This window comes from Streptomyces sp. NPDC091287 (assembly GCF_044768525.1).
Classification (GTDB): domain Bacteria; phylum Actinomycetota; class Actinomycetes; order Streptomycetales; family Streptomycetaceae; genus Streptomyces.
In genome coordinates this window covers 70,278-185,620 of sequence record NZ_JBIVUV010000018.1, presented here as the reverse complement: position 1 = coordinate 185,620, position 115,343 = coordinate 70,278, and the positions used below count along the sequence as shown (strand labels likewise).

The 115,343-nt window shown below is 71.9% G+C and carries 90 protein-coding genes and 6 pseudogenes (2 of these 96 cut by a window edge); 49 read left to right on the top strand and 47 right to left on the bottom strand.

The features are described 5' to 3' along the window. The 4 genes from ACIQRW_RS28655 to ACIQRW_RS28640 all read right to left on the bottom strand — a co-directional run. Positions 1-989, bottom strand: partial view of a beta-ketoacyl synthase N-terminal-like domain-containing protein gene (locus ACIQRW_RS28655; RefSeq protein WP_403765377.1) — the 5' portion only. Its footprint begins 5,701 nt before the window's first position; 989 of the gene's 6,690 nt are visible here — the first part of the coding sequence; the start codon lies at positions 987-989; the stop codon falls past the left edge of the window. Positions 990-1,110: 121 nt separating this feature from the next. Beyond that, positions 1,111-7,194, bottom strand: a complete 6,084-nt coding sequence (locus tag ACIQRW_RS28650) for an SDR family oxidoreductase (protein WP_403765375.1) — start codon at positions 7,192-7,194, stop codon at positions 1,111-1,113. A gap of 56 nt (positions 7,195-7,250) precedes the next feature. Further along, positions 7,251-8,834 (bottom strand): PfaD family polyunsaturated fatty acid/polyketide biosynthesis protein, encoded by a 1,584-nt coding sequence (locus tag ACIQRW_RS28645; RefSeq protein WP_403765373.1) that lies wholly within the window; start codon positions 8,832-8,834, stop codon positions 7,251-7,253. A gap of 33 nt (positions 8,835-8,867) precedes the next feature. Then, a complete protein-coding gene (locus tag ACIQRW_RS28640) occupies positions 8,868-10,001 on the bottom strand; it encodes an SDR family oxidoreductase (RefSeq protein ID WP_403765371.1) in 1,134 nt (377 codons plus the stop codon). An 856-nt stretch (positions 10,002-10,857) separates the two neighbouring features. Between ACIQRW_RS28640 and ACIQRW_RS28635 the strand changes: the two genes are divergently transcribed. Next, the gene (locus ACIQRW_RS28635) at positions 10,858-12,207 is read left to right on the top strand and encodes a wax ester/triacylglycerol synthase domain-containing protein (protein ID WP_403765369.1); all 1,350 of its coding nucleotides are present in this window, start codon (positions 10,858-10,860) and stop codon (positions 12,205-12,207) included. A gap of 48 nt (positions 12,208-12,255) precedes the next feature. Here the strand turns inward: ACIQRW_RS28635 and ACIQRW_RS28630 are convergent, their stop codons facing one another. Then, complete coding sequence (locus tag ACIQRW_RS28630; RefSeq protein WP_403765367.1) at positions 12,256-13,617, bottom strand: NAD(P)-binding domain-containing protein; 1,362 nt, start codon at positions 13,615-13,617, stop codon at positions 12,256-12,258. Between the two features lie 283 nt (positions 13,618-13,900). On the opposite strand from ACIQRW_RS28630, the gene ACIQRW_RS28625 reads away from it, so the two are divergent. From ACIQRW_RS28625 to ACIQRW_RS28615, 3 genes are all read left to right on the top strand, one after another. Further along, a complete protein-coding gene (locus ACIQRW_RS28625) occupies positions 13,901-14,515 on the top strand; it encodes an ABC transporter ATP-binding protein (protein ID WP_403765365.1) in 615 nt (204 codons plus the stop codon). Then, on the top strand, positions 14,512-15,411 hold the full coding sequence (locus ACIQRW_RS28620; RefSeq protein WP_403765363.1) for an ABC transporter permease: 900 nt from the start codon (positions 14,512-14,514) through the stop codon (positions 15,409-15,411). Before ACIQRW_RS28625 ends, ACIQRW_RS28620 begins: the two co-directional genes overlap by 4 nt. 73 nt (positions 15,412-15,484) lie before the next feature. Then, positions 15,485-16,009, top strand: coding sequence for a hypothetical protein (locus ACIQRW_RS28615; RefSeq protein WP_403765361.1), 525 nt, complete (start codon positions 15,485-15,487; stop codon positions 16,007-16,009). Positions 16,010-16,208: 199 nt separating this feature from the next. Here the strand turns inward: ACIQRW_RS28615 and katG are convergent, their stop codons facing one another. Further along, positions 16,209-18,464 carry a catalase/peroxidase HPI gene (katG, locus tag ACIQRW_RS28610; RefSeq protein WP_403765359.1) on the bottom strand — a complete coding sequence of 752 codons (2,256 nt, stop codon included), beginning with the start codon at positions 18,462-18,464 and terminating at the stop codon, positions 16,209-16,211. A 379-nt stretch (positions 18,465-18,843) separates the two neighbouring features. On the opposite strand from katG, the gene ACIQRW_RS28605 reads away from it, so the two are divergent. Continuing rightward, positions 18,844-19,254, top strand: a complete 411-nt coding sequence (locus ACIQRW_RS28605) for a Fur family transcriptional regulator (RefSeq protein ID WP_403765357.1) — start codon at positions 18,844-18,846, stop codon at positions 19,252-19,254. Between the two features lie 202 nt (positions 19,255-19,456). On the opposite strand, the gene ACIQRW_RS28600 is transcribed toward ACIQRW_RS28605, so the two are convergent. Next, the gene (locus ACIQRW_RS28600) at positions 19,457-20,677 is read right to left on the bottom strand and encodes a metallophosphoesterase (protein ID WP_403765355.1); all 1,221 of its coding nucleotides are present in this window, start codon (positions 20,675-20,677) and stop codon (positions 19,457-19,459) included. 363 nt (positions 20,678-21,040) lie between these two features. Between ACIQRW_RS28600 and ACIQRW_RS28595 the strand changes: the two genes are divergently transcribed. Beyond that, positions 21,041-21,904: a PIG-L family deacetylase gene (locus ACIQRW_RS28595; protein WP_403765353.1), complete on the top strand. Its 864-nt coding sequence runs from the start codon at positions 21,041-21,043 to the stop codon at positions 21,902-21,904. A gap of 12 nt (positions 21,905-21,916) precedes the next feature. Here the strand turns inward: ACIQRW_RS28595 and ACIQRW_RS28590 are convergent, their stop codons facing one another. Both ACIQRW_RS28590 and ACIQRW_RS28585 read right to left on the bottom strand, forming a co-directional pair. Further along, the gene (locus ACIQRW_RS28590; RefSeq protein ID WP_403765351.1) at positions 21,917-22,927 is read right to left on the bottom strand and encodes an MBL fold metallo-hydrolase; all 1,011 of its coding nucleotides are present in this window, start codon (positions 22,925-22,927) and stop codon (positions 21,917-21,919) included. An 83-nt stretch (positions 22,928-23,010) separates the two neighbouring features. Further along, positions 23,011-23,904 (bottom strand): serine hydrolase, encoded by an 894-nt coding sequence (locus ACIQRW_RS28585; protein ID WP_403765349.1) that lies wholly within the window; start codon positions 23,902-23,904, stop codon positions 23,011-23,013. A 39-nt stretch (positions 23,905-23,943) separates the two neighbouring features. Between ACIQRW_RS28585 and ACIQRW_RS28580 the strand changes: the two genes are divergently transcribed. After that, a complete protein-coding gene (locus ACIQRW_RS28580; protein WP_403765421.1) occupies positions 23,944-24,912 on the top strand; it encodes a LysR family transcriptional regulator in 969 nt (322 codons plus the stop codon). A 42-nt stretch (positions 24,913-24,954) separates the two neighbouring features. Here ACIQRW_RS28580 and ACIQRW_RS28575 read toward each other — a convergent pair whose 3' ends face one another. The 6 genes and pseudogenes from ACIQRW_RS28575 to ACIQRW_RS28550 form a co-directional block, all read right to left on the bottom strand. Continuing rightward, complete coding sequence (locus ACIQRW_RS28575) at positions 24,955-26,088, bottom strand: hypothetical protein (RefSeq protein WP_403765347.1); 1,134 nt, start codon at positions 26,086-26,088, stop codon at positions 24,955-24,957. A gap of 94 nt (positions 26,089-26,182) precedes the next feature. Continuing rightward, positions 26,183-27,091: a class I SAM-dependent methyltransferase gene (locus tag ACIQRW_RS28570; protein ID WP_403765345.1), complete on the bottom strand. Its 909-nt coding sequence runs from the start codon at positions 27,089-27,091 to the stop codon at positions 26,183-26,185. Positions 27,092-27,268: 177 nt separating this feature from the next. Then, on the bottom strand, positions 27,269-28,357 hold the full coding sequence (locus ACIQRW_RS28565; RefSeq protein WP_403765343.1) for an NAD(P)-dependent alcohol dehydrogenase: 1,089 nt from the start codon (positions 28,355-28,357) through the stop codon (positions 27,269-27,271). A 2-nt stretch (positions 28,358-28,359) separates the two neighbouring features. Continuing rightward, complete coding sequence (locus ACIQRW_RS28560) at positions 28,360-29,763, bottom strand: aldehyde dehydrogenase family protein (protein ID WP_403765341.1); 1,404 nt, start codon at positions 29,761-29,763, stop codon at positions 28,360-28,362. Between the two features lie 8 nt (positions 29,764-29,771). Further along, entirely contained in the window at positions 29,772-30,524 is a 753-nt protein-coding gene (locus ACIQRW_RS28555) for a (5-formylfuran-3-yl)methyl phosphate synthase (protein ID WP_403765339.1), read from the bottom strand. Between the two features lie 222 nt (positions 30,525-30,746). Further along, positions 30,747-31,022 (bottom strand): annotated as a pseudogene (locus ACIQRW_RS28550) (class II aldolase/adducin family protein); the annotation flags it as partial. Here ACIQRW_RS28550 and ACIQRW_RS28545 point away from each other — a divergent pair. The 3 genes and pseudogenes from ACIQRW_RS28545 to ACIQRW_RS28535 form a co-directional block, all read left to right on the top strand. Next, positions 31,018-31,206 (top strand): annotated as a pseudogene (locus ACIQRW_RS28545) (ABC transporter ATP-binding protein); the annotation flags it as partial. The pseudogenes ACIQRW_RS28550 and ACIQRW_RS28545 overlap by 5 nt on opposite strands. Beyond that, positions 31,196-32,437, top strand: a complete 1,242-nt coding sequence (mmsB, locus tag ACIQRW_RS28540; protein WP_403765338.1) for a multiple monosaccharide ABC transporter permease — start codon at positions 31,196-31,198, stop codon at positions 32,435-32,437. The pseudogene ACIQRW_RS28545 and the gene mmsB, both read left to right, overlap by 11 nt. A gap of 125 nt (positions 32,438-32,562) precedes the next feature. Next, positions 32,563-34,533 (top strand): acyl-CoA dehydrogenase, encoded by a 1,971-nt coding sequence (locus ACIQRW_RS28535; protein ID WP_403765336.1) that lies wholly within the window; start codon positions 32,563-32,565, stop codon positions 34,531-34,533. An 18-nt stretch (positions 34,534-34,551) separates the two neighbouring features. Here the strand turns inward: ACIQRW_RS28535 and ACIQRW_RS28530 are convergent, their stop codons facing one another. The 3 genes from ACIQRW_RS28530 to ACIQRW_RS28520 form a co-directional block, all read right to left on the bottom strand. After that, positions 34,552-34,695, bottom strand: coding sequence for a hypothetical protein (locus ACIQRW_RS28530; protein WP_403765334.1), 144 nt, complete (start codon positions 34,693-34,695; stop codon positions 34,552-34,554). Beyond that, on the bottom strand, positions 34,664-36,019 hold the full coding sequence (locus ACIQRW_RS28525; protein WP_403765332.1) for an OFA family MFS transporter: 1,356 nt from the start codon (positions 36,017-36,019) through the stop codon (positions 34,664-34,666). Before ACIQRW_RS28525 ends, ACIQRW_RS28530 begins: the two co-directional genes overlap by 32 nt. Positions 36,020-36,131: 112 nt before the next feature. After that, positions 36,132-36,731, bottom strand: a complete 600-nt coding sequence (locus ACIQRW_RS28520; RefSeq protein ID WP_403765331.1) for a TetR/AcrR family transcriptional regulator — start codon at positions 36,729-36,731, stop codon at positions 36,132-36,134. Positions 36,732-36,946: 215 nt separating this feature from the next. On the opposite strand from ACIQRW_RS28520, the gene ACIQRW_RS28515 reads away from it, so the two are divergent. Further along, positions 36,947-37,909, top strand: a complete 963-nt coding sequence (locus tag ACIQRW_RS28515; RefSeq protein ID WP_403765329.1) for an oxygenase MpaB family protein — start codon at positions 36,947-36,949, stop codon at positions 37,907-37,909. A 59-nt stretch (positions 37,910-37,968) separates the two neighbouring features. Here the strand turns inward: ACIQRW_RS28515 and ACIQRW_RS28510 are convergent, their stop codons facing one another. Further along, positions 37,969-39,540, bottom strand: coding sequence for an ABC transporter substrate-binding protein (locus tag ACIQRW_RS28510; protein ID WP_403765327.1), 1,572 nt, complete (start codon positions 39,538-39,540; stop codon positions 37,969-37,971). 989 nt (positions 39,541-40,529) lie between these two features. Here ACIQRW_RS28510 and ACIQRW_RS28505 point away from each other — a divergent pair. After that, a complete protein-coding gene (locus tag ACIQRW_RS28505) occupies positions 40,530-41,459 on the top strand; it encodes an adenosine kinase (RefSeq protein WP_403765325.1) in 930 nt (309 codons plus the stop codon). Positions 41,460-41,618: 159 nt separating this feature from the next. Next, the gene (locus ACIQRW_RS28500) at positions 41,619-43,868 is read left to right on the top strand and encodes a PQQ-binding-like beta-propeller repeat protein (RefSeq protein WP_403765323.1); all 2,250 of its coding nucleotides are present in this window, start codon (positions 41,619-41,621) and stop codon (positions 43,866-43,868) included. Positions 43,869-43,912: 44 nt separating this feature from the next. Here ACIQRW_RS28500 and ACIQRW_RS28495 read toward each other — a convergent pair whose 3' ends face one another. Further along, positions 43,913-45,682, bottom strand: a complete 1,770-nt coding sequence (locus ACIQRW_RS28495) for a siderophore-interacting protein (RefSeq protein WP_403765321.1) — start codon at positions 45,680-45,682, stop codon at positions 43,913-43,915. Continuing rightward, positions 45,682-46,668, bottom strand: coding sequence for an ABC transporter substrate-binding protein (locus tag ACIQRW_RS28490; RefSeq protein WP_403765319.1), 987 nt, complete (start codon positions 46,666-46,668; stop codon positions 45,682-45,684). The genes ACIQRW_RS28495 and ACIQRW_RS28490 overlap by 1 nt, the downstream gene beginning before the upstream one ends. A gap of 137 nt (positions 46,669-46,805) precedes the next feature. On the opposite strand from ACIQRW_RS28490, the gene ACIQRW_RS28485 reads away from it, so the two are divergent. From ACIQRW_RS28485 to ACIQRW_RS28475, 3 genes are all read left to right on the top strand, one after another. Beyond that, positions 46,806-47,552, top strand: a complete 747-nt coding sequence (locus ACIQRW_RS28485) for a helix-turn-helix domain-containing protein (RefSeq protein WP_403765317.1) — start codon at positions 46,806-46,808, stop codon at positions 47,550-47,552. Between the two features lie 91 nt (positions 47,553-47,643). Continuing rightward, a complete protein-coding gene (locus tag ACIQRW_RS28480; protein WP_403765316.1) occupies positions 47,644-48,702 on the top strand; it encodes an iron chelate uptake ABC transporter family permease subunit in 1,059 nt (352 codons plus the stop codon). Next, positions 48,699-49,733 (top strand): FecCD family ABC transporter permease, encoded by a 1,035-nt coding sequence (locus ACIQRW_RS28475; protein ID WP_403765314.1) that lies wholly within the window; start codon positions 48,699-48,701, stop codon positions 49,731-49,733. Before ACIQRW_RS28480 ends, ACIQRW_RS28475 begins: the two co-directional genes overlap by 4 nt. Here ACIQRW_RS28475 and ACIQRW_RS28470 read toward each other — a convergent pair. The 6 genes from ACIQRW_RS28470 to ACIQRW_RS28445 form a co-directional block, all read right to left on the bottom strand. Continuing rightward, positions 49,666-50,886, bottom strand: coding sequence for an MFS transporter (locus ACIQRW_RS28470; protein ID WP_403765312.1), 1,221 nt, complete (start codon positions 50,884-50,886; stop codon positions 49,666-49,668). The genes ACIQRW_RS28475 and ACIQRW_RS28470 overlap by 68 nt on opposite strands. 33 nt (positions 50,887-50,919) lie before the next feature. Further along, positions 50,920-52,251: a peptide ligase PGM1-related protein gene (locus tag ACIQRW_RS28465; protein ID WP_403765311.1), complete on the bottom strand. Its 1,332-nt coding sequence runs from the start codon at positions 52,249-52,251 to the stop codon at positions 50,920-50,922. Beyond that, positions 52,251-53,342, bottom strand: coding sequence for a radical SAM protein (locus tag ACIQRW_RS28460; RefSeq protein ID WP_403765309.1), 1,092 nt, complete (start codon positions 53,340-53,342; stop codon positions 52,251-52,253). Before ACIQRW_RS28460 ends, ACIQRW_RS28465 begins: the two co-directional genes overlap by 1 nt. Before the next feature lie 547 nt (positions 53,343-53,889). Further along, positions 53,890-54,417: a GNAT family N-acetyltransferase gene (locus ACIQRW_RS28455; RefSeq protein WP_403765307.1), complete on the bottom strand. Its 528-nt coding sequence runs from the start codon at positions 54,415-54,417 to the stop codon at positions 53,890-53,892. 108 nt (positions 54,418-54,525) lie between these two features. After that, positions 54,526-56,043 carry a glycerol kinase GlpK gene (glpK, locus tag ACIQRW_RS28450; protein ID WP_403765305.1) on the bottom strand — a complete coding sequence of 506 codons (1,518 nt, stop codon included), beginning with the start codon at positions 56,041-56,043 and terminating at the stop codon, positions 54,526-54,528. Between the two features lie 29 nt (positions 56,044-56,072). Further along, positions 56,073-56,921 (bottom strand): MIP/aquaporin family protein, encoded by an 849-nt coding sequence (locus tag ACIQRW_RS28445; RefSeq protein ID WP_403765303.1) that lies wholly within the window; start codon positions 56,919-56,921, stop codon positions 56,073-56,075. A 319-nt stretch (positions 56,922-57,240) separates the two neighbouring features. Here ACIQRW_RS28445 and ACIQRW_RS28440 point away from each other — a divergent pair, with 319 nt between their 5' ends. The 8 genes from ACIQRW_RS28440 to ACIQRW_RS28405 all read left to right on the top strand — a co-directional run bounded on the left by ACIQRW_RS28440 (position 57,241) and on the right by ACIQRW_RS28405 (position 66,473). After that, the gene (locus ACIQRW_RS28440) at positions 57,241-58,083 is read left to right on the top strand and encodes a heparin lyase I family protein (protein ID WP_403765301.1); all 843 of its coding nucleotides are present in this window, start codon (positions 57,241-57,243) and stop codon (positions 58,081-58,083) included. A gap of 111 nt (positions 58,084-58,194) precedes the next feature. Then, positions 58,195-60,216, top strand: a complete 2,022-nt coding sequence (locus ACIQRW_RS28435) for a PQQ-binding-like beta-propeller repeat protein (protein ID WP_403765299.1) — start codon at positions 58,195-58,197, stop codon at positions 60,214-60,216. Positions 60,217-60,329: 113 nt separating this feature from the next. Continuing rightward, on the top strand, positions 60,330-61,415 hold the full coding sequence (locus ACIQRW_RS28430; RefSeq protein WP_403765297.1) for a substrate-binding domain-containing protein: 1,086 nt from the start codon (positions 60,330-60,332) through the stop codon (positions 61,413-61,415). A 113-nt stretch (positions 61,416-61,528) separates the two neighbouring features. Next, entirely contained in the window at positions 61,529-62,833 is a 1,305-nt protein-coding gene (locus ACIQRW_RS28425; RefSeq protein WP_403765296.1) for an ABC transporter substrate-binding protein, read from the top strand. Positions 62,834-62,940: 107 nt separating this feature from the next. Then, a complete protein-coding gene (locus ACIQRW_RS28420) occupies positions 62,941-63,837 on the top strand; it encodes a carbohydrate ABC transporter permease (protein WP_381875702.1) in 897 nt (298 codons plus the stop codon). Further along, entirely contained in the window at positions 63,834-64,733 is a 900-nt protein-coding gene (locus ACIQRW_RS28415) for a carbohydrate ABC transporter permease (protein WP_403765293.1), read from the top strand. The genes ACIQRW_RS28420 and ACIQRW_RS28415 overlap by 4 nt, the downstream gene beginning before the upstream one ends. A 21-nt stretch (positions 64,734-64,754) precedes the next feature. Continuing rightward, on the top strand, positions 64,755-65,765 hold the full coding sequence (locus ACIQRW_RS28410; protein WP_403765290.1) for a hydroxyacid dehydrogenase: 1,011 nt from the start codon (positions 64,755-64,757) through the stop codon (positions 65,763-65,765). Positions 65,766-65,792: 27 nt separating this feature from the next. Further along, complete coding sequence (locus ACIQRW_RS28405; protein WP_403765288.1) at positions 65,793-66,473, top strand: ThuA domain-containing protein; 681 nt, start codon at positions 65,793-65,795, stop codon at positions 66,471-66,473. Between the two features lie 37 nt (positions 66,474-66,510). Here the strand turns inward: ACIQRW_RS28405 and ACIQRW_RS28400 are convergent, their stop codons facing one another. From ACIQRW_RS28400 to ACIQRW_RS28380, 5 genes are all read right to left on the bottom strand, one after another. Continuing rightward, entirely contained in the window at positions 66,511-67,449 is a 939-nt protein-coding gene (locus ACIQRW_RS28400; protein WP_403765287.1) for a dihydrodipicolinate synthase family protein, read from the bottom strand. Next, positions 67,446-68,453, bottom strand: a complete 1,008-nt coding sequence (locus ACIQRW_RS28395) for an oligopeptide/dipeptide ABC transporter ATP-binding protein (protein ID WP_403765285.1) — start codon at positions 68,451-68,453, stop codon at positions 67,446-67,448. Before ACIQRW_RS28395 ends, ACIQRW_RS28400 begins: the two co-directional genes overlap by 4 nt. Beyond that, a complete protein-coding gene (locus tag ACIQRW_RS28390) occupies positions 68,450-70,423 on the bottom strand; it encodes a dipeptide/oligopeptide/nickel ABC transporter permease/ATP-binding protein (protein ID WP_403765283.1) in 1,974 nt (657 codons plus the stop codon). The genes ACIQRW_RS28395 and ACIQRW_RS28390 overlap by 4 nt, the downstream gene beginning before the upstream one ends. A gap of 1 nt (position 70,424) precedes the next feature. After that, positions 70,425-71,375, bottom strand: coding sequence for an ABC transporter permease (locus ACIQRW_RS28385; RefSeq protein ID WP_403765281.1), 951 nt, complete (start codon positions 71,373-71,375; stop codon positions 70,425-70,427). Positions 71,376-71,458: 83 nt separating this feature from the next. Continuing rightward, positions 71,459-73,054 (bottom strand): ABC transporter substrate-binding protein, encoded by a 1,596-nt coding sequence (locus ACIQRW_RS28380; protein ID WP_403765279.1) that lies wholly within the window; start codon positions 73,052-73,054, stop codon positions 71,459-71,461. A 165-nt stretch (positions 73,055-73,219) separates the two neighbouring features. Here ACIQRW_RS28380 and ACIQRW_RS28375 point away from each other — a divergent pair, with 165 nt between their 5' ends. The 3 genes from ACIQRW_RS28375 (at position 73,220) to ACIQRW_RS28365 (ending at position 76,601) form a co-directional block, all read left to right on the top strand. Further along, entirely contained in the window at positions 73,220-73,951 is a 732-nt protein-coding gene (locus ACIQRW_RS28375) for a FadR/GntR family transcriptional regulator (protein ID WP_403765277.1), read from the top strand. 160 nt (positions 73,952-74,111) lie between these two features. Beyond that, on the top strand, positions 74,112-75,110 hold the full coding sequence (locus ACIQRW_RS28370) for an acetylxylan esterase (protein ID WP_403765275.1): 999 nt from the start codon (positions 74,112-74,114) through the stop codon (positions 75,108-75,110). 51 nt (positions 75,111-75,161) lie between these two features. Then, positions 75,162-76,601 (top strand): exo-alpha-sialidase, encoded by a 1,440-nt coding sequence (locus ACIQRW_RS28365; protein WP_403765273.1) that lies wholly within the window; start codon positions 75,162-75,164, stop codon positions 76,599-76,601. Here the strand turns inward: ACIQRW_RS28365 and ACIQRW_RS28360 are convergent. After that, positions 76,544-77,302: a FadR/GntR family transcriptional regulator gene (locus ACIQRW_RS28360; protein ID WP_403765271.1), complete on the bottom strand. Its 759-nt coding sequence runs from the start codon at positions 77,300-77,302 to the stop codon at positions 76,544-76,546. The genes ACIQRW_RS28365 and ACIQRW_RS28360 overlap by 58 nt on opposite strands. 173 nt (positions 77,303-77,475) lie before the next feature. Here ACIQRW_RS28360 and ACIQRW_RS28355 point away from each other — a divergent pair, with 173 nt between their 5' ends. The 4 genes and pseudogenes from ACIQRW_RS28355 to ACIQRW_RS28340 form a co-directional block, all read left to right on the top strand. Then, positions 77,476-78,435 carry a dihydrodipicolinate synthase family protein gene (locus ACIQRW_RS28355; RefSeq protein WP_403765269.1) on the top strand — a complete coding sequence of 320 codons (960 nt, stop codon included), beginning with the start codon at positions 77,476-77,478 and terminating at the stop codon, positions 78,433-78,435. A 17-nt stretch (positions 78,436-78,452) separates the two neighbouring features. Next, a complete protein-coding gene (locus tag ACIQRW_RS28350) occupies positions 78,453-79,397 on the top strand; it encodes an ROK family protein (protein WP_403765267.1) in 945 nt (314 codons plus the stop codon). An 11-nt stretch (positions 79,398-79,408) separates the two neighbouring features. Continuing rightward, positions 79,409-80,122, top strand: coding sequence for an N-acetylmannosamine-6-phosphate 2-epimerase (locus ACIQRW_RS28345; protein ID WP_403765419.1), 714 nt, complete (start codon positions 79,409-79,411; stop codon positions 80,120-80,122). A 140-nt stretch (positions 80,123-80,262) separates the two neighbouring features. Next, positions 80,263-80,667: pseudogene (locus ACIQRW_RS28340) on the top strand (AEC family transporter); the annotation flags it as partial. Between the two features lie 83 nt (positions 80,668-80,750). Here the strand turns inward: ACIQRW_RS28340 and ACIQRW_RS28335 are convergent. The 4 genes from ACIQRW_RS28335 to ACIQRW_RS28320 are packed head-to-tail and all read right to left on the bottom strand — an operon-like array spanning position 80,751 to position 84,064. Then, on the bottom strand, positions 80,751-81,683 hold the full coding sequence (locus ACIQRW_RS28335; protein ID WP_403765265.1) for an ABC transporter substrate-binding protein: 933 nt from the start codon (positions 81,681-81,683) through the stop codon (positions 80,751-80,753). A gap of 8 nt (positions 81,684-81,691) precedes the next feature. Continuing rightward, on the bottom strand, positions 81,692-82,369 hold the full coding sequence (locus tag ACIQRW_RS28330) for an ABC transporter permease (RefSeq protein WP_403765263.1): 678 nt from the start codon (positions 82,367-82,369) through the stop codon (positions 81,692-81,694). 4 nt (positions 82,370-82,373) lie between these two features. After that, entirely contained in the window at positions 82,374-83,024 is a 651-nt protein-coding gene (locus ACIQRW_RS28325; RefSeq protein ID WP_403765261.1) for an ABC transporter permease, read from the bottom strand. Beyond that, positions 83,021-84,064: an ABC transporter ATP-binding protein gene (locus ACIQRW_RS28320; protein WP_403765259.1), complete on the bottom strand. Its 1,044-nt coding sequence runs from the start codon at positions 84,062-84,064 to the stop codon at positions 83,021-83,023. Before ACIQRW_RS28320 ends, ACIQRW_RS28325 begins: the two co-directional genes overlap by 4 nt. Before the next feature lie 151 nt (positions 84,065-84,215). On the opposite strand from ACIQRW_RS28320, the gene ACIQRW_RS28315 reads away from it, so the two are divergent. Beyond that, positions 84,216-85,751, top strand: coding sequence for an aromatic amino acid ammonia-lyase (locus ACIQRW_RS28315; protein WP_403765257.1), 1,536 nt, complete (start codon positions 84,216-84,218; stop codon positions 85,749-85,751). Here the strand turns inward: ACIQRW_RS28315 and ACIQRW_RS28310 are convergent. From ACIQRW_RS28310 to ACIQRW_RS28300, 3 genes are all read right to left on the bottom strand, one after another. Next, positions 85,730-87,538 (bottom strand): cytochrome c biogenesis protein DipZ, encoded by a 1,809-nt coding sequence (locus ACIQRW_RS28310; RefSeq protein WP_403765255.1) that lies wholly within the window; start codon positions 87,536-87,538, stop codon positions 85,730-85,732. The two genes, ACIQRW_RS28315 and ACIQRW_RS28310, sit on opposite strands and share 22 nt — an antisense overlap. Positions 87,539-87,749: 211 nt before the next feature. Beyond that, on the bottom strand, positions 87,750-88,850 hold the full coding sequence (locus ACIQRW_RS28305; RefSeq protein ID WP_403765253.1) for a hypothetical protein: 1,101 nt from the start codon (positions 88,848-88,850) through the stop codon (positions 87,750-87,752). Between the two features lie 105 nt (positions 88,851-88,955). Beyond that, the gene (locus tag ACIQRW_RS28300; protein WP_403765251.1) at positions 88,956-89,537 is read right to left on the bottom strand and encodes a TetR/AcrR family transcriptional regulator; all 582 of its coding nucleotides are present in this window, start codon (positions 89,535-89,537) and stop codon (positions 88,956-88,958) included. 192 nt (positions 89,538-89,729) lie between these two features. Here ACIQRW_RS28300 and ACIQRW_RS28295 point away from each other — a divergent pair, with 192 nt between their 5' ends. The 4 genes from ACIQRW_RS28295 to ACIQRW_RS28280 are packed head-to-tail and all read left to right on the top strand — an operon-like array spanning position 89,730 to position 94,597. Next, positions 89,730-90,308, top strand: a complete 579-nt coding sequence (locus ACIQRW_RS28295) for a (2Fe-2S)-binding protein (protein ID WP_403765249.1) — start codon at positions 89,730-89,732, stop codon at positions 90,306-90,308. Next, complete coding sequence (locus ACIQRW_RS28290) at positions 90,305-91,297, top strand: FAD binding domain-containing protein (RefSeq protein WP_403765247.1); 993 nt, start codon at positions 90,305-90,307, stop codon at positions 91,295-91,297. The genes ACIQRW_RS28295 and ACIQRW_RS28290 overlap by 4 nt, the downstream gene beginning before the upstream one ends. Then, complete coding sequence (locus ACIQRW_RS28285; RefSeq protein ID WP_403765245.1) at positions 91,294-93,447, top strand: xanthine dehydrogenase family protein molybdopterin-binding subunit; 2,154 nt, start codon at positions 91,294-91,296, stop codon at positions 93,445-93,447. Before ACIQRW_RS28290 ends, ACIQRW_RS28285 begins: the two co-directional genes overlap by 4 nt. Then, the gene (locus ACIQRW_RS28280) at positions 93,440-94,597 is read left to right on the top strand and encodes an XdhC family protein (protein ID WP_403765243.1); all 1,158 of its coding nucleotides are present in this window, start codon (positions 93,440-93,442) and stop codon (positions 94,595-94,597) included. The genes ACIQRW_RS28285 and ACIQRW_RS28280 overlap by 8 nt, the downstream gene beginning before the upstream one ends. Here the strand turns inward: ACIQRW_RS28280 and ACIQRW_RS28275 are convergent. Beyond that, positions 94,584-95,273, bottom strand: coding sequence for a TetR/AcrR family transcriptional regulator (locus tag ACIQRW_RS28275; RefSeq protein WP_403765241.1), 690 nt, complete (start codon positions 95,271-95,273; stop codon positions 94,584-94,586). The two genes, ACIQRW_RS28280 and ACIQRW_RS28275, sit on opposite strands and share 14 nt — an antisense overlap. Positions 95,274-95,425: 152 nt before the next feature. Here ACIQRW_RS28275 and ACIQRW_RS28270 point away from each other — a divergent pair, with 152 nt between their 5' ends. Then, entirely contained in the window at positions 95,426-96,883 is a 1,458-nt protein-coding gene (locus tag ACIQRW_RS28270; protein ID WP_403765239.1) for an MFS transporter, read from the top strand. 20 nt (positions 96,884-96,903) lie between these two features. Here ACIQRW_RS28270 and ACIQRW_RS28265 read toward each other — a convergent pair whose 3' ends face one another. After that, positions 96,904-97,590, bottom strand: a complete 687-nt coding sequence (locus ACIQRW_RS28265; protein ID WP_403765237.1) for a DNA alkylation repair protein — start codon at positions 97,588-97,590, stop codon at positions 96,904-96,906. A gap of 234 nt (positions 97,591-97,824) precedes the next feature. On the opposite strand from ACIQRW_RS28265, the gene ACIQRW_RS28260 reads away from it, so the two are divergent. From ACIQRW_RS28260 to ACIQRW_RS28245, 4 genes are read left to right on the top strand one after another with little or no spacing between them, the layout of a single operon-like run. Continuing rightward, a complete protein-coding gene (locus ACIQRW_RS28260) occupies positions 97,825-98,034 on the top strand; it encodes a hypothetical protein (RefSeq protein WP_403765235.1) in 210 nt (69 codons plus the stop codon). 41 nt (positions 98,035-98,075) lie between these two features. Continuing rightward, positions 98,076-98,795: a class I SAM-dependent methyltransferase gene (locus tag ACIQRW_RS28255; RefSeq protein WP_403765234.1), complete on the top strand. Its 720-nt coding sequence runs from the start codon at positions 98,076-98,078 to the stop codon at positions 98,793-98,795. A gap of 13 nt (positions 98,796-98,808) precedes the next feature. Further along, positions 98,809-99,042: a CDGSH iron-sulfur domain-containing protein gene (locus tag ACIQRW_RS28250; RefSeq protein WP_403765232.1), complete on the top strand. Its 234-nt coding sequence runs from the start codon at positions 98,809-98,811 to the stop codon at positions 99,040-99,042. After that, a complete protein-coding gene (locus ACIQRW_RS28245) occupies positions 99,039-100,064 on the top strand; it encodes an iron-containing redox enzyme family protein (RefSeq protein WP_403765230.1) in 1,026 nt (341 codons plus the stop codon). The genes ACIQRW_RS28250 and ACIQRW_RS28245 overlap by 4 nt, the downstream gene beginning before the upstream one ends. Positions 100,065-100,203: 139 nt before the next feature. On the opposite strand, the gene ACIQRW_RS28240 is transcribed toward ACIQRW_RS28245, so the two are convergent. Then, positions 100,204-100,998: a SigB/SigF/SigG family RNA polymerase sigma factor gene (locus ACIQRW_RS28240; RefSeq protein ID WP_403765228.1), complete on the bottom strand. Its 795-nt coding sequence runs from the start codon at positions 100,996-100,998 to the stop codon at positions 100,204-100,206. A 168-nt stretch (positions 100,999-101,166) separates the two neighbouring features. Continuing rightward, positions 101,167-101,349 (bottom strand): annotated as a pseudogene (locus tag ACIQRW_RS28235) (HAD family hydrolase); the annotation flags it as partial. Between the two features lie 191 nt (positions 101,350-101,540). Here ACIQRW_RS28235 and ACIQRW_RS28230 point away from each other — a divergent pair. The 6 genes and pseudogenes from ACIQRW_RS28230 to ACIQRW_RS28205 form a co-directional block, all read left to right on the top strand. Beyond that, positions 101,541-102,857, top strand: a complete 1,317-nt coding sequence (locus ACIQRW_RS28230; RefSeq protein ID WP_403765226.1) for an acetyl-CoA carboxylase biotin carboxylase subunit family protein — start codon at positions 101,541-101,543, stop codon at positions 102,855-102,857. A gap of 56 nt (positions 102,858-102,913) precedes the next feature. Beyond that, on the top strand, positions 102,914-104,947 hold the full coding sequence (locus ACIQRW_RS28225) for a CocE/NonD family hydrolase (RefSeq protein ID WP_403765224.1): 2,034 nt from the start codon (positions 102,914-102,916) through the stop codon (positions 104,945-104,947). Positions 104,948-104,975: 28 nt separating this feature from the next. Continuing rightward, positions 104,976-106,271 carry a cation:proton antiporter gene (locus ACIQRW_RS28220; RefSeq protein WP_403765222.1) on the top strand — a complete coding sequence of 432 codons (1,296 nt, stop codon included), beginning with the start codon at positions 104,976-104,978 and terminating at the stop codon, positions 106,269-106,271. A gap of 62 nt (positions 106,272-106,333) precedes the next feature. Beyond that, the gene (locus ACIQRW_RS28215; protein WP_403765220.1) at positions 106,334-106,900 is read left to right on the top strand and encodes a PadR family transcriptional regulator; all 567 of its coding nucleotides are present in this window, start codon (positions 106,334-106,336) and stop codon (positions 106,898-106,900) included. Between the two features lie 63 nt (positions 106,901-106,963). Next, positions 106,964-108,706, top strand: coding sequence for an acyl-CoA dehydrogenase family protein (locus ACIQRW_RS28210; RefSeq protein ID WP_403765218.1), 1,743 nt, complete (start codon positions 106,964-106,966; stop codon positions 108,704-108,706). Between the two features lie 114 nt (positions 108,707-108,820). Beyond that, a pseudogene (locus ACIQRW_RS28205) lies at positions 108,821-109,124 on the top strand (Clp protease N-terminal domain-containing protein); the annotation flags it as partial. A 126-nt stretch (positions 109,125-109,250) separates the two neighbouring features. On the opposite strand, the gene ACIQRW_RS28200 reads toward ACIQRW_RS28205, so the two are convergent. Further along, complete coding sequence (locus ACIQRW_RS28200; RefSeq protein ID WP_403765216.1) at positions 109,251-111,566, bottom strand: FdhF/YdeP family oxidoreductase; 2,316 nt, start codon at positions 111,564-111,566, stop codon at positions 109,251-109,253. Positions 111,567-111,877: 311 nt separating this feature from the next. Between ACIQRW_RS28200 and ACIQRW_RS28195 the strand changes: the two are divergent. Next, a pseudogene (locus ACIQRW_RS28195) lies at positions 111,878-112,027 on the top strand (DUF1345 domain-containing protein); the annotation flags it as partial. An 18-nt stretch (positions 112,028-112,045) separates the two neighbouring features. Here the strand turns inward: ACIQRW_RS28195 and ACIQRW_RS28190 are convergent. Continuing rightward, a complete protein-coding gene (locus ACIQRW_RS28190) occupies positions 112,046-112,807 on the bottom strand; it encodes an IclR family transcriptional regulator (RefSeq protein WP_403765214.1) in 762 nt (253 codons plus the stop codon). Between the two features lie 213 nt (positions 112,808-113,020). Here ACIQRW_RS28190 and ACIQRW_RS28185 point away from each other — a divergent pair, with 213 nt between their 5' ends. Further along, positions 113,021-114,898, top strand: a complete 1,878-nt coding sequence (locus ACIQRW_RS28185) for a serine/threonine-protein kinase (RefSeq protein WP_403765212.1) — start codon at positions 113,021-113,023, stop codon at positions 114,896-114,898. 38 nt (positions 114,899-114,936) lie between these two features. On the opposite strand, the gene ACIQRW_RS28180 is transcribed toward ACIQRW_RS28185, so the two are convergent. Continuing rightward, positions 114,937-115,343, bottom strand: the 3' portion of a protein-coding gene (locus ACIQRW_RS28180) for an amidohydrolase family protein (protein ID WP_403765210.1). 976 nt of this gene lie beyond the right edge of the window; only the last 407 of its 1,383 coding nucleotides appear in the window; the start codon falls outside the window, past its right edge; its stop codon occupies positions 114,937-114,939.

The window sequence follows — 115,343 nt, the reverse complement described above, 5'->3', positions numbered from 1 at the left end:
GTGGCGTGGCACTCGACGAGCGACACCGACTCGGGAGCGACGCCCGCCATCTCGTACGCCAGGCGCACGGCCCGTACCTGACCCTCCTCCGACGGGCTGATCAACCCGGAGCCACGCCCGTCGTTGGACAGCCCCACACCGCGGATCACACCGAGCACGGGCAGGCCGGCGGCGCGGGCGTCGGACAGCCGTGTCAGGGCCACGAACCCGGCGCCCTCGCCGTGCACCAGCCCGTCCGCGTCCCGGTGGAAGGGCCGACTGCGCCCCGTGCGGCTGGTCGCGGACAGCGCGCAGAACCCCACGTGCAGGTAGAGGGGATCAGGGCGGCTGACCGCGCCGGCCACCATCAGATCCGCCGTGCCGTCGTGCAGCCGGTCGCACGCCAGCTTGATCGCGTACAGCGAGGACGCACAGGCGGCGTCGAGGGACCACGCCCCCGCCCCGAGCCCGAGCGCGCGGGCCGCGAGCCGGGCGGGCAGCCCGGAGGAGAAGCGGTTGCGGGCATCGGGCCGGGTCCGCCGCTCACCCGCCAGCAGGGCGTCGCGGAGCGGGGGGCGTTGCGCGGACAGCCATACGTGTTCGGCGAAGGCCGCCCCGGCTGGCGTGGGGTACGACAGGTTGCCCAGCACCAGGCCTCCGCGCGGCAGCGGGCCCGCGTGCCCCGACTCGGCGAGCGCCTGCCGGACTCCGTACAGGACCCAGTGGAAGAGCGGGTCCAGCGACGCGATCCGCTCCGGGGCGAGGGGGAAGTCGGCCGGGTCGAAGACGGTCTCGAACCCCTGGACGTAACCGCCGACGTCCGTCCAGGCGCGGTCGAGGTGATCCTCCACCGAACCCATGGCCCACCGGCGCGGCAGCCGCCACCGGCCCTCCGGGGCGGCCGACAGGCTCGTGCGGCCGGCGGCGATGTTCTCCCAGAACGTGTCCGGGTCCAGCGCACCGGGCAGCACACAGCCCCGGCCGACGACGGCGATCGGTTCGAAACGCATACGGGTCTCACTTCACGGCGGGGAGCGGCGGGCCGGGACCAGGAGGGGCGGGGTCGGGCGAGGCGAGGTGCGGAGGGGGTGGAGGGGTGAGGAGAGGGTGGAGGGGTGCGGAGGGACGGGGTCAGGAGGGGCGGAGGACGAGCTCGACACCGATCAGCTCCACCAGGACGGACCCGCCGGCGTCGATCAGTGCCGCGTCGCAGCGCGCCCCGGTGTCGTGCGCCTTCCCTCCCCGCACCACACAGCGCACGGCGCCGTCCACCGGGCCGCGCCGGTGCACCCTGCACTCGGCGACGGCCATCGGCAACGTCGCCGCCCCGAGTACCTTCTCGCCCCAGAGCACGGCGAGTTGGAGCGCACCGTCCACGGCCGCCGGATCGAGCGGCCCGTGCTTGTCCGCCCAGCCCAGGGCCCGCAGGCCCGCGACGGCCGCCTCCGCCCCGTGCTCCGACAGGCCGCGCACCATGCGCAGGGCGTGGAACCGGGGGCCGTGGAAGAGGGCCTCCCCGTCGTAGGGCGTGGCCCGGTCGAGAGGCTTCAGGCCGTCCGGGGTGTCCCACGCGGTCGCGTCGGGCTCCCCGGCCCCGGTGTCCAGCACGGCCCGGAAGTGCGCCAGGCCGTCCTCGCCCCGGAGCTCCGCGTCCAGACCCGACGGTGAACCTGGCGCGCCGCGGCTGCCGAGCACGGTGAGCCGGTGGCCCGGGCCGGACAGCTCCGGCAGGGCGTACTTCTTGTACACCCGCAGATCACGCAGGACGAGCCGCCCGGCAGCCGGCAGCCAGGCCGTGGCCGCGCCCGCGAACCAGTTCAGTACCAGGGCCACGGGCAGCACCGGAACACCGGCGGGCGCGTGGTCGGCCAGCTGCGGCAGGGTGTCCGAGCGGACCAGCACCTGTGCGCGCCGCAGCCCGCCCGCCGGGGCCAGGGCGGCCGGATCGTCTCCCGCCGCCAGGACCACGCGGGCCTCACCGGCGACACCGTCCACCTCGGCCGTGAAGGCCGCGGCCCCCTGGGCCAGGGGGATGAGCGGAACCCCGGACCTGCCGAAGTGCGCGGCCAGCGCCGGGGTGACCATGCCGCCCTGCCAGGGCCCCCAGGCCACACACCGCACCAGGCAGCCGGGCCGACGGGCCTGCTCGGCCGACGCGACCTGGTGGAGGACCTCATTGGCCATCGCGTAGTCGCTCTGCCCCGCATTGCCGAACACCGCGGCCACCGACGAGAACAGGAGCATCGTGTCCAGCGGATCGTCCGCGGTCGCCGCCAGCAGCGCCCGCAGACCGTCCACCTTCGTGGCCATGACCAACTCGGCCTGCTCGTCGGTCTTGTCGACGATCCGCTTGTCGGCCAGCACCCCCGCACCGTGGACGATGCCGGTGACCGGCCCCCACGTCTCGCGCACGGTGCGCAGAGCGGCCGCGAGCGCGTCACCGTCGCGGACGTCCACCCGGACGTACCGGGCGGGTGATCCGGTGGCCTCCAACTCCGCCAGTGTCGCCCGCACTTCGCGCGCGGCGAGAATCTCCCGGGCCCGCTCCGCGAGCCGGGCGGGCGAGGAGTCCGCCGCGTCCGGGGCACGCTCCGCGAGCAGCCGCGTGAGCGCCGGTCCGTCGGTGGCCGACACCAGCCCGGCCGGCTCGGCGGCGAGCTCCGTCCTCCCGAGCAGCACGATCCGCGGACGGTGGGTCCTGGCCAGGTCGAGCAGGGCCGCCGCGGTCACCCCGCGGGCCCCTCCGGTGGCCACGATCACGGAAGCGCCGGAGATCCGCCGGGTGCCGGCGGGCGTGACCGGCTCGGGCGCCATCCGCAGGAGGGCGCGTGTGCCGTCCGCGCGGAGACCCACCTCCAGGTCGGCCCCGCCTTCGAGCAGCTCCCCGACGATCGCTTCGGCGACCTCCTCGTCGTCCCGGCCGCCCCGCTCGCAGTCGACGACCTTGACCGAGGAGTCCGGCCACTCCTTCGCCGCGGTCCTGGCCAGACCGGCGACCCCGCCCAGCCAGGCCCGGCCGGGCGCTCGACCTCCGAGCCCGAAGTCGCCCCCGGTGTCCTGGACGGTCACGAACAGCCCGCCGCCCCCGGCCGCCCGTGGCGACACCGAGCGTGCCGCGCGGAGCGCCGACCGGTGGACCTCCCGCGCCTCTTCGGGCGTACCGCCCGCGGTCAGTCCGCCGAGGTGGACGACACCGCGGGCGTCCTCGGGTACGTCCGCCACCGCGGTGGCGGCCACACCGCGTTCCGTCAGCTTCCGGGCCACCAGGCCGACGATCGAGCACCCCTCCGGGCCCTCGCCGGTCACCGAGACGGGCCCGTCCAGCAGTCCCGCCGTGGTCAGCCCGGACGCGGGCGACTCCACCAGACGCGGTACCAGCCGCGTCAGCGGCGTACCCTCACCCGCCCTGTCGTCCGGGGCGTCCGGGGCGTCCGGGGCGGACAGGGCCGACGCCTCGCGGACGACCGGGGTCCCGGCCGCCACGGAGTGCTGCCCGGTCCGGGCAGCCGGCTCCGGGGGCCCGGGAGGACGGGGGCCGCCGGTGAGCGTCTCGACGATCTCGCGCAGCGTACGGAGCTTGCCGAGCTGCCCGGGGTCCCCCGTCGCCACGTCGCCCACCTGCCGGCGCACCGCCGACAGGATCTCGACGCGCTTGATGGAGTCGACGCCCAGATCGGCCTCCAGCTCCATGTCCATGTTCAGCATGGCGGTGGGATAGCCGGTGAGGCGGGCCACCACCGACAGGAGCAACTCCTCCAGCTCCGACGGCGACAGGGACACCGCGTCGTTGACGGGAGCGTCGTCCACGGGAGCGGCAGTCGTCTCCGGCGCAGCGGCAGCCGTCTCCGGCGGGAAAGGCACCGCCGGGGCCGCTGCGGCTGCGGGGTGGGTGGGTGTGACAGGAGCGGGCGTCGGCGCCGAGGCCGGGACAACGGTCACGACCGGAGCCGACGGCGTCACGGGCGGCGCCGGCACGTGCCGCGGTGACGAGGAGCGGGGGAGCGGCAGTGGAGTCGCGGGAACCGAAACGTCCACGTCCACGGCCGGGTTCGGCGCGCCGAGCATCGCGGCCAGGGTCGTCTCCGTCATCCGTAGAAAGGCCAGATGACTGTCCGTCAGGAGGCGCTGGCAGACCGCGTGGGTCTCCGCCGTCTGCCGTTGGACGCTCTCGACGGCGGCGAACCAGTCGCCACCGACGATGGGCCCGACTCCGGCGGTCTCAGCGGCGTCGGCCTCGTACGCCGAAGGCTGCTGGGCGTGGGACGGGGAAGGGATGTGCGCGGGCATGGGGACCGCCGAGGTGTGGGACGCGGACGTGGACGTGGGTACGGGTACGGGGGCGGGCTGCGGTCGGTGCCGGGGCTCAGGTGCCGGAGCGGGCGACAGCTCGGCGGACGTGGCGCGGGTCGGCGGCGACTGACCGTAGTTCGCTCCGCTGATCTTCACCGTCATGCGGGGCTCGCGCTCCTTCGCTGGGGTTCCGGGCGGGGCGTACGGTGCCCAGAGCGTGTCGAGATCGAGGGGGACGCCACGTACGGCGAGTTCGCCGAGCGCGGCGTGCAGGGTGTCGGCACCGGGCCGGGCCTGCCGGTCCAGGGGGACCGCCGCGTGCTCGCGGTCGCCGAGGACCTGGTGGACGAGCCCGGTCAGCGTGGCGCCCGCGCCGATCTCGACGAAGGTGCGAACCCCCGCCGCGTACATCGCCTCGATCTGGTCCTGGAAGAGCACCGGGGAGGCGAGATGACCGGCGATCCGGCGGCGCACCTCATCGGGGGACGCGGGGTACGGCGCCGCGTCCGCGTTGCCGTAGACCTCGATCCGGGGCTCCGCGAGCGGCACCGTGCGCAGGTACGCGGCGAGCGGCTCGACGGCCGGGGCGACCAGCGGGCAGTGGAAGGCGGTCGACGTAGCCAGCCGACGCGTGCCGACCCCCTCCTCCGAGAACACCTTCTCGGCACGTGCGACCGCCTCCACCGAACCCGAGAGCACCACTTGGCACGGGGAGTTGAGGTTGGCCGGCCAGAGGTCGCCGAACCCGCCATCGGCCAGAACCCCGGCCACGCGCGTACGGTCCGCGGCCACCGCCAGCATCGCGCCCGGGGCGTCCGCCGCGTCCCGCATCAACTCCCCGCGGCGACGGGCCAGACCCACCAGCGACTCCGCGTCCAGCGCGCCCGCGCACGTCAGCGCCACCAGTTCACCGAAGCTGTGGCCCGCCACGCAGTCCGGCCGCAGCCCCAGCCCCCGCACCACCTCCAGCAGCGCCAGCGCGTGCACCGCCAGCGCGGGCTGCGCCCACTCGGTGGCGTCCAGCAGGGCCCGCCGGGCGGCGCGTTCCCCGTCGGTGAAAGCGGGCGGCGGGAACACGACCCGGTGCAGGGGCCGCCCGTCGAAGCGGGTGCCGCCCAGCCGGTCCCATACGGCCTGGGCGGCCGGCGCCAGCATCGCGAGACCGGCTCCCATCCCGACGTACTGGGACCCCTGTCCCGGGAACAGGAAACCGATACGGCCGGGCGCGGCCTCCCCGTACGCGTACCGGACCCCGGTGGGCGTCGAGAACGCCGCGTCGGGGCGCCGCCGGATCAGCGCGAGCGCCTGCGCGTACTTCTCCCGCAGGTCCGCGGCGTCGGTGGCGACGACAGCCAGCCGCACCCGGGCGGAGGGCGAGAAGGCGGCCTGGCTCTCCCGTGCCAGCGCGGCCAGCGGACGATCGTCGTCCGTCCGGGGCGCCGTCAGGTCCGACGGGGAGTCGCCACCGAACAGGACGAGCTCGCTCGGCGCCGTGCGGTGGCGCAGGGCCGGGCGCCCCGGGCCGGCCGAGGGCGCGTACTCCTCCAGCGTGACGTGGAAGTTGCTGCCTCCGAAACCGAAACTCGACACCGCCGCCCGCCGCGGATGGCCGGCCGGCCGGACCCACGGGCGGGTCTCGGTGTTGACGTAGAACGGGCCGTCCGGGTCGGCGGCCGCCGGGTTCGGCCGCTCCACCTTGACCGTCGGCGGCAGCACTTGGTGGTGCAGGGCCATGACCGCCTTGAGCAGCCCCGCCGCGCCCGCGGCGCACTTGGTGTGGCCGATCTGCGACTTGACCGAACCGATCGCGCACCACTGCCCGTCCGGGCGCCCCGTAGCGCCGAACACCGCACCCAGCGCCGCCAGTTCGACGGTGTCTCCGGCCTTCGTGCCGGTCCCGTGCGCCTCGACCAGCTCCACGGTCTCCGGCCCGTAGCCGGCCCCCTCGTAGGCGCGTCGCAGGGCTCGCTCCTGGCCTTCGGGCAGCGGGGCGTAGATCGCCGTGCTCCTGCCGTCGGACGAGGTGCCGATACCCCGGATCACCGCGTGGATCCGGTCGCCGTCACGCTCGGCGTCGGAGAGCCGCTTCAGCGCGTACATGACGACCGCTTCGCCGAGCATGGTGCCGTCCGCCGCGGCCGAGAACGGCCGGCAGTCGCCAGTGGGCGACAGCGCGGGCGTCTTGGAGAAGCACAGGAACATGCCGATGTCGTTCCCGGTGTCCACACCACCGCTGATCACCAGATCGGCCCGGCCCAGGGACAGTTCACCCACGGCCGTCGACAGAGCCGCGAGCGAGCTGGCACAGGCGGCGTCGGTGGTGTGGTTGATGCCGTGCAGATCGAACCGGTTGGCGATCCGGCCCGCGACGACGTTGCCGAGCAGGCCGGGGAAGGTCGATTCGCGCCACGGCTCGAAGCGGGCCGCGATGCGGTCGCACACGGCTCGCGCCTCGGTCTCGCCGAGTCCGCTCTCCCGCAGCCCCGCGAGCCATGCGGGGCGGTGGGCGCGCCCGTACATGTGCGGAAGGAGTTCGAGGGCCGCCGCGCCGAGGACGACGCCGGTCCGGTCGCGGTCCACCCCGGCCGGACCGCCGGCATCCGTCAGCACCTGGTCGGCGACCATCAGGGCGAGCAGTTGGGAGGTGTCCGTCGCCGGCAGATTGGCGGGCGGCACCCCGTAGGCCATCGGATCGAAGTCCACCTCGGGAAGGAACGCGCCCCGGCGGGCGTACGTCTTGTCGGGGGCTGCCGGATCCGGGTCGTAGTGGTCCTCCACGCGCCAGCGGGTGGCGGGCACCTCGGTGATCAGGTCGCGGCCACCTGTCACGATCCGCCAGTAGCCTGCCGCGTCCGTGGCGCCCGGCACCAGGGCACCCACGCCGACCACGGCGATGGGGACTTGGCGGGGGACGGGACCGGGCACGTTCTCTCCTCGGGGCCGTACGGTCGGCGCCGACGCCCCGGTGGCGCCGAGGCCGCTCACGCCAGCTCGCACGGCGCGTAGGTGAACGCCTCGGCCGGCAAGGGAACGCCGTACGTGCGCAGTTGATGGGCGCGCGTGAGCACGGCGGCCCCTTCCAGCAGATTGAGTCCGATCCGCACCACGGACCGGTGCGCCGGATCGGCCAGGAACGAGCCGGCCACCCACCGGTTGAACGCGCCCATCGCCGGCCCGCACCAGATCTGGAAGTCGGCCCGCCGCGACTCCTCCCCGGTGATCGCCCACCGGCTGGAACTCCCCAGATACCAGCGGAAGACCAGGGCCATACGGTGCTTCGGGTCGGCCTCCGCGCGGGTGATCTCCGCGGGATCCCGCTGCTCCCAGAACGCGCGAGTGTGCCGCCAGATCTCGTCGAACGGGGCGCGCAGCACGTCGCGTTCGATGGTGGCGCGCAGCGCGGACGGGATCTCCTCCAGCGATCCGTGGGCCCGGTACGCCGCATGCAGCCGAGCCGCCCGCTGGGCGAACATCGTTCCCCGGGAGAGCACTTGGAGCTTCACACCCAGCTCGAACATGTCGGCCGCCGGCGCCATGGCCACATCGGAGACGTCCGCGTCGCACAGCATCGCCTTGGCCGCGTCGGACAGGCCCGCCTCGACGGCCGTCTGGTTCACCGACCCGACGACCACATAGGAGGCGCCGAGGGCGAAGGCGGCGGCCACCGCGTCCGGTGTGCCGAGACCGCCAGCCGCGCCGAGCCGGACCGCCCGACGGTAACCGAACCGCCGGCACAGCGCGTCACGCAGCGCGGCGATCCTCGGCAGCAGCACCGACAACGGCCGGTTGTCGGTGTGCCCGCCGCTGTCCGCCTCCACGGTGATGTCCTCGGCCACCGGCACCAGGGCCGCCAGAGATGCCTCCTGGCGGGTCAGCTTCCCCTGGGCGACGAGGGAGTCCAGCAGCGCGGGCGGCGCGGGGGAGAGGAACCTCTCGGCCACCTCGGGCCGGGAGACCTTCGCCAGCAGGTGCGTGCGCCGGACGACGGCACCGTCCGGGCCCCGCCGCAGCCCGTGCGCCGAGCACAGAACGACCGCCGGGGTCAGCTCCATGAACGCCGACGACGAGATCCGGGGAACACCGCGACGCAGCAGCAGCTCGGCGACGCGGAACTCCAGCGCCGGTTCGGCCGGTGAGTGGATGAGATTGACGCCCCAGTTCGATCGGGCCCCCAGCTCCTGCGCCAGTGTGTGCACGGCCCGCTCCACATCGGGGTAGGCCAGACCACCCGCGCCGAAGAAGCCGATCATCTCCGCCCGGGCCATCGCGGAGACCATCCGGGTGGTCGCGATGCCGTTCGCCATCTCCCCCGCGACATAGGGGAAACGGACGCCGTGCGCCTCGCAGAACGTACGGCCGCCGAGCCATTCGGGGTACAGCGGCGGCAGCGTGCCGAGCACCGGACCGGCGGGCGCGGCGCCGGTCGCGATCCCCAGCTCCCGGCCGTCCGGCCCGCTGACGACGTGTACGGGTTCCCGGATCTGCCGGACACGGGCCGTGATCCCCTCGGGCGAGAAGACCGGCAAGGAGGCGGCAGGGGGGCCGAGATCGGTGAGGACGGACACGGGAAGGCTCCAACGGGGTGGGTCGGCTGCTGGTCAGGCGTACCGGGCGGACGGGAGAGGGGCCGGGGGGACGCCCGGTGACAGGGGCAGGGCCTCGCCCCGGGGGGCCAGCCCGGACCACAGGTAGTCGAGGCCCACCGGGGCGGAGGCCGCCGACGGCCCGAGCCGGGTTCTGACCCGGGTGTCGTCGAACCGTCGCCGATGGGCGAGGTAGGCCGTCATGCCCGGGTAGAAGTCGAGCAGCGCCTCCAACGCCGACGGGTCGTCCGGCTTGGCGGCGACCAGGTCGATCGAGAGCGGGAGTAGCCGTTCCAGGAGCTCCACGACCGTGGGTACGGGCACATCGCGGTCGTGGACGACGTGGTACGTGTCGACCCCGCCCGACGGCGTCAACCCGGCCAGCCGCACCATGACGTCGGCAGCGTGCTCCACCTGCAAGAGGTTCAGCCGGCCGTGCGGATGCCCCACTGTCCGGACGCGGAGCCGATCACCCGACCCGGCCGCGCCCAGCGCGTCACGCAGAATGCGCTCGACGACCTCCAGCGGGTGCGAGGGCAGCTCGGCGTGCGGCGGCCGGTCGGTGACCAGGATGCTCGGCCGCAGGACCAGGGCCGGGCGGTCGTGCTCCCGGGACCAGGCGTGAACCAGCAGCTCCGCCTCGTACTTGGACTGCTCATAGGCGTTCTCGAAGCCGTCGGGGGCGTCCAGCTCGTCCTCGTACGCCACTCCGGTGCGCCGTCCACCGGCCACGAACGCGGTGCTCACATGGCGGATCACGGGTGCCCCGCGACCGGCGGCCGCCAGTTCCAGTACGTGCCGGGTCCCTTCGACGTTGGTCCGTCGCAGCTCGGGAAGGTCACCTTCCAGATTGATGCTGCCCGCGCTGTGCCAGATCGCGCCGAGGCCGTCGGCCAGCCTCTGGAACGTCCGTGCGGACAGGCCCAGCCGCGGCAGCGCCAGGTCGGTCTCCACCACCCGCAACCGGCCGGGGAGCCGGTCGACGAAGGCCTCCGGCGAGCCTGTCAGTTCGAAGAACCGGGCGATGCGGTGCAGAGCGTTCCCCGACCCGGCATGGGCCAGGACGGTCACCGACGGGTGCGTGGCGAGCAGGCGACGCAGCAGACGCAGTCCGAGGAATCCGGTGGCGCCGGTGAGTGCGACGTGCACGAGCGTGGCTCCAAGGGCGGTGAGAGGGGCGGTCCCTGACCGGGTGCGGAGGGCGGAGACGGAGTAGCGCCGTTGCGGCGACCGGGTGCGGGGGGAGGCGGGATGTCACCGGCCGTCCCGCATCGCGGATCGTGACGACGATCGCACCGCGCCCGGTCGGCCGATCCGGTGCGGCCGGTGCTCGCCGGCTCTCCGGCGCCCCGTCCGACGGGGGGTCTCGGGCCCTCGCAGCCCGGTGATCTCCGGCGCACGGCACACAATGGCAGACGGCGAACGGGACAGGCGCCTCGATTCCTCCCGCTCACCCGAACGAAGTACGTCGCAGCACGGTCGGTGCGCTTGTGCACGGCTCGGGGCGCGGAACACCGCCGGCCGAGGGGTTCGGCCTGCGGGCGGCCTGAGACGGCCGGAGCCCCACGGTGGTGATCGGAGCCGCATCCCTCTTTCGCGTCCCCCTTTCGAGCGAACTCGCCGCCAGGGACCCGGATCGCTCCCTCAACGGATCGCCATGCCGACGGCGGCTGCGGGTGCGGGTGCGTAGGGCCGTGGACCCGTCGGGGGAGGGGAACCGGGAGCAGCGGGGGTCCAGGAGCGGATACGGTCGGCGGCCGCGGAGCGGACCGGAATCCGGCTGCCGACGCAGGGGCGGCGGGTGGACGCCGCACGGACCATCCCCGGCGGTGGTCATCCTGATGGCCGACCGGTCCGGACAGCGCGCTGCGGCCGGACCTGGCGGGCCGCCCGGCGCCGGTGGCCTCCGCCCGTCCGCCCGTCTGCGTCCCTCCGCCCCTCCGCTCCTCCGCCCCTCCCGTTGTCAACGTGATCGCCTCCGGCCCGAATTGGAGCACCGAAGCCCATGCCCGATCCCGTACAGCCCACCCTGCCCGCCCCGTCCGACCGCTCCGCCCGGCCCGATCGGCCGATTCCCTCGCCCCGCCACTCCACCCACGCGGTCGACCGCGCGTTCCTCAAGCTGGAGCGCCGTCGGCCCGACGTCCGCTGGGACGCGGGCGGTGTCGCGTATCTCAGTGGTCCGCCCCCGGCCCTGGCGGACCTTCGCGCGTACGTGGGATACCGCCTCGGCGAACTGCCCCTGCTCACCAGCCGGGTGGAGGGAGGCCGACGGTCCCGGTGGCAACCGGACGCGGACTTCGCCGTCGACCGGCATGTGCACGAGGTGGTCGCCGACGGACCCGGCGCCGGGGACTCCGCCCTGCACACCGCGCTCAACGCCCCGTTCGCCCCCGGCTGCTACTGGGGGGTCTGGCTGATCCACGGCCACGAACCCGACGCGTACGCCGTCTGCTACCGCTTTCACCACGCCTGCCAGGACGGTTCGGCCGCCGCCATGACCTTCCGGGCCATGCTGGGTGAGGGGGAGCCGTCGGCGCGCCCGGTACCGGGCCGGAACCGTCCGTCCGGGGTGCCCCGGCGGGTCGGCGCGGCCGTCGGGCTGGCCACGAGGTTCGTGGCCGGCTCCCTGGCCGTTCGCGGTCACCGCCCGGACGCGGCCTTCGCCCCTTCCGGGGAGCGGCGGCTGTGGCGGGGCCGGGCGCCGGTGGACACCCTCCGCCGGATCGGCGCCGGGCGGGGCGGCTCGGCCCACGATGTGCATCTGGCGGCGCTCTCCGGGGCGTTGTCGGTCTGGTCGGCCCGCGCCGGGGTGACGCTTCCCCGGGTGACGGCCGTACTGCCCGTCGACGCACGACGTGCCGACGAGGAACAGACGTGGGGAAACCGCTGCTTCGCCCTGCCGCTCGAACTGCCCGTGCGGACCGTCCCGGAACACCCGGACGGTTCCCGTGACGGTGAGGAGCCCCTGCGTCGACTGGATCAGGTCATGGCGACGACCCGGAAGCTGCGGGGCGAGACCTGGCGGCAGGCCATTCAGGACCTGGTCCGCTTCATGCCGGACGGCCCCACCGAGTGGTACCTGCGCAGGATGCTCTCGCCACGCGTCACCAACGTCATGGCCACCTCGATGCCGCTCGCCGACAAGGGGAGCCTGGGGGAGACGCAGGTGACGGGGACCGCCCTGCTGCCCCTGCTCGTGCCGGGTCATCTCTTCGCCGTGGGGCTGTCGTTCTTCGGCGACTGGGCGGAGGTGTCCTTCGTCGCCGACCGCGCCCTCCCGCTGGGGGAGCTGCTGCCGGAGCTGTGGGAGCAGGCCGTGGGCGAGCTGGAGGAGAGCTCGACGCCCGTGTGAGCCGGCCGGGAGCTCTCCCGTACCGACCGCACGGAGTGGGCCGGCGGATCACACGGCGTCGGGCACGGGCGTGGGAGAGCCGGCCCCGGGCCGGGGCGGGAGCACCCCGCGGGCCCGGCGCCTGCCTGCCCGGAGCTCCCGCCGGAGGGCTCGCCGGTAGGAGCGGATGTCGATCTCGATCCCGTGACGGTAGGTGGGCGCGTAGGCCTTGTCGTGCTGTCGCCACGCGCGGGCGATCGCCCGTGTCATCTCCGCCGGCGCCGGCAGGCGGACCGCTCCCTCGATCAGGTCGGCGACCCATTCGGCCTGCGGTTCGAGCAACGGGAAAGCGGCGCCGGCGGGTTGGGCGAGTCCCATGAAGTAGAGCCCGGGGAGCCGGGGCGGCACCGTGCGCAGATAGAGCTCGGTACGGCCGCCCGGGGCGGCGAAGACGGAGGGGTCCAGAAAGGGGAAGGAGATGGTGTACCCGGTGGCGTACACCACGGCGTCCACGCTCTCGCGGCTGCCGTCCGCGAAGGACGCCGTGTCCCGGCCGAAGGAGCTGACGCCGGGCTTGGGGGTGACCGCGCCCCGGGCCAGCTGGACGAGGAGTTCGTCCGAAGTGGAGGGGTGGGCGGCGAGGGGCCCACGGACCGGTTCGGGAAGCCCGTAATGAGCGGGGGCGCCCCGGGTCAGTCGCAGGAGAAGCGTCATCGCCGGGTCCTTGAGGAACCGCGGCAGGCCGGCCAGCGGGCTCCCCGCCAAGTGGTCGGCCGGCCGGCCGAGCAGCATCTTGGGGAACACGTGCGCCGCGTCGCGCGCGGAGAGGAACGTCCGCGCCGCCGTACGGGAGATCTCCGCCGCGATCTCGCACGCGGAGTTGCCCATGCCGATCACGAGCACCTGCCGGCCGGCGTACGGCTCGGGGGAGCGGTAGTCGTGCGAGTGGAGAGCGGGGCCCTCGAAGTCCCCGGCTCCCGGTACGGCAGGGTCCGGCAACCGCGGGTCCCAGTGGTGCCCGTTGGCCACCACCACCTCGGTGTAGCACTGGGTCCGCGCCTCCGCGTCGCCACGGTGCCGACGGACGACCTCCCAGCAGCCGTCCTTGAGAGGCCGTACGGAGGTGACCTCCGTGCCGAACCCGATGTGCCGGTGCAGACCGAACGAAGCGGCGTACTGCTCCAGGTAGGCGAGGACCTTGCTGTGGTGCGGGAAGACCGGGTACGTCTCCGGCATCGCCAGCGAGGAGAACGACATGCTCTCCTTGGAGATGTTCGCGTGCAGTGACGCGTACACCCCCGACATACCGTTGTCGTTGCCGTAGCGCCAGAGTCCGCCGATGCCCGAACCCGCCTCGAAGCAGTCGAACGGAAGGCCGCGCGAGGCAAGGACCTTGCTCGCCGCCAGGCCGGACGGGCCCGCTCCGATCACGCACGTTCTCCGCATGGCCGACCGGCCTTTCCTCGTAGGTACGTGACGACGGCTCCAGGCCCGTGACGCCGGCGCTCCGAGCCCGGTCACGCTATGGGCTGCCGCCGCGCCGGGAGCGGTTTCCGGCGGTAGTCCCGTCGCACGCGTGACGGGTCGTGCACCGGGTTGACGCCGGGCGAACGGGCGTGTCTCCGGCGCCGTTTCCGCCGCGTGGCCGGCTCGTTGGGCACGAGCGGATCGGTTCCGCGATCGCAGGAAAGACCTGGTACGACGGAGCGAGACGATGGACGTCCACGATGTGCACCACTCCTACCGGCAGTACGCCGTTCTCCGGGGAGTCGACCTTCGGCTGCGGCCCGGCACCCTCGCCGGGATCGTCGGGGAGAACGGCGCGGGCAAGACGACGCTGCTGAAGATCCTCTCCGGTGAGCTCGGGCCGGACCGCGGATCGGTGCGGCACCACGGCAGGTTCGGCTACTGCCCGCAGTCCGTGGTTCTGGACGACTCCTTCACCGTCCGCCAGCATCTCGACCTCTTCAAGGCCGCGTTCGGCCTCGCCGACCTGCGGCGGGCCGAGGAGGTGATGGAGACCCTGGCCTTCACCGAGTACCTCGACCGACGTGCGGGCCTGCTCAGTGGTGGCTCGCGACAGAAGCTGAACCTGACCCTGGCGCTCATGCACGACCCGGACGTGCTCCTGCTGGACGAGCCCTACCAGGGCTTCGACTGGGAGACGTACCTGCGCTTCTGGGAGCTGGCGACGAGGCTGCGCGACGCCGGGCGTTCGGTGCTGGTCGTCTCGCACCTGGCGTACGACATCGACCGGCTGGATCTGCTCTGGCGTCTGGAGAACGGGCGCCTCCACCGCCAGGAGCGGCCTACGGGGGCGGCGGCATGAGGCGGCACTGGTTCCTGTTCGCCACGGCGTCCAGGTACGCGTTGATCGGGCACGCCCGCAACCGGTTCGCGATGCTGCTGGTGGTCGTGTACATCCCCGTGTGGATCGCCCTCGCCTATGTGACCATTCCCGATCAGCCGGCCCCGTTCCGGCTCCGGGCCACCGGCGAGATCCTGTCCCCGCCCGGCAACCACCTCACCCAGATCACCGGTGCGCTGAACGCGGTCACCCTGATCGCCGGGTTCATGATGTTCGCGGCCACCTTCACGGGAGGCGCTTTCGACCGGCGCCTGGCGATGGCGGGCTACCCTCGCTATCACCTCGTCCTCGCCAAGCTGTCCGCGCTCACGCTGGTCTGCGTCGCCGTCGCGGCGTACGCCACGGTCGTCGTCGGATCCGCCTGGCTGCCGCGACAGCCCCTCCTCCTCGCCGCCGCCCTGTTCTGCGCGGCTCTGACCTACGGCGCGCTGGGCGTGGTCTTCGGATCGGTGCTCCGCCGAGAGGTCGAGGGCATGTTCGCCATCCTGATGATCAGCATCCTCGACGTCGCCCTGCAGAACCCCCTCTCCAGCTCCGGTTCCGACAGTGCCGTCGTGCGCTTCCTCCCGACGTACGGAGCCGTCCAGGCGAGCATGTCCGCGGCCTTCTCCGACGCGTCGGCCGTCCGGGGGCTCGTGATCCAGTGCCTCTGGCTCGTCGGCGCCGCCTCGGCCGGTTTCCTGGTCTTCCGCCGACGGACCAGGAACGCGCTCTCACCGGGACGTGGGAGGTGGCTTCCGTCCCCTCGCGGCCGCGGCCGCGGGACGGCCGACGGCCCCCTCGTCGCACGGACGGCCGACGACCCTGTGTGCCACCGTCCGCCCCACCGAAAGGCCCGTGACCTGCGAAGGCGGTGATCGTTCTGTAGCCGTCGGGCGCTGATGCGGCGCCCGGACCGTCACTCTCTCTCGTACGAGGAGCACTGCCCCCATGACTCTTTCGCGTACCGTCCAGCGCACCGTCCTCACCGCGGCACTCCTGTCCGTCTCCGCGCTGGCCGCCCCCTCCACCGCCCAGGCGGCGGCCCCGCTGCCTCCCGCGTGTCAGGAGGCGCTGCTCGAAACCCTCGACAAGTTCCCCGTCGTGGACTTCACGGTCCCCGACAAGGCCAAGGACACGATGCTGGGCGAGGTGCTGGGACTGAGCGAGGCCGACCAGGCGGTGTTCACCGAAGCGGCGTGCGCGGCTTGGAACACCTGGGCGACCCAGAACGGCCAGGCCGTCGCGACGGACCTGGACACCCGCTACCGGAACGCCGCCGGACCCGTGTGCAACAAGTTCGCCAGGTCCTCGCTGGCGACGATCAAGAAGCACGCTCCGAACGTGCCCGCGGCCACCCGTGACATGGAGAAGGTGGCCAAGAAGGTCTGGAGCAGCTCCATGGAGAAGCTGGCCGCGGATGCCACCAACGCCGATTGCCGTACGGCTTACAACGCGGTGAAGGCCGGCTGGTAGCAGGAAAGCGACCTGGCGCGTCGCCGACAGGGCGGATCCGACGCCGGGAGCAATGAGTTCTGCGTCCTCGGCCGGGACCGAGGCGAAGAAGCCCGGCCCCCGCGCGGCGGTGCCGCACTGCGCACCACCGCTCGGGGGCCGGGCCGGAGGGACCGTCGTCGGGGCCGCGCCGAGCGGGCGGCGGGCCCCGACCGCGCGGTCAGACCAGGTCGAAGCGGTCGAGGTCCATGACCTTGCTCCAGGCGGCGACGAAGTCCGTCACGAACTTCTGCCGCGCGTCGTCGCTCGCGTAGACCTCGGCGAGGGCACGGAGTTCGGAGTTGGAGCCGAAGACCAGGTCCGCGCGGGTACCGGTCCACTTGACCCGGCCGGTCGCGTCGCGGGCCTCGAACTCGTCCTGCGCCGCCGACGTCGATTTCCAGGTGATGCCCAGGTCGAGCAGGTTCACGAAGAAGTCGTTGGTCAGCGTGCCCGGGCGGTCGGTGAGGACGCCGTGCTTCGAGCCGCCGGAATTGGCGCCCAGCACCCGCAGACCGCCGACCAGGACCGTGGTCTCCGGGGCGCTCAGCGTCAGCAGGTTGGCCCGGTCCAGGAGCAGGTACTCGGCGGGCAGGCGGCTGCCCTTGCCCGTGTAGTTGCGGAAGCCGTCGTACACGGGCTCCAGCGCGGCGAAGGACTCGACGTCCGTCTGGTCCTGCGTGGCGTCGACCCGGCCCCCGGTGAACGGCACCTCCACCTCGACGCCGGCGTCCTTGGCCGCCTGCTCGACGGCCGCGTTGCCCGCGAGGACGATCAGGTCGGCCAGCGAGACCTGCTTGCCGCCCTTGGCGTTGAAGGACTCCTGGATGCTTTCCAGAGCCCGCAGGACCCGAGCCAGCTCGTCCGGGTCGTTGGCCTCCCAGCCGCGCTGCGGCTCCAGACGGACCCGGGCGCCGTTGGCGCCGCCACGCTTGTCGCTGCCGCGGAAGGACGCGGCGGACGCCCAGGCGGCCGAGACGAGTTGACCCACCGTCAGGTCCGTGGCGAGCACCTGCTCCTTGAGCGCGGCGATCTCCGCGGAGTCCAGCGGCTCAGCGGTGCGCGCGGGCAGCGGGTCCTGCCACAGCAGCACCTCGGAAGGCACCTCGGCGCCCAGGTAGCGCTGGATCGGGCCCATGTCGCGGTGCGTCAGCTTGTACCAGGCGCGCGCGAAGGCGTCCGCGAACTGGTCCGGGTTCTCGTGGAAGCGGCGCGAGATCTCCTCGTAGGCCGGGTCGAAGCGCAGCGACAGGTCGGTGGTGAGCATCTGCGGCTTGTGCTTCTTCGACGTGTCGTGCGCGTCCGGGATGGTCGCCTCCGCGTCCTTGGCGACCCACTGCTTCGCACCGGCCGGGGACTCGGTCAGCTCGTACTCGTAGGCGAAGAGGTTGTGGAAGAACTCGTTGCCCCAGGTGGTCGGGGTGCTGGTCCAGGTCACCTCCAGCCCACTGGTGATGGCGTCCCCGCCCTTGCCCGTCCCGTACGAGCTGCGCCAGCCCAGGCCCTGCTCCTCCATCGAGGCGCCCTCGGGGTCCGCGCCGACGCTCTCGGCCGGACCCGCTCCGTGCGTCTTGCCGAAGGTGTGGCCACCGGCGATGAGGGCGACGGTCTCCTCGTCGTTCATCGCCATCCGGCGGAAGGTCTCGCGGATGTCGCGGGCGGCGGCGACCGGGTCCGGGTTGCCGTTGGGGCCCTCGGGGTTGACGTAGATCAGGCCCATCTGGACCGCGCCGAGCGGGCTCTCCAGCTCACGGTCGCCGGTGTAGCGCTCGTCGTCGAGCCAGGTGGTCTCCGGGCCCCAGTAGACGTCCTCCTCCGACTCCCAGACGTCCTCGCGTCCGCCGGCGAAGCCGAAGGTCTTCAGGCCCATGGTCTCCAGGGCGACGTTGCCGGTGAGGATCAGCAGGTCGGCCCAGGACAGCGCCTGGCCGTACTTCTTCTTGACCGGCCACAGCAGACGGCGGGCCTTGTCCAGGTTGCCGTTGTCCGGCCAGCTGTTCAGCGGGGCGAAGCGCTGCTGACCGGCGCCCGCGCCACCGCGGCCGTCGCTGATGCGATACGTGCCGGCGCTGTGCCAGGCCATCCGGATCATCAGCGGCCCGTAGTTGCCGAAGTCGGCCGGCCACCAGTCCTGTGACGTGGTGAGCACCTCGGCGATGTCCCGCTTCACCGTGGGCAGGTCGAGCCCCTGGAACGCGGCCGCGTAGTCGAAGTCCGCACCGAGCGGGTTCGCCACGGCGGGGTTCTTGGCGAGGATCTTCAGATTGAGGCGGTCCGGCCACCACTGGCGGTTCCCGCCGCCCTGCGTGGGGTGCGGCGCGCGGCCGTGGGCCACGGGGCAGCCGCCCGCCTGTGCCTCGGGCACCTCGGGGACGGCCGTCTCGGGCGAATCCGGGGTGACGGGATCAAAGACATGCGACTCGTGGTTCTCGGTCATGGCAATCCTTCCGGACCCGGTGGGTCGTGGGGCGCTGAACGGGGGAGGAGGATTCGGTCCGTGCAGAAGGGGCACGAGGTATGCCGGGTCCCGCCGCGTCCGCCCGAAGGCCTCACGGACGGGACCGGACGGTCCCGGGCGGTGCGACGAGGACGGCGCTCGGTCGGCGCCGCGCGGTCGACCGACGGTGTCCCACCGCGTTTCTCTGCTGCCGTACCGGAGTCTTCCTGTCTCTTGGATGTCGCCGGGATCGATCCTACGATGGACTTCGTCCAAGTCAAGAAGTGCGCTAAAACGATAATGGCCGGGGCGCGACGTCGTCGGATCCGTGGATCCGTCCGGGGTCGCGCGTCCCCCGCGAAGCGGAGCAGGTGACGAGATGAGCGACCTCCTTCAACGGCTACGGGGCCGTGGCTGGCGGTTGACCTCGCAGCGGCGTGTTGTCGCGGAGGTCCTCGACGGCGACCATGTGCACCTGACGGCCGAAGAGGTACATCTGCGGGCCGCCGCGAGGCTGCCCGAGATCTCCCGCGCGACCGTCTACAACACGCTGGGGGAGCTCGTCACGCTCGGCGAGGTGCTGGAGGTCTCCACCGTTGGCCGGGCCAAGCGCTACGACCCGAACGCGCGCCGCCCCCATCAGCACCTGGTGTGCTCCGGCTGCGGCACGGTCCGCGACGTCCACCCGGTCGGGGACGCCCTCGGCGACCTGCCCGAGGCCGAGCGGTTCGGGTTCGCCGTCGGCTCGGTGGAGATCACCTACCGAGGCCTGTGCCCGGCCTGTTCCTGACCGCCCGGCGCCGGTTCCAGGAGGTCTAGGGCGTGTTTCGAAAGTAGCGCCGTCCGCCCGGAGGGCGGGCTCGGCGGCGTCTGGTGCGTGCGATCGCAAGGCGGAGGGTCGCCCCGATACTGGATGTATCGGGGTGATCCCGACAACGCGGCGAGCGTGCGTGCCAGGCGTCGCCGAGCAGGCGGGACTTTCGAAACACGCCCTAGGAGGAGGCGGACGGCTGCGGGGAGCGGAGCACGAGCAGGGTGATCTCGCTGGGGGCGAAGACGCGGAAGGGCGGGCCCCAGAAGCCGGTGCCGCGGCTGGTGTAGAGGAGGGTGTGAGCGCCGTGGCGGCTGAGGCCGGCGACGGCCGGCTGGTCGAGGCGGACCAGGTAGTGGAAGGGCCAGATCTGGCCGCCGTGGGTGTGGCCGGAGAGCTGGAGGTCGATGCCGTGGGCTGCCGCGCGGTCGATGAACTTGGGCTGGTGGGCGAGGAGGAGCACGGGGAGGTCGGGGTCGGCGCCGTGCAGGGCTCCGGCGAGGTGGGCGCGGTGGCCCGCCAGTCCGGAGGACTCGGCGGTGACGTCGTCGACGCCGGCGACCACGAGCGTGTCACCGCCGCGTTCGAGCAGCAGATGGCGATTGCGCAGCGGCTCCCAGCCCAGCTCGTCCATCAGGTCGACCCAGCCCTGGGCCTCGCTGTAGTACTCGTGGTTGCCGGTGACATAGACACGGGCCCGAGTCGCCTGCACGGTGCCCAGCGGAGCGGCCTGCGCGCGACGGCGTTCGGCCGTGCCGTCCGCGATGTCGCCGGTGTGGCAGACCAGGTCGGCCTCCAGGGTGTTCACCGTCTCGCAGACCCGCGCCGACCAGCGGGCCCGGTCGAGCGGACCGTAGTGGGTGTCGGTGATCAGGGCGACCCGGGTTCCGTCCAACCCGGCGCCCAGGCGCGGGAGTCGCACGTCGAGGCGGCGCACCCGCGGCACGCGCCGGGCCTCGGCGTACCCCCAGGCGAGCAGCACGGCGGCGACGCCGAGGACGGCCCAGGTGACGATGCGCGCCCGGTCCTGCCCGTCACCCACACCGGCCACGGTCAGGGCGGGCCGCAGCAGGACGCCGAGCAGTACGGACCAGGTGAACAGGACCCAGATGCCGCCCAGCAGCGTGTCACCGACGATCGCCGCCCGGTCCCGCTGGCGCCGGCCGTGGCCCCGCACCATCGCGAGCGGCATACCGGCCAGGCCGAGGACGAACAGCGCGGTGCCGGTCAGGGCGACCGGGAGCGGCCACCGCTGGCCGGTGTGCAGAAGAACCCAGCACGGCACGGCCCACAGTAGGAGGGGGGCGATCAGAGGGACGTAGCGCATCAGACGCTGCAGTCGGCTCCGCTGCGCCTCTTGCGCTTCACTGGCGGCGGATCGGGTGTCGCTTGTCTCGGTCACGCTTCCCCTCCCGAGGTTCCGGCCGGAGCCTCTTGGCCGGCCCATTGTGCGCCGTCTCGGAAAGGCGCCGCCCTTCAGGGGTCGGCGAGTCCGTCGCGGGCGGCACACGGGCGGGGCGTGGTCCTGTGGGCACCGCAGGTCGCCGCACTCCGGCATGATGGGCGGCCACGAGAATCGCCGGCCCCGTCGGGAACAGCCGGCCCGGTCGGCGCGGTTGCACCGTTCAAGGGACCGGCGCCGTGCGGGCGGGGGGACCCGGAGGCCGCAGGGTCGTCCGCCCCGTCGGGCTCCGGGCCCTGGGATCGCGGTAGCACGCCCGCCGCCGGCCCGGACCACGACGTATCTCTGCGGGAGGACCCCTTCATGACCGACCGGCCCTTGACTCTCATGGCCGTGCACGCCCACCCCGACGACGAGGCGACCGGAACCGGAGGGGTCCTGGCGCGGTACGCGGCGGAAGGCATCCGCACGGTTCTCGTGACGTGTACCGACGGCGGCTGCGGTGACGGTCCGGGGGGTGTCAAGCCGGGCGACCCCGGACACGACCCGGCGGCCGTCGCCTCGATGCGCCGCCGGGAGCTGGAGGCGAGCTGTGAGGTCCTCGATGTCAGTGATCTGGAGACGCTGGACTACGCCGACTCCGGAATGATCGGCTGGCCGAGCAACGAGGCCCCCGGATCCTTCTGGCAGACCCCGGTGGAGAAGGGCGCCGCCCGACTCGCGGAACTCATGCGGCACTACCGTCCCGATGTCGTCGTCACCTACGACGAGAACGGCTTCTACGGCCACCCCGACCACATCCAGGCCCACCGCATCACGATGGCGGCGCTGGAGATGACCGAGCTGACGCCGAAGGTGTACTGGACGACGATGCCCCACTCGATGCTGCGGCGGTTCGGGGAGGCCATGCGCGAGTTCCACGAGGACATGCCGCAGTCGGAGCCGGAGCGGCAGCCGGAGCCCGAGCCGGATCCGGCCGAGGCCGCGGCGATGACCGAGATCGGCCTCCCCGACGACGAGGTCACCACGTGGGTGGACACCACCGCGTTCAGCGGCCAGAAGTTCGACGCGCTGGCCGCGCACGCCAGCCAGGGCGACAACATCTTCTTCCTCAAGATGGGCAAGGAGAGGTTCGGCGACCTGATGGGCACGGAGACCTTCGTACGCGTCCAGGACGCCACCGGCGCGGCCCTGCCCGAGAAGGACCTCTTCGCCGGACTCCGCTGATCCGTCCGGCCCCTATGGCGTGGACGTGCCGGCGCGCATGTCCACGCCGTACGTCGTGCGGTAGTCCGGGACGACGATCCGGCTCGTGGGGGACTCCCGGTGGACCTGGGCGGCGAACCCGCTCAGGTCCATCACCGGATCGCGGCGCGGGGGCTCGCTCAGCGGCTCCTCGAAGTTGTCCCAGTGGACGGGCACGACGACGCCGGGCCGGTCCAGGGCGCGCAGCAGCCGGGACGTATAGCGGAACGTAGCGGCGCCGGCCGGCACGGCGACCATCGCGAGGTCGGGGCTCAGCCCCTGTACGGCTTGCTCGGAGAAGTCGCTGGCGCCCATCAGGAACGCCGACGGACCGCTCCCCACCGTCACCTGGAAGGCCAGGGTGTCGCCCTCCGGCAGATCGGAGATGGTCCTCGGCGGCGCCGCCGGGGGAGCGTTCAGGGTGCCCGGGGCGAAGTAGGAATGCCGCTTGTTGCGGCTGTGCAGACTCGGCACGACCTGGACGGTGATGCCGTCGAAGTCCAGGACCTCCCCGCCCTTCACCACCGAGATCAGGCCCGGGTCGACCCCGAACGCGACCAGCAGATGGAACGTGGTCTCGGTGCCGACGACCCGCGCGCCGGTGGACTTGACGATATACGGCACGTCGGCGATGTGATCCCAGTGCGAGTGGCTGACCAGGACGATCTCGGGGCGGCCGATGTGCTCCCGCACCAGATCGGGGTCGGACCTCAACTTCGTGTCCGGCTTGAGCCCTCCGTCGAACAGGCCGGTCCTGAACCGGGTGATGTAGGGGTCGAAGAGCACCGTCCGGCCGCCGACGTCGATGCGCCAGCCGGAGGTGCCCAGCCACCGGAAGGATGCCGAACCGGGCGCCGGGTCCCCGTGATCCGCCGAGGCGGCGGTGGTGGTCGTGGTGGAGAGCAGCGGGGCCGCCGCGCCGATCGCGGCGCCGCGCAGCACCGAGCGTCGGCCGAATGCCTGGATGCGCCGCTGCGGACGCTGTACGTCTGTGTCCTCGTTCATGGCGTCAGGAGATCAGGACAGGACCCTCTTCGTCCAAGATCGAAATTCGGGTGGGCTCATACGCGAACGCATATGAGCCCACGTCAGAACCCCTTGCCGCGAAGGAAGTCGACGGCGATCCGGGCTGTGGCGCCGATCGCGGCGTCCACCGCCGTGCGCGAGGCGGCCAGCTCGTGCGTACGGGCGAAGACGGCGACCGCGTAGAGGGCGCCGTCGGGATACCGGACGACCCCCGCCTCCATGTGCAGGCCGGGCAGGGTCCCGGTCTTGGCCGCGATCGTCACCTCGTCGGGAAATCCCGAAACCAGCCGGTGCCGAAACGCCTGACGGCTCATCAATTCCCGTACCTGGGCACACGCTTGCGGTGGGCCTGCCTCATCCCGCCAGACGAGGCGCAGCAGCCTGGTGATGTCCCTGGGCGTGCTCGCGTTGGTCCGCAGCGGATCCAGCACGCCCAGGCGCCTTTTGCGGTCGTCCGGCAGCGCGGGGTACCGCAGGGCGAACTCCGCCTCGTCGCGCGCGCCGACCTCGGCGAGCATCGACTCCAGTACGTCACGGGGGCCACCCACGACGCGTGTCCTGTCGAGCCCGAGTTCCTCGGCGAGGAGGCGCACCGTGTCCAGGCCGACGCGTGCCAGCAGCAGATCGGCCGCCGAGTTGTCGCTCACCGAGATGGCGAAGAACGCCAGATCGCGCAGCGACAGCTCGACGTCGTCCGCACAGCCCGCCGTGCCCCAGCCGCCGAGCCGGTCGGCTGCCGTCACCCGCACCCGCTCACGCGGGTCGAGCTGGCCGGCGGCCACCTGTCGGGCGAACTCCAGGACCAGCAGCACCTTGAAGACCGAGGCGATCACGACGGGCTCGTCGGCACCGACGGACACCTCCCCGTCGCCCGGTCCCGCCTCGACGGGGACCGCGTGCAACAACCCCTCGGCACCCGCCCCCGAGAACACCTCGCGGATCCGCTTCTCGACCATCGGTTCGCCCCTCGCATAAGGTCACTGACTGTGGATCTCTTGCGCCACCTGCGTATCTTCGTCGCCGTCGCCGACGAGCTGCACTTCAGCCGGGCCGCCGACCGGCTCGGCATGGCCCAGCCACCCCTCAGCCAGGCGGTGCGCAGGCTGGAGAAGGACCTCGGAGCCGCCCTGTTCGACCGGTCGCAGCGTCAGGTCCGGCTCACCGCCGCCGGCATGGTGCTGCTGGACGAGGCCCGCGAACTCCTGGCCCGCGAGGAGCGGTTGCGGACCCTGGCCCGCCGCGCCGGCGACGGCGGCCTGGGCACCCTGCGCGCGGGCGTCCCTCCCGACACCACGGTCTCCACGCTCTCCGCACTGCTCTCGGCCTGCGCGGGGCACTCCCCGGGACTGTCCGTCGACCTGCAGGAGATCACCACCGAGGAACAGCTGCGGCTGCTCGCTTCCGGCGGGCTCGACGTCGGCCTCGTCCACCAGCCCGTGGACGCCACCGAACTCCGCCTCGGCCCGGAGGTGCGCGCGGAGTTCGGTGTCGTGCTTCCCCGCACGTCACCGCTGGCCCGGCTCCCCGAGGTGGCGCTCGCCGAACTGTCCGGCCACGATCTCGTGCTCTTCCCCCGCGCCCAGGCTCCCGGTTGGTACGACCGGATCCTCGATTCGTGTCGTGCCGAGGGCTTCGTGCCCGGCCGGGTCCGGCACGCGTCCAACCCCGAGTTCCTGCTGGCCCTCGTCCACGCGGGCCACGGCGTCGCCTTCGACCAGGGCCCGGTGGCCCGCAAGGAGCCCCGCGTCCTCTGGCGCCCCCTGGCGGGCCGCCCGCTCACCCGGCGGACCATCGGCGCCTGGCCCGCCGGCCGTTCCGCCCACCCGGCCGCACCGCACTTCGCGGAGCTCGCGGCCGGTGTGCTGGCACGCGACCGGTCGGCGACGCCGCACCGCGCCGCCGGCCCACGCCCGCCGGACGGGCCGCCCCGCCCATGGTCGGTGGTGTACGACGCGCCGAGCTGACGCGGAGCCGGCCCGCGGCCCCCGACGCTGTACGGCGGCCGGCTAAGCGATGTCCTGTTCGCGTTCACGAGCCGCGGCCAGCCGCAACGTACGGTAGCGGTCGAGTGCCCGCGGATCCCCGAGGTGTTCGGCGGCCGCGAGTGCGGCGTCGAGGACTCCGTCCATCCAGAGCCTGGGAATCCCGCGCAGGTGCTCGTCACTCACCGCGAGTCGACGACGAGCCGCGGCGTCGTCCGGTGTCTGCGCGACGACGAGGAAGCACTCCTTGACGAAGTGCCGCCACAGCCCCGCGCGCATCCCCCGCTTGTCGGCTGGCATGACGTCCCGCGTCTCTTCGAGTGTTGTCCACGCGCCCGAAGCGTCGCCTGCCTGTCGTTGCAGCCGGCCGAGCGTGAGCAGGTTGAACGCCGTCGCCTCCGGTGGAGCGTCGCTGACCGCGAGGACCTCTCGCTGTACCGCCACCGCTTCGGGCAGGTAGCCGAGTCGGGCCAGATGAGACTGGAGCGTGTTGAGCGTGCTCTCGGTGCGTGGCTCGCCTGCCGCCCACGCGGTCATGAACAGACGGGATGCTTCCCGCTCGCCCTGGCCCGCCGCGTGGTGGGCCCATGACCGGAGGCTCTCCTCCGCCGGGTCGGAGGGGAACCGCGCACGTTGTTCGTCGAGCCACCGCTCGACGGCGGCGTCGGTGTGTCGGTCCGACGTGATGTCGTCCAGAATGCGGTCACGGTCGGGGTGGGCGCTCGCGCGCACGGTGTCCAGGGCGGCGGCGACGCCTCCGGTCAGCAGGTGGTAGAGGTGATATCCGAGAGCCGTGTCGAAGCTGGTGTTCTTGGCGGACCAGTGCAGCCATATGTCCTCCGTCCGCCGGTGCTCGGCGACCAGGAAGCCCGCCAGCGTCAGGTCCGATGCCAGTCCCCAGGGGACGAGCTCCCGGTAGAACATGGTCTCCTGCTGGAGGAGAAACCGCAGCAGCCCCAGGTCCTGAGGGCGACGGTCGTATTGGAGTGCCCACAGAACGCTCCGTCTGGCCGCCTTGCCGCGGTCGATCACCCGGCCTCCGGCGGTGCGGTCCGCGGTGAAGGCCAGATCGGGCCAGGCCCCCGGGCTCCGCCGAGCTCGTTCGAGGTCTTGTCCCGGTGCGCGCAGAAGCCGCTCCCGCTCGTCGGAGAAACCCATCGTTCTTCCCTTCGCTCGATCCTCGGATTCTCTCGGAATCGGCGGCCACGAGCAGCTTCACGAGGGTTCCGTCCGCGGGGCACACGGCCGCTGTCTACCGCCGGGGCTTGTCCGCGAAGACCCACCGGTTGCCCGCCAGCGCGTCGTTCCGCTCGGGCAACGGGCCGCGTCCGTGCAGCCTGGTGAAGTCGAAGGGGGTGCGGACCGAGGTGGACCAGCCCGTGTCCGTCAGCTTTCCCGCGGAGTCGGGCCGGGGGCTCCTGTCGAACAGATCCAGCAGGTCGATGCCGATCTGCTGGTGCGTGGCCGTGTAGAGCGGGCTGTCGCGGTACTCCAGCAGATCCTTGTCGAGTTTGACCTCGAAGGCCAGCGCGCTTCCCCCCGCACTCAGCCGGTCCACCGTGTCGATGAGATACGTCTCGGCGGCGGGCGGCAGATAGAACAGCAGGCCCTCGACCAGCCAGACGCTCGGCGCGGCGGGGTCGAAGCCGGCGCCGGGCAGGGCACCGGCCCAGTCGGCGCGCAGATCCATCGGGACCGGTACGCGTGCCGCCTTAGGGATGGCCGAAAGACCGCCGAGCACCTGGTGCTTGAACGCCAGGACCTCCGCCCGGTCGATCTCGAAGACCACGCAGCCGGGAGGCCATGCGAGTCGGTACGCACGCGAGTCCAGCCCCGCCCCGAGAAGGACCACCTGGCGGGCGTTCCCCGCGTGCACCGACCGGAGGAGAAAGTCGTCGAGGACCCGTGTCCGCAGCCCGAAGTACCGGGCGAACCGCCCCCACAGCGGGTTCCGGTCCCCGTCCGGGACCTCCCGCGGGTGGACCGGCCAGCCCTTGGACGCCGGGGCCCCGAGCACGAAGTGCTCCGCGAAGACGTCCTGCGCCAGGCTGTCGGGGCGATGTGTCTCGATGGCCCGCGCCGCGGCGACCAGGAGAGCGGTCGCACCGACCCCTCCCGCCACACCCTCCACACCGTCGTTCCGGTGCGCCGTGTCGACCATGTGCACTCCCTTGGGGTTGTTGGAGACGACGAACAGCGAGCAGAGCGAAGAAGCAGCCGGCGGGAAGCCGCCGGGGAGCCACCGGGGTCTCGGGGAAGTCGGCCGCGCGGAGAACGCCTCGTACATCGACGGCCCCCGCCCCGCCGGAATCCACGTGCTTCCGGAACGCGCGCTGCCCTACGGAATGAGGACCGGCTTCACCACACGGCCCGCGTCGCAGTCGCGTTCGGCCTCGTTGATGTCGGCCAGCGGGTACGTGCGGATCAGTTGGTCGAAGGGGAACCGCCCGGCCTGCCACAGCCCGGTCAGCCGGGGGATCAGCAGCGCCGGGACCGCGTCCCCCTCGCAGATGTGGGAGATCTTCCGGCCTCGGTCCAGGGTCCCCGGTTCGAGCGGCAGATGGCTGTGCAGCCGTGCCACCAGGCCCAGATGGCCGGTCGGGCGCAGCGACCGGAGCGCGTCGTTGATCAACCGGGCGGAACCCGTGGTGTCCAGGGCGAACTGAGCGCCGCCGCCGGTCAGCCGCTGGACGCGTCCGGGAAGGCCGGCCGAGGCGGCGTCCAGCGGAACCGCACGGAACCGCTCGGCCTGGGCCAGCCGTTCGGGGTGCCTGTCGACCGCCACGACGAGGGCCCCGGCGGCGGTGGCCGCCATGACCGCGGCCAGGCCCACCGCCCCGGCGCCGAAGACCGCGACCGTGTCACCGGGGCCGACGCCGAAGGAGTTGAGGACCGCCCCGGCGCCGGTGAGGAAGCCGCAGCCGAGCGGACCGAGCAGTTCGAGGGGGAGGGAGGCGTCGACCCGGACGGCGTTGCGGGCCGGGACCATCGCGTACTCGGCGAACGCGGACTGGCCGAACCACCGGGGCGCCAGCACCTCCCCGGCCCCGTCGGTGAACCGGGCCGCGCTCTCGGCGCGCCCCCCGAAGAGGTTGAGCGCGGCGAACCGGTCGCAGTAGGCGGGGGCTCCGCCCAGGCAGCTCCGGCACCGCCCGCAGGAGTCGAAGCTCAGCACCACATGGTCACCGGGGATCAGGCCGGTGTCCTGGCCGCCCGTCTCCAGGACCACCCCGGCCCCCTCGTGGCCGAGCACCGCGGGCAGCGGCGAGCGGCCCGCCGAGCGGCGGACGGCGAGATCCGTCCGGCACAGTCCGCAGCCCGCGATCCGGACCAGGATCTCGCCGTCGGCCGGTCCCGCGTCCAGGATCACCTCCTCGACGGCGAACGGAGCCTCGTAACCGCGCAGTACCGCCGCGCCGAACCTCATCGTCAGACCTCCCGGGGACGGTGGACGACGAACGGTCTCAGGTTCCCGTACAGTCCCCACGGCCCGCCCGCGACGCCGACGCCGCTCTCCTTGACACCGGCGAAGGGCTGGGCGAGGGAGAGCTCGGCGTGGTGGTTGATCCACGCCGTTCCGCACTCCAGCCGGTCGGCGACCGCCCCGGCCCGGTCCAGGTCGGCCCCCCAGACCGAGCCGCCGAGTCCGAAGCGGGTGGCGTTGGCCGCCTCGACGGCTTCGTCGAGACTTCCGTACGGCAGTACCGGCAGGACCGGACCGAACTGCTCCTCCGTCACCACCGGGCTGTCGGACCGGACATCGGCCAGGACGGTCGGGGCGTGGAAGTAGCCCGGCCGGTCCAGCCGGTGGCCCCCGGCCACGGCCCGCGCCCCGTCCGCCAGGGCCCTGGCCGTGTAGCGCTCCACCCGGGCCAGTTGGGCGGCGTTGTTGAGCGGCCCCAGCTCCGTGGCCCGGTCGAGACCGGCTCCCACGACCACGCTCTTCGCCCGTTCCGCGAGGGCCTCGACCACCCGCGAGTGGAGCCGGGCCGGGGCGTAGACGCGTTTGACCGCCATGCAGACCTGCCCGCAGTTGCGGAACGCCGCCCAGAACAGCCGGTCCGCGATCCGCTCCACGTCCACGTCGTCCAGCAGGATGGCGGCGTCGTTGCCGCCCAGCTCCAGGGTGACCCGGGCGAGACCGGACGCCGCCCCCGCCGCGACGGACCGCCCGGCGGTCACCGAACCGGTGAAGGTCACATGGCGGATCCCCGGGTGCGACGCGAGGCAGGCGCCGAGCGGTTCACGCCCGGTGACGATCGTCAGCACGCCCTCGGGGAGGGCTGCGGACAGGACGGATCCCAGCAGCCGGGTGGCCAGCGGCGTGAACGGGGAGGGCTTGAGCACCACCGTGTTGCCCGCCGCGAGCGCGGGCGCGAACTTCGCGGAGGCGAGCTGGAGCGGGAAGTTCCACGGGACGATGGCGCCGACGGGCCCCAGCGACCGCCAGCGGACCTCGCTGTGCACCGCCCGGCCGTCGGTGATCGTACGGGGCTCGGGGACGCACTCGGCGAAGTAGCGCAGGCGGGCCGCCGTGCGGGCGACCTCCGCGTACGACTCGGCCAGTGGTTTGCCCTGCTCACGGGTGAGCAGGGGAGCGAGGTCCGCCCCGGCCGCCTCCACGGCGTCGGCCGACGCGAGCAGGGCGGCGGTGCGGCCGGCAGGGTCGGACCGCCAACCCGGCCAGGCCTCGCGGGCGCGGCCGACCACCGCGTCCAGCTCCTTCGCCTGCTGGTCGGGAACCTCGTCGAAAGGCTCGCCCGTCGCCGGATCGAGGACGGTGAAACGCTCACCGCGGGGTGCGGGGCCGGGGCGGTGCGGCTGCGGCTCCACGCCGGCGGTCAGCTCGCGGCCGGGGTGGCCGCGAACTCCCGGGCGTGCCGGTCCATCTCCGCCCGGAAGGCGGCCACCAGCCGCGGCTGGATCCTCCCGGTGTCGCGGTCGCCCCCCTCGCAGACCGCCCCGCGCACGCCCACGATGTCCGTTCCGATACGGGTCAGCGTGGCGAGGTCCGCCACCTTGACGCTGCCCGCGAGGGCGGCGAGCAGACCGGCCTCGTGGGCCAGCCGCACGAACTCCGCGCAGGCCTCGGGCGGCACATGGTCGAACAGCCGGGTCCCGTCCTTGATCGCCGTGTCGAGCATGGCCGCGTCGGATCCTGAGCGGCGGGCGATGTCGGGCAGCGCGAGCGGGTTGACGCAGCCGATCCGGTGGGCGTCCGCGTACCCCGAGGCGACGACGAACGCGTCGGGCCGGAAGTCCTTCACGGCCCTGACGACTCCCCGCATGACGTCGATGGCCTGGTCGGGTGTCGTACATCCGTAGAGGCCGACCTTGATGTAGGTGGCCCCGGAGACAGCCGCGCCGAGCGCCGCCTGGGCCACCGTGCCGGGCTTGTACGGCACGTCTCCGACGGTGGCGGACACCGGCTTGTCCGCGGGAACCGCTCCGCGGATCTCCCTGATGACCCACGGGAAGTTCGCGCCGAGCGACCCCTCGTCGGGCTTCTTGACATCGACGATGTCGAGGTGTTCCGCCGCCTTCGCACATGCGAGAGCTTCCTCGACGCCGTCCGGGGAGATGAGAAGCAGCAACGTGGATTCCTTCCACCGTGTGTTCACCCGCCGGACGGCGGGTGCGCGGAGCAGCCGGGATCTGGTGCGGTCGGCTCATCCTCGCGGCGCCGCACGGGCCTCGGCAGGGCGCGAGGGATGGCGAAGGGGGCACTGATCCGACGCGCTCACGCCCCCCGTGGCGCGCCGTTCACCTCGACCTCCGCCAGATCACGTACGGGCATAATCCCCGCGCGCACGGGCCTACTCGACGACCTCCCCGCGTCGGCGCCGAGCGGGTGACGTGGCTTCGGGGTTGCCGTAGTAGGCGTCCGCGCCGTGCGTACGCGTGAAGTGACGGTCCAACAGGTGCTGGGGCGGCCGCACTGCCCCCAGCGAGAGCGTGTGCAGCGCCATCTCCGCGACGGCCTCGCAGATGACGGCGTGCTCCAGTGACGCATGGGCGTCCGCGCCCCAGGTGAAGGGGCCGTGGTGGGCCACGAGTGCGGCGGGCACGGTCCGGGCGCGCTCGTCGTCGCCCGAACTGCCCGAGCTCCTGGGCATGTGCGACCGCGTCTACACCATGGCGGCCGGCCGGCTCACCGGCGAGAGCTCCCGCGCCGAAGCCGACCAGGAACTGCTGATGCGCTACATGACGCACGACACCGCCGTCCCCGCGCCCCGGCACCCCGCACCCCACGAAGGACTCCCCGATGAGCACTGACCTCGGCCCGACCCCTCCGGCCGCCACCGACGGCGGGCAGCGACAGGGCGCCCCGCCCGCGATGGCACGCCTGCTGGTGGACAGCGTCCGGCGCAACAGCCGGCAGTACGGGATGCTGTTCGCGCTGGGACTCATCGTGCTGCTCTTCCAGATATGGACGGGCGGCGACCTGCTCCTGCCGCGCAACGTCTCCAATCTCGTCCTGCAGAACAGCTACATCCTCATTCTCGCCATCGGCATGATGATCGTCATCATCTCCGGCCATATCGACCTCTCCGTGGGATCACTGACGGCCCTGGTCGGCGCGGTCGCGGCGGTGCTGATGGTGGAGCACCACCTCTCCTGGCCGCTCGCCGTGGTGGTGACGCTCCTCATCGGCGCGGCCGCGGGGGCGGTCCAGGGCTTCTTCATCGCGTACGTCGGCATACCGTCGTTCATCGTCACCCTGGCCGGCATGCTGCTGTTCCGGGGACTGACCGAGATCTTTCTGCAAGGACAGACCCTGGGCCCCTTCCCCGAAGGACTGCAGAAGGTGGCGAACGGCTTCCTGCCGGAGGTCGGCCCCGTCACCAACTACCACAACCTGACCCTGCTGCTCGGTCTGGGCGTGATCGCCCTGGTGGTCAACCAGGAGCTCCGCAACCGCGCCCGGCAGGCGGAGTTCGACCTGGCGCCGCTGCCGAAGAACCTGTTCGTCCTGAAACTCGTCGCCCTGGTCGCGGCCATCACGGCCGCCACGCTCCTGCTCGCCAGCTACAAGGGCGCACCCGTCGTCCTGCTCGTCCTCGCCGTCCTGCTGGTCTGCTTCGGCTACGTCATGCGCAACGTGGTGGTGGGGCGCCACGTCTACGCCATCGGCGGCAACCTCCCCGCGGCCAAGCTGTCGGGCGTCAAGGACCGCAAGGTGACCTTCGCGGTCTTTCTGAACATGGGGATGCTGGCGGCCCTGGCCGGGCTGGTGTTCGCGGCGCGCTTCAACGCTGCCTCGCCCAAGGCGGGCATCAACTTCGAGCTGGAGGCCATCGCCGCGGCCTTCATCGGAGGGGCTTCGATGAGCGGCGGCGTCGGAACGGTGCTGGGCGCCGTCATCGGCGGCCTGGTCCTCGGGGCCCTCAACAACGGGATGAACCTGGTCGGCATCGGCACCGACTGGCAGCAGGTGATCAAGGGCCTGGCGCTCCTCGCCGCGGTCGGCTTCGACGTCTGGAACAAGCGCCGGGCGGGCTCCTGAGGTACCGGTCACCTCGTCCGGCCTGCGCCCCGCCCGAGCAGGGATGCCAGGGGACGCCCCGGGGCATCGGTGGGCCATACGCCGACCGACTGCTTGATCGTCCCGGGGCCGGGTAGCGAAGCGGTATGACCACTGACAGAACATCCACCGTTCCCGGCGGATACGTGCGGCCGGAGCTCGATGTCCGGGCGCTGACCGAGGTGCTCGACGGCGAGTACGCCGAGGTCCGCGACCTGGTCCGGGCCAACCTGGTGACGCACGCCCCGGTTCTCGACGAGGCCGACGAGCTCGACATCGACACCTTCCGCGAGCGCGTACGCGAACGCGTCGTCGAGATGGCGGCCACGGGCCAGACCGGCATGGGGTTCCCGGGACGGTACGGCGGAGGCGGCGACATCGGGGCCTCCGTCGCCGCGTTCGAGACGCTCGCCTTCGGTGACCTGTCGGTGCTGGTGAAGGTCGGCGTGCAGTTCGGGCTCTTCGGGGGAGCGATCCTGCACCTGGGTACCGAACGACACCACGACGCCTACTTGCCCGACCTGATCACCGGGAAGGTGATGGGCTGCTTCGCGATGACCGAGACCGGGCACGGCTCCAACGTGCAGGCGCTCGGCACCGTCGCACGGTACGACGCCGACGCCCGGGAGTTCGTCATCACCACCGAGGGCGACCAGGCGCGCAAGGACTACATCGGCAACGCGGCCCGCCACGGGGAACTGGCGGTCGTCTTCGCCCAGCTGGAGGTGGGCGGGACCTCCGAGGGCGTGCACGCGTTCGTCGTGCCGATCCGGACCGGCGGCGAGGTGGCGCCCGGTGTCCGCATCGAGGACGACGGCCGCAAGATGGGCCTCAACGGCGTGGACAACGGACGCATCCGGTTCGACGGTGTGCGGGTGCCTCGCGAAGCGCTGCTCAACCGCTTCGCCGACGTCACCCCGGAAGGCGTCTACCGGAGCACGATCGACAACCCCGACCGCCGCTTCTTCACCATGCTCGGCACCCTGGTGCAGGGCCGGGTCAGCGTCGGCGGCGCAGGAGTCTCCACCGCCAAGGTCGCCCTCGCGGTCGCCACGAAGTACGCCCTGCGGCGCAGGCAGTTCCCGGCGGGCCCCCAGGGGTCCCGGGGCGAGGAGCAGCTGCTCCTCGACTACGGACTGCACCAGCGTCGCCTGCTGCCGCTCATCGCGCGTACGTACGCGCTGCACTTCGCGCAGGACGTCGTACGCACGCAGCTGCACGAGGTCTTCTCCGGCATCGAGGACGACCCGGGGGCACGGCGCCGGCTGGAGTCACGGGCCGCCGGGACCAAGGCGCTCGGCACCTGGCACGCCACGCGGGTGATCCAGGAGTGCCGCGAGGCCTGCGGCGGCGCCGGCTACCTCAGCGTCAACCGGTTCGCCGCCCTGAAGAGCGACAGCGACATCTTCACCACCTTCGAGGGCGACAACCACGTCCTGCTGCAACTCGTCGCCAAGGGCCTGCTCACCGACTACGCGAGCGAGTTCGAGGACCTGGACCAGCTCGGCATGGTCCGCTACGTCACCAACCTCGCCGTCGAGACGGTCATCGAGAAGACGTCGGCCCACAAACTGCTGGAGCGGGTCCGCGACCTGCTGCCCGGGGGAGACGAGTGGGACCAGGAGGCCGGGCTGCTCGACTCGGAGTACCAGCTCGCCATGGTCCGCTACCGCGAGGAGCACATGCTCGCCGGGGCGGCCCGCAGGCTCAAGCGCGGCATCGACCAGAAGCGCGACCCGGGCACCGTCTTCTCGCAGGTGCAGGACCACGTCATCGCCGTGGCCCGCGCACACGTGGAGCGGCTGGTGCTGGAGGCGTTCGTCGACAAGGTGCGCGCGCTGCCCGAGAGTGGCAACAAGGTCGCCCTGGGCCTGTTGTGCGACCTGTTCGCCCTCTCGACGATCGAGGCGGACCGGGCGTGGTTCATGGAGCACGGCCGGCTGACCGTCCAGCGGTCCAAGGCGATCACCCGTGAGGTGAACGATCTCTGCCGCAAGGTCCGGCCCCTGGCGGCCGACCTCGTCGACGCCTGGGGCATCCCGGCCGAGATGCTGCGCGCCCCGGACCTGGTGGGGTGATCCGGGGCGTCCCAGGGGTCAGCCGGTGAACAACTGGGTTGCCTTGCGGACCAGTTCGTACAGCCCGTAGGCGAGCGGAGCGCCCACCCACAGCCAGGTGAGGACGATCAGTGGCCGCCGGTCCTTCACCTCAGGCGGACTCTGCCCGCTGTTGTCGTGCACGGGGCGCTCCCTTCTCCGCCGGCTCGGCCGGCGCGGCGTCGAGGTGGTGGGACGGGTGCACCGGGCGGACCAGCTCATTGGCCACGAAGCCGACGGCGAGCAGGGCCATCATGATGAAGAGGGACGTCCCGTACAGATCCGCGCCGTGCTTCCCCGCCTCCTCCTGGCGGTCGGCGATCCAGTTCACGATCAGCGGCCCGAGGACACCGGCGGTGGACCAGGCGGTGAGCAGCCGTCCGTGGATCGCGCCGACCTGATAGGTCCCGAAGAGATCCTTGAGGTAGGCGGGAATCGTGGCGAAGCCGCCACCGTAGAAGGAGAGGATGACCAGCGCGCACAGGACGAACAAGGGCTTGGAGGAGCTTCCCACCAGTGCGATGAGCGCGTACATGAGCGTGCCCGCGCCGAGGTAGACGCGGTAGATGTTCTTCCGCCCGATCAGGTCGGAGGCGGAGGACCAGCCGATACGGCCGGCCATGTTGGCCGCGGACAGCAGGGCGACGAACCCGGCGGCGGCCGTCACCGACACGGGGGTGGAGGTGTCCGCGAAGAAGTCCGTGATCATCGGCGCGGCCTTCTCCAGGATGCCGATGCCGGCGGTGACGTTCATGCAGAGCACGACCCACAGCAGCCAGAACTGCGGGGTGCGCAGGGCCTGGCGCGCCGACACCTGCGGTCCGTCCGGCGTCGCGGGACGACCGTCCGTCCGCTCCTCGACGCGCGGGCGCGGCACCCGTACCAGCGCCACGCCGAGCAGCATGAAGACGGCGTAGACCAGTCCGTGGACGAGGAAGGCGAGCGCGATGCCGGAGTTGTCGCCGCCGAAGGACTCCAGCATCTGCGCCGACCAGGGCGAGGCGATCAGCGCGCCGCCACCGAACCCCATGATGGCGATTCCGGTGGCCATGCCGGGACGGTCGGGGAACCACTTGATGAGCGTCGACACGGGCGAGATGTAGCCGATGCCGAGGCCGATGCCTCCGACGAAGCCGTACCCGAGGACGATCAGCCAGAACTGGCCGGTCGCGGCGCCGAGCGCGGAGAGCAGGAAGCCGGAGGAGAAGCAGACGAGGGCGACGGTCATGGCCCATCGAGGTCCGCGGCGCTCGACGAGCGTGCCGCCGAAGGCGGCGGAGAGCCCGAGCATGACGATGCCGAGCTGGAAGGGTAGTGCGCTCTGCGTGCCGCTCAGGCCGAGCGTGTCCTCCAACGGCGGCTTGAACACGGACCAGGCGTAGGCCTGGCCGATGGAGAGGTGGATCGAGAGGGCGGCGGGCGGCACCAGCCAGCGACTCCAGCCCACGGGGGCGATGGGGGGACTCATGGGTCCCTCACCGTAGTGAGCGGGAAACCTTTTGAGAAGGTCGTTGACAAATCTTCGCCGTGTTCGGTTCGCGCGGCGGTGAGGTGGTCCCGCCGCACGCCTGGAGGGGCGGCTACTCCCGCGATGTCGCCGCGAGCACCAGATCCACGCAGTGCGACTCCAGCCGCTCGCGCGGCACGTCGAGCGTGCCGTGCAGCCACCCCGCGAAGAGGTTCGCCAGGCCGCCGACCAGGGCGTGCGCGGCCATGCGGCGGTCGATGTCGTCCCCGGTCCCGGAGAGCTGGCCGCCGACGAGGTCGGTGAACACGGGCATGAGCCGATGGCTGTGGGCCCCGAGAGCCGGGTCGGCGAAGGGTTCCAGGAGCAGCAGGCGGCCTTTGTGCGGTGCATCCAGGACCAGGGCGACGAAGGCGGACACAACGGCCCGGGCCCGGATGTCGCGCCGCGGGTCGCTGAGCGCCACGGCATCCTCCAGGGCGCCCCTGGCCTCATCGGCGACCCGCTCGAAGGCGGCGAGGAGCAGGTCGTCGCGGCCGGTGAAGCTCTCGTAGAAGTAGCGGTCCGTCAGGCGGGCCTCCCGGCAGACGGATCGGACCGTGACGGCCGCGCACCCCTCCTCGCCGGCCAGGCGCTCGGCGACGTCCAGGAGGACCTGCCGGCGGGCGGCGCGTCGATCGGCGAGCTTGGTCCCGCCCCAGCTCCGTTCCGCCAACTCCGGTGCCCCCGTTTCTCGTTGACCAATTGACGACAGGTGTCCGCACATTCTAGCCTGACGACAGATGTCCTCAGATTGCCCTCGGCGCAACCGCCAGGACCAACCCGTCAGCACACCGTCACGAACAGCGCCATGAACAGCGCCACGCGCGCGCCATGAACAGCGCCCCGAACAGCGCGGCCCCGCACCGGCATCCCTCAGCGGAGGTACACGTGACACCGTCAGCCCACGGACCGGACCCCACCGACCCGGGAACGGCCGAACCTCTCGGCCCCGACACCCTCACCTGGCGCTGGTTCGGCGACTGGAGAGGTCTCCTCCTGGCCCCCTGGGCCGGATCGATGCAGAACATGCACCCCGAGCTGGGCGCGGGCGTCGCCGAGCACTCGCGCTTCTTCGAGGAGCGCTGGGAGCGTCTCTTCCGCTCGCTGTACCCGATAGGGGGCGTGGTCTACGACGGCCCGCTCGCCGTCCGGACAGCCCGCGAGGTACGCGGCTACCACGCCTCGATCAGCGGGGTGGACGAGCACGGCCGGCCGTACCACGCGCTCAACCCGGGCACGTTCTACTGGGCGCACGCCACGTTCTTCATGCTGACCGTGCAGGTGGCCGAGCGGTTCGGGGGCGGCCTCACCGAAGCGCAGCGGCACACACTCTTCGACGAGCACGTCCGCTGGTACGCGCTGTACGGCCTCTCGATGAAGCCCGTTCCCCGCACCTGGGAGGAGTTCCAGCGGTACTGGGACCACATGTGCGCCGACGTCCTGGAGGACAACCGGCCCACACGGGACGTGCTGAACATGCGCCGCATCGCCAAGCCGCCCCTCCTGCGGCTGCTGCCGTCCCCGCTGTGGGTTCTCGCCCGTGTCCCGATCGTCCGGCTGATCCTGTGGATCACGGTCGGCATGTATCCGCGGGCCGTGCGCGAACGCCTCGGACTTCGCTGGACACCCCACGACGAACGGCTGCTCGGCCTCCTGGGCCGGCTGGTGCACCACGTCTGGCAACGCGTTCCCGAGCGCCGCCGCTTCCACCCGCGCGCCCGGGCCGGCTGGGACCGCGAGCGGGGCCGCCCGGCGTCGGGCCCGGTGGAGACACCGGCCCGGAACCTGCCGCCCGAGGAGCGGCGCGGACTTCCCCAGCATTATGCGCCGAAAGCCGACGACCGCGGGTGAGTCGGTGCCGCGCCCACACGTCGATCACCGCAGAGCTTGATCCACTTCCGCGACATACCTCAGTAGGCAGTGCTGAGTTCCCAGAACCGGAAGACGGTCGAGGTGTCCAGGCAGTTCTGCAGGCCTCGGACGCTCTCGTGGGCGACCGCGTACTGCTTGCCCTGCCAGAGCGGCAGAATCGGCAGCTGTTGCGCCACGATGTCCTGCAGTTTCATGTACTCCTGCCGCGTGTTCGCGCGATCCGTCATGGACGAGGTCCGCGGGATGATCCGGTCGACGATCTCCTCGTTGTCGTAATTGTTCGACAGGACGTTGCCCTCGCCGAAGAACGGCTGGGTGAAGTTGTCCGGATCGGGATAGTCCGGTACCCAGCCCTTGACGTAGATGCCGTACGTCCCTTCGGCGATGCCTTTCTCGTAGTCGCCGAAGGGGACGGACTTCATGCGGGCGTCGAAGAGCCCGCTCTGGTTCAGCTGATCGGCGATGGTGTCCAGTGCGTCGTCGGTAGCCGGCCCGTACCGGCTCGGGGTGGACCAGAGGGTGAGTCTCACCTTGTCCGCGATACCGGCTTTCCGTAGCTCCGCCTTCGCCTGTTTCGGCTTCGGGCTGTCCCCGTAGGTGTCGAAGAAGGAGGTGCCGTGGCCGGTGATGCCTCCCGGGATGATCGAGTAGAGCGGTGCCGCCGTGGACTGGTAGACCTCGCTGACCAGGGAGTGGCGGTCGACGAGGTAGGCGATGGCCTTCCGGACGGCGAGCTTGCCGACGACCGGGTCGTCAACGTTGAAGACCATGTGCTGGACTTCGGCGCTGTTGCCCTGGACCACCTCGATGCCATCCTTCTGCGCGGTGGACGCGGTATCCAGGTCAGCTATCGCCTTGGCGCTGAGGCCGCGGTAGGCAACGTCGACGTCGCCCTTCTCCAGAGCCGACCGGAGGGCCTGCTGGTCGCCTCGGAAGAACTCCAGGGTCACGCCCGAGTTCTTCACCTCGGCGGTGCCCTGATAGCCCGAGTAGACCGAGAAGACCGCTCTCCTCTTATCGATGGAGTTCAGCTGGTAGGGACCCGAACCGACCGCCTTGCCGCCCGCGAGCAGGCCGTCCTCGGGGTAGACCCGACGGTCCACTATGGAACCGCCCCCCGAGGCGATCTTGCTGGGGAACGTCGCGTCGGGCACCTTGAGGCGGAAGACGACGGTCCTGTCGTCCGGGGCGCTGATCGACGAGATCGTGGAGAGCAGCGGCGCGGGGCCCGCCGGGTCGTTGATCCTGATCGTCCGGTCGAAGGAGTACTTGACGTCCGCCGAAGTGAGGCTGTTGCCGTTGCTGAACTTCAGCCCGTCACGCAAGGTGCAGGTGTACGTTTTGCTGCCGTCGGAGAACGTGCACTTCTCGGCGGCCTCCGGCACGGGTGTGGACGCTCCCGGCGGGAAGCTCAGCAGGGACTGGAAGACGTTGTTGAACAGCAGCCAGGACCCCGGGTCGTATCCCGAGGCCGGATCCGTGGCGAGGATGTCGTCGGACATCCCGACGGCCATCGTGCTCTCGGAGTCCTGGGAGCTGCAAGCCGCCAATAACATCGCTGCCATTCCCCCGGCGATCAGGGTGCTCGGCCGCCTCGTACGAACCTTCACAGAACGTTCCTCATGCTCTCGGCCGGCCGCGTGGGGGGTTTCCCCGGACAGCCGGATCAGGTCGGAAACGACAGCGAACACCGCGACCGTCCAGCGCTGTCGGCCCGACCGGGCTCGATTGCGGACCGAAGGACTGCCCGGACTCGGTGTTCGTCAGGAACTCATCACTCGATGACTGACCATCAAATGCCAGTTGGTGAACCGCTGTTGAGAGGTCGATATCCATCGCGTGGTGTTGATGGCAATCTACTTGTATACCGCGCTGCGCGCTGCCGCATCGTGCGAAAAGAATCCTCATCCAACAGCTCGCGAACCCCTGGGCTCACCCCTGTGACCTGGGCTGTCCGGGTGCCTCCGCGATTTACCCGTTCAAGCGGGACGCTTCCTACCTCTGTATAACCTGTCGGGGTATACGAACAGATTGAGGGTCCTCAGGTGGACGCCGTTCGATCGGATATCGCCATCGAGTTACCCAAAGGTTCCGGGTGGGAATGGAATGTCCTTTCCCGGGACTGTGGTCGATACATCAGGAGCAATCCGGCAGTGCCGGGCGTTCCTTGGCCCGTACGGCGGGGAGCCACGCCGTACGGGGCTCCGGGCCGGAGGGAAGGCGGACGCGGAACCAGCGGGTGGACCGGCGGTTCCCACCCCCACACGTCAGCGAGCAGTTCCCGCTGCCCGAGGGGCCGCCCCGCACCCAGCGCGAGGACCGCCAGGACGGCCGCCTGCTGCCGCAGATGCCCCAGACGCAGAAGACGCCCGTCCCGCCGCACCTGCAACGGCCCCAGCAAGGAGATCGCCCACTTCGGCGCCGATTCCGCCGCTCGCACGGCGCCGGGCCGGGCACCCGGAACGATCCGGAGTGACATCCGGGAGCCCGTGCCCTGCGCGGACCCGCTCCACCGCGGTCCGGTGGCCCGGCGCCCTGAGAGGCTGTTCACCTCTCGGCGACCCCAGCGGTCGCGGTCCCGTTCCCGGAAGGAACTGCCATGAGCAGCGCGTACGACGTCCTCGTCCTGGGCGGCTCGGGTGTCGACACGATCGTGTACGTCCCCGAACTCCCGCTTCCGTACGCCGACAGCTACATGATCCGCCCCGGCATCGAGGCCCGCGCCGGGCAGACCGGCGACTTCGTCGCCCTCGGACTCAGCTCCCTGGGGCTGCGCACCCACCACCTCGACATGATCGGCGACGATCCCTCCGGGGAACTGGTCCGCGCCTTCCACCGTGACCACGCCATCGACTTCACCGCGGTGCCGCTGCCCGGCGGCACCAAGCGCGCGGTCAACCTCGTCGGCCCGGACGGCCGCCGGCTCTCCCTCTACGACGACAGCCGCTCCCACGTGTCCGACCGACTCCCCGAGGAGACGGTCCGCACGCTGGCCGCTGCCAGCACCCACGCGCACGTCTCCATCACCTATCCGTGTGCCCACGCGCTCCCTCTGCTCCGCGAGGCCGGAGTCACCGTCTCCACCGACCTGCACGACTGGGACGGCGAGAACCCGTATCACGAGGAGTTCGCCCACGGCAGTGACCTCGTCCTCGTCTCCACGGCAGCACTTTCCGACCACGAGGCCACCATGCGGCAGATCATGGAGCGCGGCCGGGCCGAGGCCGTCGTCGCCACCGCCGGGGCGGAGGGCTCCTACCTGCTCAGCCGCGAAGCCGACGGGCCGGTGCACATCCCGGCCGTGGCCCCGCCCGGCCCGGTCGTCGACTCCAACGGGGCCGGCGACGCCTACGCCTCCGGCTTCCTCTTCGGCCGGCTCATGGGCGAACCCTTCGAGCGGTGCGCGCTGTACGGCGCGATCGCCGGGGCCCACGCTTGTACGGTGCCCGCGACCGGTGGCGACGCGATCGACCGGGCCGCGCTGCTGGCGGAAGCAGCCACCCTGTCAGCAGTGGAGGCCGACGGGTGAGCGCCGGAGCGGACGACTTCCCCGTGGAGCGGGCGCGGCCGGGCTCCCTGTTCGTCACCCGCTTCACTCTGCCGTACCGCCCTGCGGCTAGTTTGGGTGCAGCACAGATGAGCGGGCCCGTGGTGGCACAGACACACGGGGGACGGGAGGTCGGGAAGAGTGTCGCTGCGCGGAGGTGATCCGGTCGAGATCGGCGGTTATCCGCTGGAGGAGCGGCTCGGTTCGGGTGGCATGGGCACGGTCTTCCTGGCCCGTACGAGCTCGGGGCGGCCGGTCGCGATCAAGCTGATCCATCAGCAGTTCGCGGGCGACGACGAGTTCCGCATCCGTTTCCGGCAGGAGGTCGCGGCCGCGCGACGGGTGAGCGGCGCGTTCACCGCCGCCGTGGTCGACGCCGCCCCCGAGGCCGAACAGCCGTGGATGGCGACGACCTACATCGAGGGGCCCACCCTCGCGCAGCGCATCGCCGCGGGTGGCCCGCTGGACGGGGCGGAGCTGAGGCGGCTCGCCATCGGGCTGGCGGAGGCGCTGCGCGACATCCACCGGGTGGGAGTCGTCCACCGCGATCTGAAGCCCTCGAACGTCGTGCTCTCGCCCGAGGGCCCACGCGTCATCGACTTCGGCATCTCGCGCGCGGTGGACCAGCAGACGCTGACGATGACCGGGCGGGTCATCGGTACGCCGCCCTTCATGTCGCCCGAGCAGTTGCAGGCGCCGCGCGGTGTGGGACCGCGGTCCGATGTCTTCTCCCTGGGGACGCTCCTGGTGTACGCGGCGACCGGCCACGGGCCCTTCGACGCGGACAGCCCCTATATGACGGCCTACCAGGTGGTGCACGAGGAGCCGTCGTTGGACGCGGTGCCGGAGGCTCTGCGGGCGGTCGTCGAACCGTGCCTGGACAAGGAGCCCGAGGGGCGCCCCTCGGCGGACGAACTCCTCGTGCTGCTGCGGGACCTGCCCGCCGAACTCGGCGGGACCAGGGCCGGCGGTCCGGGCGCGGGCCGCACCCGCGACATGAACACGCAAGCTCACCTCGCGATGGGGGACACCCCGGCGCGGACCGTCCCGACGGGCCCCGGCACGGGAAGCACCGGCGCGCCGATCGGTGGCCGTCTGCGCCGCCGTTGGCGGCCCGTGCTCGCGGCGGCGGTCGCGGTGGCGGCGATCGGCGGCGGAGTCGCCGCGCTGACGACGGGGGGCTTCGACGGGAGCGGTGGCGGCACGAGCCCCGGTGGCGCGGGCACGGGGCAGAGCACCGCGGTACCGGCGGGCGCGCTTCCGGCCGGCTTCGAGCCGTGGCGCGGGACCGTGCCGGGCGGTCGCGAGGACATCCCCGACGAACTGCGTTGCGTCGCGCGGGGCGACGCGCTGTTCTGCGGGGGCGGCGGTGTCGTAGCGACCCGTATCAGGGCCCACGACGGGTCCCGGGTGTGGACGGCGAAGAGCCCGGGCGTTCCCGTCCAGGGCATGCACATGGTGGGCGCCACCGACGACACGGTGCTCGGCTACCGCTTCGCCGCCCAGGACGACCCCGGGGGCCCCCGCAGCGAGGTGGTGGCCCTCGACGCCGACAGCGGCCGGGAGTTGTGGTCCGCACCGTCCGGCGCCCAGTCGACGGCCGTCACGGGCCGGACCATGGACGCCGTCGTGGTCGGCTCCGCCGTGGTGACGGTAGACGCCTCCAACTCCCGCTTCGAGGCCCGGGACGCCCACAGCGGTGAGGTCATCTGGACGACACCGTTCCCCGTCGGCACGCAGTGCGCCCCCGTCCCGCTCCGACCGCGACTTCTCGCGATGTGCGCGGCCGACATGGAGGTGGAGGACCTACAGGTGCGCCGGCCCACCCTGCGTACGCTCGCCCTCCCCTCCGGGACACTGGGCAGGCCCGTCACGGTCGACGGCCCCGTCGTGCCGATGGGCGCGGCCCGCGGCGGCCTCGTCCTCCTCTCGAAGCGCTACGAGGGAACGGCGCCGGCGGGGTACGACGGAGTGGCGCGGTTCGACCCGGCCTCGCGGAAGGTGACGTACGCACGGTTCGACAAGGTGTACGCGGGCACGCCCGGCATGGCGGACGGCACCGTCAACGTGAGCGGGCAGGCCGGTCTCGTGACGGCGTTCGACTCCGCGACCGGGCGTAAGAAGTGGTCGCGTCAGACCGGCGTGGAGGGCGCGTCGGGCCCTGCGGCGGGAGTCGGCGCGCTGTACTTCAGCTCGGCCACCGGCCGGGTGGTCGCACTGTCGCCGGACAACGGCGAACCGCTGTGGACGACGGATCCCCGGGTCGACGCCCTGACGGGCGAGCAGGACGCCAGCCCCCGCGTGACCTTCGCTGGGCGCGCGGTGTTCGTGGCCGCGGCCACGAACACCCTCTTCGCCTTCGACGCGCAGAGGCCGCCGAGGTCGGGCTGACCCCGGCGGCCCCCCCGCCCGCCCCTCCCCTGTGGGGGCGGGCGTCAGGCCCGGCGCAGGACCGTGGCCTCCGTGCCCCAGCCGAGCGCGATCGTCCGGTCGACGGTCCAGCCCGACCGCTGCGCGAGAGCGGCGATCGCGGCGGAGTCGCGCAGAGGGCTGCCGGTCGCCGTGTACGCGTGCAGGGCAGCCTCGGCCGCGTGCGGGCTCAGGCCGTCGGGGCGGGAGGCCTCGACGAGGACCGCCGTCCCGGTCCATCCGGCCAGCCGCGTGAGGAGCTGGACGCCCTCCTCGTCGGTACGGTGGGCGAGGGCCTTCGCGGCGACCGCGACATCGGCGGGGCCGGCCGTCCAGTCGATGCGGTCCGGTGCCGTGATGTGTCCGCGCAGCACCCCGGCCGGGGTGGCTTCCTCCGCGATCCGCAGCCGGGGCCGCCGCCCGGCGTCGTCGAGAGCGGCGATCACCGAGGCGCTGCCCGGCCCGGTCAGGAGACAGGTCCCGACGTGTCCCCAGAGGGGGTCGGCCGTCAGACCGGTCAGCAGGAAGACCAACTGCTCGCATTCCTCGACCAGTTCGCCGTAGCGGTCCGCGTCGTGGGTCACCGTGTCGTGCAGGGTGGCGCCCGAGGCGAGCCGCCAGGGGGACGTGCCGCCCCGGAGCGCGGGAGCCAGGTGCGCGAGGGCGAGCAGCAGCTCGGCCTCGTGGCCGGTGTACTCCTCGCGCTCGTGGTCGTCCAGGAGCTCCTCGCCCGCCGGGCCCAGACGCAGCCCGGCCCCGCCGTCCGCGCCGACGACCACGTCGTACGCTGCGAGCAGCGGAAGCAGTACGCCGATCCCCGGCCCGGGCACGCCCAGGCGGGTCGCGAGCGCGTCGGCGGAGAGCCCCGGCGCGTCGGCCACCGCGTCGACGACGCCGAGCTGCAACGCGGCCCGCGCCACCAGCCACGGCAGCGGCGACGGGATCTCGGCGGGGCCCTGCGCGGCCGCGTCCGCCGGGCCCGGTGCCTCCGGTGCGGCGGACTCCTCGCGGTGCCAGTAACCCGTGATGTTCACGCGGTCCTTGGGGAGCCTCCGCTCCCGCTGGAGATACCGGCGTACCGGAAGCAGCGCCCGGCTCTCCGCGGCCGCCCAGGCGAATCCCTCGCCCGCAGGGGCCGGCAGTGCGCGGACGGCGGCGTCCAGCGCCGCCGCGTCGCCCGGCTCCGCGACCACCCACCTGATCGTGTCGCCGTCGCGCAGCGCCAGCTCCTGGCGTGCCGCGTCGTCCGAGACGGTGACCAGGATGTGCGCGGGGGCGTCGAGGGGACGTTCGTCGAGGAAGCGGCCGATCGCGGGCAGCGCCGTCTCGTCCCCGATGAGGAGGATCCAGTCGAGCCGTTCCGGCAGCCGGAGCGACGACTTGGGCCCGACGAACCACAGCTCGTCGCCCTCCCGCGCCGACGCGGACCAGGCCTCCGCGGGGCCTTCGCCGTGCACCACGAAGTCGAGGTGGAGCTCTCCCGCCCGCTGGTCCACCCGCCGGGGCGTGTAGTCGCGGGTCAGCCGGTGCTGGGCCGGCGTCCACTCGATGCCGTGCGGCAACTGGGCGGGGAGCGCCGCCCGGACGTCCCCGTCCGCGGCCAGGATCAGCTTGATGTGGTCGTCGAACCCGGGTGCGGCGAAGGCCGGGTGAGCGGTCCCGTCGCGGGTGAACGCGGCGAGGTCCTCGCCGCCGAGGACCACCCGGCGCATCCTGGGGGTCACCTCGTGGACGCGGCGCACGGTGACCCGGCGCAGGACGAGGGGGTGCGTCGTGTACGCGCGCTGGGCTGCCATCAGGAGAACTGCTTCTCGATGAGGTCGAGCAGGGCCATCGACTCGTCGTAGTCGCCGCGCAGCACCCAGTACGGCAGGTCATAGGCCTGGTTCGCCTTGAAGGCGGGCAGGGCGCCGTAGACGGGGTTCTTCTTCAGGGTGGCGACGTCCGTCGTGTCGGCGTTGAAGCCCATCACGAACACGGACGGCTGGGTGATCGTCTGACCCACCTTCTCGGTCGAAAGCTCGAACATGTCACCGCCCTGCCCGTACACCTTGAAACCGCCGTCGGCGAAGACCGGCGCCGGTTCGATGCCGACCTTCTTCAGCTCGGTGGGCAGACCCACGCTCTCCACCAGTCCATAAGCGGTGCCGTCGCCGGTGAGGGCGAGGAAGGACACGGGACCGGCCGGCGGCTTGATCGCCTTCTTCACCTCGCCGATCCGCTTGTCGTAGGCGGCCAGGTGCTTGTCGTAGACGTCGGCCTTGCCGAACACGTCACCCGCCAGGAAGGAGAACTGGCTCCGCCAGTCGCCGAGCTTCTTGCCCACGAGCACGGTGGGAGCGATGTCGGTGAGGTCGTCGTACACCTTCTCCGCCTGGAACAGCGGGAAGCCGATGCCGCCGCCGACGATGAGGTCGGGCTCCAGGGCGAGGATCGCCTCCAGGTCGAAGCCGTCGACGCTCCACGGCAGGAACGTCGTGCCGTCCTCCTTCGCCTCCTTCGCCCAGTTCGGGGAGAACTCGCCCTTGCTCTCGGCGTCCTCGGGGATCGTGGCCCGCACCGGCACGTCGAGGTCGTAGAGGTACCCGGCGAGGGCGTGGTTCAGCACGACCACCTTCTTGGGCTCGGCCGGCACCTTCACCTTGCCGTAGTCGGTCGTGACGGTTCGGGTCTTCGCGGCGGAGGCCTTGTCCCCGTCGCTCGACGGGTCGGCGGCCGAGCAGCCGGTGAGGGCCAGCGCGGCGACGACCGCGACGGTGAGAAGGCGGGCAGGAGCAAACATGGGACCTCATGTGGCTGGGTAGGCTCGAACGTTCGAGCTGTTGGTAAGGTGAGGCTAACCTCGCTGGTTCCGCTGCGTCGATCCGAGTACGACATCGCCAGTGACGGACACGACGCATCGCACAACGGGAGGCACGCTTGCCGACGACATCCCTCGGCACCGTGGTCGCCGAGAACGCCATCCGCTTTCTGGGGCACGACACGCATCGGCACGACGCGCCGCACCTCATCTACCTGGTGACCGGCCGCGCCCGCCTGTCCGCCGACGGCGAGGAGTGGCGGCTCGGGCGGCACGAGGCCCTCTGGCTCGCTCCGCGCGTGCCGCACGCGCTGCGGATCGAGCCGGGCGGCATGGCACTCGGCCCCCTCCTCGACCCCGTTGACCAGCCACGATGCCGGGTTCAGCCACTCGGGGCAGTACCCGCGATCGTCGAGGTCATGACCACCACACTCGGTGCGGCGCCGACCACGCCGGAGCAGGTCGAGCCGTTCCGTCAGGAGCTGGGACGCGTACTGAGGGGCATCTCCCGGCAGTACTTCCCGGTCGTGCTGCCCGTCCATCCCGCGGTGCGCGCACTCGCCCGCGAGGCCCTGCGCGCTCCCTCCGTGACCCTGGAACGGCTCGCCGAACGACACCGGATGAGCCCCCGCCAGGTGCAGCGTGTCTTCCTCGACGAGACCGGACTGCCCTTCACACGGTGGCGCAACCGGGCCAGGATGAACGCCGCCGTCGAACACCTCCGCGGCGGGGGCGAGCTGACGGCGGCGGCCAGGGCGGCCGGCTGCGCGACCCGGGCCGGACTGCTGCGCGCTCTGAGCCGCGAGTCCGGGGTACCCGTGAGCGCGCTCACCACGGACGCGGTGGGGGCGCTCGGCGGCCGCTGAACCGGGAGCCGGGCAGTTCCAGTAGTTCATGTACGTCGATCACGCACGGCACTTAGGCCTGTCCGGGTGGCGGGTTGCACAGGGAGAACAGATGGCACAGGCGCTCGCGCCGACGACCGCGCCACCACCGGCAACGCCGTCGAGGTCGTCGCGTCGCAGGACCCGTCGGCTCCTCGGCCTGAGCGTCGCCGTCGGCACGCTCCTCGTGGCGGTGGTGCTCAGCGTCGCGATCGGCTCGGCACTGCTTCCCCTCGACGTGGTGTGGCAGGCACTGACCGCTCCCGACGGCTCCGCCTCACACGCCACGATCAGCGGCGCCCGCGTGGACCGCACGCTGCTCGGCATCGTCGTCGGCGCGTCCCTGGGCGTGGCGGGGGCGCTCATCCAGGCGCTCACCCGTAATCCGCTCGCCGACCCCGGTGTCCTCGGCGTCAACGCCGGCGCGAGCTTCGCCGTCACCCTGGCCGTCGCCGTCTTCGGCGTCACCCGCATCGACCAGTACCTGCCCTTCGCCTTCGTCGGCGCCCTCGTCGGCTCGGCGGTGGTCTACCTCGCCGCGAGCGGCGGCCGGGGCGGGCCCACACCGCTGCGCCTCACCCTCGTCGGGGTCGCCTTCACGGCGGTCCTGCTCGGTATCTCCGAGACCCTCGCCCTGATCGACACGGAGACCTTCGACCGTATGAGGTTCTGGGGAGCGGGCACCCTCACCGACCGCCCGACGGGAACCGCCGCCGACATCGCGCCCTTCGTCCTGGCCGGACTGCTGGCCGCCGCCTTCTGCGCGCGCCCGCTCAACGCGATCGCGCTCGGCGACGACGCGGGGCGGGCCGTCGGGCTGCGGGTCGGCGCGACCCGGTGCGGTGTGGTGATCGCGGTGGCGCTGCTGTGCGGTTCGGCGACGGCCGCGGCGGGCCCGCTGATGTTCGTCGGTCTCATGGTGCCGCACGCCGTGCGCTGGCTCACCGGCCCCGACTGGCGCTGGATCCTCGTCTACTCCGCCGTTCTCGCCCCGGCGATCGTGCTGTTCGCCGACGTCCTGGGCCGGTTGATCGTGATCCCGTCCGAATTGCAGGTCGGCGTCATGATGCCGCTCATCGGCGCGCCCGTACTGATCCTGCTGGTGCGCGGAAGCCGGGTGAGGGAGCTGTGAGCGGGGCATTCGTCCTCAGGGCGGGAAACCTGAGCCTGCGAGCGACCCGCCGCGGGGTCGTCGTGTGCGGGCTGCTGTCGGCCGCGCTGCTCGCGCTGGCCCTGTGGGCCTTCACCCTCGGCAGCTACGCGCTGAGCCTCGGCGACCTGGCCTCGGTCCTGTCCGGCACCGCCGGGAACAGCATCCGCACCGTCGTCCTGGAATGGCGGGCGCCGCGCATCGTCGCCGCCGTACTGTTCGGGGCCGCCCTCGCGATGGGCGGCGCGGTCTTCCAGTCCCTGACCCGCAACCCGCTCGGCAGCCCCGACGTCATCGGCTTCACCACCGGCTCCTACACCGGAGTCGTCCTCGCACTGCTCGCGGGTGCGAGCAGTTACTCGGCACTCGCGGCGGGCGCCCTCGCCGGCGGCCTCGTCACCGCCCTCGCCGTGTATCTGCTGGCGTTCCGGCGGGGGGTGCGCGGCTTCCGGCTCATCGTCGTGGGGATCGCGGTCGGTGCGCTGCTGTCCTCGGTCAACACGTGGTTCTCGGTGAAGGCCGACGTGGACACCGCGCTGAGGGCCGCGGTGTGGGGCGCCGGCTCGCTCAGCGCCATCGGCTGGCCCGCCGTGCTGATGGCCTCCGTCCTGCTGGCGCTGGTCGCCCTGGCGGCCCCGGTGGCGCAGCGCCGGATGCGCTGGCTCGAACTGGGCGACGACACGGCGGCGATGTTGGGCGTAAGGGTCGAGCGTACGAAGCTGCTGCTGGTCGTCCTCGGTGTGGCCGCGACGGCCGCGGTGACCGCCGCGGCGGGACCCATCGTCTTCGTGGCACTGGCGGCGCCGCAGATCGCCCGCCGCCTCACCGGCCGAGGAACCTCCGTCGACCTCACCGGTTCGGCGCTCGTCGGCGCGCTGCTGCTGCTCGGCGCCGACATCGCGGCGCAGCACGCGATCGAAGGTGTGGTGCTGCCGACGGGCGCGGTCACCGTGTGCGTCGGCGGGGTGTATCTCCTGGTGCTGCTGGTACGGGAGTCCCGGCGGGGGTGGTAGCGCCCCGCCGCGGACGGAGGAGGGCGACGGTGGTGAGGACGAGCGTGACGGCGGCCGCGATCAGCACCGTGGTCGAGGGCCGGGTGTGAGCGAGGAGCAGCCCGGTGGCCGCCGCGCTGATGCCGTAGCCCATGCCGCTGCCGGCGTACTGGAGGGAGTAGCCGAGGGGATGCAGGCCGGTGGGGAGCGCGCGCTGGAGAGACAGGTTCCGTGAGATCAGGACGACGGCCTGGCACAGCCCCGCAACCAGCAGCAGGGCGGACATGACGCCGAGCGCCGGGGCCGTCGCCATCGCGCTCGTCGCCGCGACCATGGCGTACAGGAAGAGTGCGCTGTGCGGTTCGGGGCCGCCCGGCCAGGCGCGCAGGCCGTACAGGAGACCGCCGAAGATGCTGGCGAGGGCGAAACCGGTGAGGACGGGACCGCTGTAGGCGATGGGGTGGCCCCGCTGTTCGAGGAGGGCGGGGAGGGCGAGTTCGACCGTGGCCAGCAGGTACATCGCGGCCACACTGGTGAGGTAGATCGGCCAGGCCGACATCAGTTGTCCGGCCACGCCGCCCCGGAGACCGGCCGGCTCGGGCCGACCGGTCTTCTCCGGGAGGAGGAACACACAGCCCGCCCCTGTCAGGGTCGCCGCCGCGGCGACGAAGAAGGGCACGGTCGCGGACCCGTGTGCCGCGGCCGTGGCGACCAGTGCCGGGGCGATGGCCCACCCGGCCATGTTCAGGGACGACTCCCAGCTGAGCGCGGAGTTGAGGTCCCTCGCGGGAACCAGGTCCGCCACCATGGCCCGCAGGGCCCCCGGGGCCGCGGCGCCGGCCGCGCCGGCCACCGCGGCCAGGGCGACGAGCACCGGCGCCGGAGCGGCGGGAGCGAGGGCGAGGGCGCCGAAGACCACGGCACAGACCGTGAGCCCCACGGCGATCTCCCGGCGGAAGGGGCGGCTCCGCAGCCGGGCTCCCAGGAGCGGGGCGCCCACCGCCTCCGCCGCCGTATACGCGGCGGCCATCACCGCACCGCGTGTGTAACCTCCTGACACCTCGCGGTCCAGGAACACGAAGGCCAACGGCACCATCGCCACCGGAAGCCTGGTCGTGGTGATCACGCACGACCAGGTGGCCATACGTCCGCTGACCAGAGCGCGGTACGCCACCCGTCGGTCTCCTCTCCTCGTGAAGGCGGGTGATCAGGCGCCGACACCGGGCCGCGCGTCGGCCAGGACCTTCTCCAGCCCGGCCTCCAGGGCCAGCGCCCGGTCCCAGGTGGGCGCCAGGACGACGTACTCGACCGTGCCGCTGACGTCGGTGTCGTCCGAGGAGATCACGATGCCGCGACCGGTTTCCGGGTCCCAGGCAAGCGCGTTGGCCTCCAGCTCCCCGAGCAGGACCGGCAGGGACGGGGCCACGACGCCGAAGCGGCTCAGCAGGACATGACCGTCGGCCCAGCCCGGGCCGACCAGGGTCTCGGCGATGTGGTGCAGATGGGTGCTGCCGCCGAGGCGGGCGTTCACCTCGTTGAACCAGATCTCGCCCGCCGGCGATATCACCGCGTCGATGTTGGCGAGGCCGGTGTACCCCCACTGCCGCATCAGCCGGGCCATCCGCAGCGATTCCTGGGACAGCGCCCTCCACACGTCCGGGGGAACCGACGTCAGCGGCAGTTCGAGCCCTACGAGAACCGGCGGGTCCTGCGCCGAGCGCAGCCGACCGGAGTTGACGACGGTCGGTTCGCCGTCCTCGGGACAGAGGACTTCGACGTAGACCGACCGGCATCCGGGCAGGAACTCCTCGACGACCACCTCGCCCAGGGGGGCATGGGTGTCGGTGAGGCCCGCGAAGGCGAGGACCTCGTCGAGGTCCCGGTGATCCGTCGGGCGGATCGTCGACATCGCCCCGGTGACCTCCAGGTCCGGGTCCATGGTGACGACGACGTTCCCGTGGCCGCTGACCGCCCGGTCCCGCTTGACGATCACCGACGCACCCCGCGACAGCAGTCGCGTCACGGAGTGCGTCAGGTCGTTGGTGGTCCGGCAGGGCATGCCCGCCGGGATGGAGAAGCCCGCCCCGGCCGCGAGGGCCCGGAACACCACCTTGCTGTTGAACAGCTCCGCGCCACCCTCCGCGAGGAAGCTCGGCTTGTCGGCCGTACGCACACCGAGCGCCTGGGCGAACGTCACGGCGCCACGGTCGTACATGTACGGGCGGAACTCCCACCGCGGGGTCACAAGGCCCCGGAGCGGGCCCAGAACCTCGGCACTGTGGAGATGATCCTGTGTGAGGAGGTCGGCGTCCGGACTGACGAGGTGGACACTCGACAGGTCCAGCCCGGTGTGCCGCGCGACGTGCTGGAGGAAGCTTCGGGACAGGGGACGGGGGAGGACGAGCGCATCGCCGTCACGCAGGAGCCAGGCCAGCCTCTTCATCGTGAAGAGGAGCCCGCGGCGGTCCTCCTCGGTGAAGAGATCCATGCGGTCGACCATGTGCTCGGCGCAGGCGTTGCCGAGCCACAACGTGGGCATCAGTGCTCCGCCTTCCCGCCGTCGCTGTCCAGGTACCAGACCTGGAGGAACCCGTTCTCGTCGACTCGCGCCGTGGGCGGGAGGACCCAGGCGGGCGCCCAGCGTCGGCGTTCCTCGTAGGAGTAGCCGGTCTGCACGAGTACCCGATCGCCCTCACGGCCGATGACGGCCCCCTCGTACAGGGAGACCTTCCCCACGTCGGTCATCAGCGTGAAGTGCGGCTTGGCCCGACCGGACGTCATACCGGAGACCACGAGCCGCCGGAAGAGGTCCAGTCCCCGGGCGATGGAGGTCCGGTGGTGGTCCATGCCGCGGATGGGGACGCAGTGGAAGAGGTAGTGCGCCTCGATGTCGAGGTGGCGGAGTTCGTCGTACAGCGTGATCAGCGTGTCCAGGTCGTCGTTCACACCACGCAGCAGCACCGTCTGGTCGTAGATGCGGGCGCCCGCCGACCCCAAGGCCCCGTAGGCCTCCCGCACCTCGGGGAACAGCTCTCCCGGATGGTTGATGTGGGTGGCGATCTCCACCCGGAACGTCGAGCGGGGACGCAGCGCGCGGATCATCCGCTCGTCGACACGGCGGGGGTCCTGGAGGGGTACGCGGGTGCCGATCCGGACCACTTCCACCTGGGGCGCGTGCTCCTCGATCGCGTCGAGCAGGAAGGCGAGGCGGTCGACCAGCACCAGCGGATCACCGCCCGTGACCAGGACCTCTCGCACCGCCGCGTTCTCCGGGGCCGAGCCGCAGTACCGGGCGACGCGTAATAGGTCGTCCTCGGACAGGGTCCGTGTCGTGTACTGACCGCGAATGCACCAGCGGCAGTGCGCGGCGCAGATCGTGGTGGGTTCGACGAGGAGGGTCCTGCGGTACAGCTTCTCCACGCCCCTGAGCTCCGCACCCTCGAAGGTGGTGTGCAGCTCCGACTGGTAGTGCCGGTCGACCTCGTGGGCCCGGTCAACGGCTTCCGACGGATCCACCACGTACTGCAGGTCCAGGAAGGACAGCTCTCCAGGATATTTCTCCTCCGCCATCTTCTGTCGCAGATACGGGGATAACTTCTCGGCGAAGACGCCGTTCTTGGCTCCGGCCATGGCTGGGCAACCTCCTGGATAGGGACCTGATGCCGAACATCCGCGCAAGGACCTCCCGTGCGCCGCGCAGCCTGGTGGCGTGCACGCGGTGCGCGCCCTTGATGACCCGCATGGTGGCGCGGCGGACGACGATCGGTGGCAGCGGACCGGAGGCCTCGCGCAGCACCCCGGGCCCGCTCGTCGCTCCTGCCCGGCAGACGGGGCGTCCGCGTGGTCCGCGGAACGTCCAGTGGCATGGGCTCTGTCGGTAAGTGTTCGATGTCCATCACGTTGGAGGATGCGTCTTCCTGCGAGGGGCGGGTTCATGCAGCGGTCGAACCAGCTGCGCTCGACGCGCAGTTGCGGAGGCTGCGCGAGCGTCGCACAGCGGACAAGAGAGGGTCAATCCGTCCGCTGTGCGGATGGCGTGAACCTGCTCCCCCGTCGGCGGGCCGCCGCCTGTTCACCCCTGCGCGATGTGCGCGTACGGAACCCGGCGTTGCGCGCCGACGGGCTGTCGGCCGCGAGTCTCGACGCCCCCTCTCCACCCGATCATGCTGTGACCTGCTCAGTCGGCGAGGATCCGCTCCCACAGCAGCCCGTCCCGCCAGCTCCCGTCGAGGAAGATCGCCGAGTGCGCGACCCCGTACGGGGTGAACCCGTTGCGGCGCAGCACCCGTTGCGACGGCAGGTTCTCCAGGTTGGTGGACGCCTCGGCGCGGTGCAGGCCGAGTTCGTCCGTCATCACCCGGAGCACGAGCCCGACGGCGTTCCCGGCATGCCCCTGATTCTGGGCGACGGAGGCGATCCAGTAGCCGACGGAGCCGCGGCGCAGATGCGGCTGCGGCAGGATGCCTCCCACGGTGACCTGCCCGATCACCTGGTCGTCGGCGAGCACCACGCCCGGCCAGACGGTGCCGGCCCGGTATCCGGACAGCAGGCCCTCGATCCGCTCCGCCTGTCCCTCCGGCGTGAAGTAGTCGGCCGGCTGGGCCGGTTCCCACGGCCGGAAGGCCTCGGCGTCCCGCACCCGGTGCGCGGCGATCGGGGCGGCGTCGGTGGGCTCTATCAGGCGGATCCTGGTACTGCTGCGCATGGGGGCGGTCCTCGTCGCGGTGCGTCGGATGGGACGGCCAACCTATGCGAGGGCGCCCGGGCCGCCGCCCGGCGGCCCGGGACCGCTGGTGGTCAGGGGCCGTGGTGGTCAGGGGACCTTCACCCAGTCGAGGGTGCGCTCCACCGCCCTCTTCCAGCCCTCGTAGCCCTCCGCGCGCTGCTCCTCGGACCACTGGGGCGACCAGCGCTTCGACTCGTGCCACTGGGTGCGCAGCTCGTCGGTGTTCTGCCAGAAGCCGATGGCGAGCCCCGCCGCGTAGGCCGCGCCGAGCGCGGTCGTCTCGGCGACGACGGGACGGCTGACCGGAACGCCCAGGACGTCGGACTGGATCTGCATGCAGAGGTCGTTGGCGGTGACCCCGCCGTCGACCTTGAGCACGTCGAGATGGACCCCGGAGTCCTGCTCCATCGCCTCGACCACATCGCGGCTCTGATAGCAGATGGCCTCCAGGGTGGCCCGTGCCAGGTGGGCGTTGTCGTTGTACCTGGCCAGACCGACGATCGCGCCGCGGGCGTCGGACCGCCAGTACGGCGCGAACAGACCGGAGAACGCGGGCACGAAGTACATGCCGCCGTTGTCCTCGACGCTCCGGGCCAGCTCCTCGCTCTCGGGCGCCGACTTGATGATCTTCATCTGGTCGCGCAGCCACTGCACCGCCGACCCGGTGACGGCGATGGATCCCTCCAGCGCGTAGACCGCCGGGCTGTCGCCGAACTGGTAGGCCACCGTGGTGAGGAGGCCGTGCTCCGAGCGGACCAGTTCGGTGCCGGTGTTGAGGAGCAGGAAGTTGCCGGTCCCGTAGGTGTTCTTGGCCTCGCCGGGGGCGAAGCAGACTTGGCCGACGGTGGCCGCCTGCTGGTCGCCGAGGACGCCCCCGATGGGAATGGCGGCGCTCAACGGCCGGGAGGTACGGGTGGAGCCGTAGGCCTCCGGATGCGACGAGGGGTTGATCTTCGGGAGCATCGCCCGGGGGATGCCGAAGAAGCCCAGGAGTTCCTCGTCCCAGTCGAGGGTCTCCAGGTTCATCAGCATGGTGCGGCTCGCGTTGGTCACATCGGTGGCGTGGATACCGCCGTTCGGGCCGCCGGTCAGGTTCCACAGGACCCAGGCGTCCGTGTTGCCGAAGATCGCGTGACCGGCCTCGGCCGCCTCCCGTACACCGTCGACGTTCTCCAGGATCCACTGGATCTTGCCGCCGGAGAAGTACGTCGCCGGCGGCAGCCCGGCCTTACGGCGGATGACCTCTCCCCGCCCCGAGCGTTCGAGGTTCGCCGCGATGGCGTCGGTACGGGTGTCCTGCCACACGATGGCGTTGTAGTAGGGCCGCCCGTTGCGCGGGTCCCAGACCACCGTGGTCTCGCGCTGGTTGGTGATCCCGATGGCCTTCAGGTCCGTCGGCGAGAGACCGCCGTGCCGCAGGGCGTTCTGGATCACCGAGTTGGTGCGTTCCCAGATCTCCACCGGGTCGTGCTCCACCCACCCGGAGCGGGGCAGGATCTGCTCGTGTTCCAGCTGGTGCTTGGCGACCTCGTTGCCGCCGTGATCGAAGATCATGAACCGGGTGCTGGTGGTCCCCTGGTCCACCGCGCCGATGAAGTCAGCCATGATGTGTGTCGCCTCTCCGGCCGGTGTGGTCAGTCCTTGGAGGCCGCCGGGACGCGTCCCGGCGGTTCGGGTTCGGCGGACGGCAGGAAGCGTCCGACGAGGGCCTTGTAGAGACCCGCGCCGAGCAGGCCGCCGATCAGCGGGCCGATGATGGGCACCCAGAAGTAGAGATTCCCGTACTGGTCCCGCCACGCACCGCCGTAACCGGTGAGGAAGCTCGCCAGCCGGGGGCCGAAGTCACGGGCCGGGTTGATCGCGTAACCCGCGTTGGTGCCCCAGGCCATGCCGATCGCGACCACGACCAGGCCGATGATGAACGGGCCCATGTTCGAGCCGGGCGGGGTGTTCAGGAGGTCCGTGATGGCCATGATCAGGAGCAGCAGGATCGCGGTGCCGATGATCTGGTCGCGGAACGCGCCCCACTCATGGACCGGCAGAGCCGGGTTGCCGTTGGCCGGCAGGGTGGAGAACACGGACTGCGTCTTGATGGTGTGCCCGGGGTCGGCCTTCGCCAGCGCCTCGCTGTAGTTCCACCGGACGAGGAGCGCGGCCACGAACGCACCGGCCGTCTGCGCCAGCGCGTACGGAGCCACCTTGCTCCACGGGAACCCCTTGAACGCGGCCAGCGAGAGCGTCACCGCGGGATTGAGGTGGGCCCCGCTCAGTCGCGCCGCCACATAGACGCCGAGCGTGACGCCCAGCCCCCACGCCCAGGCGATGCTGTCGTGGTCCCCGAGCCCGCCGGCCGGATCCGTCAGGGCTCCGCCCGCCGCCACCTGGGCGACGACGCCGCATCCGAAGAGGATGAGGATCATCGTGCCCGCGAACTCGGCGGACAGCTCGCCGAGCAATCCGGACTTCTTACGTAGTTCAGCCATGGGAGCTCGCCCTCCGCCGACCGCGCCGGCTGTCGACTATCCGAGCAGTGTCAGCAGGCTAAGTCGCATTTGTAGATCGGGCATATCGGGATGTTCGGGGCGTTTAGGTGAGGTGACCCTGCGTACCTGGTCGCATCATTCGCAACCGATTCTTTCGAATGAAGACCAAAAGCGTTGTCTCTAGTCTTCCGATTTCGTTCGGAGGCGTGTCAGCATGCAGGCTGTCCGGCCGCCGCGGGCGCCGCATCGAGTGATGCCGTCCGGCCGATTCGACGTGATGTCGCTGATGGCCGGTGTCCCGCAGAAATGGAGGAGCTCCATGGTCAATCTTCGCAAAGTGTCGATCGCCTTCTGCGCGGGAGCGCTGCTCGTTCCCGTCCTGCTCTCCGATCCGGCGGGTGCCGGGCCGGAGAGGACCGAGGACGCCGCGCCGGCTCCCGCGCCGCCCGCCGAGGACCGCTTGCGGGTGGACTACGAGAGCGGAACGCTCAACTCCGGAGTGGAGGGTCTGACCACCACGAAGGCGAAGGCGCCGGATGCCTCCGCCGTCGTGCGGCCCGCGGACGAGGGCAGTCACGCGGTTCAGCACAAGGTGACGCTCGGCGACCCGGGATACGAGTCCAACGGCGCGCCCCGCAGCGAGAGCGCGACGGACCTGCTCCCGTCCGGACGCTTCGTCGTGGGGGACGAGCAGCGCTACGAGTTCAGCGTGCTGCTCAAGGACTGGAAGACCTACACGCCGGGAGACAGCGAGTCGGGCGACATCGTCTTCCAGGGAAAGTACGCGGGGGGCAACGTCCCGGCGTTCTACCTCATGGCGAAGCGCGACGAGATCGCGTTCCGGTCGCCGCATCTGAACCGGCAGTCGACGGTCGTGGAGGATCTCGGCCCGCAGGTGAACCGGTGGATGCGCTTTCGCGTGGACGCACGCTGGACCACCGACGGGACGGGCTACCTCCGGGTCGCCGTACGGCTGTCCGGCGAGGACGGCTTCCGGCCGGTCGTCGCGTACGAGAACGTGCGCACCTACCAGCCGGAGAATCCGGCCGACCACGGCTACCTCAAGTGGGGGCTCTACCGCCCCTCGCAGTCGCTCGCGAACGGTGACGTGCCCACCCGGATCGTCCGGCACGACAACCTCCGCGTCACCGACCTGCCCTGACCCGGACCGGACTGGACGGGACCCAGCCTGACCCGGACCGGACCTGTCCTGATCCGGACCCGCGCACTCGTTTCACCCATCCCCGCACCCCGCACCCCCCATGGAGTACAGATGACCCATTTCTCTTCCCCGAGCAGGCGCCGACTGCTCCAGGCCGGTGGCGCGTTCGGGCTGGCGACGGCCGCCGGGCCCCTCCTCGCCCCCCGGGCCGGGGCGGCCGGGCCCGCGGCGGCCGCGACGACGGTGACCGATCTGGGGCCCGGTCTGGTCCAGTTCTCGCTGATGAGCGGGTTGCTGGTCGGTGACACCGTGTACATCGGGTCGCGCAACATGCAGCCCTCCAGCGTGATCGGGTTCCATCTGCCGAGCCGCAAGGTGGTGTCCCGCACCGCCCTCGACGCGGGGCCCGAGCCTTCCGTCCAGGCGCTCGCGGCGGACCCCACCGGCCGCTATCTCTACATCGGCGTCCTGGTCAAGGCCGACCGGGGAGGGCCGAACCTCTACCGGTGGGACCTGAAGACGCCCGAGACCCCCGCCGTGGCCATCGGCAGGACCGAGGACCGCGACATCCGCGATCTGACGGTGGCCCCCGACGGCACCGTCTACGCCGTGGGCGGCGTCCCGGGGAAGGCGCCCTCCCTCTGGGAGTACGACCCGGCCACCGGGGCGGTCATCGGCCGGGGCGTACCCGACCCGAAGGCGACCCTGGCCAGGGCGGTCGCGGCCTCGGACACCACCGTCTTCTTCGGGGCGGGCAGCGTCCTCGCCGGCGGCGGCGGCGCGAGCAAGGCCTCCCTGTACGCCTTCGACCGGAAGACGCACGCCTTCACCCCGATCGTGCCCAAGGAGATGGAGAAGGACCCCAGCCTGCGGGAACTCGCTGTCGTGGACGGTCATTTGGTCGTCGGAACCTCGGGCGGGGTCGACCCCGCGAAGCTCGCAGTGATGGACCTGGACGACCTGTCCTCGTACACCGTCGTGCCCACCAAGGGCACGGTCGTCAAAACGCTCGCCGCCGACGCGGACCGTATCTACTTCGCCTCCGACGCGGGCCTCCACGCCTACGGGAAGGCGGACCGGACGCTTTCCCCCGTGGAGTTCGACGGGCCGGACCTGGGCGAGATCTGGGGCGTCGACCACGTCGACGGGAAGCTGGTGGTCGTCTCGGCGTACGGATTCGTCGCCGAGATCGACGTGGCGGCACGTACGTCGGTCGTCACCGATCTGCACGAAGCGGGCGCGGAGGCCGGTCCGCAGGCGGGCATGGGGATAGCCGCCGGTGCTGGATACGTCTATCTCGGAGGCAACGGCGCCATCTCCCGGCGCGACCTGAGGACCGGCGAGGTCATCAACCTGCCGGCGCCCGGTGAGGCGAAGGACGCCGAGGTGATCGGGGGCGTCCTGTACACCGGCCAGTACAACGCGCAGGGCATCTGGCGCTACGACCCTTCCCGGCCACGGGATCCGCGGCAGGCCGCGAGCTTCCCCAGCGAGCAGAACCGGCCGCTGGACACCTCGTGGGACCCGGAGAACAGGCTGCTGCTCGTCGGGGTCCAGTCCGACACCGAGGGCGGAGGCGCCCTGTGGACGTACTGCCCGAGGAGGGGCAGTACGTCCACCTACGTCAATCCGATCGACGACGTGCAGCTCGTCCGGGCGGTGGCCAACCGGGACGGCGTCGCCTTCCTGGGCGGTGACAACGCATCCAAGGAGGGCCCGCGCGCCACTGTCGTCGCCGTCGATCCGGTCACGGGCAAGGAGCGGTGGCGCCTGGACACCCGGCAGACGGCAGGTGTGGCTGCCCTGGCGGTGCAGGGCCGGAACCTCTACGGGCTCACGACGAAGGGCGCTCTGTTCGTCATCGACCTGCGGACCAGGAAGGTGGTGCACACCGCTGACGTCAGCGCTGTCAGCAATGGCTTCGCCGCCATGGTCACCCATCGCGGCGCGGTCTACGGCGTCTCGGACACCACGCTGTTCCGCTTCCACCCGAAGACGTTCGCCGTCAGGACGGTCGTCGCCGGGATCAACGGCGCCTGGTACAGCGGCCCCCACATCAACGTTCACGGTGGTCTGCTCTACACGCTCCGCGGGCACAACCTCGTCGCGGTCGACGACAGGCCCTCGCACTGAACCGCCGCCGTTCGGGTGATCCGGCGTTCCAGGCCGATGTTGACCTTTGATTGATATCTTTCGGTTGTCGAGTGAAGGGCTGTGACTCACTCGCTACCGAGAGGGGACTGAAGGTGTTGGCTGACGAGCGGCGGGAAGCGATTCTGCGCGCTGTGGAGCGCCAGGGGTCGATCACCGTGAAGGAACTGGCCGAGGAGATGGGCGTTTCCGCCGTCACCCTGCGCCAGGACGTCCGGGAGTTGGCCGGCCGAGGGTTGCTGACCCGGGTGCACGGCGGCGCCCGGGCCCTGGCACCGGCGGGCCCCGCCCCGGTCGAGACGCCCGCCACCGCGCCGTCCGCGACGGAGCGGTACGCCGTCGGGCTGGTGGTGCCCCCGGGCGGCTACTACTACGCGGAGGTCATCCGGGGGGTCCAGGACGCGGCCCGCCCGCTCGGCGTCCGGGTCGTGCTGGCCGTCTCGGGGGAGTCCCTGTCGGAGAACCAGGAACAGGTCCGCCGGCTCGTGGCCGGAGGTATCGACGGGCTGCTGCTGATGCTGCACCCGGGTCTCCGTCCGGTGGACGAGGCCGAGCAGTGGCTGAGCGGCCTGGAGGTGCCGGCCGTCCTGGTGGAGCGCAGGGCGGGGATCAAGGCGGGCAGGCTGGAACAGGTGGCGTCGGACCACGCCTACGGTGCGGCGCTGGCGGTACGTCACCTCGCCGGGCTCGGGCACGACCGGGTGGCCCTGGTCGCCCGGGTCGAGAGTCCCAACACGGCTCATCTCAGCGCTGGTTACGCCGAAGCCGTGGAGTCCATGGGGCTCCGGCCGGGACCGGAGTACCGCATCGTCACCGGCGCCGACGCGGCCCCGGCGGACGGGCGGTTCGACGAGGTGATCCGGGCCGTGGAGGCGGGCGAGGTCCGGGCGGCGCTGGTGCACAACGACATCGACGCCATCGCGCTCGTCGGCATCCTGCGCGCGCGCGGGCTGCGGGTGCCGGAGGACCTGGCCCTGGTCACCTACGACGACGAGGTCGCCGAGCTGAGCGAGACGCCGCTCACCGCGGTGGCCCCACCCAAGCAGGCCGTGGGGGCGTGGGCCCTCGACCTGGCGGTACGGCGGCTGTCCCGACCCGCCACGCCCCAGGCGGAGATCCTGCTCCGCCCCGAGCTGCGGGTACGGGCTTCCTGCGGCGCCCGGCGCCGGGCAAGCGCCTGAGCAAGTGATGCATCTGCTTTCGTTTCCGAAAAAACGAAAGCAGATGCATTGACTCGATGTCGTACGTAACGAATGATTGCTGTGACACCCAAGCAAACGATCGGTGGCACATCATGTTTCGTAGACGGCTGACAGCGCTGGTCTGCTCCGTCGCGGCCCTCGGCCTGCTCGCCACAGGATGTGGCGACACGGACGGCGGGAAACCCGCGGCGGAGAAGGGCACGGGGAAGATCACCTTCTGGTCCTTCGTCAAGGGCTCCGACAAGGTGGCGGAGGCCTTCAACCGGTCCCACCCGGACATCGAGGTGACCTTCGAGGCGGTGCCGTCGGGCCAGGAGTACTACTCCAAGCTCACGAACGCCGTGAAGGCCGGGACCGTCCCCGATGTCGCGGTGGCCGAGTTCGCCCAACTGCCCGAGTTCGCCACGCAGGGAAAACTGGAAGGCCTGAACGACCGGCTCGGTCCGCTGGTCGAGGACCATTTCCCGGAGCCGACACGGGAGTTGGTGCAGTTGGGGGGCGAGACGTGGGGCGTTCCCCGTGACGCCGCCCCGCTGATGATGTTCTACCGGAACGACTTCTTCACATCCCACGGGATCGACGTCCCCACGACCTGGGCCGAGTACCGGACCATGACCGGGCAGGTGAGGAAGGCGGATCCGAAGGCCCGCGGCGGCGTCCTGTACACCGACAACCCCGGCCTGCTGACCGCCCTCGCCCAGCAGGCTGGATCCCAGTGGTTCGATACGGAGAAGGACGCCTGGAAGGTGTCGCTGACCGACGCGCCCTCCCGGAAGGTCGCCGACTACTGGGGCGACCTCGCGGGTAAGGACCTCGTCCACTCACTCAGCTCGCTCGACCCGTTCTGGACGAGCGTCCAGCAGAACCGGACCGTCGCCTACGTCTGCGCGAGCTGGTGCGCCGGAGCCCAACAGGCCACCGTCGCCGACCAGAAGGGCAAGTGGTCCGTCGCCCCGGTCCCCACCTGGGACGGCAAGCCGGCGTCCGCCATGTACGGCGGCTCCTCCTTCGTCATCCCGAAGGGCGCCAGGAACAGCGCGGCCGCCGCCGAGTTCATCAAGTGGATCACCACCGACCCCGAGGGCATGAAGGCGTGGGTCTCCACCGGCACCAGCAGCATGTTCCCGGCCGACCCCCGCCTCGTGCCGGTCACCAAGGCCGCCTTCCCCACCGACTACTTCGACGGTCAGGACATCTACGCCGTGGGCAGCGAGTCCTACAAGGCCATCGTGCCGGGCTGGACGTGGGGCCCCGTCATGGGAACCACCAACACCGCAATCGTCGACCGGCTCCCCAAGGTCGCCGACGGCGGAACGAAGCTCATCGACGTCCTCGCCGACGCCCAGCGGGCCACCGTCAAGGACATGGAACGTCGCGGGATGAAGGTCGCCCCGTAGGGGCGCTCCGGACGCCGAACCGCGGTGAGCCGATGCCCGCCCCACCCGGCGGGGCCGGCGTCGGCCCACTCCCCGCACCTTCCCGCTCTCCTCGAGAAAGGCCCGGTATGACAAGCCCGTCAGCCCGCGCCCAGCGCCGTACCGCCGCGCTGCTTCTGGCACCGTTCTTCGTTCTCTTCACCGCCGTCACCATCGCCCCGCTGGTCTACGCGGGCTGGATGAGCCTGTTCACCACCCGCACCTCCGGCCTCGGCTTCGGCGGCGCGGAAGAGGTCTTCGCCGGAGTGGACAACTACGTCCAGGCGTTGTCCGACCCCGCGTTCCGCAGCGGATTCGTCACGATCGCCGCATACGTCGCGGTCTACATACCGGTGATGATCGGCGGCGCACTCGTGCTCGCCCTGCTGTTGGACACGGCACTGGCCAAGGCGCGGGCCTTCTTCCAGCTGGCCCTGTTCCTCCCGCACGCCGTGCCCGGTCTCATCGCGGCGCTCATCTGGGTCTACCTGTACACGCCGGGCCTGAGCCCGGTGACCGACTTCCTCGCCTCCGGCGGCCTCGACATCGACTTCCTGTCGGCGGACAACGCGGTGTTCTCCGCGGCGAACATCGCCGTGTGGGAGTGGATCGGCTACAACATGGTCATCTTCTACGCCGCGCTCCAGGCGGTGCCGGGCGAGACCCTCGACGCGGCGAAGATCGACGGAGCCGGCGGCATCCGCACCGCCCTGTCGATCAAGGTGCCGATGATCCGCCCGGCCATCGCGCTGGCCGTACTGTTCACCGTCATCGGATCGGTCCAGCTCTTCACGGAGCCGAAGGTCATCTACAGCGCCTCCAGCTCGATCGGCAGCAGCTGGACACCCAACATGTTCGTCCAGACCGCCGCCTTCACCCACAACAACTTCGGTCTGGCAGCGGCCGCCTCGCTGCTCATCGCGCTGTTCGCCGCGGTGCTGTCCTTCCTCGTGACCCGTTTCTCGCGCAGCAGGAGCAAGCCGTGACCCAGCCCACGACACGCACCGCCCCGGCCCCGCGCGGCCCGGGCAGGCGTCCTTCGCTCCTGCTGTCCAAGGCCGGCGTGACCGCGATGCTGGGACTCGCCGCCCTCTACACCCTCCTGCCGATGCTCTGGCTGGTCCTGTCGTCCACCAAGAGCCGTCAGGATCTCTTCGCCACGAACGGCTTCGCGCCGGGCGACGACTTCGCGCTCCTCGACAACCTCCAGTACCTGTTCGAGGCCGACAACGGCATTTTCCTGCGCTGGCTGCTCAACACGGTCCTGTACGCCGGTGTCGGCGCGCTGCTGGCCACGGTGTTCAGCGTGGCCGCCGGGTACGCGTTCGACAAACTGGACTTCCCCGGCAAGGAGAGGATCTTCTCCCTGGTCCTGCTCGGCGTTATGGTGCCCGGAACCGCGATGGCGATCCCGCTGTACCTGATCGCGGCCGAGGCCGGTCTGGTGAACAGCTTCTGGGGCGTGTTCATCCCCGGTCTCGTGTTCCCGTTCGGGGTCTATCTGGCCCGGGTCTTCAGCGCGTCGTACGTCCCCGGCGAGGTCCTCGAAGCGGCCCGGGTGGACGGGGCGGGCGAGTTCAGGACCTTCTGCCGGATCGCCCTTCCCATGGTCGCGCCCGGCTTCGTGACCATCTTCCTCTTCCAGTTCACCCAGATCTGGAACAGCTTCTTCCTGCCCCTGGTGATGCTGTCCGACGAGGAGCTCTTCCCGGTCAACCTCGGCCTGTACGTGTGGTATTCGTCCGCGCTCTCCCAGGGCCACCCGCAGGACTACCTCCTGGCGATCGTCGGATCGCTGGTGTCCGTGGTCCCCCTGGTCGTCCTCTTCCTGATGCTCCAGCGGTTCTGGAAGTCCGGCATGACCGCCGGCGCCGTCAAGTAGGCCCCCGTCATGAGGATCCCCATGCCTTCCACTCCGCCCCGCCCGCGCGCCCTGTTCGCCATGGGCCGCCGGCACCGCGACGCCCTCTTCACCCCGGCCGCGGTCGACCGGCTGACCCGCCACGTCGACATCGACCCGCAGCTGGTCGCCGCGACCTTCGACGGGGTGCCGGACCCGGCGGCCGTCGAGCTCCTGATCACGTCCTGGGGATGCCCCCCGCTCGACGCCGCCGCCCTCGCCCGCATGTCCGGGCTGAAGGCCGTCGTGCACGCGGCGGGCAGCGTCAAACACCATGTGACGGACGCCTGTTGGGACCGGGGCATCCGCGTCTCCACCGCGGCCGCCGCCAACGCCGTACCCGTCGCCGAGTACACCCTCGCCGCCATCCTCTTCGCCAACAAGCGGGTACGGGAGATCGGCGGGCTCTACCGCGAACACCGCGACGCCCTGGACTGGGCGGCGTACTACCCGGGCTTCGGCAACTACCGCAGGACGATCGGCCTGGTGGGAGCGTCGTTGGTGGGGCGCAGGGTGCTGGAGCTGCTCCGCCCCCACGACTTCGACGTCCTGCTGGCCGATCCCCACCTCGACCCCGCCGAGGCCCGGTCGATGGGCGCCCGGCTCGTCGGGCTCGACGAGCTGCTCGCCGTCTGCGACGTCGTCTCGCTCCACGCGCCCGCCCTGCCCGAGACCCACCACCTGCTCGACGCCCGGAGACTGTCGCTCCTGCGTGACGGCGCCACGCTCGTCAACACCGGCCGGGGCTCGCTCGTCGACACCGACGCCCTCACCGCCGAGGCTTCGTCGGGACGCGTCCACGCGGTCCTGGACGTCACCGAACCCGAGGTGCTGCCCGCCACGTCGCCCCTGTACTCGCTGCCGAACGTCCTCCTGACCCCGCACATCGCCGGGTCGCTAGGCGGCGAGCTCCAGCGCATCACCCGCAGCGCCCTGGACGAGGTCGAACGCTACTGTGCCGGCGAAGAGTTCGCCCACGCGGTGACCCGCGCGGCCCTGACCACCTCGGCCTGATCCCGCGCGAGAAACCGGAGTAACCGCATGCCCCTGACCGGCCACCTGTCGGACGTCCTCGTCTACACCCGTACGACGGCCTACCGGCACGACTCGATCCCCGTCGCGCGCACCGCACTGCGCGAACTGGGCGAAGAGGAGGGCTTCAGCGTGGAGACCTCCGAGGACCCCGCGGTCTTCACCGACGCCTCCCTGGCGGGACGCGGCGCGGTGGTCTTCCTGTCCACGAGCGGCGATGTCCTCACCGATGAGGGACGGGCCGCGCTCCAGCGGTGGATCACGGACGGCGGCGGCTTCATGGGCGTCCACTCCGCCGCGTGCACCGAGTACGACTGGCCGTACTACGGCGAACTGCTCGGTGCGCGCTTCGGGGGCCACCCCGCGTTCCAGCCCGGCACCGTGCTGGTCGAGAACCGGAGCCATCCGGCGACGGCCCACCTGCCGACGCGGTGGGAGTGGAGCGACGAGTGGTACGACTTCCGGACAGGCCCACGCCGCCCGGGCGTGCGGGTCCTCGCCACCGTCGACGAGACCGGTTACGAGGGGGGCGGCATGGGCGCCGACCACCCCCTGGTCTGGTGCAAGGATTCCGGCGCGGGCCGCTCCTTCTACACGGCGCTGGGCCACGCGGACGAGGCCTACAGCGACCCCGCCTTCCGCCGTCACCTGCTGGGCGGCCTGTGCTGGGCCGCGGGCGTGACCGCCTGACGCCCGGCACAGGCCGCCCAGCAGGTGGCCATGCGTTCTACCGGGCCAGGGAGAGCCCCGCCAGCTCCAGGCAGGCCGCGATCGACGCCGTCTCCGCCTCGTCCAGGCGGCGCATCGGCGCGCTCATCACGTTGGTGTCGATGATTCCGCGCAACATCAGGGCCGTCTTGAACGCGCCCAGCCCTGCGGCCGTCGCCGAAGCCGTGCCGGGGCGGGCCGCGCGGACGATGTCGAACAGGCCGACGAGCCGGTCCTGTTCGGCCCTGGCGGTGTCCCAGTCGCCCTTCACGGCCGCCTCGTGCAGCCGCACATAGCCGTGCGGGTCCACATTGCCCAGGCCGGGTACGGAACCGTCGGCGCCGCTCAGCATCATCGCGTCGACCACCAGCTCGTGGCCCGTGAGCACCGAGAACCCCGGAAGGTCACGGGCTCCGATGACGAGGCGCCGGAACGAGCCGTCGTCCCCGCTGGAGTCCTTCACCCCGGCGAGCACCCCGTCCGCCGCGAGCGGCAGCAGGAGTTCCGGGTCCAGCTTGCTGTGCACGCAGACCGGCACGTCGTACGCCAGGAGCGGCAGGTCCACGGCCGCCGCGAGTTCCCTGAAGTGGCGGTCGATCTCGGTGACATGGGTGCGCGTGTAGAAGGGCGCGGTGACCACGACCGCGTCGGCGCCCAGGGCAGCGGCGGCGCGGGCCCGCTCGGCCGCCCGGTCGGTGGTGGTCTCGATGGCCCCGACGAGGACCGGGACCTGGCCGGCCGCCGTCGCGGTGATCACCTCGATGGCCTCGTCCTGCCGACCGGGCGTCAGATAGGCCGTCTCGCCCGAACTGCCGAGAGCGAAGAGGCCGTTGACCCCACCGTCGAGGAGGTGGCCGACGACCCGTTCCAGGGAGGCGCGGTCGAGCTCGCCGTCGGCGGTGAGCGGGGTCACGACGGGCGGGATCACTCCGGAGTACACGGGGGAGGGGGCGGTCATGCGGTGCTCCTTGCGGGCGGTACGGAGGTCCGGGTCCCCGAGGGGGACACGGAGTTCTGGGGATGGACGCAGTGCCGGCGGTGTTCGGCGGGGCCGAACGTCGCGACCGGGAAGACCTCGGCGCACGCGTCGTCTGCCTTCCAGCAGCGGGTGCGGAACGGGCAGCCGGTCGGCGGATTGGTTGCGGAGGGCACCGGGCCCGTGAGCACGATGCGTTCCGTCGCCTCCAGCAGGCTGGGCGTGGCGGAGAGCAGCGCCTCGGTGTACGGGTGCCCGGGGGAGCCCGCCACGTCGGCGGCCCGGCCCTCCTCGACGATGCGGCCGAGGTAGAGGACGGCGATGCGGTCGGCGAGGTAGCGCACGGTCTGGATGTCGTGGCTGATGAACACCATGCCCAGACCGAGGCGTTCGCGCAGGTCGACCAGGAGGTTGAGTACCTGGGCGCGTACGGAGACGTCGAGCGCGGAGGTCGGTTCGTCGGCGACGATCAGCTCCGGTTCCAGGGCCAGGGCGCGGGCGATGGCGACGCGCTGGCGCTGTCCCCCGGAGAGCTGCCCGGGCAGGGCGCCGAGGGTGTGGCCGGGCAGCCCGACCAGGTCGAGCAGCTCCTCCACCCGGGCCTCGCGCGCCTCCCGCGTACCGCGCCGGTGTACGTCCAGCGGATCGCGGAGGATCTGCCGGACCGTGAGGCGGGGGTTGAGCGCGGTCGCGGGGTCCTGGAAGACGACGCCGACGGCCGAGCCGAAGTCGTCGCGCCGCTCCGCGCCCGACATCTTCCACAGGTCGCGCCCGTGGAAGAGGACCTCGCCCTCGGTGGGCTTCTGCAGTCCGGTCAGCACGCGGGCGAGCGTGGACTTGCCGCAGCCGGACTCCCCGACCAGGCCCACGATCTCGCCGCGCCCGACCTTCAGCGTGGCGTCGGTGAGCGCGTGCACGGCATCGCGGGAGAAGATCCCGCCGCTGCGTGCCTTGTGGCGTACGTGGACGCCGTCGAGCCTGATCACAGGGCGCTCCCTTCCAGTTCCTCGGCGGTCGTCCTGGCCGGGTGGTGGCAGGCGAAGTCGTGGTCGTCCGTGGTGCCGCGCGGGGTGAGCGCGGGTGTCGTGGTGCGGCAGAGATCGGTGGCGGCCCCGCAGCGCCCTGCGAAGCGGCACCCCTCGCCGAAGCCCTGGGGCGCGGGAACGACCCCCCGGATCTGGTGGAGCCGGTCCGTGCCGGCCTCCAGGGAGACGACGGAGCCGAGGAGACCGCGGCTGTAGTGGTGGGCGGGCCCGGTGAGGACGGACCGGGTGTCGCCGACCTCGGCGAGCCTGCCCGCGTACATCACGGCGACCCGGTGGGAGAGGTCGCCGACCAGGGCGAGGTCGTGGGAGACCAGCACCATGGCGAAGCCGAGCTCGTCGCGGAGCCGGATGAGGAGTTCGACGACCTGGGCCTGGACGGTGACGTCGAGGGCGGTGGTCGGCTCGTCCGCGATCAGCAGGCGCGGGCTGCGGGAGAGGGCCATGGCGATGAGGACCCGCTGGCGCTGTCCGCCGGAGAGTTCGTGCGGGTAGCTGCGCAGGGTGCGTTCGGGGGAGAGGCCGACGAGTTCGAGGAGCTCGGCGGGGGTCTTCGTACCGCCGCGCGAGGTCAGCTGCTTCAGCTGGGTGCCGACGAGCACGGAGGGGTTGAGGGAGGAGAGCGCGTCCTGGTAGACCATCGCGATCTCGGGGCCCATCAGGGCGCGGCGCTCTTTGGGCGGGAGCTTCAGCAGGTCCTGGCCGCGGTAGAGGATCTCGCCGCTGACCTCGGCGTTGCGGGCAAGGAGGCCCATGACGGCGAGGCTGGTGATGGACTTGCCGCAGCCGGACTCCCCGACCAGGCCGAGGGTCTCGCCCTCGTGGACGGTGAAGTTCAGCCGGTCGACGACGGGGATGTCGCCGTAGCGGTCGGGGAAGCGGATCGCCAGGTCGCGGACGACGAGGAGCTCCTCGGCGTCCGCGCGGACCGGGGTGATGCTGGGCTCGGTGGCGTTGATGTGCCGGGCGAGCTTGGCGAGGGCGGCGTCGATGTCGACGGTGGCGGCGGCCTCGACCGGGTCGGGCGCCGTGGTGGCGGTGGGCGCGGGGGAGGTGCGGGCGCTCCTCGGCGCGGCGGAGGCGTCGGTGAGCCCTTCGGAGAGGATGTTGAGCGCCAGGACGGTGATCAGGAGGGCCAGGCCCGGGAAGAAGGTGGCCCACCAGCCGCCGGCCAGGAGGATCTGCCGGCCGTAGGCGAGGACGCTGCCCCAGCTGGGGTCGGGGTCCTGCACGCCGGCTCCGATGAAGGAGAGGCTGGCCTCGAAGATGATCGCCTCGGCGACCATGACGGTGGCGAACACCATGACCGGCGCCATGCAGTTGACGGCGATGTGGCGCAGCACGATGTACCCGCGCCGGGCGCCGATGACCTTCTCGGCCGCGACGTAGTCCTCGCCGTACTGCGCCAGCACGCATGCCCGGACGACGCGGGCGAGCGAGGGGGTGTAGACGAAGGCGATGGTGAAGATGATCACCGGGACGCTGGTGCCGAACACGGCGACCAGGACCGCCGCGAGCGCGATCGGCGGGAACGACATCACGACGTCGAGTGTCCGCATGACCGACTCGTCGCCGAGTCGCCGCGAGGTGGCGGCGAGCGAGCCGAGCACGGCTCCGGCGACCAGCGCGACGGCGGTCGCGCCGAGGCCGATGACCAGGGAGTAGCGCGACCCGTGCACCACCCGGGCGAAGACGTCGCGGCCGGCCCGGTCGGTGCCGAACCAGTGGTCGGTGCTCGGGGCCTGGACTGGGGTGCCGGTGGTCAGTGGGTCCTGGGTGAGGAGGGGGGCGAACACGGCGCCGAGGATGACGACGAGCAGTACGCCGAGGGCGACGCGGGAGGTGACCGGCAGGGCGCGGAAGGCGATGCCCGGTCGGGAGAGCTTGGTGGCCAGACGGCCCGTGGCGAACATGTCACACCGTCCTGATGCGCGGATTGACCAGCAGGTAGAGCAGGTCGACGATGACGTTGACCACCAGGAAGGCGATGGCGATGGTCAGCACGGTGCCCTGGACCAGGGCGACGTCGCCGCCGGTGACACCTTCGAGGATGAGTTTGCCCATGCCGGGCAGGTCGAAGATCGCTTCGATGACGACGGCGCCGCTGAGCAGATAGCCGACCTTGACGCCGAGCACGGTGAGCGGGGTGACCAGCGCGTTGCGCAGCACCGAGCGGATCACCAGGAGGACCGGCAGGCCGTTGCCCTGGGCGGTGCGCACGTAGTCGCGGTCCAGTTCGGCGACCATCGAGGTGCGTACGAGCCGGGCGAGCGAAGCCGCGACGGGAACGGCGAGCGACACGGCGGGCAGGACCATGGTGGTGAGCCAGCCGCTGAAGGAGTCGGCGGGGTTGGTGTATCCGCCGGTCGGGAAGATCCGGGTGTTCAGCGCGAACTGCTGGATGAGCAGGACGCCGAGCCAGAAGGACGGGATGGCGACCCCGGCCATGGACAGCACGCGGAAGAGCTGGTCGGGCCACCGGTCGCGGTACATCGCGCCCAGGACACCGCCGATCACGGCGAGCGTGACCGCGAGGAACAACCCGAGGAAGGTCAGTTGGAGGGTGAGCGGAAACGCCGCGGTGATCCGGTCGATCACGGGCTGGCTCGGCGGGACGGTCATACCGAGGTCGAAGCGGAGCAGTTGGCCGAGGAAGTCGACGTAGCGGATCGGCAACGGATCGTTGAGCCCGTTGGCCTCCGCGAAGGCTTCCCTGGCCTCGGGACTGGCGCTCTCCCCGAGCGCGTTGTAGGCCGGGTCGGCCGGCGAGAACTGCAGCACCACGAAGACCAGCAGTGCGATGCCGAGAATCATCACCGGCGTCATCGCGACGCGGCGCAGCGCGAGCCGGAGAAAAGCAACCATCGTCGGGTTCCTTGCGATCGGGCGGAGGGCGGGTCCGGGCCGCCTGGGTCGACAGGGCCCAGGCGGCCCGGGCCGGGCGGACGTCAGGCGCGGCCGACGCCCACGAAGGACAGGCCCGTGGTGGGCAGCGGCTTGAAGCCGGGCAGGGCCGTCTCGTTCCAGGCGGTGGGCAGCTTGCGGTGCAGGATCGGGTAGAGCGCGGCCTCGTCGGCGACCAGATCGGTGATCTCGCCCCACAGTTGCTTGCGCGCCGCCCCGTCGGCGGCCTGGGCGGCCTTGTCGAGGAGCTGCTTGACCTTCTTGTACGCGGGGGAGCCGGCCCACGCGTAGCGCTTCTCGGGCCAGAAGCCGTAGTAGAACCAGCGCATCAGGAGGTCGACGTCGTTTCCGAACACCGAGGGGTCGCCCGGGGCCACCATGACCTCGAACTCCCCGCCGTCGACCTTGGCGTACTGGGCGGCGGACTGCGCGATGCTCAAGGTGGCCTCGATGCCGGCCGCGGCCCAGCTCTCCTTGAGCAGGGGGGCGATGTCCTTGACCCAGCCGGTGTCCGTGGTCAGCACGGTGAACTTCAGCTTGCCCACGCCCGCGTCGGCCAGCAGCTTCTTCGCCTTCGCCACGTCGTGGGTGTAGGCGGTGGCGGCCTTGTGGTGGTCGGGGTGGGTGGTGGGGAGGTAGCCGGTGGCGGCCGTCGCGTTGCCGACCATCGCGGTCTTGATGATCTTCTCGGTGTCCAGGGCGTAGTGCAGGGCCTGGCGCACCCGTTTGTCGGCGAAACGCTTGTCGGCCGTGTTGAACATCAGGAAGAGAAGCCCGAAGGACTGCACGGACTCGGTCTTCGTGGTGGCGGAGAGCCTTGGGACGTCGATGTACGGGACGTCCTCGATCGCCTGGACGCGGCCGGACTCCATGGCGCTGACGCGGGCCGACTGGTCCGACATCAGGCGCCAGACCATCTTCTGGGCCTTCGCCGGGTGCGGGCCGTTGTACTTCGCGTACTTCTCGAAGACGATCTTGTCCTCGCGGGTCGCCTCGACGAACCGGTACGGCCCCGAGCCGACGGGCTTGGCGTCGAATCCCTTGACGTCCGCCTCGACGATCTTCTTCGGCACGATCCGTGCCACGGCTATCCGGGACGGGAAGAGCGCGAAGGCGTGACGGAGCTTGAACTCGACCGTCTTCTCGTCGACCGCCGTGACCGTGTCGATGAACGGCACGAACTGCGCCATCAGCGACGCGTTCTTCTCGTCCAGGATGCGTTCGAAGCTGAAGACGACGTCCTCGGCGGTGACCGGTGAGCCGTCGTGGAAGGTCGCGCCGTCGCGCAGGGTGGCGCGGTAGGTGGTGGCGTTGATCTTCTTCGGCATCTCGGTGGCGAGCGCGGGGCGCGCCACGAGTGTTGCGGGATCGAGATCTACGAGCCCCTCGAAGATGTGCATATTGGCGGCGTACGGGGTGGCGCCCGACGTGATCATCGGGTCGAATCCGGTCGAGAGTGGATACGACAGACCCGCCTCGATGGTGCCGCTGCCGTCGCCCTTTCCGGCCGCTCCGCCGGCGGTCGAGGAGGGACCGCCGCAAGCCGAAAGGCCTGCCGTGACGGCGGCTGCCGCGCCGAGGGCACTGGTGTAACGCAGGAAGGTGCGGCGCTCGACGCCGGCTGGCCTCAGCTCGGGCACGGGTCCTCCAAGGGACGTTGGGTGAGGAATGGGTGGAGAACGGAATTTCGAAGGCTATCGGGGTGCCTGTGCGGCGAGAGCATCAGACGTCAGATGTCTGATGCCTTGATAGCGTGGGAACGTAGCTTGACAATCGAGAGGGGTCAAGAGGTGGGGAGTTCACCTATGTCCGGCGCGAGACCCGGTCGCACCCTGTTGCGGCAGGAGGTCGTCGAGGGCATCAAGCGGTACATCCTCGACGAACGGCTGCGCCCGGGGGACCCGTTGCCGACGGAGCCGGCCCTGTGCGAGGCGCTCGGCGCCAGCCGCTCCAGCGTCCGGGAGGCCGTCAAGATCCTCGCCGCCCTCGACATCGTCGAGGTCCGTCACGGCCACGGGACGTACGTCGGCCGACTGAGCCTGTCGGCGCTGGTGGAGAGCCTCACCTTCCGGGGTCTGCTCTCGCCCGACGACGACTTCCAGGTGATGGCCGACCTCGTCGACGTACGCGAGCTCTTCGAGCGGGGCATGGCCGACCGGATCATCTCCTCGCTGGACGCCGAGGAGCTGGACCGGCTGGACGGCCTGGTGGCGACCATGCGTGAGACCGGTGTGGGCGACGGGCACGGCTTCGTCGCGGCGGACCGGGCCTTTCACGCGCTGCTCGTGGCGCCGCTCGGCAACGACCTGATCGGTCAGCTCTCGATGGCCTTCTGGGATGTCTACACGATCGTCGCGCCGCATCTGCAGGGGTTCACGCACGCCGACGAGGCGGAGACCGTCGCCGCCCACCAGAACATCGTGGACGCGGCCCGCGCGGGCGATGCCACCGCGTTTCTGAAGGCCCTCGGCGAGCACTACGCCCCGGTCAGGCGCCGGATCGCCGAGGCCAGGGCGGGCAGGGGGAGCGAGGGCTGATCGAGGCCGTCGCGCTCCCGCCGGGCCTCCGGGGTGGGAGCGCGGGGCGGCCCGGCTCTTGACGGGCGGCCCCACGGCTCCCTACGGTCTGGTTTGCCATCAGGACATCTGACGTCTTCTGTCCTGTGGCTTTCCTTGACCCCTCCAGGAGGGCACCGTCATGCCGTCGGCCGATCTCACGCTCGCGGAATGCCGCGCCTACCGGCCCGAACTGCCGCTTCCCGACGGGTTCGACGCCTTCTGGTCCGACACCCTGGACGAGAAGGGCCCCGGTGGAGCACCGGACCGGCAACCCCGGTTCGACGAGGTCGACAGCGGGCTGGTCCAGGTCCGCGTGTACGACGTGAGCGTCCCGGGCTACGACGGCCGTCCCGTACGAGGGTGGCTGCGGATGCCCGCAGGGGCCGCCGGACCGCTCGGCTGTGTCGTGGAGTTCCTCGGGTACGGGCGCGGCCGGGGCCTGGCCCACGAGCAGCTGATGTGGGCCTGCGCCGGATACGCGCACCTGGTCATGGACACCCGCGGCCAGGGCTGGTCCTCGGCGACCGGCGACACCCCCGACACCGACCCCGGATCGGCCGGCACCGTGCCGGGCTTCCTGACCCGGGGCGTCGAGAGCCCCGGAACGCACTACTACCGGCGGGTGTTCACCGACGCGGTCCGCTGCGTGCGGGCGATGCGCGAGCACCCCGAGGTCGACCCCGCCCGCATCGTGGTGACCGGGGTCAGCCAGGGCGGAGGCATCGCGCTGGCCGTGGCCGGGCTCGTGCCGGGGCTCGCCGGAGTGATGCCGGACGTGCCGTTCCTCTGCAACATCCCCCGGGCCGCGCGGATCGCCGCGACACCCCCGTACACCGAGATCGCCGCCTACCTCCGGCTCCACCGCGACCGCGTCGAACCGGTGTTCCGCACCCTGTCGTACTTCGACGGGGCCCACCACGCCACCCGGGCCACCGCCCCCGCGCTGTTCTCCATCGCGATGGCGGACGACATCTGTCCGCCCTCCACCTGCTTCACGGCCTACAACCGGTACGCGGGCCCCAAGGAGGTGCGCGTCTACGAGTTCAACGGGCACGAGGGCGGCACCGAACACCACCGGGCCGAACAACTGGCCTGGGTGCGCACCCTGTTCGCCGGCCTCCCGGCCGAACGCTCCTGACTGCCGAACGCTCCATCCGTACGTCTCCCCTCACGAGAAGAGAGATCGTCCATGCAGCGCAGAGTCACCGTCGCCATGCTGTCCGCCGCCCTCCTGGTGGCCACCACCGCCGGCACCGCCCACGGCGCACCGGCCGCCGCCCCCGGCGAACTGACCTCCCAGGACATAGCGACCCAGGGCGTCGGGTCCCCCCACTACCGCATCCCCGCGCTCACCACCTCCGTCGAGGGCACGGTGATCGCCGCCTACGACACCCGCCCCACGCTCGGCGACCTCCCCGGCAACCTCGGCGTCGTCGTACGGCGCAGCACCGACGGCGGCACCACCTGGGGGACCCAGCAGGTCGTCCGTAAGGAGGCGGCCCCGAAGGGCTTCGGCGACCCCAGCCTCCTCGTGGACCGCACGACCGGCCGGATCTTCGTCTTCTACGCGGGCTCCGTGAACCAGGGCTTCTTCGGCTCGGCCACCGGCAACGACGAGAGCGACCCGGACATCCTCCAGGCCGACTACAGCTACTCGGACGACGACGGCGTCACCTGGACCCACCGCCGCATCACCAAGCAGATCAAGAACCCCGCCTGGGCCGGTATGTTCGCGGCCTCCGGCGAGGGCATCCAGGTGCGCCACGGCGCGTACAAGGGGCGGCTGATCCAGCAGTACGCCATCCGGAACAACGGCGCCAACTACGCCGTCAGCGCCTACAGCGACGACCACGGCGCGACCTGGAAGATGGGCAACCCCGTCGGACCGGGCGGCGACGAGAACAAGACCGTCGAACTCAGCGACGGCCGGATCATGCTCAACAACCGCTCCGCGCCCTACCGGACCGTCGCCTACTCCAGCGACGGCGGCGTCACCTACACGCCGTTCACCCAGGACACCGATCTGCGCGACCCGGCGAACAACGGCTCGATCATCCGGTACGCCCCGGACGTCCCCGCCTCCCACCCCCAAGCGTCCTGGCTGCTGTTCAGCAACACCGACAGCACCACCCGGAAGAACCTGACCGTGAAGATGTCCTGCGACAACGGGAAGACCTGGCCGATCCGGAAGGTCGTCAACCCGGACAGCGCCGCCTACTCGACGCTGACCCGGCTGCCGGACGGCCGGCTCGGGCTGCTCTACGAGCGCGACGACTACCGGCACATCACCTACTCCTCGTTCGACCTGAAGTGGCTCGGCGGCACCTGCGCGGACATCACCATCACGCCCCCGGCCACGCTGAAGGCGGGGACGACGACGGAGGTGACCGTGCGGGTCGTCAACCGGATGGACGTCACCCGCAACGCGGGCACGCTCGACCTGACCGTGCCCGCCGGCTGGACGACCCGGCAGGTGGCGTTCCCGGCGCTCCGGCCCGGTGAGGGCGCGAACATCAAGGTCCCGGTCACGATCCCGGCGGGCACGTCCGGCACCGCCGGACTGACCGTGACCTACAGGGCCGACGGCAAGCAGGCGTCCGGGACCCGGTCGGTGACCGTGACCCCGTAGCCGCCCCCGGCCGGGTGCCGCTCCAGACGGGAGCGGATGCCGTCGAAGTGGGCGCGCATGGCCGACGCCGCCCGGGCCCCGTCGCCCGCCGCCACCGCCGCGACGATCGCGTGGTGCTGGGCGCACGTGACGTCGGGGTCCTGGTGGCCGTCGTCCGTGCTGGCGCGCACCCGGTCCATCGCCGCCCAGAACGCGTCCAGCACCTCGCTGAGCAGGTGGTTGTCGAGCGAGGCGTAGAGCGCCAGATGGAAGGCGCGGTCGGTCGCCCGGGCGACCCGGCCGTCCCGGGCGGCCTCGGCCTCCATCGTGGCGACCAGATTCCGCAGCGCCGCCAGGTCCTCGGCGGGAATGCCCGCGCTGACGGCGCCGACCAGCCCGGTCTCCAACGCCTCGCGCACCTTCATCAACTCCAGCAGCCCCGGCTCGCCCCGGCCGTGCCGCACGACCGCCCGGAAGGCCAGGCCCTCGGCGAAGGGCGTCAGCGAGAGCGAGCCGACGAAGGTGCCGAAGCCTCGTCGGATCTCCACGACGTTCATGGCCTGGAGTGCCTTGAGGGCCTCGCGTACCGAGACCCGTCCGGCGGTGAACAGCTCCATCAACTCGGGTTCGGTGGGCAGCGGATCGCCCGGGCCGAGCGCCCGGTCGAGGATCAGTTCCTTGATCCTCCGCTCGATGTCCTGCGCCATGGTGGGGCGGGCCACAACCGTCCTCCTGAGGTGTCGTCGGCCGCCGCGGCCTCTTGACCGGCCGCCGGGGCATCGGCTTAAGGTAAGCCGAGACGTAAGACATCTTACGTCTCATGTCCTGGTCTCGTCCTCCCTTCCGGGCGAAAGGCGAAAGACCGGCGTCCCGAGCGAGCTGGAGCTCTCCCACCATGTCCCTGACCGCACCGCTGCGCGGCGTCGTACCGCCGGTCTGCACCCCGCTCGACGACCGGGGCGAGGTCGACACGGCCTCCCTCACCCGGCTCGTCGGCCACCTCGTCGACGGCGGCGTACACGGCCTCTTCGCCCTCGGTTCGACCAGCGAGGTCGCCTACCTGACCGACGCCCAGCGCGCCACCGCCCTGAAGACCGTCGTCACCGCCGCCGCCGGACGGGTCCCCGTACTGGCCGGGGTCATCGACACCACGACCCCCCGGGTACTCGCCCACGCCCGGACCGCCGCGGAGCTGGGCGCCGACGCCCTCGTCGCGACGGCGCCCTTCTACACCCGCACCCACCCCACCGAGACCGCGGGGCACTTCCGCGGGCTGCGCGCGGGCGTCGACCTGCCGCTGTTCGCCTACGACATCCCGGTCGCCGTGCACTCCAAGCTCTCCACCGCCCTGGTCCGCGAACTGGCCGAGGACGGCGCCCTGGCCGGCCTCAAGGACAGCAGCGGCGACGAGGGCGGGTTGCGCAGGCTCGTCGTCGCGCTGGGCGGACGCGAGGGCCGGGCACGGGGCCCCGTGCCGCACTTCAGCGTGCTGACCGGATCCGAACTCACCGTGGACGCCGCCCTGCTGGCCGGAGCCGACGGCGTCGTCCCCGGACTCGGCAATGTCGATCCGGCCGGATACGTACGGCTGTACGACGCCGCGCGAGCGGACGACTGGGCACTCGCCGCCCGTGAACAGGAGCGGCTCGTCGAGCTGTTCGCCATGGTCGACGTCGGCCCCGAGCAGGAGATGGGCCGCAGCTCGTCGGCGCTCGGGTCCTTCAAGGAGGCGCTGCGGCTGCTCGGCGTCATCGAGCACGGCGCCACCGCGTTCCCGCAGATCCCGCTGTCCGCCGCGTCCGTCGCCTCCGTCGCGGAGCGGCTGCGCGGCGCCGGACTGCTGCCGGTCCGATGAACGGTCCGAACGGTCCGATGAACGGGCGAACGACCGGAGCCGTGGTCATCGGCCTCGACCTCGGGGGCACGAAGATCGCGGCGGCCCTCTTCGCCCCCGACGGCGAGGTGCTGGCCCGGCACACCCGGGCCACCCCCGCCCGGGAGGGCGCCGCCGCCGTGCTCGACGCGCTCGCCGCGGCGGCGGCCGAGGTCGACCCGGACGGCCTGGCCTCCTTGGTCGGCATCGCCGCCGCCGGGGTCGTCGACCCCCGCAGCGGCATGGTCACCAGCGCCACCGACTCCATCCGGGGCTGGGCCGGCACCGCCCTCGGCGCCGGCCTCGCGGACCGTACGGGCCTGCCGGTGGCCTGCGACAACGACGTGCGCGCCACGGCGGGACCCGAGCTCGCCGCCCTGGCCGACAGCCACGGTTCGCTGCTGTACGCGGCCATCGGCACGGGGGTGGGCGGCGCTCTCGCCGTCGACGGGCGGATGCTGCACGGCGCCGCCGGCATCGCCGGCCACCTCGGCCATCTGCCCAGTGCCGAGGCGGCCGGACTGCCCTGCACCTGCGGTGCCGCCGGGCACCTGGAGGTCATCGCCTCCGGTCCGGGCATCGCCGCCCAGTACGCACGGCTCACCGGCACCCGGCCGGACCGGCTCGAAACGGTCGCCGCCCGCGCCGCCGGAGGCGAGCAGGCGGCCGTACGGGCCATCACCACCGGTGCGACGGCGGCCGGCCGGGCCCTCGGCGGCCTGGCCAACGCACTCGGCCCCGACCGGGTCGTCGTCGGCGGCGGGGTGCCCCGTATCGGCGCGCTGTACCGCTCCGCCCTGGCCACGGCCTTCGCCGCCGAACTGATGCCGCCCCTGCGGGGACTCCTCCCCGAACCCCCGCTCCACGGCGGGGACGCCGCCGTACGGGGCGCGGCGGCCCTGACCACCACCCTTCCCCTCCACCGTCCGGGAGCTCACCGATGAACGCACAGGATCTGAACGCACAGGATCTGGCCGCCGCACTCCGGGGCCGACTGATCGTCTCCTGCCAGGCGCCCCCCGGGGACCCGATGCGGGAGACCGCCACCCTCGTCCGCCTCGCGCTCTCGGCGGCCGCCGGCGGCGGCGCCGCGATCCGCGCCAACGAACCGGAGGTCGTCGCCGCGATCGCGGCGGCGGTGGACCTGCCGGTCATCGGCCTGTGGAAGGACGGCGACACCGGGGTGTACATCACCCCGACCGTCCGGCACGCTCTGGCCGTCGCCGCGTCGGGCGCCGCCGTGGTCGCCGCCGACGCCACCGGCCGGCCGCGCCCGGACGGCTCCACCTTCGCCGAGCTCGTCGCCGCCGTGCACGCGGCGGGCGCCCTCGTCATGGCTGACGTCGCCACGCTCGCGGAGGGGATCACCGCCGCCGGACAGGGGGCGGACTTCGTCTCCACCACCCTGTCCGGCTATGTGCCGGGAACCCCGAAGCAGAGCGGACCGGACCTGGACCTGGTGGCGTCCCTGTCGGCCGCGATCTCCGTACCCGTCGTCGCCGAAGGGCGCGTCAACACCCCCGAGGAGGCCGCCGAGGCGCTCGCCCGCGGCGCCCACAGCGTCGTGGTCGGCACCGCCATCACCGCACCCACCGCCCTGACTTCGCGCTTCGCCGACGCACTCGCGCGCCGGCGGGGCGAGGGCGCGGGCGAACCGGCTCGGGGCTGAACCGGCAGGCGGCGGCCCACCGGTCGCGCCCCACCCCCGCCCCGGGGGCGCGACCACCGGTCTGAGACGCTGTCCGGCATCTGACCAGGTGCTCCACCCGCCCGGCCGCCCACCGCACCTGATCCACCCGCAAGGAAGACATGCAGGGAGTCCTCACCGGCTTCACGGTGATCGCCACCGTCATCGCCGTCGGGTACGTCATAGGCCGCCGCGGATATCTGGGACAGGACGGCCGCACCGTGCTGACCCGGCCGGCCTTCAACGTGGCGACCCCGGCTCTGCTCTTCACCATGCTCGCGGGCGCCGACCTGTCCGTCGTCCTGTCGACACGCCTGCTGGTCACCGCGACGGCCACGGCCGCCGCGGCCGGCGCCTTCGCCGTGGTGGCCGGGCTGTTCCCGCGCTGGGACGCCGGACGGGTCACCATCGGCGCCCTGTGCTCCAGTTACGTCAACGCCGGGAATCTCGGCATCCCCATCGCCGTCTACGTCCTCGGAGACGCCTCGCTCGTCGCCCCGGTGCTGCTCCTCCAGGAGATCGTGGTGCCGGTGCCACCGTCTACGCGGCGGCCGGACCCCGGAGGCGACGGCCGGTCGCGGGAGGCCGTGACCTCCCGCGGCCGCCGCGGCTACTTCTTGATGCCGTGTTCCGCCGCCCAGTCGTTCGCGACGTCCTCGGGGTCCTTCCGGTCCTTGTCCACCAGGCGGTTGAGCTCGGTGAGGTCCTCGGTCGTCAGCACGGCCCCGAGGCGGGCGAGCGCCTTGCGGACCGTCGAGTCGGCCTTGCGGTCGGCGATCAGCGGAACGACGTGCTGGCCGGGGATCAGGTTCTTGGGGTCGGTGAGGACGACCCAGCCCTCGGCGGCGATGTCGGTGTCGGTGGTGAAGAGGTTCGCCACGTCCACGTCGCCCTTCTTGAGGGCCCCCTTGACCAACGGGCCCGAGGAGTCGAGGGACTTGAACTCCTTGAACTCCACGCCGTACACGTCCTTGAGGCCCACCGAGCCCACCGTGCGCTTCTTGACCTCGGGGGCCGCGCCGATGACGAGCTTGCCGTTGTGCTTCGCGAGGTCGGCCAGGGACTTCAGGCCGTACTCCTCGGCGGTCTCCTCGGTCACCGCGAAGGCGTCGGCGTTCTCCGCCTCGCCGTACGGGAGTATCTGGAGGCCGCGCGGCAGGAGCATCGCCAGGGCGTTCTGCATCGTGCCCTCCTCGGTGGCCGTGGCCTTGGTGTCGAGGTAGTGCAGCAGCGCGCCCTGGTACTCGGGCAGCAGATCGATGTCGCCGCCCTTCAGCGCGGGGATGAGGATCTCGCGGGTGCCCAGGTTGGGGCGGACCTTCGTCTTCACCCCGGACGCTTCGAGCGTCGCGGCGTAGAGGTACCCGAGGACCTGGTTCTCGGTGAAGTTGGCGGTGCCGATGGTGACGCCGCCCTCGCTGGAGCCCCCGCCCCCGCCGCCGGCCCCCTCCCCGTCGAGGGAGGTGATGCCGCTGCTGCACGAGGCGAGCGCGGGGACGGTGGCGGCGGCGAGGAGTCCGCCGAGGAGGTTTCTGCGGTTCATGGGGGCTCCTAGGCCTGGGCCCGCGGGGCGGGGCGGTGGCGGAAAAGGACGCGCTGGAGGGCGGAGAGCGCGAGATCGAGGACGACGGCGACGAGCGCCACGAGCACGGCGCCGCCGAGCACCTGCACGAGGTCGCGCTGGGCGAGCCCGTCGAAGACGTACCGGCCGAGCCCGCCGAAGGAGACGTAAGCGGCGATGGTCGCCGTCGCGACGACCTGGATGAGCGCGAGCCGGAGCCCGGTCATGATCAGGGGCAGCGCGAGCGGCAGTTCGACCTGGAGGAGGACCTGGTGCCAGCGCATGCCCTGGCCGCGCGCCGCGTCCCGCACCTCGGGGTCGACCGCCGTCATCCCGGCGTAGGTGTTGGTGACGATGGACGGCACCGCGAGCGCGACGAGGGCGATGTAGACCGGCCACATCGACAGGCCGCTGGCGAGGAAGACGAGGACCACGAGCCCGACCGTGGGCAGCGCCCGCCCGAAGCCGGCCAGGTTGATGGCGATGAACGCGCCGCGTCCGGTGTGGCCGATGAGCAGACCGATCGGCAGGGCGATGGCGGCGGCGACGAGCGTGGCGAGCAGCGAGTACTGGAGGTGCTCGGCGAGGCGGTGTCCGATGCCGTCGGAGCCGGTCCACTGCTCGGCACTGACCAGCCAGTCGCCGAGGCCCTTGAGGAGTTCGTACATGAGGTCAGGCCCCCTGCTTCTGCCGGCGGGTCCACGGCGTCAGGACGTACTGGAGGGTGACGAGCAGGGCGTCCGCGACGAGTGCGAGGAGCAGGGTCAGGACGACGCCGACGATCACGGGGGTGGGGAAGTTGCGCTGGAACCCGTCGGTGAAGAGCTGTCCGAGGCCTCCGTCGCCGATGTACGTGGCCACGGAGACGAGGGAGATCGCCATCACCGTCGCGATCCGCACGCCCGCCATGATCACGGGGAGCGCGAGGGGCAGTTCGACGGTGAGCAGGGTGCGCAGCGGCCGGGAGCCCATCGCCTTCGCGGCTTCCTTCGTCCGGGCGGGGACGGAGTCCAGGCCCTCGACGGTGTTCCGCAGGAGCACGACGAGCGTGTAGATCGTCAGGCCGATGACGGTGGTGGTGCGGGTGAGCCCGCTGACCGGCAGGAGCAGTACGAACACGGCGATGGACGGGATCGTGAACAGGATGTTCGACAACCCGATGAGCAGCCCGCGCAGCCTGCGCACCCGGTGGGCCACCACGGCCAGGGGGAGCGAGACGAGCAGCCCGAGGAGTACGGCGGTCAGGGCGGCCTGGAGGTGGGAGAGCGTGAGGGCGGTGAGATCGTCGGTGTGGTCGGCTATCCACGACCAGTCGACACTCATGCGGCCACCGTGCTCGCCGCGCTGTGTACCCGGCCCGCGCGGTCGTGGATGTCCTCGCGGGACGTCACGCCGGTGAGGACGCCGTCCGCGTCGACCCGGGCGACCAGGCCGCTCGGCGCGGCGATCGACTCGTTGAGTGCGGAGAGGAGCGAGTCAGCGTCCCGCAGGGGCCGGACCGGCATCTCCGTGTCCGTCTCCTCGTCGCGCCAGGCCAGCGGCTTGCGGGCCGCGTCGAGGGCGAGCTGCCAGCGGCCGCCTTCGGGGGCGGGGCCCTGGGCGACCTCTTCGAGCGTCGTCAGGGACAGCAGCTTCAGGCCGCGCTCCGCGCCGAGGAAGTCCGCGACGAACGCGTCCGCGGGGCGGGCCAGGAGCTCGGCGGGGGAGGCGCACTGGACGAGATGGCCACCGGTGCGGAAGACGGCTATGCGGTCCCCGAGCCGTACGGCCTCGTCGATGTCGTGCGTGACGAAGACGATCGTCTTGTTCAACTCGCGTTGGAGTCGCAGCAGTTCGTCCTGGAGCTGCGTGCGGACCACCGGGTCGACGGCGCCGAAGGGCTCGTCCATCAGGAGGACCGGCGGGTCCGCCGCGAGCGCGCGGGCCACGCCGACGCGCTGCTGCTGGCCGCCGGAGAGCTGGTGCGGGTAACGCTTCCCCGCGTCGGCGGCGAGGCCGACCGTCTCCAGGAGTTCCGCCGCCCGCGCCCGCGCCTTTCTGCGGCCCCAGCCGAGCAGCAGCGGTACGGTCGCGATGTTGTCCAGGACGGTGCGGTGCGGGAAGAGCCCGGACTGCTGGATGACGTAGCCGATGGAGCGGCGCAGCTCGGCGGCGTCCTGCTCCAGGACGTCCTTGCCGCCCACCCTGATCGTCCCGGAGGTCGGCTCGACCATCCGGTTGATCATGCGGAGCGTGGTCGTCTTGCCGCAACCGGAAGATCCGACGAGGACGGTCACGCCCCCTTCCGGCAGGTCGAGCGTGAGGTCGTGCACCGCGGTCGTGCCGTTCGGGAAGCGCTTGTGGACCTTGTCGAATTGGATCATGAGGAGTCCCTTGCCCGGCTGCATATCATCATGCAGAGTTCTCGGTGACTGAATAGGTTGTCAATAGGTCGTCGCCGTGCGGGCGTAAATCCCTGGTTACCAGAGGCCGCAGAACAAGACGGAGCGCCCGGCAGAGGAGGAATTGCTACTGATGTCGTCTCATATCTCGGACAGGGCGGTAGGCGGCAACGGTGCGATCGTCATCCTGGACGGCCGCCGCCTGATGGTCGCAGATGTCGTACGAATGGCCGAATCCGTCGCCCGGCCCGTTCCGGGGACCGAGGGCATGAAGCGCGTGGAAGCCTCCTGGAACGCCGCGCGGGAAATCGCTTCGTGGGGTCGCGTCTACGGTCGTTCCACCGGTGTGGGGGCGAACCGGAATGAGACCGTGCCCACGGAGGCGGCTTCCGGGCACGGGCTGCGCCTGCTGCGCAGCCACGCCGGGGCGATCGGCGAGGAGCTCCCCGCACGGCAGGTCCGCGCCATGCTCGCCGTCCGCGCCAACCAGCTCCTCGCCGGCGGCGCCGGACTGCGCCCGACCGTCGTCACCGCGCTCTGCGAAGCTCTGGAGACGGGCGCCTACCCGAAGGTCAACGAGTTCGGCTCGGTCGGCACCGGCGACATCGCCGCGCTCGCGCAGCTGGGCCTCGCGCTGGCGGGCGAACACCCCTGGCAGGGCGCCGGGGCCGCCCCCGCACCGCAGCCCCTCGACAACAACGACGCCCTCGCCCTGATCAGCAGCAACGCGCTCACCCTCGGCCAGTCCGCCCTCGCCCTGCACGAGCTGCGCACCCTGATCGCGGCCACGCAGGTGGTGGCGGCCCTGTCGCTGATGGCGATCGACGGGAGTTACGAGGCCTACGCGCTGCCCGTGCACGAGGCGCGGCGGCACGCCGGTTCGTACGCGGTCGCGGAGCGGATGCGGCTGCTGCTCGGCGCCCCCGACCGCCCCACGCCGCCGCTCGGCCGGATCCAGGACCCGTACGGCTTCCGTTGCGTGCCCCAGATCCATGGACCCGCGCACGATGCGGCGGACGCGCTCGACGAGGTCCTCGCGGTCGAGATCAACGCGGCGGCCGAGAACCCGCTGATCTCGGCCGACGATATGGCCGCCTACCACCACGGCGGCTTCTACCTCGCCCAACTCGCCCTTTCCCTCGACCACTTCAGGCTCGCGGTGACCCAGGTGGCCCGGCTGTCCACCTCCCGGCTCTCGACGCTGAACGAACCGGGCTTCACCCGCCTGCGCCCGTTCCTCGCGGACGGCGAGCCGGCGTCGTCGGGCGTGATGATCCTCGAATACGCGGCCGGGGCGGCGCTCGGCGATCTGCGGGCCTTCTCCGCGCCCGCCTCGCTCGGCCACGCGGTCCTCTCGCGGGGTGTCGAGGAGCAGGCGAGCTTCGCTTCGCTGGCGGCACGGCAGACCCTGCGGGCGTGCCAGGCGTTCCGGCTCGTCGTGGGCTGTGAACTCGTCGCGGCCGTCAGGGCGTTGCGCCAGCGCGAGCTGCGCCTCGACCCGGAGCTGCCGGTCGGCCGGGCCTTCGAACTCGCGGCCTCGATGCTCGACGCGGAGCCGGCCGACCGGCCGCTGACGGACGATGTGGCCGCGGCGGCCGGACTGCTCGACCGGTTCGCCGAGCTGGGGGAGGCCGCGCCCCAGGGTGCTCACCCGAAGGTGAAGGCGTAGGCCTGGAGGCCCTCGTCCACGCGGAGTTCGAGGCGTGCGGTGCGTGGGTCCCGGTCGTCGGTGAGCCGGTACAGGGTCGGCGCGCCGGTCACCCGGAGGGTCTTGGTGACCTCGCCGTTCACGAGGACGGTGACCTTGCCGGTGCCGGCGAGGACGATGTTGGCGTTCTTCGCCCGGTAGGTGAAGGCCAGCCGGGCCTCGCGCCCCGCCGTGAACTCCTCGTACCCCGCCGTCCACGTGCCGTCCAACGACAGCTTGTTGAGCGGCAGATCGCCCTTCGGGAAGCGGTAGACGGCCGACCGGTCGTCCACCAGGGGCGTGCCGACGTAACCGCGGATGCGCAGGTTGCTCAGATAGGTCTCGGGAGTCCGGTCGGCGGCGAGATCGTCCATGGCCCGGTCCGTGGGCTTGGGAAGGACGACGGTGGGATCCGCCTGGCGGAGCAGCTCACGGATCATGTTCTCCGTTTGGTCGTACTGACCCTCACCGAACTTGAAGTAGCGGACCGTGCCCTCGGCGTCGATCAGATACTTGGCGGGCCAGAAGCGATTGCGGTAGTTGTCCCAGGTGTCGAGGTCGTTGTCGAGCGCGACGGGCCAGTCCACTCCGAGCTTCTCGGCGCCGGCGACGACATTGCTCCGCTTCTTCTCGAAGGCGAACTCGGGGGAGTGCACCCCGATGACGCGCAGCCCGGCGTCCCGGTAGGCACGTTCCCAGTCGCGGATATGCGGCACCGCGCGCTGGCAGTTGATGCAGGAGTACGTCCAGAAGTCGATCAGCGTGACCTTGCCGCGCAGGCTCTTGAGGTCGACGGGGCGGTCGCCCGGGGTGTTGAACCAGGAGTCGATGCCGTCCAGCGCGGGGGCCGGCCCGCACGAGCGCAGTTCGTCGGCGCCGTCCTCGCAGCGGGAGAGCTCCTTGTTGGAGTTGTCGTACAGACCGGACAACTGCTGCCGGGCCGCGTCGCTGTCCTCGATCTTCCGCTGGACACCGGAGGTGTAGTCGGGCAGCGACCGCTGGATGGCGGCGGTGACGTCGAGGGCCAGAGCCAGCGCGAGGACGATCATCAGGGACCCGGCGGCGATCCGCAGCCCCCGGGCACGCCTGCGGAACGCGGCGATCCGGTCGGCCACCCTCCGCCCGGCCAGGGCGAACACGAGCAGCGGCACGGCGGTGCCGACGGCGAAGGACAGGGTCAACACCACGATGTCGGAACTGATCTCGCCCCGGGCTCCCGCGATGGTGATCGCGGCGAGCACGGGCCCCGCGCACGGCACGTACAGCAGGCCGAGGCCCAGACCGAGGACGAAGGCGCTGCCCTCCTTGTTCACCTGGCGCTGCGGGATACGGGCGAAGGGCTTCTCCAGCAGGCGTTCGACGGGCGGGAAGATCAGTCCCAGGCCGATGAGGACGAGCAGCCCCAGTCCCACGTACCGCAGGATGTCCTGCGGCAGACCTAGGGCGGAGATGATCGTCACGCCGAGCAGGGTGAAGAACGCGAAGCTGACGACGAGGCCCGCGACCACGGCATAGGGACGCCGGTTGCGCGGCGGGCGTCCGGGAGCCTCCGGGGGAGCGGTCGCGACAGCGCCACCGCCCCCTGCCGTCCCACCGCCACCGCCGGCTTCGGCGTCGCCCGGGGCCCGGACCGGCTTGCCCGCGGCCTGGGCGTCCTCGCCCCGCCCGGAGCCGCCGGCCAGGAACACCACCGGCAGGACGGGCAGGATGCAGGGTGAAACCGCGGTGATCAGCCCGCCCAGCAACCCGATCAGCATCAGCGTGATCATGACGTACCGCCTCTCGCGGGAGAGAGCGGCAGTGACCGCGGCCCTCACCACGTATTCGGCGCCGGGCGATCACCGGATTGGTGGCCGCGAGAGCGTGGAGCGGGCCCGCGGCCCCGAGCGGACGCCCCGGGGGCAGCACCGCGACCAGGCCCTGCTTCGCGGCGTCGCTCCCCCCGAGCGCTCCCGCGCGCGGGGCGCGGGCAGTCCCTCCTCAGGAGCGGGTGGCGGTTCCGCAGCCCTCCTCGTCGCCTTCCCGCATACGCTCCTCCATCGACGTGCTCCGGTCGTACGGGTCGACCTCGGCACCGTCGCGTGCTTCGGCGTCGGTGCGCTCGGCGAGGAACGCGGGGGTCAGATAGCCGGTGTGGGTGTCGCAACCGCCGTTGGTGGTGTCCACCTTGTAGGAGACGAGGGAGAACGTCCCCGGCTCGATCACGATCTTCGCCGGGTCGTCCCAGCTCATCACCACCTCGCGGCGCACGATGGTGCGCGCGACCTCGTCGCTGTCCCCCTCTGCGCGCACGACCGGGTAGACGTAGGTGACGTCGGTGGACACCTGCACCGCACCGCGCTCGCCCTCCCGGAAGGTGACCCGGCCGCGGGTCTTGACCACGTCCCCGGCCGGCCGCACGTCGGAGGACCGGAAGCGGCTGAACAGCAGGAGCGGGTCGTTCTCGCGGTCGGGCGCGCCGAGCGCCTTCTTGAGGAAGCCCCGCACATCCGCCTGGTGCGGGTTGATCAGAGCGATGGCCCCGGTCGGCCGCTCGCCGCGCAGTACGGCGGGGTCGAGGCTGGACGCGGCGAGGAAGTCCCGGGTCTTCGTGAGCGCGTCCGCGACCTCCGCCCTGCTCATCCAGCCGGTCGCCCGTGGTTCGGGAAGGTGGATGCCCGCCGTTCCGTCGCTCCATCGCGCGGCCGGCGATCCCCTGAACGGCTCGTCCAGGGTGGGCGGCCGGTCCGCGGCCTCCTGCGCGGGCGCACCGGTCGGGCGCTCCGACTCCGCGGCGAGGGGCGTGGCGCTCGCACCGCCGTCGCCGTCGAACCAGCTGCCGATCCCCCAGGGGCCGACGGCCACGACCACCACGGCGACCGCGGCCGCCAGACCGAGCGCGGCCCAGCCCTTGCCCCTGCGCCGCCGGGCCGGCGTGTACGTCCGCCATCCCTCCGGCGGGCCGGACTCCTCCTGGAGCCGCTGCGCCACCATCCGGGCCCGAGCCGACGGCTCCTCGGGCGCCCCCCGGCCCCCGGCCTCGGCCTCCCTCAGGAAACGCTCCCACTCCTCGTCCGGTATGGACGCCCCGCCCTCGCTCAACTCACCGCTCCCGTCGCGTGGGTTGTGCTCGGTCCCTCCCCAGGCCCGAGCGCTGTCCGGGGCATCATCACACGGCCCGCCGACACCCGGTGGCGGGCGGTCCCGTCAGCGGCCGGGCGCCCCGACGCGCAGTCCGTCCATGACGAAATCCAGCAGCCGGCCGGCCCTCGGCTCCCAGTCCTCGCGCGGATCGAGCTGCCAGAGACCGGCGATGGCGAGGAAGAAGTCGTCCGGGGTCACCCCGGGGCGGACGACGCCGGCGTCCTCGCAGGCGCGGAGCAGGGCTCCGGCCGCCTCCATGACCGGGGTGGGGCCGGGCTTGGCGGGTCCGCCCGGCGCGCTGGTGACCAGCCGGATCGCGTCCGCGAGGCCGGCCTTGGTCATGGCGAAGCGAGCGAGGCGGTCCATCCACTCACGCAGGGCCCGTTCGGGCGGCCGCGTCCGGAGCAGCTCGCCCGCGGCATCGGCGACCTGTTGCATCTCGTAGCGGTAGACCTCCAGGACGAGGGCCTCCCGGTGCGGGAAGTTGCGGTAGAACGTGCCCTGCCCGACGCCCGCCTTCTTGGCGATCGCGCTCAGCGGGGCGTCCGCGCGCAGCGTCAGCTCGACCATGGCCACGCGCAGGATGCGCTCACGATTGCGCTGCGCGTCGAGACGCAGGGGGGCGTCCTTCTTCGGCTGGGACACGGATCCTCCTCGCGGGCTCGTGGCCGAAACCCGTCCTTGTTAACCGGACAGCTGTCCGTTACGTTTTTCCCGTGAACGGACAACAGTCCGGTTAGGGCTACCTTAGCGCCGGCCGCGTTCGCCGGACGCCGGATCGACCGGTCCCGGCCGGCGGTCCGATTCCTCGTCACCAGACACCAGAGAAGGCTGATCATGGCCCCAGCGACCTCGTCGACGTCCAGTGCGATCACCCTGAACATCAACGGCGAGAAGCACCACCTGCCCATCGACCACCGCACCACCCTGCTCGACGCCCTGCGCGAGCGCCTCGACCTCACCGGCACCAAGAAGGGCTGCGACCAGGGACAGTGCGGCGCTTGCACCGTCCTGGTCGACCGGCGACGCGTCGTCTCCTGCCTCAGCCTCGCGGTCGCGGCCGAGGGGCGCGAGATCACCACCATCGAAGGCGTGGCCGAGGGCGACGAACTGCACCCCGTCCAGCAGGCCTTCCTCGACCTCGACGGCTACCAGTGCGGTTACTGCACACCCGGCCAGATCTGCTCGGCCATCGCCGTCATCGAGGAACACGCGGCCGGCTGGCCGAGCGCCGTCACCGACGACCCGGGGCCCGGGGCAGGACCGCCACCGCTGACGCCCGAGGAGATCCGGGAGCGCATGAGCGGCAACCTGTGCCGCTGCGGCGCCTACGTCTCGATCGTCCAGGCCGTCGCCCGCGCCGCCGAGTCCCACGCCGAGGACCGTACGGCAGCCACGAAGGAGGCCGCCGCGTGAAGGAGTTCGGCTACCAGCGAGCCCACGACGTCACCGGTGCGGTCGCCCTCCTCGCCGCGGACACGGACGCGCGGTTCCTCGGCGGCGGCACCAACCTCGTCGACCTGATGAAGTCCGGCGTGGAGCGCCCCGCCCGCCTCGTCGACGTCCGCGAACTCCCCCTGGACCGCATCGAACCCACGGCGGACGGCGGTCTGCGCATCGGAGCGACCGTCACCAACAGCGATCTCGCCGCCCACCCCGAAGTCCGCCGCCACTACCCGGCGTTGGCCCAGGCCGTGCTGGCCGGAGCCTCTGGGCAGCTGCGCAACATGGCGACCGTCGGCGGCAACCTCCTCCAGCGCACCCGCTGCGGCTACTTCACCGACGTCTCCAAGCCCTGCAACAAGCGTGCCCCGGGCAGCGGTTGCCCCGCCGTCGCCGGTGAACACCACAACCACGCCGTCCTCGGCGCCTCCGACCACTGCGTGGCCGTTCACCCCTCCGACATGGGCGTGGCGCTGACGGCGTTCGACGCGGTGGTCTCGTACGAGAGCGCCGACGGGCCCGGCGAGACGCCGTTCACCGACTTCTACCTCCCCGTCGGAGACACCCCGCACCGGGAGACCGCCCTGCCGCCCGGCGCTCTGATCACCCACGTCAGCCTCCCCGCCGCGCCCGTCGCCGCCCACTCCCGCTACCGCAAGGTGCGCGAACGCGCCTCGTACGCCTTCGCCATCGGCTCCGTCGCCGCGGCGCTCGACATCGAGGACGGCCTCGTACGCGAAGCGCGCCTCGCGCTCGGAGCCGTCGCCTCCCGGCCCTGGCGCGCCCGCGCGGCGGAAGCCGTGCTGACCGGCGCACCGGCCGACGGCGCGACCTTCGCCGCCGCGGCGGACGCCGAACTGGCCGCCGCCCGGCCGCTGCCCGACAACGGATACAAGGTGACCCTCATGCGCAACCTCGTGGTCTCCGTACTCACCGAACTCGCCGGAAGGGACGCCCGATGACGACCACCACGCCGGGACCCCGGGCCGTGCGCGGAGCCGTCGGCGTCGCCCACACCCGCGTCGAGGGCCGGGACAAGGTCACCGGCGCGGCCCGCTACGCGGGCGAGATACCGTATCCGGACCTGGCCCACGGGTGGCTCGTGCTGTCCACGGTCACCCGTGGCCGGATCCTCGACGTGGAGACCGCCCCGGTCCTCGACATGCCGGGCGTGCTCACCGTGCTGCACCACGGCAACGCCCCGCGCCTGAACCTCGATTACGTCGGCATGCTCGGCACCCCGCCGGACCCGACCTGCGCCGTCTTCCAGAACGACAGGGTGCCGTTCGCCGGCTGGCCGGTCGCGCTCGTCGTCGCCGAGACCTCCGAGGAGGCCCGGGAGGCCGCCGAAGCGCTCGTGGTGACGTACGAGCAGGAGCCCCACGACACCACGCTCGTCGCCGGCCACCCGGACGCCTACCCCGCCGAGAGCCACATGCCCGCCGAGACGGAGAAGGGCGACCTGGAGGACCGGCTGGCCGCGTCCGCCCATGTGGTGGACGCGCGGTACACCACCCCCGAAGAGCAGCACAGCATGATGGAGCCGCACGCGGCGACCGCCCGCTGGGACGGCGGCCGGCTGGAGGTCGTCGACTCCAACCAGGGCGCCGTCTGGGTCCAGAGCGAGCTGGCCATGATGTTCTCGCTCGACGCCTCCTCGGTGCGGGTCCGCTCCGAGCACATCGGTGGTGGCTTCGGCAGCAAGGGCCTGCGCGCCCACCAGGTGTCCGCCGTGATGGCCGCCACCGCGCTGCGGCGCCCGGTGCGCGTGGTGCTGACCCGGCGGCAGACGTTCACCCTGGGCGGCTACCGCAGTCCCACCACCCAGCGGATCAGGCTCGGCGCGGCCCCCGACGGCCGGCTGCTGGCCCTGGAACACCTCTCGCTGAACCAGACGTCGACGGTGTACGAGTTCGTCGAGCCCAGCGCGGGCGTCGCCCGGGTGATGTACGACGCCGAGGCGCACCGCACCGGCAACCACGTCGTACGGCTCGACGTGCCGTCCCCGACCTGGATGCGCGCACCGGGGGAGGCCCCGGGGTCCTTCGCGATCGAGGCGGCCCTCGACGAGCTCGCCGTACGCGCCGGTGTCGACCCGATCGAACTGCGCCTGCGCAACGAGCCGGAGGTGGGCCCCGTCTCGGGGCTCCCGTTCAGCAGCCGCAATCTGGCGGCCTGCTTCCGCGAGGGCGCGCGCAGGTTCGGCTGGGCGGACCGCGATCCGCGTCCCGGCACCCGCCGCGACGGACGCTGGCTGCTGGGCACCGGCACGGCGGCGGCCTCCTTCGGCGCCGGGGCCGCCCCGTCCACCGCCCTGATCACGGCGGAGGCGGACGGTTCGTTCACCGTACGGATCACCGCCGCCGACATCGGTACCGGAGCCCGCACCGCGCTCACCCTGATCGCCGCCGACGCGCTGGAGACCGCACCCGAACGGGTCCGGGTCCGCATCGGCGACAGCGACTTCGGCCCCGCGATGATCGCCGGCGGTTCCATGGGCACCCGCTCCTGGGCCTGGGCCGTCACGGCCGCCGCCGCCGAACTGCGGGAGCGGCTCGCGGTGACCACGAGCATCCCCCCGGAGGGGATCACGGTGCGGTCCGACACCACCGAAGCACTCGGAAGCCTCGCGGCGAAGGAACGGCACTCCTACGGGGCGCAGTTCGCCGAAGTCGCCGTCGACACCGCCACCGGCGAGGTCCGGGTGCGCCGCATGCTGGGCGTCTTCGCCGCGGGCCGCATCGTCAATCCGCTCACGGCCCGCAACCAGCTCGTCGGCGGGATGACCTGGGGCATCTCCATGGCCCTGCACGAGGAGGCGGTCCGCGACCGGAACAGCGGCGGTCACTACGCCCCCGATCTCGCCGGCTACCACGTGGCCACGCACGCCGACGTCCCGGACATCGAGGCGGACTGGGTGGACGACCACGACCCGGACGACCCGGTCGGCATCAAGGGCATCGGGGAGATCGGCATCGTGGGCGCGGCGGCGGCCGTCGCCAACGCGGTCTGGCACGCCACCGGCGCCCGCCACCGGGACCTGCCGATCCGCCCCGACCGGATCCTCGCGGCGACGGTGCCGGACCCCGCCGGGGGAGCGGCGGATGCTTGACATCGCCGGCGAGCTGCACCGATGGATGGCGGAGGGCCGGGAGTTCGCCGTCGGCACCGTCGTCTCCGTCGGCGGCAGCGCGCCGCGCGGGCCCGGCGCGGCCCTCGCCGTCGACAGTGAGGGCACGGCCATCGGGTCGGTCTCCGGTGGCTGTGTGGAGGGCGCGGTCTATGAACTGTGCGCCCAGGCGCTCCAGGACGGCCAGACCGTGCGCGAACAGTTCGGCTACAGCGACGAGGACGCCTTCGCTGTCGGGCTGACCTGCGGCGGGGTCATCGACATCATGATCACGCCGGTCCGCGCCGACTCGCCGGAACGCGCGGTGCTCAAGGCCGCGCTGTCCGCAGCGGTCTCCGGCACGGGGGCCGCCCTCGCCCGGGTGGTGAGCGGCCCGGACGGGTCCCTGGGACGGGCGCTGCTCGTCCGCGCCGACGGTACGTACGAGGGCGGGCTCGGCGGGCGCCCGGAGCTGGACCGTGCGGCGGCGGCCGAGGCCTCGGCCCTGCTGGACGCCGGCCGCACCGGCACCGTCACCCTCTCCGAGGACGGGACGCACTGCCCCGGCGGGCTCACCCTGCTCGTCGAGAGCAGCGTGCCACCGCCCCGCATGATCGTCTTCGGCGCGGTGGACTTCGCGGCGGCGCTGGTACGGGCCGGGAAGTTCCTGGGCCACCACGTGACGGTGTGCGACGCCCGGCCCGTCTTCGCCACCCCGGCCCGGTTCCCCGACGCCGACGAGGTCGTCGTCGACTGGCCCCACCGCTATCTCCGGCGCACCCCCACCGACGGGCGCACGGTGCTGTGCGTGCTGACGCACGAGGCCCGGTTCGACGTGCCGCTGCTCACGGAGGCGCTGCGGATGCCCTCCGCGTTCGTCGGCGCGATGGGATCGCGCCGCACCCACGAGGACCGCGGGCGCCGGCTGCGCGAGGCAGGACTGAGCGACCGGGAGCTGGACCGCCTGCGTTCGCCCATCGGCCTGGACCTCGGAGCCCGTACGCCCGAGGAGACGGCCCTGTCCATCGCCGCGGAGATCGTGGCGGCCCGGCGGGGCGGCACGGGCCTGCCCCTGACCGGAGGCGCGGAGCCCATCCACCGGGAACCGCACCAGGAGTCCCACCGGGACCTGCGGGCCGTCAGCCGGCGCTGAGTCCGCCGCGGATCCGGTCGACGACGGCGGCGACGAGCTGGTCGAACTGCTCGTCCGCGGTGGGAAGGGACAGGGCGGCGGCCTCCCGCAGGGTGGGAATGTCGAGGCCGGCGTGAGCGGCGAGCCAGGTGTCGGGGACGAGCGTGTTCCGGTCGTCCCCGGCCCGGCCGGCGGGCCCGTCGACCACGATGGCGAAGGACATTACGAGCAGGGAGAGATGACGGTGCGCCGCGAGCGCCGCCGGGAGGTCCAGGCCGACGTCCCGCAGCAGCCGGAGGAACCGGTCCAGGTTGAGCAGGCGGTTGGGGTGCACCGAGGCCGGGGGCGTCTCCTCGTCCAGGGAGACCAGCAGGGCGCGGGGCCAACGGCGGTAGAGCGCGCGCAGGGAGCCCGCGTAGCCGGCGACGGAGGTCTCCCAGGCCGCGGGGTCGAGCGGGGGCGGGTTCCAGGAGGTCAGCATCAGGTCGACGGCCAGGCTGACGACTTCCCCGCGATCCTCGACGTAGTTGTACAACGCCCGCACGGTCACGCCCAGTTCGGCGGCGAGGGCCCGCATCGTGAGGGCCGGGAACCCTTGTGCGCCCGCCATCTCCAGAGCCTTGGCGGCGATGATCCCGCGAGTGAGGACGGGGCGGCCCTTGCGTGTGGCGGGTCGGCGGCGAGGCGTGGCAGGCATGGCGACAGCGTACGGCCCGCTTGAACTTCACACATGTTGACTTTAGTGATGGGTGGAGCCAGGCTGGCCATGTCACGAGCCGCCAGGGCTCGTTCGCCTGCTCTCGCCGTGCGGGCCGTCCACGCCCGTTCGAGCCCGGAGGCCGATTCCGCATGCCTGCTCAGAAGTCCCGACGCCTTCCGCCGCTGAGCGGGGTGCTGGTACTCGTGATGGCCTCCACGGGCCTGGTGGTCGTCGACCTGACGATCGTGGCCATCGGGCTCCCGCTGATCAGCGCCGACGTCGCGGACGGAGCCTCGGCCGAGTCCGTGGTGGTCACGTACATGGTCGCCATGGGCGCGCTCACCCAGGTCGTGGGAAGCCTGTCGGACCGCTGGGGCCGACGGACCCTGTTCCTCGCCGGGATCGCCGTGTTCACCCTGGCCTCCCTGGCCGCGACCGTGGCACCGGATCTGCTGTGGCTCAACGCCGCCCGGGTGGTCCAGGGGGCGGGAGCCGCCGCGATCATGGTGAACGGCATTCCGCTGCTCTCGGACCGCTATGAGGGTGAGGAACGCGACCTCGCGATCGGCGCCTGGGGCTCGTTCGCGACCGCGGCGGGCCTGCTCGCGCCGACCCTCGGCGGGGTGCTGGCCGAGACCTTCGGCTGGCGGGCGGTCTTCGCGGTCAACCTGCCCCTCGGCGTGGCCGCCTGGGTGCTGGCCGTACGCGTGCTGCCCCGCTCCCCGGGGGCGTCGGGGGCGGGGCGGACGGACTGGCTCGGCAGCCTGCTGCTCATGCTCGGCCTCGGCACGGCGACGCTGCTGATGCTCCGCCCCGCCGACGCACCCTGGTCAGGGCAGGAGACCGCGGTGCTGCTCACCGCCTGTCTGGCACTGTCCGCCTTCCTGGCCGTCCAACTCCGGGTGCCCGCGCCCACGCTGGAGCTCCGGATGTTCGCCCGGCCCGCGTTCTCCGGTGCCATGCTGGCCGTCCTGCTCAGCCGCGTCCTGACCATCGGCGGCTCGGTCTACCTGGTGCTGTACTTCTCCGACGGCCTCGGTATGGGCCCGACCGGGGCGGGCCTGCTGATGACCCCGATCTTCCTCGCCCAGATCGTCATGGGCCTGGTCGGCTCCAAACTGATCGGCCGCTGGGCACCCGGCCCGGTCATCGGCTCCGGCTACGCGCTCAAGGGCGTCGGCCTCGCCGCTCTGGCGTTGCTGATCACCCCCGACACCCCGTGGTGGGCGCTGCTGGTGCCGCTGCTCGCCTGGGGAGCGGGCGGCGGCATCGCGGGCGCACCCGTCATGGCCGTCGCCGTGCGGGTCACGGCCCCCGAACGGGTCGGCATGGTCGCCGGGACCGTCGCCACCCTCGCGTCCCTCGGCGCGGGGGTCGGCACCGCGGCGCTCGGCGCGGTCTTCACCCTCCACGGCGGCCACAGCGCCCAGGCGGTCACCGACGGCGCCCGAGCCGTACTGGGCGTCTCCGCGGCGCTCGCGGTCGTCGCCGTGCTCACCACCGTCACGCTCATCGGACCGCGCCGCGTCCCCGGCCCGGGCCCGACCCCTGCCCCGACCTCGGCCTCGGCGAAGGAAGGCGGCGATCCTTCGGCCGCCCGGACCTGAGGACCGCCGACGGCGTCAACTCAGGAGGCGTCCTGCCGGCGCACCATCTCGGCGATCCAGACGGGCGCGAACGGGGACGTGCAGCCCGGGGAGGTCGGATAGTCCTTGAGCACCTCCAGCCGCTCACCGATGCCGACGGCGCGGGCGCGGAGGCCGGGGTGGTCGATCCCGATCCGGGCCAGGCAGTGGTTCATCGCCCACTGCAGACGGTCCGGAGCGTCCTTCATCCGCGCCTCGATGACGTCGAGCAGCCCCGGGAGGTCGAGGGCCTCGGGCTTCTTCCTGACGCGCTCGGTGGTGAGCGCCCAGCCGGCGCTCTCGACCAGGGGGTCCGGGTCGGCGGTCCAGGCCAGGCGCAGCTCCTCGGCGTGCGGGTTCTTCTTCACCACGTAGTTCACGAGCCAGTCGTGCACCTTGGGCGCCCGGGCCTCACGCACCATGGCGTCCAGGGCGTCACGCTCGAACGCCTTCGGCTGGCAGATCAGCAGGGCCAGCAGCATCGCCGCGGTGTCATCCGTCTCCCAAAGTCGGCACGCGAGTTCCTGCCGCGTCTTCAGCCGCTTCGCGAGGGCACGCAGCTTTCCGAGGTTCACCCCGTGATCGTCGCCGTGCTTCTCGTTCACCGCGCGCGCCTTCGGATCCTCCAGCGCGGCCAGTTCGGCCATCACCTCGGCCACCGTCGCGTCGGCCGGTGTCTCCGCGGCCACCTCGGCCTCCTGTTGGTCCGCTCGTCCGTTCCCCTGCCGGCCGGAACGAGCGGATCCAGCGTACGACGGACCTCCGGCGCACGGCCGGCGTCCCCGGTGCGGCGAGCGGCGCATGTTTGGCGGGGCCGTTCGGGGTCACTCCAGTACAGCGGCGCGAGCCACCGGGAACAGACATGCCCGGGTAGCGGACCCTGAGGTGCGCGCCGGGGACGAGGAGACAGGAACCGATCGACGGTGGGACTCCCACTGACCGCACAGGAGGACACGATGCGTGACGTACGCAGGATCCTGCGGGCCAAGGTACTGAAGGCCCGCGGACTGGCCACGGAATCGGAGGGCAAGGCGCTCGACGACCAGGACCGCAGGGACGAGGGCCGACGCCGGCAGGCCGAGGCGCGCCGGCAGGAGCAGCAGGACAGGCCCGACGGGCGTCCCGGCCGTTGAACGGGCCAGGGGTTCGCGTACCCGAGGGCGAAGACGGCCCGATGACGCGGCAGATCCTGCCGGACGCGTCCGGCAGGGCCCGGCGGCCGGGCGCGGAAGCTCCACGGCCGGGCCGGGTCGTGCGGCTGCCCGGCGTCTACCGGCCACAGACCGACACCCTTCTCCTCGCCCTGGCCATGCGCCGCGAGGGGATCGGCCCGGGCACGGACCTGCTGGACCTCTGCACCGGGAGCGGCGCGCTGGCCCTGCACGGCGCCCGGCTCGGCGCCCGCGTCACCGCGGTGGACATCAGCCGTCGGGCCGTCGCGTCCGCGCGGCTGAACACCGCGCTCGCCCGCCTGCCCGTCACCGTACGCAGGGGTGACCTGCTCGGGGCCCTGCCCGGCCGCACGTTCGACGCCGTCGTCAGCAACCCCCCGTACGTTCCCGCCCCCGGTCTGTCGGTGCCACGGCACGGGCCCGGCCGCTCCTGGGACGCGGGCCCCGAAGGGCGGGTGATCCTCGACCGCATCTGTGACGACGCCTTCGCCGCGCTGCGCCCCGGCGGGCTGCTCCTGCTGGTCCAGTCGGGGCTGAGCCGCCCCGAGGAGACGGTCGGCCGGCTGTCCGCGGCCGGACTGGACGTCACCGTGACCGACCGGGTGACGATCCCGTTCGGGCCGGTCACCCGACGCCGGGCCGCCTGGCTGCGGGAGAAGGGTCTGCTGAGGGATCGGCTGGACAGGGAGGAACTGGTGGTGATCCGTGCCCGGAAGGAATGAGACGCCGCGACGTGTGGTGATGAACCGGGATGGCCCGATCCTGGTGGAAGGGCCGGTCGAGGTCGTGGGCGACGACGGTACGACGACCCGGTCCGACCGCTTCGCCGTCGCGATCTGCACCTGCCGCCGCAGCCGCGCCTACCCCTGGTGCGACACCAGCCACCGCCGCCGCAAGCCCGCCGCGCCCTCCGGGGCCCCGCCCGGCGACCGACAGCCCCAGGAGGGCGAGGAGGAGTCCCGACCGTGACGACCCCGGAAACCACCATCCACAGGAGCCCCGCGGCGTCTCCCGGACTTCCCCGGGCGCGCGGCCCCCTGAGCGAGAGCGTCCTCGCCGTGCTGGCGGGCGGCGGAGCCCCTCTGCCCGCAGCTGGCGCGGTCCGCCGCTCCGACCCGTACGGGGACGACCTCCAGCTGCTCCTGTACGTCCTGTACGAGCTCCACTACCGGGGCTTCGCGGGCGTGGACGAGCGCCTGGAATGGGACCCCGCCCTGCTCACCGTGCGCGCGGCGGCCGAGGACGTCTTCCTGGACGCGCTGCGCCGCGACAGCGGCCCCGGCGGGAAGGACGTGGCGGAGGCGGTCGACGCGCTCCAGCTGGAACCCGTGCGGGACGACGGCCACAGCGTCAGCCACCACCTCCGGCGGGACGGAGAGCTGTGGCAACTGCGCGAGTACGCCGCCGTGCGCTCCCTCTACCACCTCAAGGAAGCCGACCCGCACCTGTGGGTGGTGCCCAGGCTCCACGGCCGGGCGAAGGCGGCGATGGTCGCCGTCGAGTTCGACGAATTCGGCGCGGGCCGGGCCGAGGACATCCACGCGCAGCTCTTCGCCGACCTGATGACCGACCTCGGCCTCGACGCGCGGTACGGCCACTACCTCGACGCCGCGCCCGCCCAGGCCCTGGCCACCGTCAACCTCATGTCCCTCTTCGGGCTCCACCGGCGGCTGCGCGGCGCGCTCGTCGGGCACTTCGCCACCGTGGAGATCACCTCGTCCCCCGGGTCGAGGAGGCTGGCCGAGGCCCTGCGCCGCGCGGGCGCGGGCCCCGCCGCCCAGCGGTTCTACGACGAGCACGTGGAAGCCGACGCGGTCCACGAACAGGTGGTGCGCCACGAGGTGATCGGCGGCCTGCTGGAGGACGAGCCCGGCCTGGCGGCGGACGTCGTCCTGGGCATCGAGGCGACCGGCCACCTGGAAGACCTCCTCGGGGACCACCTGCTGGCGGCGTGGCGTGAGGGCCGCTCGGCCCTGCGCACACCGCTCTGACGCCCTGAGGAGGGGCGGGGCCGACTCAGAAGGTGACGTCGTCCGCGGCGAGGACCGTGACCGACGTGTCGCGCTCCACAGCGCCGTACGGACGGAGGGATCAGGACTTCGCTCACCCCCTGAGCCGGTCAGGGGCCCGTCACAGAGCTTGCTGGAGCACGCCGTCGCGCACGCGCTCGCAGGACTGGCTGAGCAGGCGCGACACGTGCATCTGGGAGATGCCCAGCTGTTCGGCGATCCGCACCTGCGTCATGTCCCGGAAGTAGCGCAGGTACAGGATGGTCCGCTCCCGCTCAGGGAGCCCCCGCAGCCCCGGCTTGACGGCCTCGCGGTCGATGGCGACGTTCAGCGCCTCGTCACAGGATCCCAGGCGGTCGGCCAAGGACGTTCCGCCTTCGACGCCCATGGGCTCCGCGTCCAGGGAGAGGGCGCTGTAGCTCTCCAGCGCCTGCATGCCCAGCAGCACGTCGTCCTCGCTGAGCCCGGTGGCGGACGCGACCTCGGCGCAGGTCGGGAACCTGCCGCCGATCTCCTGCGCCAGATCGCGCCGGGCCACCCGCACCCGGTTGCGAAGATCCTGGACGCGTCGGGGCACATGGACGTCCCACGTGTGATCGCGGAAGTGCCGCTTGAGTTCGCCGGTGATGGTGGGGACGGCATAGGTTTCGAAGGCCTTGCCCCGCAGCGGGTCGAAGCGGTCCACCGCCTTGACGAGCCCCATCGCGGCCACCTGCCGCAGATCATCCATGGATTCGCCGCGGTTGCGGAAACGAGAGGCGATCCGATGGGCCATCGGAAGCCACACACAGATCGTCTCGTCGCGCAACGCGGTCCGCTCCGGCCCCGGAGGAAGCTCCCGCAGCCGCTGAAACGCCTGGCCGGGCGATCGGGTGCCCGTGACATGGTCGGGCTCGGGGACGGCTGCTGCCTGCATGGTGGTCACTCCTCGTCGACGATGCGGTCGGGTCGCGCGGGAGAGGAACACCGGACCGGACAGACGCCGCCCGGAACCCCACGGGCGCACCTCTAGTCCTTAAGTACAAAACGTCCCATACCCGTAGAAATATAGTTAAACGTGATTGGCTGTCGCGCGCAGGCCGGCGTCTCCGATCAGCACGGCAGCCGGAGTCCGGCCCGAAGGGGCTGTCGCCGAGGTGTTCGAGCAGCTCGCCGGCTCCACGGGCTCGGGAGAGGGCTTGCCCCGGTCGCCGTCGTCCGAGCTCGCCGTGGCCCGGATCGCCTCGTCCGCGTCCACCGTCCGCCGCAGTGCCGCGAGCTCAGCCCCGCCCACCTTCACCGTGTACGCGGAGCTGATGTGCATCCTGCTGGGGCCACGGTGGGACCCCTAGCGGCCGCTCGATCAGATCACCGGAGCCGAGGCCGACCCACCCCGGCCCTCCTCGGGTGACCCCGTTTGAACACAGGCACACGGGTAGACGGCGCAAGTCCCTGCCGTCCGAACCGGAAGAAGAAGCCGTGCCGCGAGATCAGCGCAAGAACATCTTCGTCGTCGGAATGGACGAGGCGAACCTGCGAACGCTGGAGGCCGTTCCGGACGCCCGCCACCACCGCCTCCACCCCCTGCTCAGCATCAAGGAGTTGCAGGAGGACGAGACCACCGTCGACGAACTGCTGACCCGCGCCCGCGCCGTCCTCGACGCGCACGAGGGGGGCATCGACGCGATCGTCGGCTACTGGGACTTCCCCGTGAGCACCCTCGTACCCCTGCTGAGCAGGGAGTACGGCACGACGAGTACCAGCCTGGAATCCGTCGTCAAGTGCGAGCACAAGTACTGGAGTCGGCTGGAGCAGCAGAAAGTCATCGACGAACACCCCCGCTTCGGCCGGGTGGATCTGGACAGCGACGATCCGCGGCCGCCGGACGGCGTGAACTTCCCCATGTGGCTCAAGCCCGCCCTGGCCTACTCCTCCGAGCTGGCCTTCGGCGTCTCGGACATGACGGAATTCCGTTCGGCGGTCACGGAGATACGCGAGGGAATAGCCCGGGTGGGAAAGCCTTTCGAAGCCATACTCGATCTTCTGGAACTTCCGCCGGAAATGGCGGGGGTCGGCGGGCAGGTCTGTCTGGCCGAAGAGGCCATGACGGGTATCCAGGTGGCTGTCGAGGGATACGTCCACCGGGGCGAGGTCACCGTCTACGGCGTGATCGACTCGATCAACTACCCCGGCTCCTCGTCCTTCCTGCGCCACCAGTATCCGAGCACCCTCCCGGCCCCGGTGGTCCAGCGGTTGCACGAGGTCAGCGAACGCACCATGCGGCAGATCGGCATGGACGCGGCGACCTTCAGCATCGAGTACTTCTACGACCCGAAGACCGCCGACATCAGCCTGCTGGAGATCAACCCCCGGCACTCCCAGTCGCACGCGGAGATGTTCGACTTCGTCGACGGCGTGCCCAACCACCATCGGATGTTCCGGCTCGCCCTGGGCGGCGACCCGGCCCTGCCGCCCGGCGGCGGCCGCTACAAGGTGGCCGCCAAGTGGTACTACCGCTGGTTCGGCGAGGGCCGTGTCCACCAGGTGCCGACCGCCGAGGACATCGCCGCCATCGAGCGGGAGATCCCGGGCGTCCGGATCGACATGGTCCCCGCCGAGGGGCAGCGGCTCTCCTCGGTCACGGGCCAGGACAGCTACAGCTACGAACTCGCCCACATCTTCACCGGCGGGGACGACGAGGACGACCTGCGCCGCAAGTTCGACGCCTGCATCGCGGCCCTCGGCCTGAGCTTCGACGAGACGCGACCGGGCGGGCGCGGCCGGAATTCTTCGTGACGCCCCGGGTACCCGCCCCCACCGGACCCGATGTCAGGAAGGACCCTGCCACCCGTATGCGATTCGTCGAGCACCTTCCGTACGAGACGGGGGAAGAGGACCACGTCACGATCACCATGGCGGACGGGGTGCGCCTGTCGGCCAGGATCTGGCGGCCCACCTCGTCCGACGGGGACCCGGTCCCCGCGGTCGTGGAGTGCATCCCCTACCGAAAGAACGACCTCACCTCGACCCGCGACGCCATCCACCACCCGTACATCGCGGGCCACGGCTACGCCTGCGTACGCGTGGACCTGCGAGGGACGGGCGAGTCGGAGGGCGTGCTCCTGGACGAGTACCTGGAGCAGGAGCAACGCGATGCCGAAGAGGTGCTGGCCTGGGTCGCCGCGCAGCCCTGGTGCGACGGGAGCACCGGCATGATGGGCATCTCCTGGGGCGCCTTCGCCGCGCTCCAGACGGCGGCCCGGCGCCCCGAGAGCCTGAAGGCCATCGTCATCGCCTCCTTCACCGACAACCGGTACGCGGACGACATGCACTACCTCGGCGGCGCCATGCTCTCCGACAACCTCGCCGAGGCCGGGACGATGTTCGCGTACGCCACCTGCCCTCCCGACCCCGCCCTGGTGGGGGAGCGGTGGCGCGCCATGTGGCGGGAGCGGCTGGAGGCCGCCCGCCCCTGGGTCCTGGAATGGCTCCGCCACCCGCACCGCGACGCCTACTGGCAGCACGCCTCCCTCAACGAGGACTACGCGCGGCTGCGCTGCCCCGTCCTCGCCTCCAGCGGCTGGGCGGACGGCTACTCCAACGCCGTCACCCGGCTCCTGGCCAACGTGGACGTCCCCCGCAAGGGGCTGATCGGACCCTGGTCCCACACGCTGCCGCACCTCGGCGAGCCCGGTCCGGCCATCGGCTACCTCCAGGAGGTCGTCGCGTGGTGGGACCACTGGCTCAAGGGCGTCGACAACGGGGTGATGGACGGGCCGATGCTCCGGACCTGGATGCAGGACAGCGTCCCGCCGTCCACGTCCTACCAGGAGCGCCCCGGCCGCTGGGTCGCCGAACCCTCCTGGCCCTCGCCGCGGGTCAAGGAGGTGGCGCACCCGCTGAGGGGCTCCGCCATCGTGACGGAGGACATGGAGGAGGCGGCTCCGCCCGGCCGTGCCCGTACGGTCCGGTCGCCGCTCTCCGTGGGCCAGTTCGCCGGGAAGTGGGCCTCGTACAACGCTCCGCCCGACCTGCCCTACGACCAGCGCGAGGAGGACGGTGGCTCCCTGGTCTTCGAGACCGAACCGCTCGCCGATCGGCTGGAGATCCTCGGCTCGCCCTCCGTCGCCCTGGAGGTCTCCGCCTCCGCGCCGGTCGCCCAGATCACGGCCAGGATCTCCGACGTCGCCCCCGACGGCCGCGCCACCCGGGTGACGTACGGCGTACTGAACCTGACCCACCGCGAGAGCGACGAGAACCCCGAACCACTGGAGCCCGGCAGGCGCTGTCAGGTCCGCATCCCGCTGAACGGGGTCGCGCAGGCGTTCCCGTCCGGCCACCGGGTCCGGCTCTCCCTCTCGACCTCCTACTGGCCCCTGGTGTGGCCGGCGCCGGAAGCCGTCCTGCTCACCGTCCACGGGGACGGTGGTGCGCTGACCCTGCCCGTACGCCCCACCGAGGAGCCGGACGGCATGCCCCAGACGGACTTCGGGGAGCCGGAGGGGTGCCGGCCGCCCCCCGTCACCCGGCTGACCGAACCCGAGCAGGCGTGGGACGTCTCCAGGAGCCTGGTGGACTATCACTCGGCCCTCGACATCGTGAAGGACCGGGGCATACAGCGGTACGAGGAGAACGGCATCGAGGTGGGGCTGCGGGCCTGCGAGAAGTACACCTCCGTGGCCGACGACTTCACCTCCCCGAGCGCCCGGTCCGCGTGGACCATGCGGTTCTCCAGGCCCGGCTGGGACGTCCGGGTCGAGACGAGCACCGTCCTGACGGCGAACGCGGACGCGTTCACCGTCGACGCCACGCTGGACGGTTACGAAGGCGGCCGCCGGGTCTTCTCCCGCACCTGGAACGAGACCGTTCCCCGGGATCTGGCCTGATGACCCGAGAGGGAGGACGAGGCCGGACGTGACGATCACCACCGAGGGCGCGGTGTACGGGTGCCTCGGCATCGGAGCCTTCCTCGCCGCGGTGCTGCCCCGGCTGCTCTCCCGTCTGCCGGTCTCCGTGCCGATCGTCTTCCTGGCCGCCGGAGTGGCCCTCTACCTGACGCCGCTGCCGCTGCCGGAGGTCGACCCGGTCGCCGACCGCCTCTGGGTGCACCACCTCAGCGAGCTCTGCGTGATCGTCTCGCTGATGGGGGCGGGGCTGGCCATCAACCGCCCCTTCGGGTGGAGGTCCTGGGCCTCGACCTGGCGGCTGCTCGGGCTGGCGATGCCGCTGACGATCGGGGCGACGGCGCTGGCCGTGTGGGGACTGCTCGGCTGGCCGGTGTCCGTGGTGCTCCTGGTGGCCGCGGTCCTCGCGCCGACGGACCCCGTGCTCGCCTCCGAGGTGCGGGTGGGGGAGCCGTCCGCCGAGAAGAACGACGAGGACGAGGTCCGCTTCGCGCTGACGAGCGAGGCCGGACTCAATGACGGCTTCGCCTTTCCGTTCGTCCTCGCGGCCATCGCCCTGGCCGCCGCGGGGGAGAGCTGGACCGGGGGCTGGCTGACGCACTGGGCCTGGAGCGACGTGCTCGTACGGACCTCCGTGGGTGTGGCGGCGGGCCTGGCCATCGGCGTCCTGCTGGGGCGGTTGCTCTTCCGGTCCCGCGCCGGATCGCTGCGGCTCGCCGAACAGGGCGAGGGGTTCGTGGCGCTGGCGGCGACCTTCCTGGCCTACGGCCTCACCGAGGCTCTGCACGGCTACGGCTTCCTCGCGGTCTTCGTCACCGCGTGCGCCCTGCGCCGGTCGGAGCACAGTCACGGCTACCACCAGGTGATGCACGCCTTCGTCGAGCAGATCGAACGCCTGCTGATGGCTCTGCTGCTGTTCGGCGTGGGCGCCTATCTGGCATCGGGCGGTCTGGCCGCGCTCACCTGGAGGGGTGCGGCGGTCGGCGTGCTGCTGCATCTCCTCATCCGCCCGGCCGCCGGCCTGCTCGCCCAGCTGCGGGGCCCGGGCCGCCCGGAGGAGCGCGCGGCCATCGCCTTCTTCGGGATCCGGGGCATCGGCTCGCTCTTCTATCTCGCCTACGCCTTCGGGAAGGGGGACTTCGGGCCGTACGAGAGGGAGATGTGGGCGGTCGTCGTCTTCTCCGTCCTGATCTCCGTGGTGGTCCACGGGGTCGCGGCGGCCCCGGTGACCTCCTACCTCGACCGGCGCTCGGCCGAGTCCTCCCGACGCGATGCCCGTACCCGCCCCGGCCCCGAGCCCGGGTGAGCCGCGTCTCACCGGGGCCCCACGACTTGTCTATGCAACGAGTTGCATAGAAGGATCGCGGTATGGCCCTCGACCACGCGATCCTCGTCTCCCTGCTGGAGAAGCCCGGCTCCGGCTATGAGCTGGCCCGGCGGTTCGAGCGGTCCATCGGGTACTTCTGGACCGCCAGCCACCAGCAGATCTACCGCGTGCTCGGGCGGATGGTGACCGACGGCCTGCTCCTCGTCCGCGAGGTGCCGCAGCAGAGCCGGCCGGACAAGAAGGAGTACTCCGTGACCGGGTCCGGCCGCGCGGCCCTCGCCGCGTGGCTGCACAAGCCGATCGAACCGGAGAGCCTCCGGCACGACCTCGCCGTGAAGATCCGGGGCGCGGCCTTCGACGACCCGGCCGCCCTGATCCGCGAGGTCGAGCGGCACCACCAGGCGCACCGGGACCGGCTCGCGCACTACCTCGCCGGGGAACTGCGCGATTTCACCGGGCCCGACGCCCCCGCGCCCGCGGACGCGGGCCAGGAACTCCAGCACGTCGTGCTGCGCGGCGGGATCGCGTTCGAGCGCATGACGATCGCCTGGCTCGACGACGTACTCGACACCCTCAACCGGCTCGCGGCTTCGGGGCCGGACGCCTGAACGGCGCCCCGACCGCCACCTCCGTAACCACCACGACCCCCACCCTTCCCGGAAGGCACCGCCATGGCTGAGTCCTTGCTGTTCAACCCGCGCACCTACGACCCCGAGCACTTCGACCCGGAGACCCGCAGGCTGCTGCGCGCCACCGTCGACTGGTTCGAGGAGCGCGGCAAGCGCCGGCTGATCGAGGACTACCGCTCCCGCGCCTGGCTGGGCGACTTCCTCGCCTTCTCCGCGAAGGAGGGGCTGTTCGCCACCTTCCTGACCCCCGCCTCCGCCGCGGTGGACGCGGTGGCCGGGGCGGGGACGGACCGGCGCTGGGACACCGCCCGGATCGCCGCACTCAACGAGATCTTCGGGTTCTACGGTCTGGACTACTGGTACGCCTGGCAGGTGACCATCCTCGGTCTCGGCCCGGTCTGGCAGAGCGACAACGCCGCCGCCCGCGACCGTGCGGCCGAACTCCTCTCCCAGGGCGAGGTGTTCGCCTTTGGGCTCTCCGAGAAGACCCACGGCGCCGACATCTACTCCACCGACATGCTGCTGGAGCCGGACAGCGAGGTCGACGGCGGCTTCCGGGCCTCCGGCTCCAAGTACTACATCGGCAACGGCAACGCCGCCGGGCTCGTCTCCGTCTTCGGCCGGCGCACGGACGTCGAGGGCCCCGACGGTTACGTCTTCTTCGCGGCCGACAGCCGCCACGAGGCGTACCACCTGGTGAAGAACGTCGTCGACTCCTCCAAGTACGTCAGCGAGTTCCGCCTCGACGGCTACCTGGTGGCCCCCGCCGACATCCTGCACACCGGCCGAGCCGCGTTCGACGCCGCGCTCAACACCGTCAACGTCGGCAAGTTCAACCTCTGCACCGCCTCCATCGGCATCTGCGAGCACGCGATGTACGAGGCCGTCACCCACGCGAGCAACCGCATCCTCTACGGCCGCCCCGTCACCGCCTTCCCGCACGTGCGGCGCGAGCTGACCGACGCCTACGTCCGGCTCGTCGGGATGAAGCTGTTCAGCGACCGCGCCGTCGACTACTTCCGCTCCGCCGGGCCCGAGGACCGCCGCTACCTGCTCTTCAACCCGATGACGAAGATGAAGGTGACCACGGAGGGCGAGAAGGTCATCGACCTCATGTGGGACGTCATCGCCGCCAAGGGCTTCGAGAAGGACAACTACTTCGCCCAGGCCGCCGTCGAGATCCGGGGTCTGCCGAAGCTGGAGGGCACGGTCCACGTGAACCTCGCGCTGATCCTCAAGTTCATGCGCAACCACCTGCTGAACCCGGTCGACTTCCCGGCCGTCCCGACCCGCCTGGACGCCGCCGACGACGCGTTCCTCTTCCGGCAGGGCCCCGCACGCGGCCTCGGCTCCGTACGCTTCCACGACTGGCGCCCCGCGTTCGACGCGTACGCCGAGGTGCTCAACGTCGCCCGCTTCCGCGAGCAGGCGGACGCCCTGTGCGCCTTCGTCGAGACGGCCGCCCCCGACGAGGAGCAGAGCCGCGACCTCGACCTCCTCCTCGCCGTCGGCCAGCTGTTCGCGCTCGTCGTCCACGGCCAGCTGATCCTGGAACAGGCCCGCCTGACCGGCCTGGACGAGGAACTGCTCGACGAACTGTTCGCCGTGCTCGTACGCGACTTCTCCGCACACGCCGTCGAGCTGCACGGCAAGGACTCCGCCACCGAGGACCAGCAGAGCTGGGCGCTCGGAGCGGTACGCCGCCCCGTCGTCGACGCGGCCCGTTCGGCGCGGATCTGGGAGCGTGTCGAGGCGCTGTCGGGGGCGTACGAGATGGGGCAGTAGCCCGCTGCCGGGCGGGGCGACGGGCCGGGGCCGCGGGCGGGGGCCCGTTCCGTTTGCGGGGCGGTGGACATCGCGTTTGAGTGGGAGAGCCCCCCTCGCCGCCCTGGAGCTCACATGTCGATGGCGTTCGGTTCACCTCTCGGTCCGTCCGATCCGTTCAGTGACCTGTTGAACCGGTTCTTCGGCATGTCGCCCGCGTCGTCGCCCCCGGCCATGCAGCGCGTCCCGATCGGGCGGCTGCTGACGGAGTCCTCCCACGAGCTGCTGGGCCGGGCCACGAGCAAGGCGGCCGACGACGGAACGGCGGACCTCGACACCGAGCACCTGCTGTGGGCGGCGACCCAGGTCGAGCCCTCGCGCGGGCTGCTCTCCCGGGCCGGGGTCGACCCCGACGCCCTCGCCGGGCAGCTCGACGAGGCCGCCCGCAACCGGTCCGGGAGGGCCGGCGGAGATCGACCCCACCGAACTCGCCGCCGCCGAACGCCGGGCCCACCTGCTCCTGGAGCGACTCGCCCGACGTCGGTGACCCGGGGACGGCGTACGGTCAGGCGGCGGCCGGGACGATCGTCACCTTGACGTGCTTCATGATCGGTTGGTCGCTCTGGGTGCTGTAGTCGCCCAGCGCGCACAGCACGTTCATCTCCGGCATGTAGCCGGCCGCACAGCCGCGCGGGATGTCGTACGGGATCGCCGTGTAGCCGTTCAGGAACCTCTCGCTGCCGTCCTTGGCCGTGCTCGTGATGTCGACGGGCCCCATGTCCGGGATCCCGCGCTCGCGCATGTCGGCCCGGTTCATGAAGACCAGCGTGCGCAGGTTCTTGATACCTCGGTAGCGGTCGTTGTCGGAGTAGATGGTGGTGTTCCACTGGTCGTGCGACCGCATCGTGCCGAGCGCCAGGGTGCCGGCCTCGGGCACGACGTCGGGCAGGGCGGCCGCGGAGAACTCCGCGCGCCCGGACGGGGTCAGGAAGACCAGTTCGCGGGCGGGCTGCTTGATGCGGAAGCCGAGGGGCAGGCGGACCCGGCGGTTGAAGTCCTCGAAACCGTCCAGCGCCTCGGCCATCGTGTCCCGGATCCGGTCGTAGTCCTCGATGTACCAGTCCCAGGGAGTCCCGCTGTCCGGCAGGGCGGCGCGCGCCATCCCGGCGACGATGGCCGGCTCGGACAGCAGGTGCGGGGAGGCGGGGCGCTTCATCCCGAGGGACATGTGGACCATGCTCATCGAGTCCTCGACCGAGGTGCTCTGGACGCCCTTGCGCTGGTGGTCCTTCTCGGTGCGGCCGAGGCACGGCAGGATGAGGGCCGCGCGGCCGTGGACGACATGGCTGCGGTTCAGCTTGGTGCTCACCTGGACGGTGAGGTCGCAGGAGCGCAGTGCCGCGTACGTCGCCGGGGTGTCGGGCGCGGCGAGCGCGAAGTTGCCGCCCATCGCGACGAACACCGTCACCTCGCCGTCCCGCATCGCCTGGATCGTACGGACGGTGTCCAGGCCGTGTTCGCGGGGCGGGTCGATCTTGCACGCCTCGGCCAGCCGGTCCAGGAACGCGTCGGTGGGACGGTGATCGATGCCGCACGTGCGGTTGCCCTGGACGTTGCTGTGGCCGCGCACGGGGGAGGGGCCCGCGCCCTCCCGGCCCAGATTGCCGCGCAGCAGCAGGAGGTTGACGATCTCGCGGACGGTGTCGACGCCGTGCTCGTGCTGGGTGAGGCCCAGACACCAGCTCACGATGGAGCGGTCGGCCTCCCCGTACACCTGCGCCGCCTTGAGGATGTCGGCGCGGCTCAGCCCGGACTGGTGCTCCAACTCCTCCCAGGGGGTGGCCTCGCACAGCGCCCGGTACTCCTCGAAGCCGGTCGTGTGGCGGTCGATGAACGCGACGTCCAGGGCTTTGGGGTCGCTCGCCGACTTCTCCAGGACCGCCTTGGCCATGCCGCGCAGCAGCGCCATGTCGCCGCCGATGCGCGGCTGCAGATTCAGCGTGCTGGTCGGGGTGCTCTTGAACAGGGCCATGTCCGTGAAGTCGTGCGGGACGATGGTGCGGGTGGCCGCCGCCTCCACCAGCGGGTTGACGTGCACGATCTGCGCGCCACGGCGGTCGGCCTCGGCGAGGGCGGTGAGCATCCGGGGCGCGTTCGACGCGGCGTTGACACCCAGGATGAACAGGGCGTCCGCGGACTCCCAGTCCTTGAGGTCGACCGTCCCCTTTCCGGTGCCGAGGGCCGCCTGGAGGGCCCGCCCGCTGGCCTCGTGGCACATGTTGGAGCAGTCCGGCAGATTGTTCGTGCCCAGCTCGCGGGCCATCAACTGGTAGAGGAAAGTCGCCTCGTTGCCGAGCCGGCCGGAGGTGTAGTACGCCGCCCGGTGCGGGCTGTCGAGCCCGCGCAGGGTCGCTCCGACCACCTCGAACGCGTCCTTCCAGCTGATCGGGACGTAGTGGTCGGAGGCGGGGTCATACACCATCGGCTCGGTCAGCCGGCCCTGGTTCTCCAGGTCGTAGTCGCTCCACCCGGACAGCTCGGTCACCGAGTGCGCGGCGAAGAACTCGCGGCCCACGCGCTTGCGGGTCATCTCCCAGGTGACGTGCTTGATGCCGTTCTCGCAGATGTCCAGATGCAGGCCCTTGGTGTCGTCGGGCCACGCGCACCCGGGGCAGTCGAACCCGCCGTTCTCGTGGTTCATCTTCATGATGGCCCGCGGCCCGTCCACCAGCGCGCGTTCCTCGACCAGGAAGCGGGTCACGCTCTTCGCCGCCCCCCAGCCCGCGGCGGGGTGGTGGTAGGGCCGGAACCGCGGATCGGCCTCGGGAACGGGACCGACCCGGGGCTCCAGGGGTTCCTGCGCTTCGTTGTCGGTGCTCACGGCACTTCCACCCTTTCACCTGCGGGTATGGCGGATTCGGCGGACCGGACGGGTCAGGGCGGGGCGAGAACGGGTCCTTTCGGGAGGCTATGTCCGCTGATTCCCGGCTGCCACTCGGCTGCCGCGGGTCGCTCCGGGCTGCGCTCCGGACGACGCGCGCCTACGCTGACACGGTCCGGCCCTCTCCGTGGGGAGCCCCGTGGAGCAGGGGAGCCGGGCTCCTCGGGCAGCACACGTGAGGCCCCATGAACAGTCGATTGCTGCTTCCCGCCGTTCCCCGGCTCGCCGGTTCCGCGGTGGTCGGAGCCGCCGTCGGCGCGCTGAACCAGGTCTCCGACACCAACGTCTCCACCTCCCGGATCCGCGCCGTCGCCCTCCGGCACTGCCTGCTCTCGTACGTCTTCGGCGCGAGCATCCTGGCCACCACGATCAACCTGGTCGCGGGCATCGTCACCGGCTGAGCCCCCGTCGCGGAGCCGTCAGAACCCCGGAAGGGTCAGCCGCCGTGTGACGCGCAGCGCCGACTCCAGCAACCGCGCCCTGACCTCGGTGGTCCGGTACATCCGGTCCGACCGGAACGAGATGCCGATCGAGCCGACCTGGTCACCGCTGTACACAGGAGCCGCCGCGCACGTCGTGCCCGGCGCGTACTCCCCCCGGTCCAGTGAGAGCGGGCCCGCGGCGGCGGAGTCGAGCTGCCGCAGCAGCTCCTCCCGGGAGGTGATGGTGCGGGGGGTGAGGTCGGCCAGCGCGTGCCGGGAGAGGTAGTTGGCGCGGGCCTCCTCGTCCAGCTCGCGGAGCACGCTCTTGCCGAGCGCGGTGGCGTGTCCGGCCTCGTGGAAGCCCACCCACAGGTCCACCCGCGGGGCATGCGGGTTGTCGACGATCTCCAGGACCCGGATCTCCCCCTCCTCGTACAACGTCAGGTAGGCGGCGGCGGACACACTGTCGCGCAGCGACGACAGCAGCGGGCGGATGTGCTCCCGCAGCGCCTGGCCGTCGAAGGCGGCGTGCCGCAGCGAGTCGCGCTCACGGAGGGTGAACGCGTCGTCGTCCAGCTCGTGCAGATAGCCGTCCCGGGTGAGCTCGTGCAGGAGCCGCCGGGCGGTGGGCTCGGGCAACCCCGCCTCCTGGGCCAGCTGCCGCGCGGAGGCGCCGTCCCGGTGCGCCGCGGCGGCCTCCAACAACCGGAGGTCCTGCCGGACGGACACCCCCGGCTCGGGGCCGGCCTGGTCACCCATGGCACCAGCATGGACCCGGTGCAGGGGAGCGGCAAGGCCGCTCCGGCGGGCGGGCGGGAAGGTGCCGGCCCCGACCCGTACGGGACCGTACGCCGCCGCGGTACGCCTCCGAGGCGGCCAGGCCCTGACCCGCCCCCGGCATTGGGTACGCTCTCGTCTGATCTCGGGGCGTGTGCAGGCTCCGGACTGCCGTGACCAGGGGGATGGTTCCTAATGAGCAGTGCACCTTCGACCGACCCGTTCCAGCCGCTCAAGGCCGACGACCCGGCTGTTGTGGGGGGCTATCGGCTGGCCGCCGTGCTGGGCGCGGGCGGGATGGGCAAGGTGTACCTCTCGTACACGCCGGGCGGTCGTCCTCTCGCGATCAAGGTGATCCGGGCGGAGTTCAGCGAGGATCCGGAGTTCCGGCGGCGTTTCCAGCAGGAGGTGCGGGCCGCGCAGCGCGTGCAGGGCCTGTACACCGCGCCGGTCATCGACTCGGACACCGAGGGGACGCAGCCGTGGCTGGCGACGGCGTACGTGCCGGGCCCGTCGCTCGCGCACGCGGTGTCCCGGCACGGCGGGCTGCCCCTGCGGAGTGTGCTGCTGCTGACCGTCGGGGTGGCGGAGGCGCTCGGTGTCATCCATGGTGCGGGCATCGTCCACCGTGACCTGAAGCCGGCGAACGTGCTGCTGGCCGCCGACGGGCCCCGGGTGATCGACTTCGGTATCGCCCGGGCCGCCGACACCACCGCCCTCACCGGCACCGGCGTCAGCGTCGGCACCCCGGCGTTCATGTCGCCCGAACAGGCGGCGGTCGGCACGGTCACCCCGGCCACCGACATCTTCGCCCTCGGCCAGATCGCCGCCTACGCCGCGATCGGCGCACCCGCCTTCGGCGACGGCCCCTCGCACGCTGTCCTCTACCGCATCGTCCACGAGGACCCCGACCTCAGCCGGCTGCCCGACGCACTGCGCCCCCTGGTCACCCGCTGCCTCAGCCGCGACCCCGCCGACCGCCCCACCCTCACCGACATCATCCGCATGTGCCACGAGATCTCCCCCGAACCCCTGCGCCAGGGCGAGGACTGGCTCCCGCGAGCGGTCGCCGGCTCCATCACCGAACGCCACCAACTCCCCGCCCCCGCAGCCACACCGCCGCCCCGGCCCACCACCGGACCCGCGCCCACGCCCACGCAGTACTCCCCGCAGCCCCCGGCACCGGGCCCCGCCCAGCCGTACACCCCGACCGGCTACGCCGTGGCCGCCGCCCCCACACAGACCGGACCCGCCGCACCCGGAGCGCCGGGGGCTCCCGGGGCGCCGGGAGCCCCGGGGACGCCGGGAACCGTGCCGACCGGTCACTGGCAGCAGAACACCCAGCCCCAGGGCTACGCGACCCCGCCGCCCCACTACCCGTCCGGATTCGCCCAGCCCGGCTACCAGCAGCCCGGCTCCCAGCCGTCCGGCTGGGGCTCGCCCGGTTTCCAGCCCGCCGCGCCGCGCCCCAAGCGGACAGGGCTGATCGTCGCCGCTTCGGTCGTCGGCGCGCTGGTCGTCCTCGGTGTCATCGGCGCCCTGCTGCCGGAGGACCCCGACACCTCGGGCAAGGGCGACCGGTCCGAGGCGTCCTCCAACGGTGCTTCGAGCGGCAGTGGTTCCGGGGACAAGGGCAGGCAGAAGCCGGTCGACCCCAGGCCCGTCTCGTACGAGGGCATCGACGTGACGGCGAACTACGCCCTGAAACTCGCCGACAATCCGCCCCGGCCGCTGGAGGACACCGGTAGTGGGGTCAGTTATGGCAAGGGGGACTTCTACTTCTACTGGGACTCCCTCTTCGGCGACGAGCGGGTGGGCAGCGCCAACGGGAAGCTGGTGGTGCTGAAGAACTCGCAGAAGGGTTCGCTGGAGGTCTGCCGACAGGAGACCCGCTACACCGAGAAGATCGACCTCGAACAGCTCACGTCCGGGTCGCAGATCTGTGTGCTCAGCGAGGCCGGACACATCGCCGTGGTGACCTACCGCGGCAAGGCGGGCCCGGACGACCCCAGCCGCTACATCACCATCGACCTCACGGTCTGGCGCAACGCCGAGGAGGCACAGCAGAGCTGACGGGCTGTCAGAGCCCGGACGGGCCCTGACAGGGGTGGTCAGTGACCGACGAGTTCGCCGTCCCGGGCGACGATCCGCCCGCCGCGCACCACCATCTCGCGGCGCGGCAGGTCGACCACGACCTGCGGGAGGCACTCCCCGCGCACCAGCAGGAAGTCGGCCGGCGAACCGGGCTTCAGGTCCGCCTCCGGCAGCCCCAGGAGCCGGGCCCCGCCGTCGGCCCCCGAGCGGAAGGCCGCCTCCAGCTCCTCGTCGAGGCGGGCGTCCTGCACCTGGGCCAGCAGGTGCGAGCGGTGCAGCATGTCCGCGTTGCCGAACGGGCTCCACGAGTCCCGTACGCCGTCCGAGCCGAGGCCCACGTGGACCCCGTGCTCGCGCAGCCGGCCGATCGGCAGCACCAGGTCCGACGAGGGGGCGACCGTCGTCAGGGAGATCCCGGCGTCCG

Coding starts and splice junctions, on each gene's coding strand:
- ACIQRW_RS28255 (WP_403765234.1), top strand. CDS start 98,076: ATGACGCGGCAGATCCTGCCGGACGCGTCCGGCAGGGCCCGGCGGCCG.
- ACIQRW_RS28335 (WP_403765265.1), bottom strand. CDS start 81,683: ATGAACCGCAGAAACCTCCTCGGCGGACTCCTCGCCGCCGCCACCGTC.
- ACIQRW_RS28365 (WP_403765273.1), top strand. CDS start 75,162: ATGCAGCGCAGAGTCACCGTCGCCATGCTGTCCGCCGCCCTCCTGGTG.
- ACIQRW_RS28280 (WP_403765243.1), top strand. CDS start 93,440: ATGCTTGACATCGCCGGCGAGCTGCACCGATGGATGGCGGAGGGCCGG.
- ACIQRW_RS28595 (WP_403765353.1), top strand. CDS start 21,041: ATGACCGACCGGCCCTTGACTCTCATGGCCGTGCACGCCCACCCCGAC.
- ACIQRW_RS28505 (WP_403765325.1), top strand. CDS start 40,530: ATGAGCAGCGCGTACGACGTCCTCGTCCTGGGCGGCTCGGGTGTCGAC.
- ACIQRW_RS28330 (WP_403765263.1), bottom strand. CDS start 82,369: ATGTACGAACTCCTCAAGGGCCTCGGCGACTGGCTGGTCAGTGCCGAG.
- ACIQRW_RS28225 (WP_403765224.1), top strand. CDS start 102,914: ATGCGATTCGTCGAGCACCTTCCGTACGAGACGGGGGAAGAGGACCAC.
- ACIQRW_RS28480 (WP_403765316.1), top strand. CDS start 47,644: ATGGCACAGGCGCTCGCGCCGACGACCGCGCCACCACCGGCAACGCCG.
- ACIQRW_RS28240 (WP_403765228.1), bottom strand. CDS start 100,998: ATGCAGGCAGCAGCCGTCCCCGAGCCCGACCATGTCACGGGCACCCGA.
- ACIQRW_RS28465 (WP_403765311.1), bottom strand. CDS start 52,251: ATGCCCACGTTGTGGCTCGGCAACGCCTGCGCCGAGCACATGGTCGAC.
- ACIQRW_RS28215 (WP_403765220.1), top strand. CDS start 106,334: ATGGCCCTCGACCACGCGATCCTCGTCTCCCTGCTGGAGAAGCCCGGC.
- ACIQRW_RS28370 (WP_403765275.1), top strand. CDS start 74,112: ATGCCGTCGGCCGATCTCACGCTCGCGGAATGCCGCGCCTACCGGCCC.
- ACIQRW_RS28210 (WP_403765218.1), top strand. CDS start 106,964: ATGGCTGAGTCCTTGCTGTTCAACCCGCGCACCTACGACCCCGAGCAC.
- ACIQRW_RS28185 (WP_403765212.1), top strand. CDS start 113,021: ATGAGCAGTGCACCTTCGACCGACCCGTTCCAGCCGCTCAAGGCCGAC.
- ACIQRW_RS28575 (WP_403765347.1), bottom strand. CDS start 26,088: ATGGGTTTCTCCGACGAGCGGGAGCGGCTTCTGCGCGCACCGGGACAA.
- ACIQRW_RS28315 (WP_403765257.1), top strand. CDS start 84,216: ATGTCGTCTCATATCTCGGACAGGGCGGTAGGCGGCAACGGTGCGATC.
- ACIQRW_RS28570 (WP_403765345.1), bottom strand. CDS start 27,091: ATGGTCGACACGGCGCACCGGAACGACGGTGTGGAGGGTGTGGCGGGA.
- ACIQRW_RS28495 (WP_403765321.1), bottom strand. CDS start 45,682: ATGGCAGCCCAGCGCGCGTACACGACGCACCCCCTCGTCCTGCGCCGG.
- ACIQRW_RS28320 (WP_403765259.1), bottom strand. CDS start 84,064: ATGATCCAATTCGACAAGGTCCACAAGCGCTTCCCGAACGGCACGACC.
- ACIQRW_RS28440 (WP_403765301.1), top strand. CDS start 57,241: ATGGTCAATCTTCGCAAAGTGTCGATCGCCTTCTGCGCGGGAGCGCTG.
- ACIQRW_RS28400 (WP_403765287.1), bottom strand. CDS start 67,449: ATGACCGCCCCCTCCCCCGTGTACTCCGGAGTGATCCCGCCCGTCGTG.
- ACIQRW_RS28355 (WP_403765269.1), top strand. CDS start 77,476: ATGTCCCTGACCGCACCGCTGCGCGGCGTCGTACCGCCGGTCTGCACC.
- ACIQRW_RS28585 (WP_403765349.1), bottom strand. CDS start 23,904: ATGGTCGAGAAGCGGATCCGCGAGGTGTTCTCGGGGGCGGGTGCCGAG.
- ACIQRW_RS28590 (WP_403765351.1), bottom strand. CDS start 22,927: ATGAACGAGGACACAGACGTACAGCGTCCGCAGCGGCGCATCCAGGCA.
- ACIQRW_RS28605 (WP_403765357.1), top strand. CDS start 18,844: ATGAGCGACCTCCTTCAACGGCTACGGGGCCGTGGCTGGCGGTTGACC.
- ACIQRW_RS28565 (WP_403765343.1), bottom strand. CDS start 28,357: ATGAGGTTCGGCGCGGCGGTACTGCGCGGTTACGAGGCTCCGTTCGCC.
- ACIQRW_RS28310 (WP_403765255.1), bottom strand. CDS start 87,538: ATGATCACGCTGATGCTGATCGGGTTGCTGGGCGGGCTGATCACCGCG.
- ACIQRW_RS28190 (WP_403765214.1), bottom strand. CDS start 112,807: ATGGGTGACCAGGCCGGCCCCGAGCCGGGGGTGTCCGTCCGGCAGGAC.
- ACIQRW_RS28490 (WP_403765319.1), bottom strand. CDS start 46,668: ATGTTTGCTCCTGCCCGCCTTCTCACCGTCGCGGTCGTCGCCGCGCTG.
- ACIQRW_RS28375 (WP_403765277.1), top strand. CDS start 73,220: ATGTCCGGCGCGAGACCCGGTCGCACCCTGTTGCGGCAGGAGGTCGTC.
- ACIQRW_RS28390 (WP_403765283.1), bottom strand. CDS start 70,423: ATGTTCGCCACGGGCCGTCTGGCCACCAAGCTCTCCCGACCGGGCATC.
- ACIQRW_RS28420 (WP_381875702.1), top strand. CDS start 62,941: ATGACAAGCCCGTCAGCCCGCGCCCAGCGCCGTACCGCCGCGCTGCTT.
- ACIQRW_RS28410 (WP_403765290.1), top strand. CDS start 64,755: ATGCCTTCCACTCCGCCCCGCCCGCGCGCCCTGTTCGCCATGGGCCGC.
- glpK (WP_403765305.1), bottom strand. CDS start 56,043: ATGGCTGACTTCATCGGCGCGGTGGACCAGGGGACCACCAGCACCCGG.
- ACIQRW_RS28270 (WP_403765239.1), top strand. CDS start 95,426: ATGCCTGCTCAGAAGTCCCGACGCCTTCCGCCGCTGAGCGGGGTGCTG.
- ACIQRW_RS28425 (WP_403765296.1), top strand. CDS start 61,529: ATGTTTCGTAGACGGCTGACAGCGCTGGTCTGCTCCGTCGCGGCCCTC.
- katG (WP_403765359.1), bottom strand. CDS start 18,464: ATGACCGAGAACCACGAGTCGCATGTCTTTGATCCCGTCACCCCGGAT.
- ACIQRW_RS28615 (WP_403765361.1), top strand. CDS start 15,485: ATGACTCTTTCGCGTACCGTCCAGCGCACCGTCCTCACCGCGGCACTC.
- ACIQRW_RS28460 (WP_403765309.1), bottom strand. CDS start 53,342: ATGGCCGGAGCCAAGAACGGCGTCTTCGCCGAGAAGTTATCCCCGTAT.
- ACIQRW_RS28455 (WP_403765307.1), bottom strand. CDS start 54,417: ATGCGCAGCAGTACCAGGATCCGCCTGATAGAGCCCACCGACGCCGCC.
- ACIQRW_RS28445 (WP_403765303.1), bottom strand. CDS start 56,921: ATGGCTGAACTACGTAAGAAGTCCGGATTGCTCGGCGAGCTGTCCGCC.
- ACIQRW_RS28385 (WP_403765281.1), bottom strand. CDS start 71,375: ATGGTTGCTTTTCTCCGGCTCGCGCTGCGCCGCGTCGCGATGACGCCG.
- ACIQRW_RS28620 (WP_403765363.1), top strand. CDS start 14,512: ATGAGGCGGCACTGGTTCCTGTTCGCCACGGCGTCCAGGTACGCGTTG.
- ACIQRW_RS28525 (WP_403765332.1), bottom strand. CDS start 36,019: ATGAGTCCCCCCATCGCCCCCGTGGGCTGGAGTCGCTGGCTGGTGCCG.
- ACIQRW_RS28275 (WP_403765241.1), bottom strand. CDS start 95,273: ATGCCTGCCACGCCTCGCCGCCGACCCGCCACACGCAAGGGCCGCCCC.
- ACIQRW_RS28635 (WP_403765369.1), top strand. CDS start 10,858: ATGCCCGATCCCGTACAGCCCACCCTGCCCGCCCCGTCCGACCGCTCC.
- ACIQRW_RS28625 (WP_403765365.1), top strand. CDS start 13,901: ATGGACGTCCACGATGTGCACCACTCCTACCGGCAGTACGCCGTTCTC.
- ACIQRW_RS28435 (WP_403765299.1), top strand. CDS start 58,195: ATGACCCATTTCTCTTCCCCGAGCAGGCGCCGACTGCTCCAGGCCGGT.
- ACIQRW_RS28350 (WP_403765267.1), top strand. CDS start 78,453: ATGAACGGGCGAACGACCGGAGCCGTGGTCATCGGCCTCGACCTCGGG.
- ACIQRW_RS28405 (WP_403765288.1), top strand. CDS start 65,793: ATGCCCCTGACCGGCCACCTGTCGGACGTCCTCGTCTACACCCGTACG.
- ACIQRW_RS28325 (WP_403765261.1), bottom strand. CDS start 83,024: ATGAGTGTCGACTGGTCGTGGATAGCCGACCACACCGACGATCTCACC.
- ACIQRW_RS28295 (WP_403765249.1), top strand. CDS start 89,730: ATGGCCCCAGCGACCTCGTCGACGTCCAGTGCGATCACCCTGAACATC.
- mmsB (WP_403765338.1), top strand. CDS start 31,196: ATGAGCACTGACCTCGGCCCGACCCCTCCGGCCGCCACCGACGGCGGG.
- ACIQRW_RS28285 (WP_403765245.1), top strand. CDS start 91,294: ATGACGACCACCACGCCGGGACCCCGGGCCGTGCGCGGAGCCGTCGGC.
- ACIQRW_RS28535 (WP_403765336.1), top strand. CDS start 32,563: ATGACCACTGACAGAACATCCACCGTTCCCGGCGGATACGTGCGGCCG.